This window comes from Rhodanobacter aciditrophus, assembly GCF_042679525.1.
GTDB lineage: Bacteria > Pseudomonadota > Gammaproteobacteria > Pseudomonadales > Marinomonadaceae > Marinomonas > Marinomonas aciditrophus.
This window is the reverse complement of record NZ_JBHTMN010000007.1, coordinates 52,058-167,400: the sequence shown is the minus strand read 5'-3', so window position 1 is coordinate 167,400 and position 115,343 is coordinate 52,058. Positions and strand designations below refer to the sequence as shown.

Here is a 115,343-nt window from a genome sequence, read left to right as displayed (position 1 = left end):
ACCCAAGTTAAAATGGAAATGGGGTTAAAAAATGTCACTGTTGCCAACGAGCGTGTGGAAAGTCATGCCCATCAAGGGGCATATGATCATGTGACGTCACGTGCTTTTGCATCCCTTGAAGATATGATCAACTGGTGTTTACCATTGCCTAACGCAAACGGTAACTTTTTAGCTATGAAAGGCGTATACCCTGATGATGAGTTGGCCCAGTTACCAGATACGGTAACGGTCGAAACCATTAAACCACTGAGTGTTCCCACCATAGACGCTGAACGTCATATGGTGATCATGACCCGCAAAGGATAGAGACATGGCACGTATCATCGCAGTGACCAATCAAAAAGGTGGGGTTGGGAAAACGACCACCTGCGTTAACCTCGCTGCATCCTTAAGTGCGATGAAGCGACGTGTATTGCTGATTGATTTAGACCCACAAGGTAATGCAACAACAGGTAGTGGGTTACACAAAGATGAGCTAGAAACCTCTGTATTTGATGTATTGGTTGGAACCCATGGGGTTAAAGAAGCCATGGTATACAGCGAAACGGCTGGTTATACCGTATTGCCTGCTAATGGGGATCTAACGGGAGCGGAAGTCGTATTACTGGATCTGCCCAGCAAAGAAACTCGACTGAGAGCAGGGCTTTACGAAGTTGAAAATGACTTTGACTTCGTATTATTGGATTGTCCGCCTTCTTTGAACATGTTGACGGTTAACGCCTTAGCGGCTGCTCAAGGGGTGCTGATTCCCGTCCAGTGTGAATATTATGCGTTAGAAGGTCTTACGGCTTTATTGCAGACCATCGAGACAATTTCTACAGCATTAAATCCAGCTCTTGCCATAGAAGGTATCCTTCGTACTATGTACGACCCTCGACCGAGTCTCACACATGATGTGTCGACTCAGTTGGTCGAATATTTTGGTGATAAAGTATTCGATACTGTGATTCCGCGTAATATTCGCTTAGCGGAAGCGCCCAGCTATGGTTTACCTGTATTGCATTATGAAAAGCAATCCCGTGGTGCTGTGGCTTACCTTGCGTTAGCAGGGGAATTTATTCGAAAACGTGCTGCTGCCTAACTAGGATAGCGTACATGAAAGGTTTGGAACTATGACGATGAAAAAACGGGGTCTAGGCCGAGGCTTAGATGCTTTGTTGGCACCAAAAACTGCGCCAGCACAAGACGAAGAGACAACCCTTGAGGGGCAAGAGCCGGTGCAAGGGCTGACGTATCTTCCGGTTGATTGGCTGAGCAAAGGAAAGTTCCAGCCACGTCGTGATATGAACCCAAATCAGCTGGACGAGCTGGCAAATTCCATTCGAAATCAGGGCATTATGCAGCCAATCGTGGTGCGTCCCATTGGTGATCAACGTTATGAAATCATAGCGGGTGAGCGTCGCTGGCGTGCTGCACGGGTTGCAGGATTAGATAAAGTGCCTGTGATAGTGCGTCATGTTGAAGATTCCGATGCCATTGTCTTAGCTTTGATAGAAAATATTCAACGGGAAGATTTAAACCCAGTTGAAGAAGCTATGGCATTACAACGTCTAGTGGATGAGTTTAGTCTTACTCAACAACAAGTAGCAGATACGGTTGGCAAGTCCCGCTCCGCCGTGGCAAATACCTTACGCTTATTAAATCTTACTCCAGAAGTGCGCCGCTTGTTAGAGCATGGGGACATTGAAATGGGGCATGCTAGAGCGCTGCTTGCGTTAGATGCTGAGTTACAAACTCAAGCCGCATCCACTGTGATCACTAAGTCCCTCTCTGTTCGTGAAACCGAAAAGCTCGTGAAGGCATATCAAACGCCTTCTGCTACACCGGGTGAAAAGCCAGAGTTGCCAGACTTTAGCCACCATGCGTCGCGAATTTCTGAGAAAATCCAGTCCAATGTAAAAATTCAAGCCAACGCAAAGGGCAAAGGCAAATTAGTCATCGAATATCGTGATCAAGCACACTTAGAAGCCATGATGGCGGAACTTTTTGATTTATCGTCTTAAAAGCGCCGATTTGATGCAGAAATTTTTACGACATTAGGCTAATAGTGCATGTAATGAGCTGAGTTTGTATTGAACCGCCTTAATATAACCCATATAATGCCTCGGATTTTAAACTTGATCACATTATATGCTTAATTAGTGCTCGGTTTTAGTGCATTAGATTTGGGGATGTTCGATGGCAAACAAAAAGCCACTTAGCGCGAGCGCCTTATTGAATGCGAAAAAGCGCGCCGTATTCCGATTTATCGGCCTACAACTAGCACTCATTTTTTTGCTTAGTTTGGGAATCTTTGTGGTCTATGGCGGTCTATACGCCTACTCTTTTTTGGCTGGCGCACTGGCCAGTGTACTACCTAGTTTATATATGGCATGGCGCGTATTTGGCCATGCAGGGACGCGAGCCGCGAAAGACGTGGTGAGGTCATTTTACCGAGGTGAAGCCGGCAAGTTGGTGCTCACGGCGTTGTTGTTAACCGCTGTGTTCATATTCATCAAACCACTTGCGGCAGGCGCGTTGTTCGCAGGCTTCGGAATCGCAATTTTGAGTCACTGGCTCAGCCCTTTGTTGCTGAAGTATTAATGCAACAAAGCGAAAACGATTTTAATCATTGAAAGAGTGTGGATGTAAATATGGCAAGTGAAAATCTCACAGCGTCAAGCTACATACAGCACCATCTTCAGAATTTGACCTTTGGTCAACATCCTGATGGTTCGTGGGGCATAGCTCACGGTGCTGAAGAAGCTGCGGCAATGGGGTTCTGGGCGATTCACCTGGACACTATGTTGTTCTCGATCGGCCTAGGTATTTTGTTCCTATGGCTGTTCCGTAAAGCCGCGAAGAAAGTGTCTGTCGATACGCCGTCTGGCCTGCAGAACTTTGTTGAGCTGATGGTGGAGTTCGTTGACCAGAGCGTCAAAGAAACCTTCCATGGTAAAAACAAAGTGATTGCGCCGCTAGCGTTGACCATCTTCGTTTGGGTATTCCTAATGAACTTGATGGACTTGGTACCGGTAGACTTCCTACCGCACCTAGCCACGTTATTAGGTGTTCCTTACTTCCGTGTGGTACCTACCACGGATTTGAACGCTACCCTTGGTATGTCTATTTCTGTGTTCATTTTGATCGTCTACTACAGCATCAAAGTGAAAGGCGTGAGCGGATTTGTTGGCGAATTAACGCTACAACCTTTCGGTAAGTGGATGATTCCATTCAACTTATTGCTTGAAGGTGTAGGCCTTATTGCCAAACCTGTTTCTCTAGCATTACGACTATTCGGTAACTTGTATGCTGGTGAATTGATCTTCATCTTGATCGCGATCTTGCCATGGGGCATTCAATGGGCGTTATCTGTGCCTTGGGCGATCTTCCATATTCTAGTCATCGTATTGCAGGCATTTATCTTCATGATGCTGACAATCGTGTACTTGAGTATGGCGCACGAAGATCACTAAGATCGCGTTGATTTATAACGATTTTGTAAACCTTGAAATCTTAAAAACTGTGAAAATTAGGAGTTAAAATGGAAACTGTAGTTGGTCTAACCGCTGTTGCTGTAGCCCTTCTTATCGGTCTTGGTGCCCTAGGTACTGCGATTGGTTTTGGTCTACTTGGTGGTAAATTCTTGGAAGGCGCTGCGCGTCAACCAGAAATGGTTCCAATGCTGCAAGTTAAAATGTTCATCGTAGCGGGTCTTCTTGACGCCGTAACAATGATCGGTGTTGGTATTGCATTGTTCTTCACTTTCGCAAACCCATTCATTGCTCAGGTTGCTGGCTAATATTTCGCTTTGACGAAAAGTGATTTATTAATTTTGAACGACTAGAGCGAGGATATTTGCGTGAATATTAATCTCACACTAATAGGCCAAGCTATCTCGTTTGCTATTTTTGTGTGGTTCTGCATGAAGTACGTGTGGCCACCAGTAACTGCTGCGCTCGAAGAGCGTAGCAAGAAAATTGCAGACGGTTTGGAAGCAGCTAACCGTGCTTCACGTGACCTAGAGCTAGCGCAAGAACAAGCTACTCAAACGTTACGCGAAAGCAAGGAACAAGCGGCCGAGATTATTGAACAAGCCAACAAACGTGCTAACCAAATCATTGACGAAGCGAAAGAGCAAGCGCGCACAGACGGTCAACGTCTACGTGATGCCGCTCAAGCAGAGATCGAACAAGACGTTGTACGTGCTCGTGAAGCACTACGCGGACAAGTTTCAGCTCTAGCTCTTTCTGGTGCGGAGAAGATTTTGGGTGCCAGTGTTGACGAAAAAGCACACAGCGAGATCGTTGAACAACTCGCCAAAGAGCTATAAGCGAGGTCATAATGGCTGAATTAAAAACAGTCGCGCGACCATACGCCAAAGCCGCTTTTGAAGTCGCTCGCGAGCAAGGTCAAGTTGCGGAATGGGCCAATATGCTTAGCATATTGGCTACTGCTACAACTGAACCAAAGCTTAAGAATGCACTTCAAAACCCAGCTTTTAGTGCGCAAGAAAAGGCTACAGCTCTAGCGGACGTGTGCAGCGAAGTGATTACTGAACAAGGCAAAAGCTATTTGCTAAGCCTTGCTTACAATAAGCGTCTAACGCTTATTCCAGCAATCGCTGAGTTATTTGAGCAGTTCAAGTTGAATTATGAGAAAGCAGTGGATGTTGTTGTAACTTCTGCTTTCCCTATGACAACTGAACAAGAGCAAACACTGGCCGCTTCACTGGGTAAAAAATTGGACCGTAATGTCAATTTAACCAGTGAAACAGACGCAAGCCTTATTGGTGGCGTGGTAATCCGTACCGGTGATTTAATCATCGACGGTTCAGTACGCGGAAAACTGGCGAAACTGGCCGAAGCGATAAACTCCTAAGGTTTCAATTGAGAAACCAGGGTTGAGGAATTTAGCATGCAGCAACTGAATCCATCTGAGATCAGCGAGATCATTAAGAAGCGCATCGAAACACTTGATGTGACTTCAGATGCCCAGAATGAGGGCACAATTGTCAGCGTTGCAGACGGTATCGTATTGATTCACGGTCTAGCTGACGTAATGTACGGGGAAATGATTGAGTTCCCTGGTGGTGTCTATGGTATGGCATTGAACCTAGAGCGTGACTCTGTTGGTGCCGTAGTCCTAGGTAACTACCAAGACCTTGTAGAAGGTCAAAAAGCAAAATGTACTGGTCGTATCCTTGAAGTACCTGTTGGTCCTGAGCTACTTGGTCGCGTTGTTGACGCACTAGGTAACCCTATCGACGGTAAAGGCGCGATTGACGCAAAACTAACTGACGCTGTTGAAAAGGTTGCACCTGGTGTAATCGCACGTCAGGGTGTTGATCAGCCAGTTCAAACTGGTTACAAAGCGATCGACTCCATGGTTCCGATCGGTCGTGGTCAGCGTGAGTTGATCATCGGTGACCGTCAAATCGGTAAGACTGCTCTAGCAATCGACACCATCATTGCTCAGAAAGAATCTGGCATTAAGTGTGTGTACGTTGCGATCGGTCAGAAACAATCTACTATCGCTAACGTAGTACGTAAGCTTGAAGAGCACGGCGCATTGGAATACACAACTGTTGTTGTGGCAGGGGCTTCTGACCCAGCTGCGATGCAGTTCCTAGCACCATACTCTGGCTGTTCTATGGGCGAATACTTCCGTGACCGCGGTGAAGACGCATTGATCGTATTTGATGACTTGACGAAACAAGCTTGGGCTTACCGTCAAATCTCATTGCTACTACGTCGTCCACCAGGTCGTGAAGCATACCCAGGTGACGTTTTCTACTTGCACTCTCGTCTACTAGAGCGTGCGTCTCGCGTAAGCGCAGAATACGTAGAAAAATTCACTAACGGTGAAGTAAAAGGACAAACAGGTTCTTTGACTGCTCTACCTATCATCGAAACTCAAGGTGGTGACGTATCTGCGTTCGTACCAACGAACGTAATCTCCATCACAGATGGTCAGATCTTCCTTGAAACAAGTGCCTTTAACTCTGGTATTCGTCCTGCGATGAACGCTGGTATTTCGGTATCTCGTGTAGGTGGTGCAGCGCAGACGAAAATCATCAAGAAGCTAGGTGGTGGTATCCGTCTTGCTCTTGCTCAGTACCGTGAATTGGCAGCATTTGCTCAGTTCGCTTCTGATCTTGATGATGCGACTCGTAAGCAACTTGAGCACGGTAAGCAAGTGACTGAACTGATGAAACAACCTCAGTTCAGCCCAATGTCTGTCGGTGATATGGGTGTTATCCTTTACGCTGCCAACGAAGGCTACCTTGCGGATGTTGAAACAAGCAAAATTGCCAGCTTTGAAAACGCATTGTTAGGCTACATGAACAGCGAACACGCTGCCATGATGCAAGACATCAACAAAACTGGTAAGTACAACGACGAAATCGCAGAGACATTTAAGTCAGCGATTGAGAAGTTTAAAGCGACGCAAACTTGGTAATGATTAAGAGGCTGGCTAGCCAGCCTTTTATCATCTCTGCAGTTTGTGAATTAACATTCTCACAAGGGCAGGTCTAATATGGCAGTCGGAAAAGAGATACGCGCTCAGATTGGGAGCATTAACAATACGCGTAAAATTACCCGCGCTATGGAAAAAGTAGCAGCGAGTAAAACGCGTAAAGCTCAGGATCGTATGGCTTCTTCTCGTCCGTATGCAGATCGCATTCGTCAAGTGATTGGTCATTTGGCAAACGCGAATCCTGAGTATAAGCACCGTTACCTAACCGAGCGTGAAATCAAGCGAGTTGGTTACGTCATCGTATCCAGTGACCGTGGTTTGTGTGGTGGCTTGAACGTTAACGCGTTTAAAGCAGCCATGAAAGACATGAAGCAATATGTCGAAGCAGGAATCGAAGTTGAGATTTGTGCAGTAGGCTCAAAAGCGGTGTCTTTCTTTAAAAACTACGGTGGTAATGTAGCTGCAGCCGTTACCGGACTAGGGGATGCTCCAGAAGCTTCCAAACTAGTGGGTAGTGTTAAGGTTATGTTGGATGCGTTTGATGAAGGTCGCATCGACCGTCTAGTTTTGGTGTCTAACGAATTCGTTAACACTATGACTCAGAAACCAAATGTCGAGCAACTTTTGCCATTGAAAGCAGAAGAAAATGCAGAACTGAAACACCACTGGGACTACATTTACGAACCCGATGCAGTCGAGATCCTAAACGATCTATTGGTTCGTTACATTGAGTCACAGGTGTACCAGGCCGTTGTTGAAAACATTGCGTGTGAACAGGCAGCTCGAATGCTTGCCATGAAAAACGCAACCGACAACGCGGGCAACATCATTGATGAATTGCAGTTGGTATACAACAAGGCACGTCAGGCAGCCATTACTCAGGAAATTTCTGAGATTGTTGGCGGCGCGGCAGCGGTTTAAGGTATCAAGGTATTAAGAGGATCCGAACATGAGTAGCGGACAAATCGTACAGATTATCGGTGCGGTAATCGACGTGGAATTCCCACGCGACAACGTGCCAAAAGTATACGACGCCCTCACTATCGAGGGTAAAGAGCTGGTGTTGGAAGTACAACAACAGCTAGGCGACGGTATCGTACGTACTATCGCCATGGGTTCTACCGAAGGTATGAAACGTGGTCTAGAAGTTCAAAACACTGGTCACCCAGTGTCTGTACCAGTAGGTACTAAAACTCTAGGTCGTATCATGGACGTTCTAGGTAACCCAATTGATGAGAAAGGCGCAATCGGTGAAGAAGAGCGTTGGTCTATCCACCGTGAAGCTCCATCTTACGCTGATCAATCAAACAGCAGTGAATTGCTAGAAACGGGTATCAAGGTAATCGACCTTGTATGTCCTTTCGCGAAGGGTGGTAAAGTTGGTCTGTTCGGTGGTGCCGGTGTAGGTAAAACTGTAAACATGATGGAGCTTATCCGTAACATCGCGATCGAGCACAGCGGTTACTCTGTATTCGCAGGTGTTGGTGAGCGTACTCGTGAGGGTAACGACTTCTACCACGAGATGACTGACTCGAACGTAATCGACAAAGTATCTCTAGTATACGGTCAGATGAACGAGCCACCAGGTAACCGTCTACGTGTAGCACTAACAGGTCTGACAATGGCGGAAAAATTCCGTGACGAAGGCCGTGACGTACTATTCTTCGTAGATAACATCTACCGTTACACGCTAGCGGGTACTGAGGTATCTGCATTGCTAGGCCGTATGCCTTCTGCGGTAGGTTACCAGCCAACTCTTGCAGAAGAGATGGGTGTACTTCAAGAGCGTATCACGTCGACTAAGACGGGTTCTATCACATCTGTACAAGCGGTATACGTACCTGCGGATGACTTGACTGACCCATCTCCAGCGACAACATTCTCTCACTTGGATGCAACCGTTGTATTGTCTCGTGACATCGCGTCTTTGGGTATCTACCCAGCGATCGACCCACTAGACTCTACTTCACGTCAGCTTGACCCATTGGTTATCGGTCAAGAGCACTACGATGTAGCGCGTGGCGTACAGATGGTTCTTCAGCGCTACAAAGAGCTGAAAGACATCATTGCGATCCTAGGTATGGATGAGCTTTCTGAAGAAGACAAGCAGACAGTAAACCGTGCTCGTAAGATCCAGCGTTACTTGTCTCAGCCTTTCTTCGTAGCGGAAGTATTCACTGGTTCTCCAGGTAAATACGTTTCTTTGAAAGACACTATCCGTGGCTTCCAAGGCATCCTAAACGGCGATTACGATGAGCTTCCTGAGCAAGCGTTCTACATGATCGGTAGCATCGAAGAAGCTGTAGAGAAAGCTAAGAAACTTTAATCCACGCAGTGCCAGTGAGGTTTGACTCGCTGGCAACGCCTGACTTGAAAGAGGCAACTTATGGCTATCACGGTACAATGCGATATCGTAAGCGCTGAACAAGAGATCTTCTCAGGTTCTGTTGAGACTCTTGTGGCTGCAGGTAGTTATGGCGATCTAGGTATCTACCCAGGTCACGCGCCTTTGTTGACTACGTTGCAACCAGGCCCTGTTCGTGTGATTAAGCAAAACGGTGAAGAAGAAGTTATCTTCGTTTCTGGTGGCTTCCTAGAAGTACAACCACACCGTGTAACAGTCTTAGCAGATACCGCTGTTCGCGCGAACGACCTTGATGAAGCGGCAGCACTTGAAGCGAAGAAACACGCTCAAGATCTGTTGGATCAGCAACATTCTGATTTGGATCTTAGCCGTGCAACGGCTGAGTTAGCTGAAGCCGTAGCCCGTCTACGTACTATTCAGCAATTCCGTCAAAGCAAATAAGCTAGACATTATCCAGTTCAAAAAAGCAGCCTTAGGGCTGCTTTTTTTATGCCTGTAAATAATCTTTGCAAACCCTACACATTAGCTGCTGATAATTCCGATAATTTTTGGATCGATTCGTGCATTAAAACCATGATTGCTAGGATCGGTGATAAGGAGTCATCATGCACCGCACTATTTTATGCGACATTGTGAGCGTTGAAAGCACCCTGTTTTCAAGCCCAGTGCGCTATGTTGTTGTTACCGCTGAACAAGGAGACATTGGCGTCTACCCCGGCCATGCACCGCTTCTAACACTACTCAAAGCGGGCATTGCTAGATTGGTCATGGAAGATGGTACAGAAGAAGTGATTTTTATCTCAGGGGGCTTTATGGAAGTGCAGCCCCACAAAGTGATCTTGTTGACGGACTTTGCTAAGCGTGCGATGGACCTGGATGAAGCAGCGGCCCAGTTGGCAAAGCAACATGCAGAAGAGCATCTAGGCAGTGGCAGCACCGGTTTGGACCATGCAAGAGCGTTAAGGGAGCTTAATGAGGCGGTGGCACGACTAAGGGCGATCGATATGAAGCGAAATCACCTGTGATGTCGACAATATTTCCAAATGGTTCAAAAATTAGCCTTTAGTATTACATTTATTGTTGTTTTTTTAGTCTATATTTGGTTTGACGTTAAAGATTGTTGACAATCTTGACTTGGCAAAGAATAAACATAAGAAGGTCTGCCGACATGTCATATCAAACCGAATACCTGCGTGCCAGTACGCAGCCAGAAGACTTTTGGAAAGAAAAAGCCCAGGCTCTTGAGTGGTTCAAATTTCCTTCGACCATTTTAACCCAAGACGAACAAGGGATGGATCGCTGGTTCGCTGACGGAGAGCTGAACACCTGCTATTTAGCTCTTGATCATCATGTAAAACACGGTCGTGGGGATCAAGCTGCGCTCATTTACGACTCTCCTGTCACTCAAACTAAGCAAACCTATACCTATCAAGAACTACTGGACCAAGTGTCGACATTTGCCGGAGTCTTGCAGCAGCAAGGGGTAACAAAAGGCGATACCGTGGTCATTTACATGCCCATGATTCCCCAAGCCACCATCGCCATGTTAGCAGTCGCCCGTCTTGGAGCGATTCATTCGGTCGTTTTTGGTGGCTTTGCTGCCCATGAACTGGCCGTGCGTATTGATGATGCCCAGCCTAAAGTCATTGTAACCGCCTCATGTGGTATCGAAATCAGTCGTATCATAGCCTATAAGCCATTGCTGGATGAGGCTCTTAATCAAGCCGTGCATACCCCAAACGCTTGTATTGTGTATCAACGAGAACAACAAGTTGCCAGCCTCGTTGAGGGAAGAGACTTGGCTTGGGAGGAAGCCATTGCTGTGGCTTCTCCTTGTGACTGTACCCCTGTTAAAGCAACAGATCCTCTCTATATCCTATATACCTCAGGCACCACAGGTAAGCCTAAGGGCGTAGTGCGTGATAATGGCGGCCACGCGGTGGCGCTTAATTATTCGATGCAAGCCATCTATAACATGCAGCCTGGGGAAGTGTTTTGGGCGGCGTCCGATGTGGGTTGGGTTGTGGGGCACTCATATATTGTCTACGGCCCTCTCATATACGGTTGTACTACGGTTATGTACGAAGGAAAGCCGATCATGACGCCTAACGCAGGGGAGTTTTGGCGCGTCTGCAAAGAGTACGATGTGAAAACCTTGTTTGCTGCACCGACCGCGTTCCGTGCGATTCGTAAGGAAGACCCGCAAGCAGAGTTACTGAATAAAGATGATCTTGCTGGGCTACGGGTGATTTTTATGGCGGGAGAGCGCCTTGATCCGCCCACCTACGAATGGACTAAAGCCGTTACCGGTAAATGCATTGTGGATCACTGGTGGCAAACGGAAACAGGCTGGGCCATTTGTGCCAACCCCATTGGTTTAGAAATGAAGATCGCCAAGCCAGGCTCTTCTACTGTGCCGTCACCTGGTTTCCAAGTCTGCGTACTGGACGATCAAGGAGAGCCTTTACCACCCATGGAGCAGGGCAGCATTGCCCTTAAGCGCCCCTTGCCCCCCAGCTGTCTACCCACCATTTGGGGAGACATTGACCGTTTCAAAACGGGCTATTTAGATGTGTTCCCCGGATATTACACTTCTGGAGATGGTGGCTACATTGATGAAGACGGTTACGTGTTTATTATGGGGCGCACCGATGATGTGATTAATGTGGCAGGGCATAGATTGTCCACAGGGGAAATGGAAGAAGTCGTAGCCATGCATGATGCGGTGGCTGAGTGTTGTGTGATAGGCATTAATGATGAGTTGAAAGGGCAGTTACCTCTGGGGCTGGTGCTGCTTAAGAATGGCTATGAAGACCAGGCTGAAAGCGTACAAGAGGAGCTGATTGCCTTGGTACGCCAAGAAATCGGAGCCTTAGCGTGCTTTAAGATTGCCATGGTTGTGCCACGGCTACCGAAAACCCGTTCCGGTAAAATCCTGCGTAAGCTGCTACGTCAGATTGCCTCCGGTGAAGAATTTAATGTTCCGTCCACTATTGATGACCCCAACAGCATTTATGACATTCAGGAGCTCATGGCTGAAAGAGGGATCATAGTCGATAAGATGGCGGATTAACCTTTAAAGCCATCGTGAATTGTCTCCGTCTTTGCCCGAGCATTATAAATGCTCGGGCTTTTTTATAGTCCGGCGTTGGTTGCCTTGGATGCTACAGCAAACGCCAAAGGGTATCGAAGATGATCTGTTGGGCTTTGGCAATATCGTTTGATTCAAGCACCACTGCAGATGGGAAGTTGTCTCGGGCAAGGGAGATGATGGCACATTTAGGTGGGTAGATGGCAATGTAACTAGCGTCCACACTGCCTTCGGTTTTAATCCATTTACGCTGGGACAACTCGGCGTCTTCCCCCCCTTCCCCTAAAGCGATGACCTTTACGTTGATTCCCAGTTTGACCCGTTGCTTGGTATAGGTCGGAAAGGGGCGATAAAGATAGGGACGAATCGGCTTTGACGAAAATACGCAGTATTCCTTGTGGTCTTGCTGGGACACCACGTTTAAAATGTCGCGCAATACCCATTCGATGCCATCATCCCCTTCGTAATAGCGTACATCGGTGTGATGAAAGGTCGGCTGGGACTGCACCAAGCTTGGAATGATGGTGTGTTTAAGGGAATCGATGGTTTTTTCGATGTTCTGTTTTCGTTCTTCTGCCAAATTCAGCAGAATGTCTGGGTTTTCGGCCATAAAGAAGCGGCGTTTACCCTTTGGAAAATAACTGACCACCCCTTTGTTTTGCAGCTGTTTTAGGGACTCGTAAGCAGAACCACGGTTAATGCCGGATTGTTCAGCTATGTCGCGAATCGATGCGGGCCCTAGCTTTAATAGGGTTTGGTACAGAGTGGTTTCCCGTTCGCTTAGACCCAGTTGTTCTAACACTTGATGCAGCATAATGTTTAATCGTTTTCAGTAGAAACCCACACTAGGTTTCAAGGTGGTAATAAACGTCCATTTTGAACGAACGGTGAGATTCTGCAAGGAGTTCAAGAGTGAGTGATGATCAGCGTTTTGGTGGCATTCGTCGCCTTTACGGCCAATTAGCCTATGATTTTTTTCAGCAAGCCCATGTGTGTGTGATCGGCATAGGTGGAGTTGGCTCATGGTGTGCTGAAGCCTTAGCTCGCTCAGGGATTGGTCAGATCACTCTGATCGATATGGATGATGTATGTGTCACCAATACCAACCGTCAAATCCATGCATTAGATGGCAACGTGGGCAAGCCCAAGGTAGACGCCATGGCGGAGCGCATTAAGCTGATTAATCCCAATTGCCAAGTGCATTGCGTGGAAGACTTTGTCACCCCTGAAAACGTGTCTGAGCTGCTGGAGCAGCCGTTTGATTATGTGATTGATGCCATTGATAGCTTAAAGCCAAAAGCCGCCTTGATTGCTTGGTGTAAGCGCAATAAGCGTAAAGTCATCACCGTGGGGGGCGCGGGGGGGCAGATCGACCCGACACAAATTCAGATTGCCGACCTAGCTCGTACTGAGCAAGATCCCCTAGCAGCTAAATTGCGTAACTTCTTACGTCGCCACTATAACTTCTCACGAAATACGAAACGTCGCTTTGATATTGAATGTGTTTATTCCCTTGAACAGCTTAAATACCCGCAAAATGACGGTACAGTGTGTGAACAACGTCAAAAAGGGGATACAGAAACCAAGATGAATTGCGATACAGGTTTTGGCGCCAGTACGGTTGTGACCGCCACTTTTGGTTTTGTGGCCGTGGGGCGCGTGTTAGAGAAGCTGGCCCAGAAGGCCAATCAGGCCTAAGCAATTTTTTACAAGAGTACTCTCTACTAAGCTGGTAGTGTGACATCAGCATCACACGACCTTGGAGGCTGCATGCAAGCCAATGAATACTGCCATGTTTCTACTAGCCAAGCGCTAGATGGGTTGGAGCGGGTGACCGCCCAGTTCACGGATACGGTATTTGGTAAGCATGCCCATGGGGGTTTTGTGATCTCTGTGGTGGATGCGGGTGTGATGCATTTTAGCCACCGAGGCAGCACCCACAATGCTTTGCCAGGAGAGCTCTCTATCGTCGGCCCTGATGAGCTTCATACGGGATCTAAGGGCAAAGGTCATGGCTGGCGTTACCGTGCTTTATATCCTTCCTCAGATCGTTTAAGTGACCTCAATTACGCCCTCTTTGGGAGACACAGTTCTCCTCACTTTCGCCGCAGTATTGTGCGGGATTCCCATCTTAGCCAGCAGATGATGAATGTGCTTCACAAGTTAGATCATGGGGCTGAAGCGCTCGAGATTGAGACCCATTGGGAGCTGTTGCTGGTTAATTTGTTGTTACAGGAAACCCAATCACCAAGCGCACTGTCATTGGCTCCCGCCCGTTCTAATATTGAGCGGGTTCGAGAGCAATTGGCGCAGGGGTACCAACAGAAGTTGTCATTGGCTGACATGGCGGAACAGGCAGGTATCAGCAAGTTTCATCTTATCAAAGAGTTCAAACGCTGCTATCAGCTGACCCCGCACCAGTTTCAGATTCAGCAACGCTTGCATCACGCCAGAGCCCAACTCAAGTCGGGAATTGGCGCTGTAGAGGTGGCGCTTAATTGTGGCTTTCATGATCAGAGCCATTTTACCAAGGCGTTTGTCAGTGCTATGGGCATCACCCCGAGCGCATACCAACAGCAATTTTTTACAAGATAACCGGGTGATAAGCGCTTACTGTAACGGATCAATTGAGTATCGAGTCTGTTATGGAAAGTCAGTTAGCCTTTTTAATGCTTTGTTTAGCCTCTGCCGCTTCACCTGGGCCTGGTGGTTTAGCGGTGGTGAGCAACAGTATTAATCATAATTTGCGTCGTACCTTGCCTGTGATTTTTGGTATTGCGACAGGGTTAATATTGGCCTCGATATTGGCGAATACTTGGTTACTGGCGGTGATTCACTCGAGTGAATTGGCGTTTAAACTGATGACTTGGCTTTGCAGTGCTTATATTGCTTATCTGGGATGTAAGGCGCTGTATTACGCCAAAAGCGAGATTAGCATCGCAGCCCAAGGCTACAGCTTTAAAAACGGCGTGTTGATTTCATTGCTGAACCCTAAAACCTTGGTGTTTTTCGGTGCACTGTTTCCAATGTTTATTACCGATGAGGCGAACTTTATTCGTGATGCGGTTGTGCTGACGTTGGAGTTGGTAGGCATCACATTGATGATTCATGTGATGGTGTCTTCAGCGATCGATAAAGTTTCCCATATTCTGCAGAACCATTTGGTGGTAATTAACCGGATTACTGGTGTGATGTTTATCGCATTAGGGATCAGTGGTTTTGTTGCATAGCAAAGCAGATACAGATTACGCCTGAATCTGCTTTAAAATGCCCAATACACCATTAGTTCGGGAGCTGGTCAGGTAGCTGGAAAGGTTAAACTGGCTTAGCTCTGCCACCAGATCCATGGCTTGTAACTCAACTTTAGTTCGTCCATGGGTTAGGCTGAGAATCACTACCAGCACCCCTCGCATAAGCTTGGCATCACTGTCTGCGCGGAACAGGCAGTATCCATTCTCTTGAGACTCAATTAGCCACACGGCGCTTTCACAGCCTTTTACCTGATGTTCTGGTGTTTTTTCAGACTCTGGCAAGCGGTCAAGTTGCTTGCTGAGCATGACCAACTCTTTGAAGGTGGCTTCTTTGCTGGTGCAGGCTTGCAGTCTGGCTTGTAGGGTGTCACGGCTTATCTCAGTCATCGCCTAGTATCTCTATGGCTTCTAATAAAACATCACAGAAGCGGCGGGCTTCTGACAGGGTATTGTAACAGGCAAAGGAGGCTCTCAAGGTGCTGCTGACGCCCAGTTGTGCCATCAATGGGTGCGCACAATGGCTGCCTGCACGAACGGCGATACCTTGGCTATCTAAGTAGCCGTTTAAATCTAAGGTATGTATCCCAGGCACGCTTAAAGACACGATAGAGGTATCGCTGGCAGGGGAGTAGATCTCGATTCGAGTATCGAATTTTAGTTCATCATAAACGTAGCGGGCGAGTTTGTGCTCCCATTCGAGCATGGCTTGTCGATCTTGGGAACTCAAGTACTTACAGGCGGCAGCTAAGCCAATGACGCCTTCTATGTGCGGAGTGCCTGCTTCCAAGCGGTAGGGCAAGATGTTGAACTCAGTGCTGTTGTGGGTCACGTGTCGTACCATTTCGCCCCCTGTTTGCATTGGGGTTAAAACATCTAGGGCATGTTGCTTGCCATAAAGGACACCTATCCCTGTGGGGCCGTACATTTTATGGCCTGAAAACACATAAAAGTCACAATCCAAATCCGCCACATCAATAACATGGTGAGCCACCGCTTGGGCGCCATCTACCAAGGTAAAGGCATTTACCGATTGTGCCGCGGCTAACATCTCTTTTAGCGGGGTTTTAACACCAATGGCGTTAGAGATATGGGTGCAAGCAAAGATGCGAGTCTTAGCATTGAAATAATGACGGTACTCTGGCTCCCATTCCCCTTTGGAAGTCAGTGGCAGTACCCGCAAACGGGCGCCAGTTCGGAATGCGAGCTGCTGCCAAGGTACTAGATTGGCGTGGTGCTCGAGACTGGTGATTAGGATTTCGTCATCCGGTTTGATACACCATTCTAACCCATGGGCAACTAGGTTGATGGATTCCGTAGCGCCCTTTGTCCAGATCACATGACTGTTTTGCGGGGCGTGGATGAAGCGTGCTACCTGCTCACGGGCATGTTCAAAATGAGCAGTGGCGCGATCGCTTAGGAAATGGGCACCCCGATGTACGTTAGCATTACTGCGAGTGTAATAATCCATCAGGGCATTTAATACTGCCTGAGGCTTTTGTGTGGTGGCAGCGTTGTCGAGATAGGTTAACGGATGGCCATTTGCCTCAAGGGACAGAATAGGGAAGTCGTCTCGAAGTGTGTTTGCATTAAATGCCATAGGTCGTGCGCCAGCAGAGATCCGTGAGAAAAACTAAATTGTACCTCTAAATTTAGCCTATCGCTTTAATATTGCGACTTTCCTTTGGCTTTACTCTTGTCATTTTGGTGTTATTCGCTAAGGTTCCTAACAGTATGATGAAATTAACCAAATAAAGGTACAGTAGCCGTGGCAGACTTTCTTTATAAAGGCGTTGTGGATTGGTTTTTGGGGCAAATGAGCCAAGGTGAGTTGAGCTCAGGGGACAAGATGCCATCTCTGCGTAAGCTGTCAAAGCAACTGGAGCTAAGTCTTAATACGGTTATTCATGGCTACGAAATCCTAATGGAAGAGGACTGGATCGAGTCTCGCCCTAAGTCTGGCTATTTTGTCTGCCATAAGCAGCAATCCCGCGCGGCTCATGTGTTAGCAGGAGATCGAGTCACACAGTTTAGCGAATTAGGGCAAAAAATGGCCTGGTCTGCGTTGTCCCATCGAGCTGCGTTAGTGGATCAAAGTGATGCCTTTTTAAACCCCAGTCCGCGAGCGGGAGAGCCTGATTTACCTGTATTGGGTAAAGGCCATTTGGCCGTCAGAGAAGCCGTAGCGGATCATCTTAAAAAGGTTGCCATTTCGGTTCATCCTTCCCATATTTGGCTGAGTCGTTCCCCTTTGGGTTTGTACACTCAAGCGATTCAATCCTTAACTCAGATAGATGACACCGTGTTAGTCGTCACCCCCTGTGATCCTCGTTTAACCTCCACCTTAATGAGTTTAGGGCGTCAGGTACTGACGTTAGCGTCCGGTGAGCGGGGCGTGGATCTTGACGAAGTCGTACGCTGTTTGCGGGATGACGCTATCAAGTTAGTGGTGTTCCCGAGTCAGTTTGCATTCCCAACGGGCAGTGAGATTTCTAATTTGAGTCTACGCCGCTGGATGGCCATTCTGCAGCAAGTGGGAGTGCCTGCCATTGAATGGGATATGACCTCTCACCTTGCCTACAAAACCTCTTCTTTGATGACGTATAAAGCCCTCGATGAACAGAACCAAGTGGTGTACATCGGTGGTATCGAGTCGAAAGGAGTGGATCGTAACGCTGCATGGTGTGTGGTAGGTAAACATAAAATGCTAGAAGGGGCTTTGCTAAGTGCAGATTTAGCTTTGAGCGACCCGCAGCAACAAGCCTTATTAGATGCCTTGCAGCCTACACAGACCCATTCATTAGCAAAACGTGCTCGCCAGATTTGGTCCATTGCTGAGAAAGCCAAGAGTACCTTGGAGTCGGTATTAGGGGACTCTGTACGCTTTGCTACCAGTAAAGGGGGATTGGCCCTTTGGTTGCAGATGGACCAGCCCCTGACAGAAGCTCATATGACACAGCTGTTAGCGAAGCATCGTCACGGCATGATTGCTGGCTCATTACTGTCAGCACAGCCAGAAGCCAGTGAATGGTTGGCGGTGAACGTGACTTACGATGATTTGGCTGGGCTAGCAAAGCAGCTGGATCAATTTATCAAAAGCTCTACTGAGCATCCCAGCCACAGTGCTCAGCCAAGTGGCGCCCCTGACTCTGAGGTCGCTGACTCTGAGCATGACGTGGCAGTGCCTCAGTTAGAGGGAGAGGGTGAGACAGGGACTATGATTGATCAAGACATATCTGCCCCTGTAGAGCATTCGACCACCAAAACAGAGCAAGATAAGCCCACATCAAAAGAGACGGTGTTTAACCCTATGTTAGACCTGATCAATCATGATTTTGGGTAGGGAACGCACCACCTTAGGGAGACGCCATAATCAAACCGTCTTGCCTATACTTAAATGACAAGAAAGCAAAGGGATAAGGAGTGAGTTGCCATGTCAGCACTGGATTTACAATTTGTTCGTTCGCAGTTTCCGGCGTTTGATGAGCCGTCACTGGAAGGCCAAGCATTTTTTGACAACGCTGGTGGTGCTTACGCGTGCCTCCCAGTGATTGTGCATTTGAACCGTTATTATCACGAAAGCAAAATTCAGCCTTATCATTTGCACCCAGTGTCACAAAAAGCGGGTAAGCAGATGGATGCTTCCCACGAGCGCTTAGCGGGTTATTTAAATGTCTCCCCGGAGGAGGTTCACCTAGGGCCTTCTACCTCACAAAATACTTATGTATTAGCCCAAGCGTTTGCCAATGTGCTACTACCGGGTGACGAAATTATCGTTACTAATCAAGACCATGAAGCCAACATCGGTGTATGGAGACGATTAGAAAAGCAAGGTGTCGTCATTAAAGAATGGCGGGTGGATTCGGTGACAGGTGAGTTAGATCCCAGTGATTTGGATACACTTTTTACGGAGAAAACCAAATTACTAGCCTTTAATCATTGCTCTAATGTGGTGGCGCACATCAATCCGGTAAAAGAGATTTGCAGCAAAGCTAAGCAAGCAGGTGTCTGGACTGTGGTGGATGGCGTGTCCTATGCTGCCCATGGGATGCCTGACGTGGCGGATCTTGGGGTCGATATCTATGTGTTCTCCCTCTACAAAACCTATGGTCCGCACCTTGGGGTCATGGTGATCCGTGATGAGATGGCGGATATTTTAGGCAATCAAGCCCATTACTTTAATGGGGCATATCGTCACAAGTGGTTTGTTCCTGCAGGACCAGATCATGCGCAGGTGGCAGCGGCTCAAGGGGTGATAGATTACTTTGACCGCTTACATGACCATCATTTTGAGAAGGCCAGTACCGTACAAGTTCGTGCCCAGCGGGTGCGAAAGCTGATTCAAGAGGCGGATGCAGCCCTACTGCCGCAGCTTCTCGACTATGTGTCTGAGCACCCTAAGCTCACCCTGGTTGGCCCCTCTAACCCAGCAAAACGAGCGGCAACGGTATCGATTCTTCCGACGGATCAAACCCCACAAGAGTTGGCTGCAAAGCTAGTCAAACAAGGCATTATTTGTGGCGCTGGACATTTTTATGCGGTTCGCTTGCTAGAAGCGTTAGGTGTGGATCCTGATACTGGGGTATTGCGCTTGTCATTTGTACATTACACCAGCCAAGAAGACATGCAGCAGCTACTGAACGCTTTAGATCGCGTGCTTTAACCTTCTTTTATCTCTTCTATGAACGTGTTTAAAGGAGCTGACTACAGCTCCTTTAAACGCTTCTCGATCTGTGCCTGCATGGTTTTGTGATCTTTGTAATCTAACGGGATATAAGTCAGCTCTTCACCTACTAACAAGGCCAAGGATGGGAATGAGTTCAGCCCTAAATGACGGGCGGATTCCACTTCTTTTTCCAGCAGTTGTTCCGCTTCAATGTACGCCATACTTTTTAAAAAGCCTTCCTTGTTCAGGCCGATCTGTTCCGCGCATTGAGCAAGGGTATCCATATTGGACGGGTTTTGCGCCTTCAGGTAATAAGCTTTTTGGATGGCGTGATTCATTTCCATCTCAAGATTGCGATCTCGAGCGGCTAAGCAAGCGCGTCCTGCAGGATAAGTAGAGCGACGAGGGACTGTATCTGTCCAAAAGTCATGATTAAACTCTGTACCCAGTTCTTCATGGATGCGATGCCAAGTCGACTGCAGCTTTTGTTTCATATCTTCTGGCATGGGCACGTCAGAATCTTTGGCAAGGCCACCTACCATTGGCTGTATCACAAGGTCTTCACGATCGATATGCTTGGCGAGAGCCTTCTGTAGCGCTGTCCAAGTGGGGCGAAACCCCCAGCACCAGCTACACATAGGGTCATAGCAGTAGATCAATGTGGCCGTCATACATCACTCCTGAATACGGTGTCTTTATAAAAGAGAGTCGGTTAGGCTACCACGTTTGTGTGAAATACACAGTGTTTTGCTGCCCCATAAAAAAAGCCAGCAAGGTGCTCACCAAGCTGGCTTTTTAAGAAAGCGGTTTGCACCGCCATTGGCATATTAGTCAGCTAAGACTTTCGCAATGGCGTCACACAGTGGTTCCATGTTGTCCTTTGTCATACCCGCAACGCTGATACGACCTGAGCCAACGATGTAGATGCCGAACTCAGAGCGAAGCTGAGCGACTTGATCTGGGGTTAGGCCAGAGAAGGAGAACATGCCTTGTTGCTTAGAGATAAATGAGAAATCTTGAGCAACACCTTTCGCACGCAAGGTACTGACAAACAAACTGCGCATTTCGTGGATACGTGTACGCATTGCTTGAAGTTCCATTTCCCATAGACTGCGTAGCTGAGGATCGTTAAGGATCTCGCTCACCACTGCAGAACCGTGGGCTGGCGGGTTGGAGTAGTTTGCACGGATACAACGCTTCACTTGAGAAAAGGCCGCATCAGCATGGTCAGAAGTCTCACAGACCACTGTCAAAGCACCCACTCGTTCGTTGTACAAACCGAAGTTTTTCGAGAAAGAGTTGGCGATCAGCATTTCTTGTACTTGGTTCAAGAAAATACGCAAACCTGTGGCATCTTCTTCTAAACCAGAGCCAAAACCTTGGTAAGCGAAGTCAAACAATGGCAAGAAGCCTTGCTTGCTGCAAAGTTTTGCAAGTTGAGCCCACTGCTCGGTAGTCGGATCGATACCCGTTGGGTTGTGGCAGCAGCCGTGGAACAACACAACATCGCCTTCAGGCACTTGGGACAAGCTTGCCAACATGGCTTCAAAGTCCAGGGACTTAGTGGTTGCATCGTAATAGGCATAGCTGCCCACTTCCAAACCAACGGATTGGAACACAGACTGATGGTTTGCCCAGGTTGGGTTACTGACCCAAACGGTGGCGCCAGGCAGGTGCTTTTTAATGAACTCAGCCGCAATACGAAGTGCGCCGGTTCCGCCTGGAGATTGCGCAGTACGCGCGCGCTGCTTAGCGATGATCTCGTGATCCGCACCAAACAACAAAGCTTGAACGGCATCGCGGTAAGCTTCTGGCCCTTCAATGCTTAGGTAGCTTTTGGTTTTCTCGTTCTTAACTAATCTTTCTTCTGCTTGTTTCACAGACTTAAGAATCGGTGTTGCGCCCGCTTCGTCTTTGTATACGCCAACGCCCAAGTTAATTTTATTGGGGTTCGTTTCGTTACGATAGGCATCGTTTAAGCCGAGAATTGGGTCGGCCGGAGCAACTTGGATATGTTCAAACATGGTGACTCCCCATAAGGGTTATAGGTGCTTTTTTTATTATAAGTTTGCGTTAAAAAAACCAGCGGTAATGGTACTCTAAGCCAGCTTATACGGCTACAAAAACAACAGCGAATCCGCCCAAAAGACAGATCAATTGACCAAATGCCATGAAATGGTGATTTCTTTAGGGGGTAAGGGGCTCTGTTCACGCGCTAAAGGCCGTGAGGACTTGGAAGGTGTATCGCCCTGACAAGGGGAGCAAGGCGATAGGATAAAGTGGCGGGAGTTATTCGTCCCAGCCGTCTGAGATGGCTTTACTCAAACGTTTTTCTTCTAGGTAAGACTCAATGGCGCGACGTGCTTTCAGCATGCGGGCACTGTCTTCCTTTTGATTTCGCTCGTTTTCCTCTTTCTTGAGGCTGATGGAAGCATGTAGTAAATCAGTTTTAACTTCAGAAATGGTTTCCACTGCGGTACTCATCTTTTTTTCCTCTCGGTCCATTTCGACAACAGAAATGCACAGATCACTGTCATCGACAGGTGAAAAAAGTCAAAATAGACTGCATCAAGACTTCAGTTGTATAAAAAACGCAAAACTGGTCAAAAATCAACCTATTTTTAATGAAATTTTAATTGGCGGGCTCGAATGGATGTTTCTTTTATTCTCGATGCGTTGAATGACAAGCAGCGAGAAGCAGTGGCCGCACCCTTACAAAACAGCTTAGTGCTGGCGGGGGCCGGATCAGGTAAAACACGAGTATTGGTGCACCGGATTGCATGGCTGATGCATGCTTATGAGCTGTCTCCCTACAGCTTGATGGCGGTGACCTTTACCAACAAGGCCGCCCGAGAAATGCAAGGTCGTATCGAGGAGCTAGTGGGCGTTCCTCCCCAGGGTATGTGGGTTGGCACCTTCCATGGTTTGGCACACCGCTTACTGCGTGCCCATTGGCGCGATGCGGGCCTGAAAGAAAACTTCCAAATTATGGACAGCGATGATCAGCAACGTTTAGTAAAGCGCATCATGCGCGAGCTGAGCATTGACGAAACCCGCTGGCCGCCAAAGCAAGTTTGTTGGTTTATTAACGCTCAAAAAGACGAAGGTCGTCGTGCGGCCCATGTACCAGACAGTCATGATCCCTTTTCCCGTGGGATGCGGGAGATGTATTACCACTACGAAGAAGCCTGCGAGAAAAACGGTCTATTAGACTTTGGTGAGCTGCTGTTGCGTGCCCATGAGTTAATGTTGACCACGCCAGCTTTGCTGAAGCATTACCAGCAGCGCTTCATGCATGTGTTGGTGGACGAGTTTCAGGATACCAACACCATCCAATACGCTTGGCTACGTCTTATGGTTGGGGAAAGTGGCACCATCACCGCGGTGGGTGATGATGATCAGTCAATTTATGGCTGGCGTGGGGCGAAGATCGAAAACATCCAAAATTTCCCTAAGCATTTCAATGATGTACATACGATTCGCCTAGAGCAAAACTACCGCTCCACAGGGTTCATTCTAAAAGCAGCCAATGGCTTGATCAGCAACAATGATGATCGTCTTGGTAAAGAGCTTTGGACAGACAGTGGCGATGGTGAGCCCATCTCCGTTTATGCAGGATTTAATGAGCAAGACGAAGCACGCTTTATCATCGACATCATCAAAAAATGGCGAGATGACGGCACTGCTCTAGCGGACATGGCGATTTTGTATCGCTCAAATGCCCAGTCTCGAGTAGTAGAAGAATGCCTAGTTAGGGAACAGATTGCTTACCGTATTTATGGTGGACACAGATTCTACGACCGCCTAGAGATCAAAAATGCTCTGGCCTATGCACGCTTGGCAATTGATCCTAATGATGATGGTGCTATGGAGCGCGTAATTAACGTGCCTACCCGTGGTATTGGTGAGCGTAGTATCGGCACGATCCGAGAGCTGGCAAGGGATCAAGGCTGCTCCATGTGGCAAGCGGCGGATCAAATCGTTACCCATGGTTTGATGCCTGCTCGGGCAGCCAACGCCATCAAAGGCTTTATGCAATTGATCCAAGGCATGGCTTCTACGTTACAAAACCCTGACCTAGGGTTAGGGGACATCTTTGACCAAATCATTGAAGAAGCAGGCTTAATTCCTTATCACGAAAAAGAAAAAGGTGAGAAAGGGGAAGCGCGAGTAGAGAACTTAAAAGAGCTGGTGAATGCTGCCAGCGGCTTTAACTGGCTTGAAGCGGACGAAGAGTTCAGCTCGCCGATGATGGCGTTTTTAGATCAAGCTGTGTTGGATGCAGGGGAAGCCCAAGCGGATGAATATCAAGACTCAGTACAGCTGATGACCTTGCACTCTGCTAAAGGTTTGGAGTTCCCTCTGGTGTTTTTAACTGGGGTAGAGGAGAACCTGTTCCCTAGTCGTATGTCTTTTGAGGAACCGGGGCGGTTAGAAGAAGAGCGTCGCCTGTGTTACGTAGGCATTACCCGTGCCATGCAGAAACTCTACATCACCTACGCGGAATCCCGCCGCTTGTATGGTTCTGAGTCATTCAACAGCCCGTCACGCTTTATTCGTGAGATTCCTCAAGAGTGTCTTGAAGAAGTGCGCTTGCGTTCCCAAGTAGCGCGCCCTGTGTCCTTACAGCGTCCAGATTACTCCGCTTCGGTACAGCGCCAAAACCAAAACATTCTTCAAGGACACACGGTGCCTGAGACTAACGTCTCCATGGGGGATCGGGTGAAGCATCCTATCTTTGGCGAAGGTTTGGTGGTGAACTACGAAGGCCAAGGGCCCCAAGCGCGGGTACAGGTGAACTTTGACGAGGCAGGCACCAAATGGTTGGTGTTGTCGTTTGCGAAATTGGAAGTGCTTTAAAAGGGTGAATTTGATTTGAACTCAAAGTAAATCCATAATGAAGGCTGTCTTTTACGGATAATGAAGAGGTAACAAAGATGTCGATACGTGTCGGAATAGTAGGATTTGGCTTATCTGGTCGGGTTTTTCATGCCCCTTTTATTGCTAAGCAAGCTGGTATGACACTGTCACAAATTTGTACCTCTCAGCGAGAAGCGGTACTGGAGCGTTGGCCGGATGTGCAGGTGGTGACAGACGCTGATGCCATGCTGACCAGTGATGAATTGGATTTGGTGGTGATTACCACGCCCAATGAGCTGCACTTTCCCCAAGCTAAGCTGGCATTAGAGTCCGGTAAGCATGTTTTGCTGGAAAAGCCTTCCGTAACCCAGCTAGGGCAAATCGAAGCCTTATGTCGCTTGGCCAATGAGCAGGGCAAGGTGTTCACTGTGTATCAAAACCGCCGTTTCGATGGCGATTTCTTACGCCTTAAAGCCTTAGTTGAATCCGGCGAACTAGGTGAGTTAAAGCACCTAGACAGTCGTTTTGACCGTTTCCGCCCTGTGGTTCAGGAGCGCTGGCGTGAGCAACCTGGGGTAGGGACTGGGATCTTCTGGGATCTTGGCCCTCATATTTTCGATCAGGTTTTGGCTTTAATGGGAACACCTGACTGGATACACGCCAGTGTGGATACACTTCGAAAAGGGGGGAATGTCCATGATTGGTTTGAGCTGGAACTTGGCTATGGCAAAACACGCGTTCGTCTAGGGTCGACACCGTTTGAAGCGGGGGAAATGCGACGTTTCAATGGGCGCTTCACCCAAGGCTCGTGGCAATGCTTTGGCCTAGATGCACAAGAAGATGCCCTTCGGGCTGGGCAATTACCTGATCAAGAGGATTATGCCGGGACTCCCCAGCGGGCGTTGTGTTACCGCGCACCGACCCAAGATGAGATTCAGCCAGCTCAGGAAGAGTCCATTGCTGCCGGACAGTATTTGAATTTCTACCAGCAGCTGACAGATGCCATTGAGGGTCGGGGAGAAGCGCCTGTCTCACAAAACAACGCCTGTGAGCTGGTATATGCTATGGAGTTGGCCATGGAGTCTGCGGACAGTGGCGCGCGCCAGCGTTGGCATTACACGGCACCTTTCTAACCTTCAATATGCAGACGTTTCTTGATCACTTGCTTAGAATTTAATTGAGTTGATCAAGTATCCATCATACCATTCTGGCGCCATGACCGATCATGGCCTCAGAGTGGGAATCCCAAGACATCTTTGTTTCTGTATTCGCCACTGTGGCAGTCTTTCACGAGAAGGCTGTACTGATTTTCTGACCGCATGATGCGGTTCAGACGTAACGAGCTTTCCGAGGACAGAAATGCAAAATTTAGCAAATTTCAGCAAATGGGCGTTGGCCGGTTTGCTTTCTCTATCACTGGTTGCCTGTGGCGGCGGTGAAGAAAAAAGTAATGACACTGCGGCCGCAGCAGACGCGCCGAAGCAAGAAACATTCGAATGGAAAATGGTCACCACTTGGCCAAAAAACTTCCCAGCTCTGGGTACCGGTGCTGAAAACCTAGCGAACAACATTACCGCTATGTCGGGTGGCCGCATCAAGGTGAAAGTCTACGCTGCAGGCGAATTAGTACCTGCCCTAGAAGCCTTTGACGCCGTGTCTCGTGGCACAGCAGAGATCGGTCACGCCGCTTCTTACTACTGGAAAGGTAAGGTGCCAGCGGCACAGTTCTTTACCACCACACCGTTTGGTTTAACCGCACAGGAAATGAACGCTTGGTTGCATGTGGGCGGCGGTCTTGAGCTATGGGAAGAAGTGTATGCACCTTTCAACATCATCCCTATGGCAGCCGGTAACACTGGCACGCAAATGGGTGGTTGGTTTAACAAAGAGATCAATTCTGTAGCCGACCTAAGCGGCCTAAAAATGCGTATGCCAGGTCTTGGCGGTGAAGTGCTAGCCGAAGCAGGTGTTACTGTGGTCAACATGCCGGGCAGTGAAATGTTTACCGCCTTACAAACAGGCACCATCGACGCGACAGAATTCGTAGGCCCATACAATGACCTTGCGTTTGGTATCTACAAAGCGGCGAAATACTACTACTACCCAGGTTGGCAGGAGCCAGGCTCTGCAGTGGAAACCTTCATCAATAAGGACGCTTTCGAGGCGCTTCCTGAAGATCTTCAGTTGATCGTTCGTGCAGCAGCGCGTCAGACCAACTCTGAGATTTTGGATGAGTACACAGCGAAGAACTATCAAGCTCTAGAAACCTTGATCAATGACCACGGCGTCATCTTGAAACGCTACCCAGATGACGTATTAGCGGAATTCCGCGAAGCGTCCGAAGTGGTATTGGATAAGGTTGCAGCGAACGACCCTATGAGCCAAAAGGTCTACGAGTCACAGAAGCAATTTAAAGAAAATGTGATGAAGTGGAGCGATATCTCTGAGCGTGCCATCATCAATGCCCGTGCAGGTGACTGATTAGAAGATTTCCTCCCAGAGTAAATCCAGTTAATAAAAGCCCCGCAGCCATATGGTTGCGGGGCTTTTTTATGGTTAATCTGATGTGCCTGATTATTTAAATCCTTCCTATGAACATGGTCAGATTTTCATTGAGTTGGTCAAGTATCCATCATACCATTCCCGCGCCATGACCAATCATGGCCCCAGCGTGGGAGTACCTTTGACGATTAGGTTTGTTGTATTCGCCGCGATGGCAGTCTTTCACAAGAAGGCTGTGTTGATTGTATGGCGACAAAATGTGGCCGTGATGTAACAAGCTTCCTGAGGAAAACAATGCAAAACCTAGCGAATTTCAGCAAATGGGCGTTGGCCGGTTTGCTTTCTCTATCACTGGTTGCCTGTGGTGGCGGTGAAGAAAAAAGTAATGATACTGCGGCCGCAGCAGAGGCGCCGAAGCAAGAAACATTTGAATGGAAAATGGTCACCACTTGGCCGAAGAATTTTCCAGCCTTAGGCACCGGAGCCCAGTATTTAGCAGACAATATCACGGCTATGTCTGGTGGTCGTATCAAAGTGAAATTGTACGCAGCGGGGGAATTAGTGCCGGCACTAGAAGCCTTTGATGCCGTATCTCGTGGCACAGCGGAGATCGGTCACGCCGCTTCTTACTATTGGAAAGGCAAAGTACCTGCGGCTCAGTTCTTTACCACTACGCCATTTGGTTTGACGGCCCAAGAAATGAACGCTTGGTTGCACGTGGGTGGCGGTCTTGAGCTATGGGAAGAAGTGTATGCTCCCTTTAACGTCATCCCTATGGCAGCCGGTAATTCAGGCACACAAATGGGCGGTTGGTTTAACAAAGAAATCAACTCTGTAGCCGATCTAAATGGTTTGAAAATGCGTATGCCGGGTCTTGGTGGTGAAGTACTCGCCGAGGCAGGCGTAACCGTTGTTAACATGCCTGGTAGCGAAATGTTTACCGCGCTACAAACGGGCACCATCGACGCGACAGAATTCGTAGGCCCTTACAATGATCTAGCGTTTGGTATCTACAAAGCGGCAAAATACTACTACTACCCAGGTTGGCAGGAACCGGGCTCGGCCCTTGAAACCATCATCAACAAAGATGCGTTTAATGCCTTACCAGAGGACCTTCAGTTAATTGTTCGTGCGGCAGCTCGTCAGGCTAACTCTCAGATCTTGGACGAATTCACCGCGAAGAACTACGCCGCTCTAGAGACCCTGATCAATGATCATGGGGTGACCTTAAAGCGTTACCCAGATGATGTTCTAGCAGAATTCCGCGAAGCGTCCGACGTGGTATTAGAGAAAGTTGCTGCTCAGGACCCAATGAGCCAAAAGGTCTACGAGTCACAGAAGCAATTTAAAGAAAATGTGATGAAATGGAGTGACATCTCTGAACGCGCCATCATCAATGCTCGCGCAGGAAATTAACCCCTAAGCGACACTGAATATCCAATTTAAGCCCCGCTACTGCAAAGTAGTGGGGCTTTTTTATAACCAATTAGTCTAGGAGTGTTGAGCAATCCTTATCCAGAGCTTAGTATCTTAGTTATCCGAGGGGCAAAACGCCTTAAACGGTGCAGAGGCGTCCACCGCTCTGCCGCAATCTCAGTCCTGAACTGATAAAAAGAATAAAGCTACTGGTTTTCTGAGGGATAACAAAATGATAAATGCGAAATCATGGGGCAAGTGGATGCTTGCTGGTGTGACGGCTGCGTCGTTAGTCGCTTGTGGCGGCTCTGACAAGGCAGAAGAAAATAAGACGGCTGCAGCAGAACAAGCTGCGCCAAAAACCATTGAATGGAAGATGGTCACCACTTGGCCGAAAAACTTCCCAGGTCTTGGTACCGGCGCTGAAAACTTCGCCAACAGTGTGACAGAAATGTCCGGCGGTCGTTTGAAAGTGAAAGTGTACGCAGCGGGCGAGCTAGTGCCTCCTCTAGAGGTATTTGACGCAGTGTCTCGTGGTACCGCCGAGCTTGGCCATGGGGCAGCCTATTACTGGAAAGGTAAAGCGCCTGCCGCGCAATTCTTCACTGCGGTGCCATTCGGCATGACCGCTCAAGAAATCAACTCTTGGATCTACCATGGTGGCGGTATGGCCCTATGGCAAGAAGTCTACGAGCCTTTCAACTTGATCCCTCTCACAGCGGGTAACACGGGCGTGCAGATGGGCGGTTGGTTCAACAAAGAGATCAACTCTCTTGAAGACTTCAACGGTCTAAAAATGCGGATTCCTGGTCTAGGGGGTGAAGTACTCGAAAAACTAGGCGGTTCCCCAATTAACTTGCCTGGTGGTGAGATCTTCACAGCGCTACAAACCGGTACCATTGATGCGACAGAATGGGTGGGCCCTTACAACGACCTAGCATTTGGTTTGTACAAAGCGGCCAAATACTACTACTACCCAGGTTGGCATGAGCCAGGTTCCGAAATGGAGCTTTTGGTGAACAAAACAGCATATGAAGCCCTACCAAAAGACCTACAGGCCATCGTGAAAGCGGCATCACGCCAAGCGACTCAAGACATGTTGGATGAGTTTACAGCGTTGAACAATGACGCCTTGCAAACCCTTGTAAACGAACACAACGTGGATCTTCGTCCATTCCCTGCGGACGTCTTGAAAGCACTGAAACAGGCTTCTCAAGAAACCCTTGAAGGGGTTGCTGCAAACGACGAAATGAGTGCCAAAGTGTACGAGTCTTTCAAAGCCTTCCTAAGCAAGGTGTCTGATTGGCATGAAGTGTCTGAGCGTGCCTACATTAACGCCCGTGACGCTGAATAATTAAGGCCCGTTAACGCGCCCAAAAAGCCCCGCCATTGAGCGGGGCTTTTTTGTGCTATTGAGCTCGCTTTAGAGTGTGAAATGGTTCACTGCTTTGGTGAGTGAGGCGGCGTGTTCGTCTAACTCGTTACATAGCTGATAAGACGCTTTCATGCTGCTCATGGTGTCGTTGGAGGTATCTGAAATGATCACAATGTTGCGGGTAATTTCTTCCGTTGCATTGGCCTGTTCTCGGGTGGCTGTCGCCACTTGATGGCTCATTTCAGAGACTTTTTCCACCTCGGTGGTAATGTCTTTTAGGGTGGCACCGGTTTCCCTTAGGCGAGTAGAGGTTTCCTGGGTGCTTTGGCTGCCTGCATTAATGGTTTTAACCGTTTGTTCTGCTTTGGATTTAAGGGTCTCAATCATCTTGTCAATTTCTTGAGTCGATTCGGCTGTTCGTTGAGCCAGAGTTCGAACTTCGTCCGCAACCACCGCGAACCCTCGACCTTGCTCACCCGCTCGGGCTGCTTCAATGGCTGCGTTCAGGGCAAGTAGATTGGTTTGCTCTGAAATCCCCCTGATCACATCCAATACTTGGGTGATGGACTGAATCTCAAGGGACAGCTCGTTTACGTTGTTGACCGAATCGCCCATCATGGCTTCTAAGGTCTGCATTTGCTCGATGGTCGCGCTTAAGAAACGCATACCTTCCCGTGCCGCCTGATCCGTGGTGTTAGCGGCAGAGGAGGCTGATTCTGCGTTTTCTGAGATATCTTTGATGGTCATTTCCATCTCACTGGCGGCCGCTGCAACAGAGGTGGTGCTATGGGATTGTCGGTCACTCAAATCGTGGGCGGTATTAATGTTGTGATACACATGGTGAGAGGTTTCTCGAACTCGCTCGGATGTATTAGACACCTGCTTTAGCATGTCGTGAATTTGCGCGATAAAGCGGTCAAATTCCCGTGCTAAGACTCCTATTTCGTGATTTTCTTTGATGTTTAATCGTGCGGTCAGGTCGCCATCCTGATCGTTTAATTGAGTCACGGCATGGGTGATGCTTTCTACGGGTTTGAATATCACGTTTGATAGGAACCGAACGCCTAACAAGCCAAATAGTACGATCACAGCACCTACCCCTGCATTAAACATAATGGCGGATTGGATACTGCCAAATAGCTCTTTCGCTGGCACTTCTGTGACCACATACCAATCAAGGGAATCCAGTTTAGTGGCGGACTCCACAATCTCAATACCATCTTTAGAAACTGTCTGAACCTGATCAATAAGGCCAGTGAGGGGGAAGGTATTACCGACTTTGCTTTTGTCCGGGTGAACCTTAATTTCGCCTTTGGCATCCACTAAAAAGACGATGCCAGATTCAGCGATTTGGTATTGTTGGATCATTTTACTCATGGCATCTAGGGACTTGCCGATGCCCGCCAAGGCGACCCGTTTCCCCTTAACTGTTACGGCGTAATTGGTGAAAACTGCTACCGTGTCTAAGTTTTTATCAGTATCGATGCTGAGCTCATAGGGAGCATTAGAATTGATAAACGCATCGAACCAAGTGTCGGAAGCGCCTAAGGTGCGAACCAATCCATCTTGGGTGTAATAATGGCCTGTTTGTCCAGACACGATGAAGGCGGTTAAGCCGTTATTGGTACGGTTCACTTGGGTTAAATAACGTTGTACCGCGGGCAGTCCGTTTTGTGGCTCTCCGGAGGCGATCCAATCCGTAATGAAAGTATTCTGGCTGATACCGTGAGACGGCAAAATAGAGCGGCTAAGCTCCAGCTCAATCGCATTTTTAACCTCTCCTAATGCCGTCGGCAAGTCTGTCTCTGTTACCTTTTGGGTCAGGTCTGACTTGATAAAATAGGCAAATAGCAGGGTGGTAAGGATAACTGGCAGTGAAATAGCGGCAATTAAGCTCACGGACAAGAGGCTTTTTAGCTTCATAAGGGATCTCTTTGGCTTCTTTTGGGGCATCTTAAAGGTGTTGCAAAGGTGGTGCCATGGTGTAATTAATGTGCAAAGTTAATTTTAATTTATTAAATTTCAATTACTTATAGGATTAACATCATCATTATACAGGGAGGCGTTTGAGCGCATAATGGGGCAAAATAAATCCCTTCGCACCAATATTTAACCGATCGGTCAGCTATTGTCTGGATTCGTGAATTGATGTATCGAAACGGACTGGTTATTATTCATACACTTACGCTGTAGACTTAGAACGCCATGACTGTATCCACCATTTACTACTCTGCTTCATTGTCACCATGGAAGGCGTCTCTCAAACCTCTTTTGACCTCTGGAAATTGGTCTGCTGATTGGCAGGCCTTTTCTGCTTTGAGCGAGGTGCCCGTGGGGGCTTTGACGCTCATGCTGGACTCTGATTTAACCCATGATGAGCAACCTTTGGTGGGGGCACGACGTGTGCTGATGCTGGTTGAGCATTGGTCACTTGAGGCGTCATTAAAATGGTCGGCCCTTGGGGCTGAGGCGTGTGAGTCCCAAAAAGATCATGAGCGTATCGCCGGGTGTCTTGTGTTCATGTTGAGCCAGCGTGATATGAGTCGTGTGTCAGCACAAGAGTCCGATCATATGCTGCAAACCGTCATTGATGCAGTGCCTATCCCAATCTTTTTTAAAGACGAGTTACATGTCTACCGTGGTTGTAATCAAGCGTTCAGTCAGCATATTGGGTTACCGGTTGAGAAGATAGTGAACCACTCTGTGTACGATGTGGCCCCTAAGCATCTTGCGGATATTTATTACGAAGCGGACCAAAACTTATTAGCGAGTGGCGGCAAGCAGGTGTACGAAGCCAAGGTGAAGTCGTCCAGTGGTGAAGAGTCTGAGATCGAGTTCAACAAGGCCGTATTTTACAAGAAGAATGGCGATAAAGGCGGCCAAGTAGGTGCCATGTTAAACATTACTGAGCGTAACCAGCTTATGCGTCAGTTGGAGCGTGCCAGTCTAACGGATCCGCTGACGGGGATTGGAAACCGTCGTGAATTCGACATAGCGGTAAAGCGTGCCCGTGAATTAAGCCTACCAGAGGCATCCCCAAGTCTATTAATCATAGACATCGATCACTTCAAACAGATCAATGACGAATTTGGTCATGATGGAGGCGATCAGGCCCTGCAGTTCATTGTGAAAACCTTACAGAGTGTGTTGCCCAATCAGGGGAGTCTCTATCGAATTGGTGGGGAAGAGTTCTATCTTTTGTTGGAGCAGACTTCCCTTGAGGCTGCCCATGAGTTTGCCGAGCACATTCGCGCCTACCTGCCGACTCAGCCGTTTATTTTCCGTGGTGTGCGTCTGAATATCACCATGTCTATTGGTGTGGTGGAATTGAACGCTAAAAAGTCTTTAGATGGCATGCTCAAGCAAGTTGATCAGGCCCTCTATCAGGCGAAGCATCTAGGACGCAATCGAGTGTGTTTGGCAAAAGCTTAAAAAAAGGCCCTCTGTTAGGGCAGAGGGCCAGCAACGGATGCAAGCGGGGGGCTTGCTATCCTGCGGTAGGGTAAGGCGATGGCGCTTACCCTCCTGGGTGGCTATTCGGCTTTGCTGCCTAGCTCAAGCAAGGTAGCGTTACCACCGATTGCAGTGGTGTTGGTGGACACGGTTTTCTCGGTCACAAAGCGCAAAATATAATGGGGCGCACTGATCACCGGCAGTGTCTGGGCATCGTTTTCTTCAACGAGCTGACACAAAAGACCTGTCTTGTTTGCAAGACGCTGGTACAAGACTTGGGCGTGATCACTGTCACAGACTGTCGCGATACCCGCCAGGTCCAAGGCTTCAATCAAGGAGTCTTCCGCAGAGCGTGCCACGTTCTGAATCACACCTTCTGGGACAAACGGCGCAAGCGCATCCATGATGGCTTGGCCTTCTGGCCCCACTGTAACCACTGGATTCCCTGCAACAAGTGCTGCGAAGGTCTGACCCACCAAAGCGGTTTGCAGATTACTGTCTGCTTGGTCTTCTTGGGCTGTAATCAAAAAGGGACCACGACCATGGGTGGACAGTACGTTGCTTTCGCCAGTCGGTCCCGGCAGCACCAAGGCTTCGCCGATCTCATGGATGGCGTTGTCCAGTTGCCAAAGGGCCATGCTTCGCGTGGCGCCGCTGAATTTTTCCGCAGCGGATTTAAGTTGCTCGGCGCGGGTCACCACGCCAAGGTTGTTCCAAGCTTCTAACACGTCGTTCGCCACTTGGATCTGAATCGGTTTTACAATTGTCATGTTGTCTCTCCTGTGACGAGCGTTACACGCGTTGCTCAAAAGCAAAGCGAGGTAAGTAGTGTGGGCCACCCGCTTTTGGACCAGTACCAGATAGGCCCTGACCACCAAATGGTTGTACACCTACCACGGCACCCACTTGGTCACGGTTGATGTACAAGTTACCTACGCGAGCACGTTGTGCAATACGAGCGCAGGTGGTTTCGTTACGGCTGTGGACCCCCATGGTTAGACCAAAGCCTGAGTTGTTGATGGTGTCGATGATCTTGTCTAGGTCTTTTGCTTTGTAGCGAACCACGTGCATGATAGGACCAAATTTCTCATCTTTAAGCTGGTCGATACTGCTGATCTCGAAAGCCGTTGGCGCTACGAAAGTGCCTTTTTCTGCCCATTCTGGCAACTCGGATTGTCCGATAAGCTTGCCTTCTTTTTTCATGACTTCGATGTGCTCAAGCAACATTTTTTGGGCTTTCGCATCGATCACTGGACCGACATCAGTAGAGTGCAAGTACGGAAGTCCAACTGATTGCTCTTTCATGGCGCCGGCGATCATTGGGATAACGCGGTCGGCAATGTCTTCTTGAACAAACAAGACACGCAAGGCAGAACAACGTTGGCCAGCGGAAGCAAAGGCAGAACGCACCGCATCACGAACCACTTGCTCAGGTAACGAAGTGGAGTCGATCAGCATGGCGTTTTGACCACCTGTTTCAGCAATCACTGGCACCGGCGCAACACCGCGTGCAGCAAGCGTGCGGTTGATAAGTTGCGCGGTACCGGTTGAGCCTGTGAACGCTAAGCCAGCAATCCGTTTGTTTTGTGTCATCGGTGAACCAATGGTGGCACCGTTGCCGGGGAGGAAGTGCAAAACATTTTTCGGAATGCCCGCTTCGTGCAGCATTTGTACCGCACGGTAAGCGATCAAAGACGTTTGCTCAGCCGCTTTACAAACGACTGTATTGCCTGCTGCTAACGCGGCAACGACTTGGCCTGTGAAGATTGCCAATGGGAAGTTCCATGGGCTAATACAAGCGAAGACGCCACGGCCAGTCAGCTGAACTTTTTGCTCTTCACCTAGGTAGTTTTTGTAGGTGATAGGGCCAGAGAAATTTTGACGCACTTGCTGCGCGTAGTAGTTACAGAAATCCACCGCCTCGCGGACTTCGTCGATGCTGTCTTGGATGGTTTTGCCCGCTTCACGGTGACAGATCGCAACTAATTCTGGGTAGTTTTCTTCCATCAATTCAGCCATGCGTTCTAGGCAAGCAGCACGGTCAGACGCTGGCGTTTGCGACCATTCTGGATAAGCCTTATCTGCAATGTCGATGGCTTGATCAACAATCTCTTTATCTGCCCAATGTACATTACCAACGCTCAGGCTATGGTCGTAAGGGCTGTTCACGTCGTGAATGGAAGATGTGTTGAGTTGTTCACCACCAACAATTGGGTAAGCTGTCCACTGGGTCTCTTGGCCCATGAAGGCGTCCACAGAGGCTTTGAAAGGTGTCCACTCGGATTCGATTTCGATGTTCGGCCCGAAGGAGTTTTTGCGATCATCAAACATGTCTTTTGGCAGGTTGATGTGCGGGTTGTGCAGTGTTTTACGGCCTTTCAGAGTGGTAACAGGGTGATCAACCAACTCAGAAACTGGGCAGCGAGCATCCACCAAACGGTGTACGAAAGAGCTGTTTGCGCCGTTTTCTAATAGGCGGCGAACCAAGTATGGAAGCAGGTCTTTGTGGCTGCCCACTGGTGCGTAAATACGCACACATACGTCTTTGTCTTTGATAAGGCGGTTGTACAGAGCGTCGCCCATGCCGTGCAAACGCTGGAATTCGTATTCGTTGGTTTGTGCGCCTAGGTTGTCAGCAATGGTGGCGATGGTGGCGATAGTATGAGCATTGTGGCTGGCAAACTGTGGGAAAATCCACTGGCGAGTGTGTTCGCTCAATAGGAAGTTAGCACAAGCCAAGTACGACACGTCAGTGGCTTCTTTGCGGGTGTAAACAGGGTAACCGCTTAGACCTTTTTGTTGGCAAAGTTTGATCTCAGAGTCCCAGTAAGCGCCTTTTACCAAACGCAGTGGTACTCGGTCACCAACGTCTTTTGCTAGGGCTGCTAGCCAGTTCAGAACCGGTAAACAACGCTTTGAGTAAGCTTGTACCACTAGACCAAATAAGCCCCAGCCTTTGGTAACGTCGTCACGGAACAGCTTTTCAAACAGGTGCAAAGACAGTTCAAGGCGATCCGCTTCTTCGGCGTCGATGGTGATGCCAACGTTCAATGCGCGGGCTTTGCTGATCAGGCCTTTAACGCTTTCAAACAACTCTGTCATGACGCGCTCTTCACAGCCCACTTCGTAGCGTGGGTGCAGAGCAGACAGTTTGATCGAAATCGTTGGGCGGTAACCCTTGCTGTAAGTGTCTTTGCCAACAGACTCGATGGCTTGCTCGTAGGATTTTAGGTATTTGTCTGCATCGCTGGACGTCAGAGCTGCTTCACCCAACATGTCGAATGAGTAGGTGTAGCCTTTGTCACGGTAGCTTTTGCCACGGGATAGGGCTTCGCTGATGGAGCGACCTAGGACGAACTGATGTCCCATGATCTTCATGGCTTGGTTCATGGCTTTACGAATGACTGGCTCAGAGACACGGTTGACCATGCGGTTGATCAAGTTAGCAGGGGTACCGTCTTGGTTTTCGTCCATGGTGACGATCTTGCCCGTCAGCAATAGCCCCCAAGTGGAAGCGTTGACGAAGAAAGAATCAGAGTTTTTTGCATGGGATGCCCAGTCGGCAACGCTTAGACGGTCCTTAATGAAGGCATCGGCTGTTTCTTTGTCTGGCACGCGCATCAAGGCTTCAGCAAGACACATCAGTAGAATGCCTTCTTTGGTATCTAGGCTGTATTCAAGCAGTAGGGAATCGATCATGGACATGGACGCATCGTCTTTGCGCACTTCTTGGATCAGATTCGTTGCGGCATCCGTACTGGCTTTTAACTGTGCGTCAGACGGCTCAGCAAGCTTTAATAGCTCAGCTAACCATTGTTCTTCATTGACGCTGTAAAGTGGCGAAATACGCTGCCACAATTCATTTAAAGGACGCTCAAGGATGGACGGCTCTAGAGCCTCTAGCGCGTTAAACATAGTCGGATTCTCCCACGACAATTAGAAGCCGTAGCTTCTAATTGAACCGTTTGAATAGTTGTTGAAGATGCCGTCTTAAGTGTTGCAAAAAGTGCTTAAAACTCAAGGCGTGCAGAGTCAGATCATGGGAGCACTATAGTGACTGGAGGATGAATCGGTCTTTCGAAATCATCGGTTTTTTTTATAAGAAAATCCGATTAGATTTTTAATTGTCGCTAACAGGGTGATAACGGTATCAAAATAGGGCGTAACTACATCGAAAAGATAAAAAGTGGTGCAAAACGCACGAAATATTCGCTTATGGGCGAAACTGCTTTTGATACTTGAGGGGGGTAATGCCTAATGTTTGTGAAAAGGCATTGGTCATCGCACTTTGACTAGAGAAACCACACATTTCAGCCACTTGAATGGAAGCATGTCCATCCCGTAATAGGGCTTGCGCTCGTTCTAATCGCTTACGCATCAGGTACTGGTGAGGCGTCATCCCAGTACGGTCTTTAAAGCGCTCGTGGAATTGGCTAACACTCAAGAAGCAGAAGTTCGCTAATTGACTGATGTGCACACGGCGTGACAAGTTTAGCTCGATAAATTGATCCAGCTTCTCTATGTCCAGTTGATTGCCTCGAACTCGAACATCTTTGTTATTCAGTTGATGGCGGATGGCACTGAGTAGCGTGTTACCGCAGGCACGGGCCAAAATAGGGTCATCTGGGTACTGTTGCAGTTCCCCAGATAGGGCTGATGCGAGTACTTGTAGACGTGGATTCAGCTGGAAGTATGCGGCTTGGTCAAACAAACGGGAGACAATCTCGTACTCTTCGTCGGTAATGGCTTTTTGTGGCGGTGTCGGTAGGTTCACCACCATAATGCGGTTTTCCCCTAATCCGACAAACTGGTGGCCGTCAGATGAGGGCACAATGCATCCTGCACCGGATTGCATTTTTTTACCGCCTTTCCCTTCGATATCAAAATCTGTGTTTCCATCCAGAACGACCACTAGCTGGTGATAATCGTGATCATGAGTGTCGGCGACTTCGGGAAGACTGAAAACGTCGGATTTAGAAGGAGTCAAAAGATTGCCTGCTTTTTGTTCAATGTTACAGGAGAAGTATAGCGGTCTTTGCGGGGGTTGAGTAGTACAAATGAGAATGGAAGACGCCTTGTTTGGCGTCTTCCAAGGAGGGATTACTCGCTCACGCGAACGACTAGGTTCCCCTGAGCGCCACTTTTGAGAACGTCATCATGGGCTTGAGGTAATTCTGTTAGAGCGTACTCTTTACGCACCACAGGCTTTAGAACCCCCGCTTCAAACAGCGGCAGCATGGCTTGGGCGATACGCTTAAGCTCTGCAGGTTTGCAGTTCGCTAGGGCAACTCCCATGACCGCCGCATCACGGGCCATCAAATCCCGCGGGTTGATTTCTACCGTGCCACGGTTACCGATTACGGCAACACGACCACCAAAGGCCAAAGCTTTCAAATCTTGGTCTAAGTTGTGGTTGGCCAGCATTTCGATAATGACATCAAAGCCCGTATCCAGCGATTGAAACGGCGACAAGTAGCCCTCTTCGTTATGCATGATCACGGTTTGAACGCCCTGTGCACGCAGCAGATTGGCACCTTCGACCGTTCCAGCAGATGCGACCACGTCCATACCTGAAGCCATAGCAAGTTGTACGGCGGCAATCCCCACAGCGCCTGTTGCCCCATGGATTAAGACTTTATCGCCTGCTTGAGCATGGGCACGACCAAATAGTGCTCGGTGAGCCGTTGTATAAGGTACGCCTAGGCAGGCACCTTCAACAAAGCTTAAGGCATTGGCTAGAGGGAAAGTGTGAGTCGGCAGTGTCACAGCGTATTCTGCAGCAGAACCTGTTAGGTTGCGGGAGAAATACACGCGCTGGCCTACTTGGAAGTCGGTGACGTTTTTGCCTACTTCTACGATCGTTCCGGAGCCGTCGTTCCCCGGAGTGTGGGGAAACGACGCCGTGTAGTTATTGATGCCTGAACGGATGTAAGTGTCCACTGGATTGACGCCAGATGCACCGATTTGCACAAGGATCTGGTCTGCATTAATCGTGGGTTTATTAACGTCCACCAGTGTTAAATCGCTGGCTGGGCCGTAGTCGTTTACTTGCATCGCTTTCATAACATCTCCTCCAATTAGTCTGCGTAGACTTTTTCAGGTAGCCAAGTGGCTAGGTCTGGCCATACGGATAACAGAATCAGTACGAACAGCTGGATCAAAATGAATGGGATAACCCCTTTGTAGATCTGCTGAGTTTTGACCTCTGGTGGCGCAACGCCACGTAAGTAAAACAAAGCAAAGCCGAACGGTGGCGTTAAGAATGAGGTTTGTAGGTTGATGGCCATCATGATGCCAAGCCAGATTGGGTCAAGGCCCATGGCAAGTAGCACAGGTGCAACAATTGGCACCACCACAAAGGTGATTTCAATGAAGTCCAAAATGAAGCCAAGGAAGAACATCACCAACATGACGATGATAACCGCGCTGACCACGCCGCCAGGCAGCTGATTAAAGAACTCATGAATCAGTTCTTCACCGCCAAAGCCGCGGAACACAAGGGAGAACAAGGAAGCACCGATTAAGATCATGAACACCATGCCCGTGACCTTTGCCGTCGCAAACACGCTGTCTTTTAGTGTTTGAGCATTCAGTTTGCCCGAAGCGAAAGCCAAAATCGCTGCACCTAAGGCACCCACACCTGCGGCTTCAGTAGGGGTGGCAAAACCACCTAGAATAGAACCTAATACCGCAAGAATTAGCGCTAGAGGTGGTACTAATCCTTTTACAACTTCTAGAAATAAGGACGAGTCGTCCATACCGCGGCGTAATTCTTCTTTAGGGACAGCAGGTGCTTTCTCAGGTTGCAACCAAGCTACAGTTGCCACGTAAAGAATATACAGCATTACCAAGATCAAGCCTGGAATCAGAGCACCAACGAAAAGGTCACCTACGGAAACGGTTTTTGGTGAGAAGATCCCCATTTGCAGCTGCGCTTTTTGGAAGGCGTTGGACATAACGTCTCCCAACAACACCAAGGCGATAGAAGGCGGGATAATCTGTCCCAAGGTGCCGGTCGCACAGATGGTGCCAGTCGCCAACGCTGGGTCGTAACCACGGCGCAACATGGTGGGTAGGGAGATCATCCCCATGGTTACCACTGTGGCACCAACGATACCCGTACTGGCGGCCATCAACATGCCCACTAGAATCACAGAAATGCCAAGACCACCGCGTAAGGTGCCAAACAGCATCGCCATGGAGTCCAGTAGACGTTCAGCCAGTTTGGACTTCTCAAGTAAAACGCCCATCAACACGAATAGCGGAACGGCAATAAGAGTCTCATTACGCACGATACCGAACAAGCGGTTAGGTAAAGCCTCTAAGAAAACCGGATCAAAGGTGCCAAATAATGCGCCGCCAGCAGCGAAAAGTAGGGCCGTACCCCCCAATGAAAAGGCTACTGGGTAACCGAACAACAAGAAGATACAGACACCGGCAAAAAGCCATAAAGGTAAGAATTCAGCCACCTTAGAGCGCCTCCTTCGAAGATTTAGTATTCAAGACAACGCCCAGGTTTTTCAGAATGTCGGCAACGCCTTGGATGATCAGCATGCCCATCATAATTGGGATTAGGGTTTTTAGTAGGTAGATAAAGGGCAAGCCACCCGGCTCTTGGGATGTTTCCAATACCCGCCAAGACGCTGCCACATAATCAATACTCATATAAGCGGTGTAGCCACAGAAAGGCAGTAAGAAGAAAAGACCGCCGAGAATGTTTACCCAAGCTTTTTTGCGAGGTGAAAACTCACGATAGAAGACGTCAACGCGGACGTGCTCATCGTCTTTAAAAGTGTAAGCTGCGCCGAGCATGAAGACCATGGCGTGAAGATAAAGTACCGATTCTTGAATGGCGATTGAGCCCATTCCGAAGCCGTATCGTGCCACTACGATGAAGCATGTCAGAAGCATCATCAGCAATGTGAACCAAGCGACAAATTTCCCTACTACCGTAGAGATTGCTTCGGCCCCACAAATGATTTTGTTGAACATTTTTATACCCACAGGCTGTTTTCTAGAAGACAGGCGGAAAATCCGGAGCGTCAGTCTATTGGATATCCTGTGTTTTGGGAATATTTCAGGCGATTTTTGCGTAAAAACCGTTCATTAGGATGCTGTTCTTAGCCACAAAAGCGAGTTGTCGAAAAAATTAGCGAATATTTCATTCTTTAACATTAGTGTCACAAAGCATCTCTATAGTTTGCATCATCGAAGAACAAATCATGTTTCGATTCATACATAATTGACGATAACCATTGAGGTTGAAGTGATGAAAAAACTAGTTGCAACTCTAGCGGTATCTACCCTAGCAGGCGTATCTGTAAACGCGATTGCAGATGTTGACGCGAACCTTCCAGCTTACTCTAAAGCAAGCGGTGTTTCTGGTAACATCTCAAGCGTAGGTTCTGACACTCTAGCAAACCTTATGACTCTATGGGCAGAAGACTTCAAACGTCTTTACCCTAACGTTAACATCCAGATTCAAGCGGCTGGCTCTTCTACTGCGCCACCAGCTCTAACTGAAGGTACTTCTAACTTCGGTCCAATGTCTCGTATGATGAAAGACGGCGAAATTGCTGCATTCGAGAAAAAATTCGGCTACAAGCCAACGGCTGTGCCAGTGGCGATCGATGCGCTAGCAGTATTCGTACACAAAGATAACCCAATCAAAGGTCTATCTCTTCCAGAAGTGGATGCGATCTTCTCTTCTACTCGTAAGGGTGGCCACAGTGAAGACATCACAAACTGGGGTGCTGCAGGCCTAGAAGGTGCTTGGGCTGGCCGTGACATTCAATTGTTTGGTCGTAACTCAGTATCTGGTACTTACGGTTACTTCAAATCTAACGCTCTATTCAAAGGTGACTACAAAAACTCTGTAAACGAGCAGCCTGGTTCGGCTTCTGTAGTGCAGTCAGTTTCTACGTCTCTTAACGGTATTGGTTACTCTGGTATCGGTTACAAAACGTCTTCAGTACGTGCTTTGCCACTGACTAAGAAAGAAGGCGGTGAGCTAATCGAAGCGACGCCAGAAAACGCTGCTTCTGGCAAATACCCACTGTCTCGTTTCCTTTACGTTTACGTAAACAAAGCACCGAACAAACCACTTGCTCCGCTAGAGCGTGAGTTCGTGAAGATGGTTCTTTCTAAAATGGGACAAGAAGTTGTAGTGAAAGACGGTTACGTACCACTACCAGCTAAAGTTTCTGCGAAATACATGAAAGACCTAGGTATCCAGTAAGGCTGGAACATAGGGAAAGATTGCGGGATGCAACGAAGCGGGAGGGACTTAGGTCTCTCCTGCTTTTGTTAGGTTGTTATCTGTCACAAAATTGTCACAAAAAAGTTGAATTCGATGAGTACACAAGCGGATCAAAAAACACCTGAGTTGGACTTTAATACGCCAGCGCTAAAGCGCCATCGTAAAGTTCGAGCTCTCAAAGATCGCGGCGCAACGGTGGGGATTGCCATCGGTGGGAGCAGCGTGATCCTGGCTGTTATGCTGATATGTTTCTATTTATTGTATGAGGTTGCACCCCTCTTTTCAGGTGCCAGCATAGAACCCAAAGAACAGTACACCTTACCGGCTGAAGAGTCCGGTAAGAGCTTATACTTGAGTACTGAAGAACAGGCTGAGATAGGCTTTCGTGTGGCCGCCAATGGCGACATGATTTACTTCAACATCGCTGACGGCAGCATCCTCCAAAAAGTGGATAACCCAGTGGGTGAGCCAACAGCGTTTGCCGTGGAATCAGACACCAGTAACTTGTTTGCTTTCGCCTATGAAGATGGGCGAGTGCTGGTTGCTCAGCAGGAATACAAGACCACTTACCCAGATGGTGTTCGTTTAATTACCCCGAGCATTGTGTACCCATACGGGGAAGAAGGGATCGAAGCGGCAGACTTTGCGATTAAAAAGTTGAGTTTACGTGACAACGATGACCGTATGACAGTAGCGGTCATCGGTGACAGTGCCGCTCAAGTGGTGCAATACACCAAAGACGTGAACTTTATTACCGAAGAAGTTGAGCTTACGCGTAGCAGTGCTCCGGTGCCGTTTGTGACAGACGCCCATGCATTGCTTATTTCCGGAGATCAACGTTACCTCTACGTGGCGACACGCTCTGGTGATTTATCCGAATTTGACTTACGTGACTTGGATAATGTGACACTGAAAGACGAGATTGACCTGCTAGACGGTGATGCCAAGCTAGTATCCCTGCGCTACCTTCTTGGACAATCCTCGGTGATGGTAGCGGATTCAATGGGCCGAGTGAGCCAGTGGTTTAACGTACGTGATGACAATAACGTTGAGCACCTCACCTTTATCCGTGATGTAAACCAGCCAAATGCTATCGTGGACATGGCAATGGAGCATCGCCGTAAAGGGTTCGCTACGTTGGATGATCGTGGCAGTGTTGCCATCTTTAATTCCACTTCCAGCCGTCAAGTTATCGACGAAGTCATCAGTGATGGCTCTGCGCGTATGATCAGCTTCGCACCTCGTGCAAACGGTTTGTTGTTGGAAGACGGTAAAGGTCTGCATTTCTTTGAAGTGGAAAACGAGCATCCAGAAGTGTCTTGGTCCTCAATCTGGGGCAAAGTCTGGTACGAAGGCTACCAAGAGCCTACTTACACTTGGCAGTCTTCTGCTGCAAACAATGACTTTGAGCCCAAATACAGCTTGATGCCTTTGGCGTTCGGTACCATCAAGGCTGCGTTTTATGCCATGTTGATGGCCGTGCCATTGGCTATTTGTGGTGCCATTTATACAGCTTACTTCATGGCCCCAGGCCTACGTCGTAAGGTGAAGCCGATTATCGAATTAATGGAAGCCTTACCAACGGTTATTTTGGGTTTCTTAGCTGGCTTGTTCTTTGCGCCTTTCCTTGAAGAAAACTTGGCAGCGGCATTCAGTATTTTGATTGTATTGCCAGTGGGTATTCTGTTGTTTGCCTTATTGTGGTCCCGCTTGCCCCAAGGCATTCGTTGGTTGGTTCCTGAAGGTTGGCAGCCACTTGTGCTGATTCCAGTGGTTGTTTTGCTGGGTTGGCTCTGTGTGGCCATGAGCCCAGTGATCGAGCTGAACTTCTTTGACGGTAATATCCGTGGCTTTATCACCAACGATCTAGGCATCACTTTTGACCAACGTAACGCCTTAGTAGTCGGTTTTGCCATGGGCTTCGCGGTGATTCCAACGATCTTTTCGATCACTGAAGATGCTATTTTCTCAGTGCCTAAAGCACTGACTCAAGGTTCTTTGGCCTTGGGAGCGACTTACTGGCAAACCATGACCCGCGTGGTTCTACCTACTGCGAGTCCAGGTATTTTCTCAGCGGTCATGATCGGTATGGGTCGTGCGGTGGGTGAAACCATGATCGTATTGATGGCCACAGGTAACACGCCAATCATGGACTTCAATATCTTCGAAGGCATGCGTACCTTGGCAGCCAACTTGGCGGTGGAAGTTCCAGAGTCTGAAGTGGGTAGCTCCCATTACCGTATCTTGTTCTTGGCAGCGTTTGTGTTGTTCATCTTTACTTTTGTCGTGAACACCATCGCAGAAACCGTGCGTCAGCACCTACGTAAGAAATACGGGTCGTTGTAATGAGTACTGAATTGAAAATGAAAAAACAAACCGTATCCCAGTGGGTGAAATCTGGTGATCCATGGGTATGGTTAAACGCAGGTGCCGTGGCGATCTCTGTCATCATGGTGCTGGGTCTACTCGCCCTGATTGCGGTACGTGGTCTTGGTCACTTCTGGCCAGCAGACGTGGTCCAGGGTACTTACAGCATGCCAGGTTCACAGCCTTACAAACTGGTGGCAGAACGTGTTGAGTCTGCAGAGGTGCCTGCCGCACAGCTTCGTGAAGCAGGGATCAATGTAGAAGATCATCACGATCTTATGCAGCGTACACTGATGAAAACCGGTAACCGTGATGTGTACGGTTCTGATTTCCGCTGGATCATTGATGAGTACTTCACAGATGTCACCAAGCCAGAAATGATGTTCGTAGCAGAGCGTCACGAATGGGGTAACCTGTACGGATACTTGCTGTCTGTAAAAGAAAACGGTCAAGTGGTGTCTGAAACCACAGACCTAACGCCTACGGATTCTGCCCTAGCGACTTGGGCAGCATTTGAGCGCAGCATTGAGCGTGCTACAGCGATTTACGATGACATCCACGATGTGGAAAAAGACGAAATCGGAGCCATCAACCACAAGCTTGAGCGCCTTCGTTTAGAGCAACGTCGTTTGGAGTTAAATAATAACTTAACCCCAGCGAAGCTGGCTGATATTGATGCACAACGTGCTGAAGAAGATGCCAAGTACGAAGCCTTGCAACAACGTTTGATTGACCTTTACGGGGAAATTAACCGTGACACCTTTGTTGTCCAAGTAATGGATGGCAGTGTCCATGAGCTGCAGGTCGCGAAAGTGGTGCGTGCTTTTCGTCCAAACGCAATGGGTATTCCTGCCAAGCTAGGTTTCTACGGCTCGAAAGTGTGGGAGTTCTTAAGCGCTGAGCCCCGTGAAGCCAATACTGAAGGCGGTGTGTTCCCTGCGATCTTTGGTACGGTCATGATGGTATTGTTGATGACCATTCTGGTGACACCGTTTGGTGTCGTGGCGGCGGTCTACCTACGCGAATACGCTAAGCAAGGTGTGATCACCCGTACGATTCGTATCGCGGTAAACAACTTAGCGGGCGTACCGTCCATCGTATACGGTGTGTTTGGTTTAGGTTTCTTTATCTACTTTATGGGTCAAGGCATCGACCAAGCTTTCTTCCCTGAAGCATTGCCATCTCCGACCTTTGGTACCGGTGGCTTGATGTGGGCGTCGATTACTCTTGCCCTGTTAACGGTACCTGTGGTGATTGTGGCGACTGAAGAAGGTCTGTCTCGTATTCCACGTAACGTGCGAGAAGGGTCTTTGGCATTAGGCGCGACTAAAGCGGAAACCTTGTGGCGTGTGGTATTGCCTATGGCGAGCCCAGCGATCATGACAGGGGTTATTTTGGCAGTAGCCCGTGCAGCGGGTGAGGTTGCGCCACTGATGTTGGTGGGTGTGGTAAAACTTGCGCCATCACTACCACTAGACGGTAACTACCCATTTATTCACTTGGATCAGAAGTTCATGCACTTGGGCTTCCACATTTATGACGTGGGCTTCCAGAGCCCGAACGTAGAAGCGGCGCGTCCTTTGGTGTACGCCACAGCCCTTCTACTGGTGATCGTGATTGCAACGCTTAACCTTGCAGCGGTAACCATTCGAAACCACCTACGTGAAAAATACAAATCGCTGGAAATGTAAGACGGCGGAGAAGAGACGATTATGAGCGAAACTAAAACACACTCAATTGATATTTCAGCAATGCAACGTGGCCAGAACGCACTGCGCATTGAAGACGAAAAAGTTTGCCTTTCCGTTAAAGACTTACACCTTTACTACGGAGAGAAAGAAGCTTTAAAAGGGATTGATATGATCATCCCTGAGAAAAAGGTGACGGCCTTCATTGGACCATCTGGCTGTGGTAAATCGACCCTATTGCGTTGCTTTAACCGCATGAATGATTTGGTCGACAGCTGCCGTATTACGGGTGATATCAACCTGCATGACCAAAACATCTACGCTAAAGGGACTGATGTGGCGGAGCTGCGTCGCCGAGTGGGCATGGTGTTCCAAAAGCCGAACCCATTCCCAAAAAGTATTTATGAAAACGTGGCTTACGGTCTACGTATTCAAGGCATTAATAAGAAGCGTGTGATCGACGAAACCGTTGAATGGGCACTGCGTTCTGCAGCCTTATGGGATGAAGTCAAAGACCGTCTGCATGAGAGTGCTTTGGGTATGTCTGGTGGTCAGCAGCAGCGTCTGGTGATTGCCCGTACGGTGGCGGTAAAACCTGAAGTATTGCTATTGGATGAGCCCGCTTCGGCATTGGACCCAATTTCCACGCTGAAAATCGAGGAGTTGATTCACGAGCTGAAAAACGAGTTCACCATTGCCATTGTAACTCACAATATGCAGCAGGCAGCCCGTGTATCGGACTACACTGCGTTTATGTACATGGGGGATATGGTGGAGTTTGGTGATACCAATACCTTGTTTACCAACCCATCAAAACAACAAACAGAAGACTACATCACTGGTCGTTACGGTTAGGATAAGGAACTGCAATCATGCGAGAACTTACTACGGATCATATTTCTCAACAGTTTAACAACGAGCTTGAGACGCTTCGCCAGCACTTCCTAACCATGGGTGGTGTGGTAGAAAACCAAGTGGCTGATGCCATCCACGCGCTATTGGAAAGCGATGGCGCCTTAGCGGAAGAAGTAAAAGAAAAAGACGCCACTGTGAATCAGCTTGATGGCATCATCGACGAAGAATGTACCCGCATCTTGGCTAAGCGCCAGCCTGCGGCGACGGATTTGCGCATGATCCTGTCTATTAGCAAAGCAGTGACAGAACTAGAGCGTATGGGTGATGAAGCGAAAAAGATCGCCAACCACTCTTTGAAATTGATCAATGAAGGAGAGTCGCCACGGGGTTACGTGGAGATCAACCGTATTGGTCAAATGGTGACTCGCATGGTGCGAGAGAGCCTTGATGCATACGCCCGCCTTGATCTTGAAGCGGCTGTGCGCGTGGCAAAGGCAGACCGTTCAGTGGACTTGGAATACAAGACGGCTATCCGTTCTTTGATCACTTACATGATGGAAGATCCTCGCTCCATCGGTCGTGTCTTTAACGTGATTTGGATTTTGCGTTCCCTAGAGCGTATTGGTGATCACTCTCGCCATGTATGCCAACACTTGGTGTACCTGATTAACGGTGTGGATGTGCGTCATATCCCAGCGGAAGACCTAGAAGTGAAAACCAAGGATGACAACAACGGCTAGCTGTTATTGCGCTTAATGGTAAGAATGAAAAGGAGCATGAGTGATCATGCTCCTTTTTTATGGGCGATGAGAATTTAGAAAAATTCCTTGAGCGCTGTTACGCTTTGCCCGTAGCAGGATTCGGCCTTGATGTAGAGTGTCATGAGTTGATCTGAATGGCTTTGAGCTGCTTGATGCTCCATATCGGCAAAACATTTTGCCAGGTCACTCAGTGCCATATTGGCGCTTGCTGACTTTAGTGAATGGCTCAGTTGCTCGACAGAAGCGAGTTGATTTGTTTCAACGGCTTGCTTTAACTGGGCAAGCTTAGGTTCGCTGTCTTCTAGATAACTTTGGCGCACACGCACTAACGTCTCTTTCCCTAGAATACTAATCAAACTTTGTAGCTGGTCTGTGTCGATGGGCATAGCGCTACTCCTGCGGGGAAATAATTTTATCAAGTTGCGACTGAGTAATAGGGTACTGTAGCACCAGATGCACAGTAAGCTCCGGTAAAATATCAGCAATCTCTTCGGTGGCAATGATTTGAATGCCAGAAGCGGCGAGATAATGCACCGCTTGTATGCAATCGTTGTCCATCAAGCGTAAGTCGGTTAGTAACAGATAATGGAAGTCTTGTTTAGATCCGGTTAAGAAAGCCGTCTCATCTATCACTGTGACCTGCGTAAAGTGTGCCGCCAGCCCCTGTTCTAATGCGTGGGCGGCGAGGGCGTTGGATTCCAGTACCAATATTGCACTCTGCAGAGGCGCTCTCTCGATGGCGGGGGGAGCCGTATGTTCCCCAGTCCCCATAGGGATATTGATCCAGATTTCGGTCCCGCTATCACTGGCGCTGGAAAAGTGCAGCTCGCCCCCCATGGCACTGATTAAGCGATGACAAAAGGTCAGTCCAAGACCGATTAACTGAATCTGCTTTGCGATGGTATTGGCCGGATTGTGAGGGTTAATTCTGAGCCCTGTTTGCATGTCCTCTGGCAGGCCATAGCCTGTATCCCGAAGGGAAATCTGAATAACTTTTTGTGGTGTCTTGCCTGCTCCAAGGGTTTCTATAATCGGTAGAGTAGAGGGGCGAACTTGTAACACCACAGGGGAGTGTTTGGCATAGGGTAAAATCTGCGCCAGTAATGTTGATAGAATTTCGTGTAAACGCCCGTAATCTGTTTCCATATATTGAGGTAAACGAGGCTCCACTAGGCTGATCACTCGGCAATGGTGTTCTGTAAACTGGTTACTAAGGGACTCAAGGGTGTGCTCAATCTGCTGTCTTAGGCAGACCTTACTAGGCTGTAATACCATTTGATTGGACTCAATTAGAGTCAAATCCTGATAGCAGTCTATTTGGGTCAGGAGGTGATTACTCATACTGGCAGCATCGTTCAATCGACGTAAATCCTTTACGGATGTATGAGGAGAGGTCCCGTTTTGTACGCATAGACCAACTAGGGCAGTAATATTCGGCCGCAGTTCGTTGACAATACGAGCAATAACTTCGGTTTTCTCTTCTTGTACTGCTTCTACCCGGGCCTCTAAACGACGATTTCTGGCGAATATGAGCCTTTGGTCATGGGCCACTTTAAAGGCCATGAGCACTAACACTATGGTGGTGACAAAAAGACCTAGAGCAACGTTCTGGGTGTAGGTGAGTCGCTGTTCAAGAAGCTGGCGTTGCTCGCTGACGTACTCATTGGCTCCTTGGTTAACGATAAAAACAAAGTCTGAAATCTGACTGTCTAAGGATTTAAGCCGTTCAAGGATGATGGGGACCTGTGAAATGCGGCCTTGCTCAAGGTGTTCGATATTCAGGCTGATCAGTTCAAGCTCGCCAGTAATAATATTGAGCAGACGGACTGCTCGGCCATTGCCAAAGGTGCGGATATGGTTGCCGATCTCCCCCTGACGTAGGAGATCAACTCGGCTGAGCATGAGGTCGTACTGGAAATACCCTTGACCGTTTAAGGGCAGGTCGTCGGCAGAGAGATCTACCACATAATTCATTAAGCGATATGCCTGCAATTGCAGCTGCAGGGCGTTCCAGCGAGAGCTTTCAAACACTTGGCGAGCATTCAGCCTACTGCTGTCATTACTCATGGCAGAAAGGGTAAATGCTAACACTGAGAGCACAATGACACAGGCTGCCAAGCCAAATGTTAGCCAGCGCTGAAGTCGAGGTTTCCAAAGTCCTTTCTGGGGGCTAGATGCCACGTGTTACTCCTTTGAGTTGAAGACCTCTATGGATTGGATTTGCCAAATGGATCGACCATAGTAAGTTTCAGAACGTAATTCAGGGTAATCGTCAAAGTCATATACGACCATAAGTGGTCCTTTGGTACGCACCGACATGATCTCTTGGTTCTTGCTGTAGGCGATGATGGCGCCAAATTGTTGGAAGTCGCTGACCGGAATCTCGGTGATGTATTGGTTGAGAGCTGTGATTCGTAACATATCGCCCTCTGCGTCAACGGCTGCCAAAAGATCTATGGGATTAAATCCTTGGTAAGTCTGTACACCCTCATTCCATGGGTTATCTGTCGATACTTCATGGCTCGGAAGTGCCATGAGCATGTCTCGATCAAATACCATGCTGTCGCCTTGGTTAGTTTCGTCAATATTGCCCCCTAAGGTCAGAATAATTGGGCCTTTTGGTGCATTGAACTCTAAGGCGAAGCCCGTTACCGAGGTGGTCAATAATAGGAAAGTGAAAAACAGATGGCGTTTAAAAGTATTCATAGGAGTATCTTTCAGGTGTGCAAGGGTTCATGCCAAAGTGTATCAAATTTAACCTGAATACCTAGTGAAAAGCAGTGTGAGATACAAAAGCTTACTGATTGAGGCCAGATCGATTGCTTTGCTGTGTCGAAAATATTTGTTTTCTTTGCCCAGTCGATTAGACGAATATGGTTAAATATCCCAATTAGAAAACGTTCTTAATGCGCGATATGGAAGGTTCTACAACGTGATTACACACCCATTTTTGGCTGCAGGCTCCTTTATTAAGGCACTGCCTTTGTTATTTTCAAAACGCCTACGTTTATTTCTACTGGCTCCCATTCTAGCCAATATTGTTTTGATGGCCTTACTGTATATGGTTGCCCTCAATTATATGTCGACAGCAGTTGATGGCATGATGGGCTATATGCCGGAATGGCTGTCTTTCTTAAATTGGTTATTCTACTTAATCCTTAACATTGTGGTGGGGATCTTGCTTTTTTACAGCTTCTCCGTGGGGGTGAATATTCTGGCAGCCCCATTTATGGCATTTTTGGCAGAAAAGGTGGAAGAACAACAGACGGGAAAAGTCTTTGACGAAGCCATTACTGCAAAGAGCTTGATGCTGATTGCTGGTCGCAGTATCAAGCGAGAATTACAGAAGTTGATGTATTTCTTGCCTCGTTTCTTAGGGCTTCTATTGCTGTCCTTTGTTCCCCTTGTAAACGCTGTATCCCCAGTACTGTTGTTGCTGTTTTCTGCGTGGATGTTAGCGCTTCAATACATGGATTATTCTTTTGATAACAATAAAGTCAGCTTCTCTGAGATGCGGGCGTCATTACGTGAAAGACCGCTACTTTGTTGGACATTTGGTTTTATTGTCATGGTTGGTATTACCATACCTTTGCTAAATCTGTTTGTGATGCCTATCGCCGTGGTGGCGGCTACCTTGCTTTGGATCAAGCTGTATTCCAAGCGCTTTGTAAATTTTTCTGATTTGCTGTCGCAAACTAAATAGGATGCTAATTTGAAAATCCTCGTTGTCGATGACGCCTCGTTTACTCGAGATTTAATCAAGCGTACCGTACGCAAACGCTTCCCTGCTTGCACAGTGGAAGAAGCGGTGAACGGTCGAAAAGCCCAGAAAATGCTGGAGCAGATTCCTTTTGACATGGTGTTGTGTGATTGGGAGATGCCTGAAATGACGGGGGTTGAGCTATTGCAGTGGTGTCGCGAGCAGCCCCAGTACAAAAAGGAGACTTTACCGTTTGTGATGATCACCAGTCGGGGGGATAAGTCCCATGTCGTCGAAGCGGTGAAATCTGGGGTAACGGATTATCTGGGGAAGCCATTTTCACCGGATCAATTGATTCAAAAAGTGGTTTCGGCTGCAAAGAAACATGGTATCGAGAAAAAACTGGGCAGTGCTCCCGCTCCCGTTTCTGGTTCTGGGGGCACAGGTGGGGACTCTTTGAGCATTCTCACCAGTGGTGCGAAGTCAGTGCCCAGTCAAAAGGGCGGTATTATTCAACCCGAGGTGACCTCGAAAGATGTAAAAATCCCCAGCCTGGTGCGCTTTGCTGGTAAAGAGTTCCGCTGCATGGTGATTCATTTCTCAAAAACAGAAGCAACACTCTTGATCAAAAGTGACGATGTGATCCCAACGGTGCTAGATCAGGCGGTGCTAGATTTGTCTTTTGACAGTAAGGTCAACCGCTTGAATTATTATGTTCAAGCCATTGCTACCACAGAGAAGAAGCCTGATTCTGCGTTCTTAACAGTGACCTTGGCTTTGATTGATCAGGATCCAGAGAAAGAAGGTTTCATTCACCAGTTGTTTGAATCCTTGTAATTGAGGTACAAAAAAGCCGTCACACCAGACGGCTTTTTATTATCGATCTGCTGTGCTTTCAGCCTGATCAGATGAGGTGTCGGACGTCACAGCTGCCAGCAGCGCATCTTGACGTACTCGGTCAATTGGAAAGAAACAAGAGAAGGTGCTGCCAACGCTTGGCTGACTACGAATCTGTAGCTTGGCATTGTGGTGAATGAGTACATGTTTGACGATAGCGAGCCCTAATCCTGTGCCTCCAGTGCTAGAGCCACGACCTTTATCCACTCTGAAAAAGCGCTCTGTTAGACGAGGGATATAGCGCGGATCAATACCTAGCCCCTGATCTTCTACCGAAAATACCCCACTGTGCTCAGTTTTCTCCCACGTCACTTGGATTTTACCGCCATTGGGTGAGTACTTGATGGCATTTACAACCAAGTTAGAGAAAGCGCTGTAGAGCTCATTGGATGCCCCATAAATATAGCTGTTCTCTGGGATAGAAAAAGTCAGCGCATGCTGATCAGAGAGGATGGGTTGCGCAGTCTTATTAATAGTGTCGCAGATTTCATTCAAATTCAGCCACTGGTGATCTTCACGCTTATCATTGGTTTCTAAGCGGGATAACAGTAGTAGGTCTTCGATCAAGTGCTCCATCCGTTGGGATTGATCAGACATGCTGTCGACACCCCGTTGCATACTTGCAGGAAGACTGTCTTTAAACATAGAGAGGGTTTCGAGATAGCCTTTAATCACCGTGAGCGGTGTTTTTAACTCATGGGAAGCATTGGCCACAAAGTCTTTACGCATCTGCTCAAGCAGGTATAAACGGGTCACATCGCGCACAAAAATAAGGTGATCATTTTGATCGTAAAGGGTGGTTTGGACTTCCAAATACACGCCTTCTTTGGAGGGCGACTTGATCACTAACGGCTCCCCGAAACGCTTTTGTGAAAAGTAGCGATAGAACTCAGGATTACGCAGTATATTGGTGATGGGCTGACCTCGATCCACTGGACGCATCAGCCCGAGTAACAGACCTGCCGAATTATTCCACCACTCTAAGTTACCTTGGCTGTCGGCCATGATAACGCCTTCTTTTAAGGCGGCAGTGGAGTTCTCAATTCGATTAAGCGCTTGGCGCATACGGCGTTTGGATTTACGTTGCTTCTTCTGCAAGCGATACACCGCATCAAAGACTTCCCCCCAGATACCACTGGATTCCGGAGGGGCAGATTTCCCCGAACGTCGTAACCAAGATTGAAACAAGTACAGCTGATAAAGCTGCCAATAGAGAGACCCCAGCACATACAAAAGAGTTGTGGCTAGGGGATAGCCTATGACGAGGCCAATGGATAACACAGCCGCTAGACCACTTAGCCATGTTAAAATTGCCTTGCGCCAGATTTGTTTCATAAAGTCTTAGGCCGTACGTTTTGCCGAGAAGCGGTAACCCGTACCTCGGACAGTTTGGATCAAAAAGTCGTGGGAGTCGCCGATGGCTTTACGTAAGCGTCGGATGTGAACATCCACGGTACGCTCTTCAACGTAGACATTGCCACCCCAAACTTGATCAAGCAGTTGTGCTCGCGAATACGCCCGCTCTTGATGGGTCATCAAAAACTTCAGCAAGCGGTATTCTGTTGGCCCCATTTCAATTGGCGCAGTGCCGATTGAGACACGTTGGCTAATAGGGTCAAGCAACAGGCCTTCCACTTCGATTGGGTCATCAACACCTTGTGGGGTCGCACGACGTAATACCGCTTTCAAGCGAGCCACTAACTCACGGGGAGAGAAAGGCTTGGTGATGTAATCATCAGCGCCAACTTCTAGCCCTTGAATTTTATTGTCTTCTTCGCTTTTTGCTGTCAGCATGATCACTGGGATCTCTGCGGTGGTTGGATCTTTTTTCAAGCGGCGTGTTAGCTCGATACCACTGCCTCCAGGCATCATCCAATCACATAGGATTAGATCTGGACGGTGATCTACCACGATTTCGTGTGCTTGTTGGCTGTTTTCGGCTTCCATGTATTCGTAGCCAGCCATTTCTAGCGCGACAGCGATCATTTCGCGAATCGGCGCTTCATCATCGATAATTAGTACTTTTTTACCGGTCACAGGACATACCCTCATCTCAGGAACGGTAGATATTAAAGCGGTTTAATGTGACAGCTATGTTAAAATGTCACATCCGCCCTCTCAAATGTAATAGCTTAGAAGTATTCCTGCAAACAAACAGTAACCAACTCGGTTGTTATCAAGAAAGGACTTAAAGCAGGCTTGTCGATTCCGATCTTTGGCTTGTTGATACTGTAAATAGAATAACACCGCTGCGCCAACAATACTTAAGTAGTAAAGCCATCCCAGTTGCGCTAAAACGCCAATCCAAAGCATTAGGGATAAGGTCAGTCCTTGTAAAACAATAATGACAAACAAATCATATTGGCCAAATAGAATGGCGGTGGATTTAATGCCAATCTTAAGATCATCAGGGCGATCTGTCATAGCGTAATAGGTGTCGTAGGCGATGGTCCAGAAGCAGTTTGCGACAAACAACATCCAAAGCTCCATGTCTAACAAGCTGCCTCCCTGAGCGCTGTAAGCCATAGGGATGGCCCATGAAAATGCCAATCCTAAAAAAAGCTGGGGCAGATGCGTATAGCGTTTCATAAATGGATATAAAGCGGCCAAGAAAAGGCCAACAAAGGAGAGCAGAATCGTTTGCCTGTCGGTCATCAGCACGAGCACAAAACTCAGTAACGCTAATCCTGCAAACAGTCCTAGAGCCTCCTTCTCCGACACTCGACCTGATGGAAGAGGGCGGTTTTTTGTACGCTCTACGTGTCCATCCACTTTGCGGTCAGCGTAGTCGTTAATGACACAGCCAGCGGAGCGCATGGCAAAGACACCCAGCACAAAGATGATAATAAGGTGCCATTCAGGCCAGCCATCCGCAGCGAGCCATAATGCCCACAAGGTGGGCCACATGAGTAGCAATGAACCAATAGGGCGGTTAAAACGGGTGAGATCCGCGTAATCTTTAAGTTTACTCATACTTTCCGTTGTTAGATTGATTGACTAAAAGCGCCCAGCGAGGCTCGTGAACTTGCCTATACTAGGATAAAACGCCTCGTTCACCAAAATCCCTGGACCAAATTCCATAAAGATAGAGCGGCGAGCCCAGAGTGCATCAGGGCACTCTTTTAGAATGCCAGCGGGTAATTGTGCCACTTCTATTGGACTGCGCTTGAGAGCGCCCGATCGGTACACGTAACCCCCCAAGGGACGATTCTTCAGGTAAGGTAAGTAGCGCCAAGAGCCACGTAGGGAACGTGCGGGCATAATAGAGCGAGCATAGACCACGGGGATGTCATCAACATGAAGCACAACGGTGCGGATTCTTGCCACTTCCCGATCTTTTAGGCCCAGCCGAAGCCGCTCTCGGGGCGTTGGAACCCCCCAGCGTTCTTCTAAAAGTTCAACCTTGAGTTGCCCGGCACATCTCAGTTTTGCTGTGATGGACTGATCTGTGGCGAGCCAAGGGTAGATGGACTTAGGAATATTCGAACGTTGTAACCGTTGAATCCGGTGCCAGCGATAGTCTAACTGCTGAGCAACCTTTGCATTCATTGAAGTCATTTATTGCCGCTTATCAGTTCGACCATTTTGGCAAGTTCTTTGGAGGATCCCATGACCTTGCTGTAACAGGCCTGGACATCTTCTACAGTGAGTCCCAAATCACTTAGCAGCGTTTGATTAAGTGATGACTCTTCGAACAACTGATGGGATAAGCACAGCAGATTCGCGATAGCATGATGTTCACCACGATATTCCGGCGTGCGGCTGTAGCGAATGCCTGTGTAGATGCCTGCCGGAAGCTGCCAATGTTTCAGTAACCAAGCTCCTAATTGCTCTTTGGTGAAGCGTAGAGTCTGCATCTCTACTACGTCTGCACTTAAATGGGCATTGGCTTCGATATAGCGGGACAAAATACCAAAATGGGGAGGCAGTACCACAGCGATGGCTAGATAACCAAAGTTGTGTAACAGTCCGGCTAAGTAGGCATGCCCTAATCTTGGACGCTTGCCGGAAGGCATTTTACGCACCAGCTCTTCCATGAGTACTGCGTGGGACACAGCACCGAACCAAAAATCTTCATAGTGACGCGGGCCATCTTCAGGTAACTGGAAGGCACTGCCCATGGATAACCCCAGCGCTAAGTTCATTACCATGTCGAACCCGAGCACTCGAATAATGGCATCTTCCACAGACTCTATTTCGCCTTTTACTCCGTAGTAAGGAGAGGTTGCCCAGCTGATGACCTGGGCCGACAGGGCTGGATCTAGGCTAATCACATCGCACAATTCATCAGTACCGGCTTTTTCGTTAGCACACAGCTGGATAATACGATGGGAGGACGCAGGTAGCGGTGGAATTTCTAAGGTCTCTTCAAGGCGCTGCTTCAATCGCACCGATTGAAACTTGCCCAATGCTTTGAACATCTGTTCCGCATCGCTTTCTAAGTCTTTGGCTGGCGTTGGAATCTCACATACAGGAATAGCAAGCGTTTCATAACGCGTTAATGGGCCCTGAAACCGCTCTTTGAACTCTGCTAGTGTCAGTGATTTATAACTTTGGGAGGCGCTACCCCGTAGGTCAATGAGTTCGCTTTCGAGCAGTGACTTATCGATTAAAGTCGGACAGACATTAGGCTTTATAAGAGGGTCACCATCTACATTGTAGTTGGCTACAGGATCAAAGCGACGCTTTGTTAAACGAGACAAAGCGGCCATATCTAACATGCTATCGAAGGGGAAGATAACCTGCATTTTGCCCGTGTGGTCGGCAAGGTGCACGATCCTCACTTTGGTTGTATTCGTCGATTCGACTGGCTGCTCAGACACAAAAAATCCTTTATAAAGACCAATGACTTATATTAGGCCATTATAAACAACAAAAAAGCCCCGTCAGGGGCTTTTTGTATCGAATGCCAAAAAATCTTGATTTTAGTGGTTCAAAATCTGGCTTAAGAACAGTTGTGTACGATCATGTTGTGGGTTCTCGAAGAACTCATGAGGCGTGTTCGCTTCAACGATTTCACCCGCATCCATAAACACAACTCGGTCGGCAACGGTTTTCGCAAAGCCCATTTCGTGTGTCACACACACCATGGTCATGCCTTCATCGGCCAACTGAATCATAACGTCCAATACTTCCTTGATCATCTCAGGGTCAAGTGCCGACGTTGGCTCATCGAACAACATGATGCGTGGTTTCATACACAGACCACGAGCGATGGCCACACGCTGTTGCTGACCACCTGAAAGCTGCCCTGGGTATTTACCGGCTTGGTTCGCGATTTTAACACGCTCCAAGTAATGCATCGCCATTTCTTCCGCTTCTTTCTTAGGTGTTTTACGTACCCAGATTGGCGCAAGAGTCAGGTTTTCAAGGATGGTCAAATGCGGGAACAAGTTAAAGTGTTGGAACACCATGCCCACATCTTTACGGATCGCTTCGATGTTTTTCAGGTTGTCATTCATTTCAATGCCATCCACTAAGATAGAGCCTTTTTGGTGCTCCTCTAGGCGGTTGATACAACGAGTCATGGTCGACTTGCCTGAACCAGAAGGTCCACAGACAACGATACGCTCGCCTTTTTTAACACTGAAGTTGATGTTTTTCAGTACGTGGAATTCACCGTACCACTTGTTTACATCGTTAAACTCGATGATTGCGCTTTCGCCCTGTTCTAGTTGGGCGAGTGCCATATTTCTATCTGTCATGTTAAGGCCTCAAATTCTCTTATTAATTCCGCTTGTGTCCAGTATCTAACTTACGCTCAACCGCCATGGAGTAGCGGGACATACCGAAGCAGATAGCCCAATAAACAAAGCCTGCGAAGGCGTAACCTTCCGTCGTCGTGCCGAGCCAGTTGGCATCATGGTTCGCCATTTGGATGATACCCAAGAAGTCAAACATACCTACGATGTAAACCAGCGTTGTATCTTTAAACAAACCAATGAAGGTGTTTACGATGCCAGGGATCACTAGTTTTAGAGCCTGTGGCAAAATGACTAGGATCATAGACTGCCAGTAGGTCAGCCCCATCGCATCAGCGGCTTCGTATTGACCTTTTGGAATGGCTTGTAGACCACCACGGATAACCTCTGCCATGTACGCCGCAGAGAACATAGTGATGCCGATTAATACACGCAACAACTTGTTAAAGTTCAGACCATCCGGCAAGAACAGCGGAATCATGACAGACGCCATAAATAGGATAGTGATCAAAGGCACCGCACGAATTGTCTCAATGAAAATCACACAGACAGATTTCGCAACTGGCATCTTAGATTGGCGACCTAGCGCCAGCAAAATACCTAATGGAAAAGACGCTACAATACCAATGATACCCAGCAGCATGGTCAAGAACAGACCGCCCCAAAGAGACGTCTCAACCACTTCTAGACCGAATATACCGCCAGCAAACAGGAAGTAAGCAACGATTGGGTACACCACAATGATACCAATCGATAAAAACAGCTTGTTCACTGCTTTGATGGCAAACATGCCCACCATGACAACCAGTAGAATGGCTGCCAAGTTCACACGCCAGTATTCTTCTGGTGGGTAAAGGCCATACATAAACTGATCAAAACGCACCCGGATGAATGCCCAACATGCACCACCGCCTGTACAAGCAGCTTTGGAAGTACCTTCCCATGTTGCATTGAGAATTGCCCAATCAATGACAGGCGGAATTAACAAATACAAAACGTAAAGGCTGAAAATCGTCAGGATGATATTCAGTGGGCTTGAGAAAAAGTTTTTACGAATCCAAGCGACCGGACCGACAGCATTGCTCGGTGGTGGTAGGCTAGGAGAAGGTTTGAATTCAATCGCCATGTGTGCCCCCTTATCGCTCAATTAAAGACATTTTTTTGTTGTACCAGTTCATAAACAATGAAATGGACAAACTTAAAGTACCGTACACCAACATACACAGACCTATGGTCTCAATGGCCTGACCTGTCTGGTTTAGGGTGGTTCCCATTACCACGGCAACAAGTTCTGGGTAAGCGATTGCAGCGCCCAAAGACGAGTTTTTGGCCAAGTTAAGGTATTGGCTGGTAAGTGGTGGAATAATCACTCGCAGTGCTTGTGGTAAGACAATCAAACGTTGAGTGAGGTTGTCTGGCATACCCAAAGAACGTGATGCTTCCGTTTGCCCCCAGTTCACAGACAAAATACCCGCACGTACGATCTCTGCGATAAATGAGCCTGTGTAAGTGGATAGGGCAATCAAAACAGCAACGAATTCAGGGACCAATACCATGCCACCCGTTACGTTGAAACGGCTTTTCTGTGGTAGTTCAAAGTCTACTGGAGAGCCTGCGATGAAGTAAAAGAGCACGGTGCCAAAGACAATAATCGCTAAGGATGTCCAGTAAGCAGGAAACCAAAGCCCGGTACGGGTTTGACGCTTCTTCGCCCAAACGATGAGGGCAATGGAAGCTACGATACACGCTAGGAAGCCAAAGATTACCACACCGAAGGCATCACCAAAAATAGGTGAAGGCGAGTAGATGCCACGCTTATTCAGGAAGAAATCACCAAAAATAATACTGTTGCGTGGGTGGGGCAGGGTAGCCAATACCGCGAAGTACCAGAAGAACATCTGCAACAATAATGGGATGTTACGCAGAGTTTCTATGTATACCGTTGCAAGTCGAGCGACTAACCAGTTCTGTGACAAACGGGCCAAGCCCATGATCACACCGATAATGGTTGCCAATACAATACCCATTAATGAGATAAGGGTGGTGTTAATTAAGGCAACAACAAAGGCACGGCCGTAGCTATTGGCTTCGGTATATTCAATTAAATGGATTAAGATCGGGAAGCCCGCTGGCTCGTTTAAAAACGCGAAGCCCGTGGAGATCCCTTGGTTTTGTAAGTTCGCTTGTAGGTTATGGAACAAATAATAACCGACAGCGAGGACGACAATTAGGAGTACTGCTTGAAACAACAAGGCACGATTGCCTGCGTCGTTCAAGAAACTCGTGTTACTTGCTTTTTGTTCGCTCATCTTGGTTCAGGCAGAGAATGCTCGTCAGATGGATATTCGGAAGGGGGTGCCCAGCGGCTGGTGCCGCTGGGCAAAATCCCTGGTAGGTAAGGGATTAAATACGAATTAACGTACTGGTGGCGCGTAAAGAACGCCGCCTTCAGTCCATAGGTTGTTCACACCACGTGGGAGACCCACTGGAGTGTTAGGACCTACGTTACGCTCAAACACTTCGCCGTAGTTACCTACTTCTGCGATGATGTTGTAAGCCCAATCTGCGTCAAGGCTTAGTGCCTCACCCATGTTACCTTCAGCGCCTAGTAGACGACGAATCGCTGGGTCAGTAGATTCTGCTTTGATTTTCGCAACGTTTTCAGAGCTGATGCCCATTTCTTCTGCGTTGATTTGAACGAATAGTGCCCAAGTCGCAATGTCTTTCCACTGGTTGTCGCCGTGACGAACAACAGGACCTAGAGGCTCTTTAGAAATGGTTTCTGGAAGAATCACGTGTGCAGATGGATCAGAAAGCTTAGAGCGGTGTGCTGCTAGACCTGATTTATCTGTTGTGAAGACGTCACAACGGCCAGAAGCGTATGCCGCTAGCGCTTCGTCTGCTTTTTGAACGATAACTGGAACGTAAGACAATTTGTGCTTACGGAAGAAGTCAGCCATGTTCAATTCTGTAGTGGTACCCTGCTCAGTACAAACTGTTGCACCGTCAAGTTCCATTGCAGAAGACACACCTAGATCTTTACGCACCATGAAGCCTTGGCCGTCGTAGAAGTTAGTCGTAGTGAAGTCTAGACCTAGAGACGTGTCACGAGTGTACGTCCAAGTGGTGTTACGAGAAAGGATGTCGATTTCACCAGATTGTAGTGCAGTGAAACGCTCTTTCGCAGAAAGTGGTGTGAATTTAACTGCTTGTGCATCACCGAAGACGGCAGCAGCCACTGCACGACATGCATCAACGTCGATACCTGTCCAGTTACCAGAATCGTCCGCGTTAGAGAAGCCAGGAACACCTTGGCTCACGCCACACTGAACAAAGCCTTTTGCTTTTACGTCGTCCAATGTTGCGGCAGCTGCACCGGTGCTGATAGTAGCAGCGATCGCAGCGGTAGAAAGAATTTTACCTACGTTCGATTTCATGATTTTGCCTCCCAGGCATTACTAGTTTTTATGTTCAAAATTGGAATCTGATGAGTAGATGCCATTTTCGATTATTTATGTAGCAATTAGCTTGCCAATATTTTTAGTTATTCTTTTGAATTTCTCGTCCAGTGCAATCTTCTAAATTTACACCCTACCACCCTATAGAATTACTGTTACCCCCCTCTCGTCAAGGCGAAATCACTGCATCTGTACGTTTTTTTTCCTTTTTTTGTACATCTTGATAACTATTTGGCAATAAGTACTTTATATCTAATAGCTATCATTTATTTTGTTTACGATTGGTGCGTATATTATTTTTTTTGCTCCAATTTGACGCAATAAACCGGTAGTTTCTGGTGGATATAGGTGATTTTTAGCACCATTTGAATAGATTTGGTGCTATTTGATGCTCTTTGTAATTATTTGGTGCGATGATATAGGGCCACCTGACCAAATGGTTGAGTTTAGCTTATTTTTCCTAAGGTATTTGCCACGTGATAGAATCACGCTAAATTAGGAGTCAGTTATCTTCGGAGCATCATGTTAATGGAAACGTCTGCAAAGCCTTTAGACAGATTGGATAAAAAGATCCTTCGGGAGCTGCAAATTAACGGTCGTCTATCGAATGTTGAGCTTGCTAGCCGAGTAGGGCTGAGTGCCACCCCTTGTTTGGAGCGTGTACGCCGACTTGAGCGCAATGGTTACATTACGGGTTACTGCGCGTTGGTTGACCCTCGTAAGGTGGACGCCGGGTTGTTGGTGTTTGTTGAGATTCGTCTAAAAGCTACGTCTCCAGAGGGCTTTAACGAATTTAAAGAGGCTGTGTCTGAGATCCCTGAAGTCTTAGAGTGTCACTTGATCGCAGGTGACTTTGAGTACCTACTGAAAGCTCGGGTATCAAACATGGACGCCTATCGTCATCTTTTAGGTGAAACCCTTCTGACTCTGCCTCACGTGCGTGAGTCTCGTACCTACGTGGCTATGGAAGAAGTGAAGAACACCACAGTGGTGAAGATTCCTTAATGCTGTCTCCCACATAATAAAAAACCACGCAAAGGCGTGGTTTTTTTGTCTCTGAATTTGAATCAATCCAGTTTTAGTGCTTTTTTTAACTTCTTCAACATGCGTGGCCCCATTCCCTTGATTTTAAGCAAGGCTTCCCAAGAGGTGTGAGGGCGCTTTTCTACGATTTCTTTCGCGACTTTCTTTGGCATACCTTTGACACTTGCCAGCTCTTCTAAAGAGCTTTGATTAATGCTGATGAGGCCGCTGCCTTCTTTTTCTGGGGCTGTTTTCTTGGCCTTAGGTGCTTTGTCTTGCTCCGTTGGCTTTTTACTTTTTACCGGTTTTGAGACTGGAGTGGCTGGTGCTTCTTCGATGCTGACCACTTTTTCTTTAGTGGTGGGAGTCACTGTAGGTTCGACGACCGTTGGCTGCCATGCCACCACATAGGGTACATCAAAAGGCTGGCTATCAATTAACTCGTAGTCAGAGCCATTCCACTCGCGTAATTCTAAGGCTAGCTGCCATTGACCGGCTTCCGGTGCCGTGAAAATCAAGTCATATTCGCAGTTAGATAAATAGTGTTGTCCAGAGAGCTGGCCAATCGTTGTGCTAGCCAGTACCGCTTCGGCACCATCTTGACGGTAGCCACGCAGTTCGATGGCTACTGTGCCACTTAGATTATCAAAACTTCTGTGGTTATTGATCTGTTGAATCGTCAAGGTAATACGATCGCCATGGACGCGAAAGCCGTATGAGCCATTGAATGATAAGTCTTTTTTAAGCGTTAGAGAGTGGGCGATTGCCGACATGGGTCATTCCTCTGATTTAGGGGGTTCCGTTGGGAGGGAAGATAGCCTAAATAGTGAAATGGATATATGAATTTTTGATTAAATACTGATCAATATCGTGAATGCTCTCTATTACGCAAAGCTACACATTGAGATATTGATTATGTTTCGGTAACCAACGTGAGAGTAGGGGAGAAACATGCTCTGGGTAGTCACGATATAATTGTGCTGCGGCGCTTTGTACGCCGTCTAAAAGTGCCTTGTCTCGTTGTAGATCCGCCACTTTAAATTCCAGCAAACCTGTCTGGCGGGAGCCGAGCAGTTCTCCAGGGCCTCGAAGCTCCAAATCTTTCTCAGCAATCTTAAAGCCATCGGTGGTCTCGCGCATGATGGAAAGGCGTGCGCGGCCCTGTTGCCCTAGTGGCGAACGATACAGCAACACACAGTGGCTAGCTGCTTGGCCACGACCCACACGCCCTCTTAGCTGGTGTAATTGCGCTAAACCTAAGCGTTCTGGGTTTTCGATCACCATAAGGCTTGCGTTGGGCACGTCGACGCCCACTTCAATCACGGTGGTGGCGACGAGCAGCTGAATGTCACCGGCTTTAAACCGCGCCATGATGTCGGCTTTTTCTTGGGCTTTCATCCGGCCGTGTACCAAGCCTACTTGAATGCCTTGTAGCTGTTCCATGAGTAGCGTGGCAGTGTCCTCCGCCGCTTGGCACTGTAAGGCCTCGGATTCTTCGATCAAGGTACAGACCCAATAGGCTTGCTTGCCTTCTTCGCAAGCGTGGCGGACTCTTTGAATCACTTCTTCCCGCCGTTGGTCTGAAACCGCAATGGTATTCACTGGCGTTCGCCCAGGGGGGAGCTCATCAATAATGGAACAATCTAAATCCGCATAAGCAGACATGGCTAAGGTGCGTGGTATCGGGGTAGCCGTCATGATCAGCTGGTGGGGCTGGAATCCAGCTTGTAAGCCTTTTTCCCTTAGGGCCATACGCTGATGCACCCCGAATCGGTGCTGCTCATCAATGATGGCGAGGGCCATGCCATGGAAGGTGACGCTCTCTTGGAAAAGGGCATGGGTGCCAACGACGATGGCAGCGTCACCGGAAGCTATGGCCGCCATTTCGGCTTCCCGCTGTTTTCCCTTTAACTTTCCGATCATCCATGCCACCTTGATGCCCAAAGGCTCAAACCAAGCTTTGAAGTTAAGGTAGTGTTGTTCTGCGAGAATCTCTGTAGGTGCCATGACCGCTACTTGGCGACCTTGTTGCACCACGCTGGCGGCGGCTAGAGCGGCCACTAGCGTTTTACCTGAACCCACATCCCCTTGCACTAGGCGCAGCATAGGGTGCCCAGTTGCCATATCTTGCAAAATTTCTTGGGAAACCCGCTGTTGTGCGCCCGTTGGAGAAAAAGGCAGCTGCTGCAACAATGCCTGGTATAAGGCTCCCTGTTCGGTAATGGCAATCGCTCGGTCTTCTTTGGATAGCTGGCGCTTGTTTATCAAGGAGAGCTGGTGGGCCATGAGTTCTTCAAACGACAGGCGATATTGTGCCGGATGGTTACCGAGCTTAAGTTGTTCTAAGTTGGTCCCTTGAGTGGGATGATGTAGAAATTTAATGGCATCGGCCAAGGACGGTAAGCTGAATGCCTCTCTGATGGAATCCGGCAGCCACTCCCGCAGATTGTATGGGGTAAGACGCTCTAGGGCTTGTTCACACAGCTGGCGGATTTTGGTTTGTGTTAAACCCTCCGTCAATGGATAGATGGGCGTGAGTTGGTCCGAGCCATCCAGAGGTTCATCGTCTTTGAGTATGGAGTATTCTGGGTGATAGATTTCAAACCCCGTGCTGCCCCGGCGTATTTCGCCAAAGCAGCGGACTCTTTTGCCTTGCTCAAGTTGTTTCTTTTGTGCGGCAGAAAAGTGAAAAAAGCGCAGGCATAGGGAGCCAGAGTGATCACGTACACGGCAGATCAGGCTACGGCGCTTGCCCATTTTAATCTCACAGCCGACAACGTCGGCTTCAATGACTGCTTCATCCCCGAAGCGTAGTTGTCCAATTGGGACGACACGAGTGCGGTCCTGATAGCGAATGGGCAGATGAAACAGCAAGTCTTGAACTGTATGCAGATTGAGCTTCGCCAGCTTCTCAGCCATGGCGACTCCAACACCTTTAAGTTCTTGAATATCTTGTGTTTCTAATGCATCGACCATACTAGTCCAGATTCAGCTTTTGGCATGCCTCACGGATGGATTGGCTGAGAGATTCGATGGCTTTTGGACGCGGGAAACTGGCCCGCCATGCCAAGGCCACAGTACGTTTGGGAACAGGGGCGCTAAAAGGTCTCACCGCCAATACATCTTCATCAATGTTATTGACCGCGGACTTTGGCAGTACCGTCACACCTAATCCTGATGACACCATATAGCGGATGGTTTCTAGGGAGCTACCATTTACAACGGTACGTCCTTCGTTGAGCTCTTCCTCGCCAATAATAGGGCAGGCTTCCATGACTTGGTCACTAAAGCAGTGGCCCTTGCCTAGCAGCAGTAAGTTATCTGTGGTGAGTTGGTCCGTGGTAATACTGTCAAGGTTTGCCCAAGGGTGTTCTTTGGGCATCAGTACGACGAACTCTTCTTCGTAAATGGGTTGAGTGACCACGTCTGGTTCGCGAAAAGGGAGAGCGACAATGATGGCATCTAACTCGCCGTTACGCAGTTTCGGACGCAGGTTTTCAGTCAGGTCTTCCTCGATCACCAAGGGCATGCCTTGGGCATGTTTTTTAAGCTCTGGGATCATGTAAGGAAATAGGTACGGCGCAATGGTAAAGATAGCACCTACCTTCAACGGGCCTCGAAGTTGGTTTTTGCCAGAAGACGCCAATTCTTTAATCATGTTGGCTTGCTCTAATACACGGCGCGCCTGACTGATGATTTGTTCGCCAATGGGGGTAATGTAGACAGAGCTTTTGCTACGCTCGAAAATCGCAGCGCCAAGTTCGTCTTCTAGCTTTTTAACTGCCACACTGAGTGTTGGCTGAGAAACATTGCTGCGATCTGCTGCACGGCCAAAATGTTTCTCTTCTGCTAGCATAACGATGTATTTGAGTTCTGTTAGCGTCATGGTCATTACCCTTATAATTGGTAATAACTATGATAATACATATTTTGATAAAGTGTACCGGAACTTGGAAGATACGCTTTTTTTGCAATCATTGGGGCAAATATGACAAAAGTACTGGTAGCGGGCTGTGGTGACTTAGGACGTTCAGTGGCGTCTCATTTTGTGGCGCTGGGTGCGCAAGTGACAGGCATGCGCCGCCAAGGTATCGAATTTCCTGAAGGGGTGTTGGGGATTACGGGAGATTTAACCGAGCTGAATCAAGATGCGTGGCCCGATGTGGACCTGGTGTATTTGATTGTTACCCCACAGGGGCGCACGGAAGAGGCTTATGGCAAGGCTTATGTGGGGGCGGCCGAAGCTGTGGCCCAAGCTTACCAAGAACGGGAGCAGAAGCCCCATGTGATCTTTGTCTCCAGTACCAGTGTTTATGGCCAGAACCAAGGCCAGTTAATTACCGACGACTCCCTTGCTGTGGCGGCCAAGCCCACTGCTAACAAGCTGCTGGAGGCAGAGCAGGTGTTAATACAGGCGTTGCCCACCACAAGTGTCCGTTGTTCTGGTATTTACGGTCCTGGGCGGTTTCGCTTAATAGACGGTGTGTATGAGGCTGAGCCTTGGGCAGAAAACAGCTGGACTAATCGTATTCACCGAGATGATGTAGTGGGTGCGTTGTGTTTCCTAGGGGAGCGTGTTGTCAAAGGACAGACCTTACCAGAGACAGTGATTGCCACTGATGAGCAGCCTGTGTCCATGTGGGAAGTTAAGTTATGGTTAGCCAGCGCCTTGGATGTGCTGCCATCTTTGCCCTCTGATATTACCTTTGCGGAATACTTTCCAACTAAGGGTAAGCGTATCGTGGCCACTAAATTGCGCACCTTAGGTTGGCGTCCACACTATTCAGGCTATGTTACTGGCTATGGCAGCGTGTTAAAACGCTATGTACCCCCTGCTGAGCGTGCCTAAGCATTGCTAAATCGAAATAAAAAAAGAGGCCACTAGGGCCTCTTTTTTATTTGTATCAGAGATCGGGGATCAGGGATTAGTCTTCTAATACCATCACGCCTTCGATTTCAACGGCAACGTCTTTCGGCAGTGCACGCACACCCAAGGCTGCACGAGCTGGGTAAGGTTGCTCGAAAAACTGTGTCATGACTTCGTTCACTGTGGCGAAGTTGCCTAGGTCGGTCATGTAGATGTTTAGCTTAACGATGTCTTTTAGTGAGCCGCCTGCTGCTTCACAAACCGCTTGTAGGTTAGTGAAGACTTGCTTTGTTTGCTCTGCTACGTCATCGCTGACGATTTCCATGGTGGCTGGTACCAATGGAATCTGGCCGGAAAGGTAAACTGTGTTGCCAGCGCGAACAGCTTGTGAGTATGGGCCGATTGCTGCAGGAGCGTTTTCAGAGAAGATTACTTGCTTTGCCATGGTCTCAATCCTTTATGAGTGATCAAATTCTAAATGCTACGTGATTAACGTCCGACGAGGTTCTCACGGGATACTTTTTCAACGCAACGCACGGCTTTAATGCGTCGCATAACATCTGCTAAGCCCACACGACTTGATATAGCAATATTCAGACGAAGACGAGAGATCTTGCCCCGTTCAATGATGTCCAAGTTAGACACTTGGAAATCTGTGTCACTGATGGAGCTGGCAATCTTGGCCACGGCGCCTCGCTCGTTCACATAGGTGACGATCAGGCTGACGTTGAGCTCTTCTTCAATCTCTTTACTCCAGCTCATGCGAATATAACGCTCTGGGCTAGATAAGTGGTCTTGAATATTTGGGCAGCTACGATGATGAATGATAATGCCTTTGTCTACTTGCACATATCCGACAATCGGATCACCCGGAATCGGTGAACAGCATTTCGCATAGGAGATTAGCATCCCTTCAGAGCCATTCACTTTAAACGATTTCGGTGAAATCAATTCATCTTCATTAAAGTCAGGGAATAACTGACGGGCGACCACATAGCCCACATGACGACCCTTACCGATGGATTCAAGTAAGTCATCTAAGGCCTCAAGCTGGTAGTGCTCTAAGACCGCGTTGACGCGATCTTCGGGCAATTCTTCAATAGTGGTTCTGAAGGCATTGAGGGAGCGGGTCAGTAGGCGGTAGCCAAATGAAATGGCATTCTCCCGTTGTTTGGTCTTCAGGTAATGGCGAATGTTGGTGCGGGCTTTACCTGTGATGGCGAAGCTTAACCAAGCCACATTTGGCTGGGCGCTTTTGGCCGTGATGACTTCGACGGTCTGGCCACTTTCTAACTGGGTGCTCAACGGCGCTAAACGACGGTTGATACGACAGGAAATACAGGTGTTGCCGATTTCCGTATGGACCCCATAAGCGAAGTCTACAGGCGTTGCACCAGACGGTAGTTCAATGATCTCGCCTTTAGGTGTAAAGACGTACACCTCGTCAGGGAAGAGGTCGCTCTTAACGTTATCAATGAACTCCATTGGGTTGTGGGCTTTTTCTTGAATCTCAAGCAAGCTTTTAACCCATTTGGTAGCACGTTCATGGTTGCTGGCCGGAGCACCAGACGTTTGCCCCTGGGACTTGTAGGTCCAATGGGCAGCGATACCATTAACCGCGACAACATCCATTTCATTAGTACGAATCTGTACTTCCAATGGTAAGCCATTGGTACCCACCACAGTGGTGTGCAACGACTGATAACCGTTGGACTTAGGCACCGCGATGTAATCTTTAAAGCGACCTTCAATCGGCTTAAAGAGGGCGTGAATTACCCCCAAAATGCGATAACAGCTGTCATGGCGATCGGTGACAATACGCACACCCAGTACGTCCATGACTTCTTCCAAGGAGCGGCGCTTTTTACGCATCTTTTGGTAGATGCTGTAGGTATGCTTTTCGCGCACGCTGATGGCTGCATCAATGTAGTCAGCAGCCAGCTCAGAGCGAATGAAGTCTTCAAGCTTTTCCATGGACTTGTCCCGTTGTCCATAGCGCTTGTTAATAGCGCGCTCGAGCATCCGTGAACGAAGTGGGTAGTAAGCTTGAAAGGCCAAGGACTCAAGATCCACACGCATATTATACATACCTAAGCGGTTCGCTATCGGTGCGTAAATGTCGAGGGTTTCTTTCGCGATACGGCGTTTTTTATGGGCTGGCATGGCATCGAGGGTGCGCATGTTATGGAGTCGGTCCGCCAGCTTCACCATGATGTCGCGAATGTCATCCGCCATGGCCATGGCCATTTTTTGGAAGTTATGAGCTTGTTTTTCGATTTGGCTGTTGAACTCAAGGTGGGTCAGCTTACTGACACCATCAACTAGGCTAGCAACGCCTTCACCAAATTGCTCCGCGAGGGCCTCTCGGGAAATGCCTGTGTCTTCGATTACATCGTGGAGTAGCGCGGCCGTTAGGCCTTCGCAATCCATTCGAAGCTCAGCTAGGACAAATGCCACTGCCAATGGATGGGTGACATAATGCTCACCACTTTTACGCTTTTGTCCATCGTGGGCTTGTTCAGCGTAGTAGTAGGCGCGTTTTACCGTGGCGATCTGCTCGTAGGGCAGATATTGGCCAAGGTTTTCCGCTAATTTCTCAATAGTAGACACCGCTCACCTCACATCAGGAAAAGCAAAACCAGAAATACGTGTGCTGAGCGATGCATACCATAGAGATTAAAACTCTGTTGGCGCTGGCTTATTCTGGAAGTCTACGTTTTTCGCGTTGATTAGGTCATCGGCGATTTCACGTAGCGCAACAACAGTCATTTTGTCTTCTTCAAGTGGTAGCTTTGCTTCTGCGCCACCGGTTGCTAGTTGACGTGCGCGTTTCGCCGCAACCATAACCAATTCAAAACGGTTGTCTACGTTTTCTAGGCAATCTTCAACTGTAACTCGAGCCATGGGGTAACCTCTGGGTAAGATTTAATCACTAATTAGTAATCGCCAATTTTACTGAACCGCCTGTCACTATGACAAGAGATCATTGATGAGATCTGTGTGAATCTCACGTATTAATGGCATTCTGGTACGCATGGCCACGAAAATGGCCTGCAATTGTTGAAATGCTTCATCAAAATCATCGTTGATGATGACATATTCGTATTCGTTGTAGTGTGACATTTCATTGACGGCTTTGGCCATACGGCGGGCGATTACGTCTTCGGCGTCGGTGCCACGACCTTTCAAACGCTCTCCTAGGGCTTCAACCGATGGTGGTAAGATAAAAATACCAATGGCATCAGGGTATTGGGCACGTACTTGTTGGGCCCCTTGCCAGTCTATTTCTAAGATCACGTCTAAGCCTTGGTCGAGCATGTCGAAAATGGCTTGTTTGGAGGTGCCGTAGAAGTTGTCAAACACTTGGGCGTGCTCAAAAAACGCATCTTCCGCGATCATATCTAGGAAGGAGTCCACATCAACAAAAAAGTACTCTCGGCCGTGCTCTTCGCCTGTTCTAGGGGCGCGAGTGGTGTGGGATACCGAGATGCGAACGTTTTCGTCGGCTTTTAACAGCGCTTTGTAAAGGGAAGATTTCCCCGCGCCAGAAGGGGCCGATAAAATGAAAAGGTTGCCTTTTTTCTGTGTCATTGAGGGTTCCGTTTTAGGCTCGTCTGAAAATAAACATAAGTGCGCCAGTGTAGCATATTTCCTGAGGCTAATTGTCAGCTTTACGTCATGATTTTGGTTACCAATTCTCGGTATTTTAAAAATTACGACTATACTCGTATTTACGAGATGTGAGTAACGGTCAAAATGCTCACAAAACCGAATTAGGTCATCTACATAGATAGGTTTTGATGTATGAGGTCACAAGGAAAGCTTGATTATTTATCAAAAACAGAGACCACCTGGAAAGTATTGTCTGTGGAGGACGATGCAGGTTACCAGAGTGCCCTGCTAAACGGCCTGCAGTCGCTAGATTACGGTACTAAAAATGTAGAGTTTTTGACCGCCAACTCTGCCCAAGAGGCCGGCAGTGTGTTGGCGCAGAACCCAGACATTGGCGTGATCTTGCTTGATGTGGTTATGGAAACAGATGATGCGGGCTTGCGCCTAGTGCAAAGTATCCGTGAAAGTATTGGTAACCACTTAGTCCGTATCGTGTTGCTCACGGGGCAGCCGGGAATGATGCCATTAGATGACTTGATGGCCAGCTACGACATTGACGATTACTGGAATAAAAGTGACCTAACCCACGATCATCTGCAAACCATCGTTATATCTAATTTGCGTACTTGGGAGCATTTAACCGTTATCCAAAAAGCCCGCCAAGGCATGCAGCTTCTGATCGAATCCAGCCAGCGTATCAGCAGCAAAATGGATCTTCGTAGCTATACCCAAGCGATCCTCCAAGAGCTGGTGAAACTGTTTGAATTCGAAAAAGGCGGTGTGGTCTGTATGGCGCACCAGCATGAAGAGATACCTGATAAAGCCTTGGTGTTTGCAGCGACTGGGGAATTCAGCGACTGGTCCAATCAATATCTTGGCAGTATTACAGTGGATGAAGAATTCAGCCACGCTTTAATGAATAGCTTTCACCAACAAGAGCATATGATTGGCACAGCAGTGTCTGCCTTGTATTTTTCCAGCGAGGAGCTGGATCAGCGAGATTATGTGGTGCTAGTGAAGCATGAAAATCCCCTGCGAGACTATCAGGTGGAGATGCTCAAGGTGTTTTGTGAAAACGTCAACCTTGGGTTCAAAAATATTGCCTTGCACAGCCGTTTAGCGGAGCTTGCTTACTATGACACCTCTACTGGACTGCACAACAAAAACTGGTTGTTTCGCCAGATTGCTGGTTTGTCTCCAGAGGAGCGCAAAGACTGCAAAGTATTGATGCTGTTTGTTGAAGAGCTTGCCTACAGTGAAGTCTTGTTCGGGGTGCAATATGGCCGCAACTTAATGAAATACCTGCATGCTCACCTTAAGGCCTGCTTTGTTCGCTCCATTGACATTGCTTTGTATGAGAGGGATACCCTGGTACTGCTTGTCTATGATCGCCAAGACTATGAAAGAGAAGACCTTGAACATGTGCTTCACCCGCGCTTGCAGATCGACGACAGTCTCCATGTGATTGATTTGTTAGGGTGTATGGTGCGCTTGTCGGATGTGCCCGATAACACTCCTGCCCAAGTCATTGGGATTGCCAAAAGTGCCCTTGAGCAAGTTAAGCATGACAATGTGGATTTTGGAGTCTTCAGTACCCAACAGCTGCTACAAAATCAAAATCGCTATTCGTTACTAAAAGATCTGCGGGAGGCCATCCCGACCGAGCAAATGTTTATTCACATGCAGCCCAAAATACGTCTGTCTGACGGGGGCTTGGTTGGGTTTGAAGTCTTGGTGCGCTGGCACCATAAAAATGGGGACATGATCCCCCCTGATCAGTTTGTCAAAATGGCTGAGACGTCCGGTCTGATAGATCGACTGGATCGTCGGGTAACGCGCTTGGCTTGCCGTGCTCAGACTGTCTTAGCAGAGCACAATGTGCGAGTGCCCTTATCGGTCAATGTGTCCGGGGTCGAGCTTTCTAGACCGGACTTTGTCGATAACTTTGTTGAGCTATTACAAACCGAGGCGGTTGCTCCTCAAAGTCTAGATGTTGAAGTAACCGAGACTCAGCTGATAGTGGAGCGTAAAGCCGTGCTTAAGCATCTGAAACGGTTTAAAGAACTAGGGATCCGAGTTAGCATCGATGACTTCGGTGCTGGGTATTCTTCTCTTGCTTACCTCTCTACCTTGAATACCGAAGTGTTAAAAATAGACCGTCAATTTATCAATCGAATGCTTGAAACCAAAGAAGATCGTCAGGTAGTTCGCATGATTATCGAGCTCGGCCATACCTTAAATATGGAAGTCTTAGCGGAAGGCATTGAAACCCAAGAGCAATACAATGCCCTCAAAGAAATGGGTTGCGATACAGGTCAGGGTTATTTTATGGCAAAGCCCATGCCATTAGAAAAAGCCATAGACTGGTGTCGAGCCCGAACAGACGAGTCTTAATCTATGAAAAAACCGCCAGTCTGGATCTTTGCTGTACCTCTGGTGATGGTCATCGCTCTCGGTTTGGTCACGATTCATGTTTGGAAAAAGACCCTTGCTGATACCTATGGTGAGGAGCAGGGGCAGTTGATTAACCGAGCCAGTGTTCTGATATCTAAAGAGCTTGGGTTGATGGAGCAAATAACCAACTACATGCGTGAAGAGTTAGAAAGCATTGTGCCGCAATCCTTTGACTCGGAAGACGCGTGGCGGCGGGCCGTTGAAACTCAGCTTAAGCAAACACGCCACTTATCTAGCATTATTGCTCAATTGCGTTGGTTGTCTCCGGATGGCCAAGAGCTAGTCCGGGTAGATGTGCGCCCAAATGGGACGACGCAAGCCATTCCCAAAAGTGAGTTACAAGATAAATCAGGGCGCTATTACTACATCAAGGGGAGCCAATTAGCCCAGGGGCAAACTCTGATTACTCCTACGGATTTGAACGTAGAACATGGTCTTATCGTAGTGCCCTATGAGCCCACCACTCGGTCAGTGACCAAGCTTAAGGGACCCCAAGGTGAGTGGCAGGGGCTCTTGGTGGTGAACTTTAACGTGTCCTCTGTGTTGGAGCAGATTAGATTGCTCCAGACCCCAGAGAACACATTACAGGTGATTGATAACCAAGGGAATTGGCTGCTGTCCTATATTCCAGAAAGGGAATGGCGACACATGTATGGGGATTACACCATGGCACTTCCCCAGCTTTACCCTGATGCTTGGCAACGCATTCAAACCTATCGAACCCTCACAAAAGAGTCCTTAGACGGTCTGCCGACCTTGGTTTCCCCGAGTGCCATTAATTTGGACCCACAAAGCGCTCCAAGGACCTATTTGATTGCTAAGGTGCGTCCGGATGTGTGGTTTAAAAATCAATTGATCGTTTACGGTGTCACCGGAATGGTCGCTATTTTGCTTTATGGCGCACTCGTCGCTTTGGTTTGGTTCCGATGGCGCTTAGCTACTCAAAAAGCAGTCTATGTAGAACGCATCCGACACGATAAAGCGCGTATTGAAAAAGCCCATACACGCCTAAAAGAAAACAACCAAAATCTTGTCATGATGCAAAAGGAATTGGTTGAGCAGAGCAAGCTATCGGCCCTTGGCATGTTAGTGGCGGGGGTTGGCCATGAGCTGAATACGCCTTTGGGGGGGTTACGTATGACCCTATCGTCCGTTGCGAGTCATATGAAACGTATGAAGCAAGAGGCGGATTCTTTGACTGAGCGTCAAGCGAAGCATATGGACATGGTGCATCAAGCATTGGCCATTGCGGATAATAACCTTGAGCGTGCGGTGGCCGTTGTGCAGCAATTCAAACGCATCACCGATGGGCGTACCCGACAAGCACTGACGAACTTTAAAGTAGGCTTGATGCTAGAAGACACCTTGGCAGCCTTGAAGCCCCTGCGTAAGCTGCATCCAAAAGTTGACATCGTACTGCAGGGTGACCCGGAATTAGAATTTTGCGCGGCGGCAGGGGTTGTCTCTCAAGTGCTCCAAAGCCTGATTACTAATGCTCTAGACCATGCTTTTCCTGATCATAGTGAAGGAGAGATCGCCATCGCCTTTAATAAAGAAGAAGAGTACGTGATTGAGGTGCGTGATAATGGTCGGGGGATTAATGAAGCTGACTTATCCAAAATATGGGAGCCCTTTTTCACCACTGGGCGTGGTGAAAAACACTCAGGTTTAGGCTTGTTTATGGTGAGCCAATGGGTAAACGAACTTCTAAACGGTCAAATAACAGTGGGCCCCAATGCTCCCCACGGCACCCGGTTTGTCATTAAAATACCCATTCACTCTAAATAAAAAAGCCAAGCGGCTTATGAGTCTTCGGCACTGGAATACCAGCCCAACAGAACCCAGATTAGGCTCATGCCAATCAAACAATAAAGCACCATTTGCCAGTTGCCCTGCCAGTCGTGCAGGGCACCCATAGCAACAGGGCCAGCGGCCGCTAATAGGTAACCGATCAATTGCGCCATACCGGATAGCGCCGCCGCTTGCTTCAAGCTGCTGGTGCGAATACTGATTAAGGACAGTCCCACCACATAGCCCATGGTGACCCCAAAGCCAAATATAAAGGACCAGACGGCAGACAGCGCTGGTAAGAAGACGAATCCTAATAAGCTGATCAATGTGGCAAACGTAGACAAACAAGACAACTGGCGCTTGCTTGGCAAGATGCGCTGCAGAAATGGCAGGATCAAAGCTGGTACTGTCCCCGCCGCTTGAATATAGCTGTGATACAGCCCAGCGGTCACGGGCGCAAACCCATTATCAATCATAATAGTGGGGGCCCAAGCATTGACGATGTAGTTGATAACGGAATCCATCGCCAAAAACATTGCCAGTAACCATGCAACAGGAGAGCGCCAAACGGAGGATTCCGTGCTGCTTGGGGTTGGTGCAGCGCCTCCTCTTTCCTTTTTAGGTAACCAAATCCATAGGGCTAACGGCAAGGCGATGATCAATAACTGAGCCCCCAGAGCAAATGACCAACTTGGCCAAAGGTCACCAAAAAGGCGTTCTGACAAAAAGCTCAGAGGTACGGCGGAGCCTGTCATAACGGTGCCGCCAACGTTCATCATTAACACGTAAATGGCGGTTAGCTGGACAATCTGTGTAGAAAAATCGCGCTTCAATAAAACCGGCAAGAGCACGTTGCCTACGGCGATCCCTGCACCAATAAACACGACCCCAAGGTACATGGGCGGTAATACCCCCATGGAGCGCAGAATCATCCCCACGGCAATACTGATAGCGCCTATAAAAAGCGTCTTCTCAATGCCTTGATGACGACTCAACCAAGCGGCAGCAGGCGCGAAAATAGCAAAGGCTAACAAGGGTAACGCAGTTAACAAGCCCGATTGGGAGCTGCTTAGATGCAAGTCCTGCTCGATGAATTCAATAAGGGGCGCAATGCCGACAACTGGACCGCGCAAGCTGAGCGACATCAACATGATGAAACCCAGCAATAGCAATGCGTCACGACTGTACTTAGTTGGCATGAAAGGACTTCCGATTGGTTAAAGACTTGTCAGCTGAGGAGTATATGGGATAGCGTGTCTTGCTGTATTGTGGAATTAAGACAATAAATGACGAAATCCAGACAAGATCAAAGAACCATCATTACCGACCTTGGTCCAGCCGATACCTTGGCCCAGCCGGTGATATTACAGCGGGAAAGCTATCATGCGGAAACCCCGTGGCATCAGCATAAAAAAGGCCAATTGCTTCTCGCCCTAAAGGGCACAGTGACCAGCTATGTGGAGCAGGGCATGTGGTTGATCCCGCCCCAGTGTGCGGTTTGGATCCCCAGTCAGCATGTGCACCGTAATGTGTATGGACCGGACTCAGATGTCTGCATGGTGTTTGTGGATGTTGCGGCGACTCGTTTACCCGAACGGGTTTGTACCTTGACGGTGACGCCCTTGATGCGTGAGCTGATGCTGCACATCGCCGATCAACCATTACGTCATGAGCCTGGCAGCGCCACAGAGAAAATGGTGCATGTTTTGATGGATTTATTAGAGCAGGCGCCCCATGAGTCCTTTGACTTTCCTATCCCTGAAGAAGCACGGTTAAGGGACTTAGCCCAGCGGTTGATGTCCCAGCCAGATGATCGTCGCACCTTAGCGGAATGGGCTAAAGACTACGCTATGAGCGAGCGCACCTTGGCTCGTTTGATTCGTCAACAGGTGGCCTTGACGTTTGGTCAATGGCGAGCAAGGTTACACATAGTGCTGGCGTTGGAAAAGTTGGCCCAAGACCGTCCCGTGCAGCGTATTTCAGAAGAGCTAGGGTATGAATCAGTTGGCGCCTTCATCACCTTCTTCAAAAAACACTTTGGCTGCACCCCTAAGCAATATCATCAAAAGCGCTGGACCCGCTAGCGTCCTTTTGGCTTGCGAGGGCCGCCGTTTGCAGGTTTACCTCGACCGTTGGATGGGCCGTTTTTGCCATTAGGACGACCTGCTGCAGGTTTGCCTCGCCCAGTTTGCGGTTTGCCTTGGTCATTGGCTTTGCCCCGTCCTGCGGGTTTGCCTCCGCGTTTGTCCGTAGGTTTGTTTTTGCCATTGGCATTGGGTTTGCCGCCTGAACCGGGCTTGCCACCCGCTCTAGCAGGTTTATTGCCCCGGGCATCCGGGCGACCACCAGACTTATTGCGATTAGGATTGGGTTTAGGTTTGCGTGGGTTGGTGGCTTTGGGGGCGGCGTTGCCATCGGAATCTTTGGTTAACTCGGCGATGCCAGCCACTTCTTTGGGAGTGAGATCGCGCCAATCACCTAAGGCGAGGCCTTTGAGAGACACATTCATGATGCGGATGCGTTCAAGCTGCACCACTTCATAGCCAAAATGTTCCGCCATGCGGCGAATTTGGCGATTTAATCCCTGCACCAAGGTAATGTTAAAGACGAAGGTGGACTCTTTTTTAACCTGACATTTCTTGGTCATTTGCCCAAGAATCGGCACACCATTGCTCATGCCATCGATGAAAGCGTCGGTGATGGGCTTGTTGACCGTTACAAGGTATTCTTTTTCGTGGTTATTAGAGGCACGAAGGATCTTATTAACTAAATCGCCATTGTTGGTTAAAAAGATTAGACCTTGGGAGTCTTTGTCCAAGCGGCCAATGGGGAAAATACGGGCCCCGTGTTTAACAAAACTGACAATGTTATTCGGCTCGCTGGACTCTGTGGTGCTGACAATGCCTACGGGTTTGTTCAAAGCGATAAAGATCAGGTCTTCCGCTTCTTGAGGTTCAATGGTCTGGCCGTTTACCTTGACCAGATCCCCTGGTGACACCTGATCGCCAATGCCGGCCCGTTTGCCATTGATGAAAACATTGCCTTGCTCGATAAAACGATCCGCTTCTCGGCGGGAGCAGAGGCCGCTTTCACTGATGTATTTGTTAAGGCGAGTGGAGGTTTTGAGTTCCATGGGGTTACCCTTTAAAGCCACGGCCAACGAGATACACTTCCCGAGAGCGAGCACGGGAGGAGTCGGGTTTGCGCACGACCACACTGTCGAAATGCTCCCGTACCATTTTTACGAATTCTTCGTAGCCTTCCCCGTGGAAAACTTTTACAGCGAATAAACCTTTTGGCTTCAGGGTTTGGATCGCCATGTCTAACGCTAATTCCACTAGGTACATGGAGGAGGCTTGATCCACCGCCGCCACGCCACTCATGTTAGGCGCCATGTCCGATACCACCACATCTACGGGGGCACCGTTCACCGCTGTCATGATTTGGTCGAATACGTCTTGTTCAGTAAAGTCCCCTTGAATGAATTCCACGCCTGCAATGCTGTCCATGGGCAGGATGTCAGATGCGATGACCTTGCCTTTATCGCCCACCAGCTTAGAGGCCACCTGTGACCAGCCCCCGGGGGCAGAGCCAAGATCCAGCACCAGATTACCAGGTTTGATCAGCTTGTCTTTGTCATTGAGCGCGAGCAGCTTGTAGCTGGCTCTGGAACGGTAGCCGTCCGCCTGTGCTTTTTTGACGTAAGGGTCGTTGACGTGTTCGTCTAGCCAACGGTTGCTGCTTTTGGATCGAGCCATGGTATCGGGTGCCATTTGTTTGGTTTGAAAGGCGCTATTGTACCTTTCGGCAGCGGATCAGCAAAGGCACAGAGCGTATTAGACGGATAGAACAATTTTCCCTGCTAGGGCGATCAAGACTAAGCCCGATAGCCGATCAATCCAGACGGCGTTGTGGCGCAGTTTGTCTAATAGACGAGCGTTAGACAGCATAAGGGTGATGAGTGTGTACCACAGACCATCGACCACGAACGGGGTGGCAACGATCAACATTTTACCTTCTAGCCCATGAACTGCCGCCACGAAAGGGCTAAACAAGGCGGCAAAAAATAAGGCGATTTTAGGGCTTAAAAGGGAGATCAATAGGCCTTCTTTAGCGGACTTTAATGGGGTGACGGGCTCCCCTGCATTGAGCTTTGCGGCAATGCCTCCTGTGGAGCGGAGAGCGCCTAGCCCCAAATAGAGTAAATACGCCGCCCCAGCGTAGCTGATGAGATTAAACAACCAAGGTAACTGGTGGAAAATCACCGCTAGCCCCAGCATGGAAATCAAGGCATAGACACCAATACCGAAGGCGTGGGCCCACGCAGCAGCAAAGCCATTGATCTTGCCGCCAGCAAGACTGTGTTTGGTCACAGTGATCAAACTAGGGCCGGGTGACATGGCGCCCAGCAAACAGATGGTAAATAGGGATAGCCAAAGGGAAAGCGTCATAACATGGGTCTCCAAAAGTATTGAAGGCACTATAACGATGGCGCGATATTAATTGAAATCATGATTTATCAAGATGGCTATAACTTTAAATCATAACCAATGGAATACTCAGATTGCGTCATGGCATTGAGTACCACAGAGCGCGCCCATTGGTGTGACGGAGTTTGGTCATAGCGCTCGTGCCATATGAGCCAATAGCGATAACAAGGAGTCTTCACCGGCAAGGGTTTATAAACCAATGGAAACTGCCGAGCAAAATTACGGGCAATGTGTTCTGGTGTGACCATCAACAGGTTATGTTTACACAGGGGCGGAGTGGCAGCATAGAAGAAGGGCACATTGAGTACCACTCGCCGTTGCTGTCCCAGCTCTCGCAAGGCGGTATCCACATAGCTGTCTTTGTCTCCGCCGCCGATGACCTTGATATGGCCATATTGGAGTAAGTCCTCTACGGTCAGTTGATCTTTGCTGGCGAGGGGGTGTTGGGCACCCATAATACAGACAGGGAAGTCTTCGCCAATTTGCTCGGAACACAAACCTTGGGGCTTTTCTTGAGACATGCTGGAAGCCAAATGAATGTCACTAGTGGCCAATTCATCAATCAGTTGTGGGTTCCATAGGCGGTAGCTGAGGGTAGCGCTGGGCGCTTGTTCTGCGAACGCATCAATAATATGGGGCAAGATGTATTGGGCCACATAATCACTGGAAGAGAGGACAAATTCTTCTTGCCAGCGCAGAGGATCAAAGGCAGCGTCAAACAATAGGTCATCTAACCCGAGAAACCAGTTTTCTAACTTGGCCTGCAGTTGCAGGGCTTTGGGGGTGGGGAGCAAAGTGTTGCCGTCCCGAACCAATAATGGATCATCGAACAATTGCCGCAGCTGACTTAGATGTCGGCTGGCCGCAGATTGAGTGATGTGGAGTTTTTCCGCTGCATGGCTGACATGACGCTCTTCTAGCAAGACCTGAAGGGATCGCATCAGATTCAGATTGACGTGTTTGGCCATGCTCAACCTCAGTTCATGATTGGGAGCACCAAGATACCAGCTTTTACCTGAATCAGACCATGTTAATTCACTGACTTATGGCCTCCGCCAACGTATAATCATGTCTTCATTTTATCTTTTGCCGAGTCAATCGGCCGGGACCCTTCATGATACGTTTATCCGAACTTTCCTTACCTCTTGATCATCCAGAAGACGCTTTGCGCGATGCCATCGTGCAGCGTTTGAATTTGGTGGACGAAAACCTGCTGGATTTCTTTGTGTTTAAGCGCAGTTATGACGCTCGCAAGAAAAACACCGAAATCACATTCGTGTACATCATTCATTTACACACCAGTGATGATGACGCTGTATTGGCGCGATTTGAGGATGACGTTCATGTGAAGGCCGCCCCAGACATTGACTATCATCCCGTGGCGCAAGCACCGGCGGACCTTATGGAGCGTCCGATCGTGATTGGCTTTGGTCCCTGTGGTTTGTTTGCAGCACTGACATTGGCGCAGATGGGGTTTAAACCGATCGTATTAGAGCGTGGTCGCAATGTTCGACAGCGTACCAAGGACACTTGGGGCTTATGGCGTAATCATAAGCTGAATACCGAATCGAACGTTCAGTACGGTGAAGGCGGTGCAGGCTTGTTCTCAGACGGTAAGCTTTATAGCCAAGTGAAAGACCCGAAATTTTACGGCCGTAAGGTCATGCACGAATTTGTACGCGCAGGGGCACCCAGTGAAATTCTGTACGTGAGTAAACCCCACATTGGTACCTTCCGTCTTACGGGGGTTGTAGCCAAAATGCGGGAGGAAATCATCGAGCTGGGAGGTGAGATTCGCTTTGAATCGAAAGTCACCGATCTAATGCTGGATGACCATCAGCAGGTCACGGGTGTGGGCTTGGCGGATGGTACAGAATTGCACAGCCGACATGTGGTATTAGCCCTCGGTCACAGTGCTCGAGACACCTTCCGAATGCTGCACAAAAAAGACGTATTTATTGAACCGAAGCCGTTTGCCATTGGTTTTCGTATCGAGCACCCACAGTCATTGATCGACCGTGCCCGTTTGGGTAAATATGCCGGTCACCCAGAGCTTGGGGCAGCGGATTACAAGTTAATCCACCATGCGAAAAATGGTCGTGCGGTGTATAGCTTCTGTATGTGTCCGGGGGGCACTGTGGTAGCGGCCACGTCAGAGGAAGGCCGTGTGGTGACCAATGGTATGAGTCAATACTCCCGTAACGAACGCAATGCCAACTCAGGTATCGTCGTGGGCATTAACCCAGAGCAAGATTACCCTGAGGGCGTTTTGGCTGGAGTTGAACTGCAAGAGCGTCTTGAAGAAGTAGCCTACAAGCTTGGTGGCTCAGATTACAAAGCACCTGCTCAATTGGTGGGGGATTTTATCAAGGGGCAGGCGTCGACTCAGCTTGGCGAAGTAGAGCCTTCTTACAAGCCTGGTATTCAGCTGTGTGATTTGGCGGACGCCTTACCGAGCTTTATTATCGAAGCCGTACGCGAGGCGCTGCCTGCGTTTGGTAAGAAGATCCGTGGCTTTGACCGTGACGATGCCATCCTTACGGGCATCGAAACGCGTACCTCTTCGCCGATCCGTATTACCCGTGACAATCAAACCTTACAGAGCCTGAATACCCAAGGTCTGTACCCAGCAGGCGAAGGGGCTGGTTATGCTGGCGGCATCTTGTCGGCGGGTATTGATGGCATCAAGGTAGCGGAAGCGGTGGCTCTAGATATCTTGAAGCAACAGGGCGCTTAACCCATGAAGATTGATCAGGTCAAAAAACTTCATCAGAAGAAATATCGCCAAGAGCTGGGCCATTGTCTGGTAGAAGGTGAACATCTTGTATTGGAGCTGGAGAACGCGGCGAAACACAACCCTAAATTGGCGGCCGCCAAGTTGTATGTGACGGCGCAATACGCCGATTGGTCCACGTCGTTTGAAAAGATCGAAGTCAGTGCCAAGCAAATGGCTTCTATGTCGGACACCAAAACCCCCCAAGGTATTTTAGCGGTGGTGCCCATGGATGCTATTTCCCCTGTTTCAGGGGAAGAGCTGACGGGGATTTATCTCCATGAAATTCAGGACCCAGGTAATCTAGGGACCATTTTGCGCACACTGGCTTGGTTTGGTGGTTTTCGCCTATTGCTCAGTGCGGGTAGTGTAGACCCCTTTAATCCCAAGGTGATTCGCTCGAGCATGGGAGCCTTATTTCATGTTCCTATGGAACTAGAGGTGGATATTGAGACCTTGCCCGAGCGGTTTCAAGCCATTGGCTGTTTGGACATGCAAGGAGAGCCATTAAGTGCCCCAAGCTTTAAGCAGTGTGACTGCTACATCTTTGGTAATGAAGCGCGGGGGGTGCCCCGAGATCAGCTTGGTCGCTTAAAGGCTAAAGCCTTCACCATCCCTGGGGTAGGGCTTATTGAATCCCTAAATCTAGCCACTGCTGTAAACCTCAGTGTTTACGAGCGTCAGCGCTGATCGCGCATCCTTTCTTTTAGAATCGGCCGGCCAATCATGGGCGGCCTTTTTATCCCCAAAAGTTCTGACAATTTCGCTTACACTTGTTTACATTGTCCGGTGAATAAGTGTGTTAATTTGTAAGCATTAAATGGATTAATACCTGAGTGCCCTTTAGATGTGACTTTAAAATCCATCTATTTAGCGACTAATAATACTAACAAGCAGCGGTACACGTGAAAGTTGGTGCTTAAATGAAGCGGATTTCGTTATGGGGACTGATTGTCGTTCCCTTTGCATTGCTCGCCATCCTAGGTGGCGCAACGGTTTATATATTATCTACGGTGACACTTGCCAATGTCTCCGATAATGTCGGCTGGCATTACATGCGTGAAATTGAATCACGGGTGTATGATCGGGTGACAGAATTCATGGCTCCCTTGGACACGGTCGTACAAGTCAATCGTGACGCCATCAGCTACCATCCTGAATACCTTGATGATCTTGATGTGCTGGCCGGACGCTTTTATGAGCAGGCCGTTGCATACCCTTATATGACCTTTGTGTCCTTCGCAACAGCGGATGGACGCTATGTGAACTCGACACGAGATCCATTTGGTTCGTCCCATCATGTGGCGACTAATTACACTCGTGGGCCAAACTTCTTAGATGCTTTCAACTATGATCCAGTGGATTTTGTAGGCACCCATATTGAATCTGAGCCCACTTTTAAAGGTTATGACCCGCGTACCCGCCCATTTTACCAAGATGCCTTGCAGCAAGACGGTATGACCTGGAGCGCCATTGAGCCTTACTTTGGTTATGAGTCTCTCGGCGTGGGCCTGTCTGCACCCATTTACGCCCAAGATGGCACCCTGCTAGGGGTGACCGCCACGAGCGTGGCTTTGGTGTCATTGGATAAGTTTTTGCAGTCTATTGAGCTGGTGGACGACTCCTATGTGTTTCTTGCGGAAGCCAATGGGGATCTGATTGCTACGTCACGTGATCAAGCCTTGTTCAGTGAAGAAGCGGGTGCCATGAAACGGGTATCCCTTAGTACTTATCAAGACCCATTGTTTCAATTGGCGGGCACTCAATTGGCGGAGGGGACGCGTCAAATAGAAATGGATGGGAAAGGGTACCTTTACCATGTGCGCCCAGTGCCTTTGCCCTACGGCCAGACTTGGTATGTAGGGGTGCTCATTCCTGAGTCCTACTACAAAAACATCCTATCGGATTACTCAGAAGCTTTAATGTGGATCGTATTATTGATGTTTTTGAGCATCGCCTTGGCGGGGTCTTTTGTGGCGCGCTTTATTGCACGTCCTATTCTGCAGCTTAATCAGGCGGCGACCTCCCATTCTCTTGAGCAAATCCGAAACCTGCCTCGACCCTTTAGCCGAGTGCGGGAGATTAACTCCCTAGGGCGACGCCTACAAAACATGGCATACCGTCTGTCTGACGCCATGCAAAACCTTGAGCAAAAAGTCGCCCAGCGCACCTCGGATCTTAAAGACGAAAATGAAACCCTCATGGAGCAAAGCACCACGGACGAACTGACAGGGTTATATAATCGCCGTGGCTTTAAATTGCTATCTGAACAGGCCTTGAAGCAGGCGCAAGATCAGGACCTCTCTTTGACCATGGTGTTGTGTGACATTGACCATTTTAAAATGGTTAATGACTCCCTCGGGCACAGTGTCGGTGACCAAGCCCTAGCGGTAGTGGCGAGTGTCTTGAAAGAGCATTTCCGGTCCGAGGACATCTGTGTGCGCTATGGCGGCGAAGAATTTATGCTGATCATAGTGGGCATGACCCGTGGGGATGTGATGAAACGCTTAAACCTGGTGCGCCAAGCCTTGTGTGATCATCCGGATTTACCGGAACGAAGAATCACCCTAAGCTTTGGTGTCACCCATCTAGATCCGCCTGTGGATACCCCTCTAGAAATACTGATCCAAGAAGTGGACACCAAGCTCTATCGGGCGAAACACGAAGGTCGCGATAAGATCGTTGGTTAGCGCTAACGGTCTTGGTTTTCATTTGCTTGCAGACCCAGTAGTATCCTCAGCACTGGGCATCAGCTGACGATTAAATCTGAGTAAGCAATGAGACATAGAGACGAGACGAAGAAGCAAGCACTGTATAAGGCGACCATACAAGTCGTGAAAGAAGAGGGCTTCGCCTCTGCATCGGTCAACAAGATCGCGAAACAGGCGGGGGTGGCAGCAGCGACCTTATATGTCTATTTCAGCAATAAAGATGACCTACTGGCGTCTACCTTTATGGTTTCTAAAGCCGAGCTGAGCAACTTCGTTATGCGCGACTTCAACCCTGATCAACCGCTGAAGGACAACGTACATGCTTTTTGGTCTAGGCTGTACGAATACGTGACCAGCTACCCAGATGACTACCAATATATGGACCAATTTTCCAACTCGCCTTTGATTCATCAAGTGGATACCCAAAGCTTGGAAGTGCCTTATCAAGCGTTTCACCAAGCCCTACAAGCAGGCATAGAGCAGGGCATTATTAAGAACATTCCCAAACCCATGCTGCTGTCATTTATTTTGGCCCCAGTGGTGTTTTTAGCTCGTTCTCGTCTAGGGGTGAGTGCCGACAACGCCCAACACAATATGGACCAAGCCTTTACCGTGGCGTGGGATGCCATCACCAACTAATTCCTGATTAAAATTTACTCAGTATTTACATAACTCAAAATTGTCAGGTTTAAATTTGGCTGTTATTTTAAATAAATGAACGTTCATTTATTTAAAATCAAACGATAGGAACCTTTAAATGAGTCATTGGAAAAAACCATTATTACAGTCATCCCTGTGGGCGGCATTGAGTGTGGCGAGTGTTGGTGCCATGGGCGAAGATCTAATCTATAGCGATCATCAACCATTAGGACAAATGCGAACGACCTTCCTAAAAGAAGTCTTGTTCCCGGCCATTGAACAAGAATCCAACGGCCGTCTTAACATTGACGATCATTGGAATGGAGAGCTGGCCATTGCCTATGAAGCCTTGCCGACGTTAAAAGAGGGCAAGACGGTCAACATCAGCACCATAGTGCCTGAGTACACGGCAAAAGAATTGCCCCTGTCACAAATATTTAAGAGCTACCCAACAGGGCCAAGTGGACAAGATCAGGTCACTTTATTTCGTGATATTTTTGAAAGTGTTCCCGAATTTGAGCAGGAGTTTCGTGACAACAACCTTGAGCCCATCTTCCTCAGTACCGGTTACCCAGTTGGTTTTTTTAGCACCAAACCCGTTAATGACATCAACGATATTCAAGGTCAAAAATGGCGCTCCGCGAGCTTCTGGCATTTAGATTATTTACGAGAAGCAGGGGCTGAGCCAGTTCGTACCCATTGGAGTCCTGAAATATACGATATGCTGGAAGATGGTCGCTTGGACGGTATATACGTCAATATTGACAGCGCCTATAACCTAAAGCTCCATGAGAAAGCACCTTATGCATTGGTGTCCAAAAGCATGTGGCTCGGGCATTTGTATGTGGTAGCGATGAACAAAACCGCCTACGACGCCTTAGAGCAAATTGACAAGGATGCCATCAAACGTGCCGCATCACGCGCCTACCGCCAGCAAGGGCGTAACATGGATGAAGAGTTCGATACCATGGTCAGCAAGTTGCGTGCAGAGGGGGCCGAGATCCGAATAATGACTGATGAAGAAGTAGACCAATGGGGTCGCTTGACCAACTACCCTGCCATCCAGCGTCGTTGGGCGCAGGAGCAATTAAAAGCAGGTGTCCAAAATGCAGAAGATGTTATTTATAAGGTGACTCGCGTTAAACGGGCCTTTTAAAGACAACACCCTTGTATCAGGCTCTTTTCATAAGAGCCTTTTTTTTGCCCGCATGGCTTCTTCCTCTTTTGCTATCTGGTCCTGAAAAAGCGCTAAGTTTCTGACTTCTTCAGGGTTCGTGTGGCGAATTACCGTGACTTTGTCTGCCTGAAACCGCCAGTAATATGTTATCCTTACAAGGTTTTAAGCCGTATTCTAAAAGACTCATGATCACGACCATTGGGGGGTTTCGTTGTTAGATTCTCAGCGTTTTGCCGCGTTTGATTTGAAAGGGGATGTATTTGGAGGGGTGACCACCGCAATTATCTCTTTGCCATTGGCGCTGGCGTTTGGTGTGGCTTCTGGGGCAGGGGCGGAAGCTGGCCTTTGGGGCGCGATCATGGTGGGCTTTTTTGCTGCGCTGTTTGGTGGCTCCACCACGCTAATCTCTGAACCAACCGGCCCGATGACGGTGATCATGACGGCAGTACTCACCAACATGATGGCCGAGTACCCCGAAACAGGCATGGCCATGGCCTTTACCGTGGTGATGATGGCTGGTGCTTTCCAAATGCTGTTGGGCTGGTTAAAGCTGGGTAAGTACGTCACCTTGATGCCCTATAGCGTAGTGTCTGGCTTTATGTCCGGCATTGGCGTGATCTTGATTATCTTACAGCTGTCGCCGCTGTTAGGCTTGCCCGCACCGCCGGGGGGTGTCGGTGGTACCTTGGCGGCCATCCCTGACATTCTTGCCAATATGAAGTGGAGTGAGCTGCTATTGGGGCTACTCACCCTGGGGACTCTGTTTTTCTTCCCGAAAAAATACCGTAAGTACGTTCCCGCTCAGTTGGTGGCATTGGTTGCGGTGACTTTGATCTCAGTGATTCTGTTCGATACCGATAGCATTCGCCGCATTGGCGAGATTCCTTCCGGTTTGCCTTCTTTAAATCTGCCCCACTTTAACGCTGAAATCTTCACCAAAATGGTGGTCGATGCCTTAGTGCTCGGCACCTTGGGGTGTATTGATACCTTGTTAACGGCTGTCATCGGTGACTCTTTGACCCGTGAAGAACACGACTCCGATAAGGAGCTGCGTGGCCAAGGGTTAGCCAACATGATCTCTGGTTTGTTTGGCGCTCTACCGGGTGCGGGTGCCACCATGGGCACTGTGACCAATATTCAAGTGGGAGCACGTTCTCCTGTTTCAGGGATTGTTCGTGCCTTAGTTTTGGCGCTGGTGGTCTTGATTGCAGGCGGTTTGACTGAGCCTATTCCCATGGCAGTGTTGGCCGGTATTGCTGTGTATGTGGGCTTTAATATTTTGGATTGGAGCTTCTTACAGCGTGCTCACAAGGTCAGCTTATCTGGCATGGCAATCATGTACGGGGTGATGTTATTGACGGTTTTCGTCGACTTGATCGCTGCGGTGGGGTTGGGGGTTTTCATCTCCAATATCATCATTATCGAGAAGTTGAGCCGCGAGCAAACGCGCCAAGTAAAAGCCATCAGTGACTCGGATAACAACAGTGTGCCCCTTACGGATGAAGAGCGTGCCATGCTCGACAAAGCCCAAGGCAAGGTGCTGTTTTTCTACTTGTCGGGTCCTATGATTTTCAGTGTCTCCAAAGCCATCTCGCGCCAGCACGCCAGTATTGCAGATTATGATGTGATGATCCTCGACCTCAGCGACGTCCCCATGATCGATGTTACCGTCGGCTTAGCGTTAGAAAACGCCATCAAAGATGCCAATGACGCCAACTGTGAAGTCTTCCTGTTGTGTCCTAATAAGCGCACCCGGGAGCAGTTAGACAAGTTCCAAATGATGCATCTCATCTCAGCGGGCAACGATGATTGCGCTTCTCGAGAAGAGGCTCTGCAAGCGGCACTGGATTATATCGAGACGAAGGCGTAAGCCCTCGCTTTAGAGCGTATCCCAGTTTGTATCTAAAGAGTCGGCAAATGCCGACTCTTTTTTGTCTAAAACCTTGCTGTTGTAGCTATTACAGATAGGTATCTGGTGCCAGCTGACTGCGTCAGAATTCAAGAAGGTTTTATTCCAAACTGGTATTTATGTCTGAACCATTCGGCTAATAGGGTGAAAGCAACGCATAGGGTCACCAGCAGAATTGAGAGCATGCCTACAACTGGGAAGTCAGTGCCGCCATCTGAGATTTTACTATACAGAGTAAGAGGTAAAATATTGAGCTGGGTTCCGGATAGAGCTAATGCTGTACCGTAGGCACCTAGTGCAACGGATATCATTACACAGACTGAGGTAATCATGGCAGGGTAAAGCTGTGGGAGAAATATATAGCGATAGCTTTGCCATTTTGAGGCCCCTAGGCTTTCTGAGACTTTCATTTGTTGCCAGTTAAAGTTCAGCATAACAGGCAGCAAAATAAATACAGCTCTGGGGATTAAGTAATAGCAGTACGCAATCGCAAGCCCAAAAGGTGTAAAAATCAAAGTGCCAAAACTGGCTTCTGGGATCCCTGCGTAACCCAGAAGTTGAGTCACAAAGCCTGCTCTTCCGAATGTTAAGATAAAGCCATAGGCAACGATTAGCCCGCTAAAAACCAGTGGTAAAGCAATGCCTACGCTTAACCATTGTCTTGTTAAAGGTTTGCATTGACTTAAAAATCGAGCAATACAAAGTGCCACTAATAGGGAGGTGATAGATGATGTTAGGGCAAGTATTAGGCTGCCTTGGATACTTCCGATTAGGTAGCTATCCGATATCATTCTGTTGAATGTCTCAAGAGGCGCTACAAGCGCCTCCGAGAACACAAATGCAACGGGAAAGCAGAAGAATAGGATGTAACCCAATAACCCAGGAGCGATGCTTATTAGGGTTCTCCATTGTTCGAACTTCATACGGTTTTCCCTAACGGTTTAAGACTGCTTCAGCCCATTCTTTATCAAGTTGTGGCTTTATTTTAGCGGCCGCTTTTAAATCAAGTGGTCGAATCTGTGGGGCTTTGACTAGTTTATCTTGGACAGACTTCGGTAAAGTCATATCTGTTAACACAGGGCGAACAAACCCTTCTGCGAAAATCCCTTGTCCTTTACTGGACATGACGAAGTTTAGCCATAATTTTGCTGACTCAGGGTTAGGCCCATTTTTCACCATTGAAATAGCATAGGGTGCAGCAAGGGAGGCTTCTTTAGGAATGATAACCGCAATGTCATCCCCCATCCCATCTTTAACCATGGCTTTAAGACCATCATTTTCGTAACCAATCCAAATAGGGATTTCCCCCTTAATAAACTGCGCATATGGGGTGGTTCCAACGACTCTTAGCGTATTTCCGCTAGTTTGTAGTTCTCCGAAGTATTCAGCGCCGGGAGAAATGTTGGACATGTCACCTTTCTGAGCTTCATTTGCGGCCAAGACCACTACTTGTCCTTGGCCCGTTGTGCGTGGATCTTGATAGACGATGCTATTTTTGTATTCAGGGCGCTTTAGATCGTCCCAAGAGGTTGGGATGTTTTCAACAAGCTTCTTGTTGACTAGAAAGGCGACATTTAATGTATGGATAGTAAACCACTTACCTTCTGGGTCTTTAAAAACAGAAGGGATTTTCTCAAAGTTAGTGGGTTTAAATCCTTGTAACAAATCTTTATCTTGCGCATCAATAGCAGACGCGCCGAAGTAGTATGCTGTATCAGCCTGAGGGCGGTGTTTTGATTTTTCTAGAGCGACAACAGTCGCAGCTGAGCCCAAGTCGTTATAGACGATCTCCATGCCCGGGTAACGTTGTTTGAACGCACTGAACATGTTCCCCCAGTTGGCCCAAGTTGGCCCAGTATCAAAGGAAACCACAATCCCTTCTTTAATGGCCTTATCATATTGAGCTTGCTCTCCAGAGTACAACTCAGGACCAGTCAGTGATTGAGCCGCACCGCAAAGGGGAGCTAACATGATTAGAGTCGCGGTTAGCGCCGATTTAAAAGATTTCATTGAAACTCTCCGTCGTTAAATGATGTGAATCGATTCCGCCGGAATGGCGATTTGAGTAATAGGAGCTGCTAAAGGTTGGCTATAAACAACTAAGGATTGGCCGCATACATTTAGCTGATATGCCATCGTGTGACCCAGAAACTGCTGGTGTTCAATCGCTCTAACAGATAATCGATTAATGGTGGCTTCTGCCGGGGAACAAAGAATACTTTCTGGACGGATGACAAGCGTAACTGGTTGATTTGGAGTTAATTTATCTTGATGTGATTGAATGTCTCCTAATGCTGTCTTGATAATGCCTTTGCTGACCGCGATGCCGGGGATAACGTTTGCACGACCAACAAAACGAGCTACTTCAACTGAGGCTGGGCTGTTGTAAACATCTATAGGTGAACCGCATTGTTGGATTCTGCCTTGTTCCATTACCGCCACTTGATCGGCCATCGTCATTGCCTCCTCTTGATCATGTGTGATGAGGAAGGTTGTTATATTGAGTGCTTTTTGGATTTTGGTTATTTCTTCACGCATTTCGTGTCGTAGAGAAGCGTCAAGAGCTGATAGGGGTTCATCTAAGAGCAGCGCCTGAGGCTCAAAAACCAATGCCCTGGCCAATGCTACTCGCTGTTTTTGACCTCCTGAGAGCTCATGAGGTAAATGACTTTCTAATCCAGAAAGCCCCACTAGCTCTATCATAGTAAGTGCTTTTTGACGCGCATTTGGGGTGTTATTGATCTTAAGCGGATACATTACGTTCTTGAAAACGTTGTAATGGGGGAATAGGGAATAGTCCTGAAAAACGATGCCTAGCTTTCTTCTCGAGCAAGGTGTGTGAGCTTGGTCTTTCCCGTGAATAATTATTTGCCCAGAATGCGGCTGCTCAAATCCAGCTAGAAGCTTTAATAAAGTAGATTTTCCGCAACCGCTTTTGCCGAGTATTGCCAATAGCTCCCCGCTTTTAATTGATAACGAAATATCGTGAACACCAACATCAGTATTTGGGTAGTTAAAAGAAACAGAGCGGAATTCAATCATTGGAGGCGCCCTTTAGAGTGTGACCAATTCAGAAAGTTGGAAGTTAAAGAGATGAACGTTGCCAATAAGAGCAGAATGATTGTTGCCGCGCATGCGAGCCCTGTTGCACCATAGAATGCCTGAAGTAACAGCGTAGGGTATGTGCGATTCATAAAGCCGGCGATTAAGTTACTAAGTTGAAATTCCCCAAGCGAAATCGCGGCAACGGTTAGGAGTCCGGTTAGTATGGATTGCGACGCAAGTGGCAGAAACACAGTAACAAAACGTTTTAAAGCGCTCGCGCCGAAGGATTGCGCTACTCGATCTAGTGTTTTTAAGGGAGATTTTTCTATATCTGCCGAAAGGCTGAAGAAAAAATAGGGGAACGTAAGAACCCAATGCCCAATGATTAATAACCAGGTGCTGCCTAACCAAGGTAAGGTGCTAGAGCTGAATGCGAGGATAAAGCCGAAGCCAATCACAAGCTCTGGTACGGCAATGGGCATTAGGGCTGATATACGAAACAGCGATTTTATCCAAGAGGCATTTAATAGTTGTAGTGTGTAGACCAAAGGTGCAACAACGAGCAGATTCACTAGGCAAACGGTTACACAAACTTGAAGGCTCATTAGCAAAGCGTTTCGATACGAAGTCGAATGCAATAGCTCTAAATACCAATCTAAAGTAAACCCTTTTGGCAGAAGGGTATTCATCCAGCTTTGGCCAAATGAACCCACAGCCAAAAGGAAGATGGGCAAAAGTAGGTAAATTATGTAGAGATACGTAATTTTCTTCATGACTAAAAACGATCAAATTGATTTATATTGATCGTGTTCTTTTAGTGTTACGTCTTCGTGACGTATCGATGAATAAAATATTTACGGCATAGAGGGAACGCTGAAGGAGCGTTGATCAAATAGCTGGTTAACGACTTGCTCTACAATCTCCTCAATATTTAGATGATATTGAACGCCTTCAATATGTGGGGCCTCGGCTGTGGCAAAAACTGCTTTTCCATAATGGAGGCCATACGCCATTTCTGTGGTGGTACCGTATCCACCTCCTACTGCGATCAAGCTGAAGGCCGCTTGGGCAATAAGTGAGTTGCGCGCAGCACCCAAATTAGTAGCGATAGGCACCGTTAAGTAAGGGTTTGCTTCATGCCAGTGCTCACCAGGGAGCAGCCCGATCGATTGGCCTTTTCCCTTGAATACCCCCTTGCAAACGGCCTCCATAACACCATTTCTTCCACCACAAATTACTGTTAGCCCCAGAGTTGCAAGGTTTTCTCCTAGAGACTCCGCTACTTGGTATTGTTTGTCAGTGGCGTCTTTTGGTCCGATCACCCCAACTGGTGGCATTTGAGCTTCATTAGGGGACTGGCGAATAAGCTTGAGTATCTCATAGTGGTTATGACACTGAGTCAGCGTAGTTGCTAATGGGCTGTCTGAATTGATCAAACGAATAAGTGTTGGGTTATTGTTGCAAAGCAGATGGTTTGTTTTTGGTTCAATAGAATATAGAGTGTTCATATTAGTGTTATGGCTCTTAATCAGAATAAATCAGAATGGTAGTTTGGTTCTTTAATTTGATCGTAACTGCTCATTATGACAATTTGGAGATCGTCATTTGTCTCAAGTTCGACACCAAAAACTATTAGAAATAGTGCGCCAGCAGGGCTATGCCTCAATTGAATTTTTAGCGGCTCAGTTAAGTTGCTCTCAGCCGACCATTCGCCGAGATCTTAAAAAGTTGTGCGAGGATAATTTGTTACAGCGCTTTCATGGTGGTGTTACTGAAGCGGATAACAATGTGCGCTTGGGATACCGGTTTAAGTCAGAAATTATGAATGATGCTAAATCACGTATTGCTGCGACGGCGATTCAATACATGGATAGAGTGGAGAGTTGTTTCATTGACATCGGAACCACTTGTGATCAGGTCGCTTCAGCAATGGCCGTTTTAGAAAGGCGTCAAATCATTACTCATAATCTATCTGCTGCCATGACCTTTGCGGCGTTGGGTAGCAAACATAATGTCATTGTGACCGGGGGAACGTTGCACGGCGCGGATGGCTCTTTGACCGGTGTGAAAACGTGTGAGGAGATTAAAGGCTATTTTGCAGATATTGCGTTGATTGGAGCGTCCGGTCTGGATGAGTCTGGAGCAGTACTGGATTACGACGTTGAAAAAGTTGCGGTTAAAAAGGCGATGATGTCATCTGCAGCATGTCGCATTCTATTACTTGATTCATCTAAGTTTCGTAAACGCGGTGCGCTTAAAATAGCCAATTTATCAGAGTTTGATCTATGCATTACAGACGTATCTCCTGAACCAGCCTATGAAACACTGTTCCAACAATCTGGTACAAAGCTGATTATTGCCCAATGATGCATTTTTATTGACCACTCATTGAATTATCAATGGCTCATTTCTTAGATATGAGCCATGAATAACCCTAATTTACCTGTCTCGTCTGGCGCAAAGCATCAGTGCTTAGCATTCTTCTTGAATCATGTAGTAATTATCCTGATTCATTTTGGATATTATTGTGTCTATTTTGGTTTTGTATGAACTTTTCAATTTTAGATGATACGGATGTAAGCCAAGCTTTTGCTACTTATCTGCGAGGCTTACGAAAACAAGAGAAGCTATCGCGAGAGGCGCTGGCCCAGCGTAGTTGTGTACCGGCTTCGACAATTAAAAAGTTTGAACTCACCGGACAAATTTCATTTCGCCAACTGCTTCTTTTATGGCAATCGCTGGATTCGCTCGATAGGCTTTATCATCTAACGCAAGCTAACCTTGATCGTTCTGCTTTACCTACCAGCATAGATGAGGTGCTTAAAGATGAGCTTTAATTCCATCCAAAAGTTGAATGTGGGGCGCACTCTCTCAACGGGCGCACTCTCTCAACGGGCGAAATTGTGTCGGTGGGCGTGTTAGCGCAAAACCGCCAAGGTGTCTTTTGGGCCAAAGAGAAAGCCCATCTGCCGCTGACCAAATCAATGATTACAGCGATTGATACGCACTTACGAAGCATACCGCTGTATTGGTAAAAGTGGGACTGTATTCCCGGTTTCGGCTGAGATATGGGAATATAGTGACATTATTGATTGAATAGGCGTTAAAGGGATTTTATGCAGCAGTCGGGTATTTACGAGCAGTTGATTACACAACTGGTTGAAAAGCGTCTGGATCGTGAGCGTTTTTATGTGGGCGAGCGAATACTCACTAGTAACGAAGCCTCGCTGTGGCTGTCGCGTTTTCTGTCGAATATTCTCGAATATGCTATCGGGTCTGTACCGAATGGAGATGGAAAGCTGCAGCAGCAAATCGCGCTATCCAATGAACTGTTACTTTGGCTTAAAGAGCGTTTACAGGATGATAGCCTGATCGAAGAGAACCTAATCAATAGCCAAGGTAAAATCCTAACGGCTTTATATGAACTGGAAAACCCTGTTGCAGCCAATCTTAAGCAGTATGTTGAAGACATTTTCCCGTTAACCGGCCTTACTCAAAGCGAGCTGTTTTGCGGTAGCAATGCTGGACTGTCACTAGAGTCTGAGCTAAAACGCGAAATCTTATCCGCAGATAAAATTTACTGGCTGGTGTCGTTCATCAAATGGGCCGGTATTCGCATCTTTCGCAAAGAGCTGGAAGCGTTTACCGCAAGTGGCCGTGAGCTAAAGGTCATCACCACGTCTTACATGGGCGCTACCGATGCTAAGGCGGTGGAGTATTTAGCGAGCTTACCTAATACAGAAGTGAAGCTTAGCTACAACACCGAGCGTGAACGTTTGCACGCCAAGAGCTATTTATTCTTACGCAATACGGGCTATCACACGGGCTATATTGGCTCTTCTAATCTGTCTCACTCGGCGCTCACTAACGGCCTTGAGTGGAATTTGAAAATCACTTCCCAAGAAATTCCTCATATAATTGATAAGTCGCTCAGCACCTTTGAGACCTATTGGGCATCGAATGAATTTGAGCGCTTTGATGGCGATGCCAGCAGTACGGAAAAGCTGAACCGTGCCTTGCGACAACAGCGCGGTAGTGACGAGCAAAGCGCGGCGCATTTCTTTGATATCACACCGTTTCCCCATCAGAGCGAAATCTTGGAGCAGCTTGCCGTTGAGCGTCTTCTGCATCAGCGCTTTCGCAATCTGGTTGTCGCCGCGACCGGTACAGGAAAAACATTGATCTCGGCGTTTGATTTCGCGCGTTTTTTAAAGGACAAACCAAACGCGACCTTTTTGTTTGTGGCGCACCGAGAAGAGATTCTAAAGCAAGCTCGTTCGGCGTATCGAGGCGTGCTTCGCGATGGCTCGTTTGGAGAACTATGGGTTGGCAGCCACGCTCCTGCTCATTATCGTCAGCTGTTTGTATCCATTCAAACGCTGAATAATCAGTTAGAACAGTTCAACCTGACGCCTGATTACTACGATTACATCGTCATTGATGAAGTTCATCACATTAAAGCAAATAGCTATCGAGCGGTATTAGCGTACTTTCAGCCGAGCCTTTTACTCGGTTTGACCGCAACGCCCGAACGTCACGATGGTGGCGATATCTTAGCGGATTTTGGTGGTGTGATCGCAGCTGAAATTCGTTTGCCGGAAGCGATTAATCGCCGCCATTTATCGCCATTCCAGTATTTTGGTATCGATGATGATACGGACTTACGCAAGGTTGCATGGAGCCGTGGACGTTATGACATCGGGCAACTGACTAACCTATATACTCATAATCAAGCTCGTGTTGATAAGATCGTGCTAAGTTTGCAGGAGATCGTAACCGATATCAGCCAAATGAAGGCTTTAGCATTCTGTGTCAGTCGTGAACACGCGGACTACATGACCAAGCAATTTCTCCTAAAGGGTATTAAGGCGGATATTTTAACCAGTGAGAACAGCGATCAGCGTCAGCAGAAGCAACAGGTCTTACGAAGTGGCCAAATCAATGTACTGTGCGTGGTTGATATCTTCAATGAAGGCGTCGATATTCCCGAAGTCGATACCTTGTTGTTTTTACGTCCTACAGAAAGTCTCACGATTTTCTTGCAACAACTCGGTCGAGGTCTGCGCTTGGCGGAAGGCAAAGAGTGTTGCACTGTGTTGGATTTCGTTGGTAATTCCAAACCAGAGTATGATTTTGCTAATAAATTCAGAGCGTTAGTAGGGCGAAGTCCGAAAGCAATCAGTGATGAAATCAAGCAAGGTTTTCCTCATGCACCGCTGGGCTGTCGTATTGAACTGAGTAAACGCACTCAGGAAATGGTGCTCAGTAATATTCGCCAAGCAACACTGACTAATAGCCGCCTGACGGCTATGATTCGCCAATTCCCACAGCATTCTACGGAACCTTTGACGCTGACGAACTTTATCGCACAGCATCCACACATTGACTTAAATGAATTGTACAAACGTGGCAGTTGGGCGGAGTTAGTGGCGAGCGCCAAAGATGAAGTCAAAGAGAATGCGCGAATAGACGATGCCTTTAAAATAGTGCGCAAAGCAATTCATAATCGCATTCTCACCTGTGACGATCATAGCTATTTAAACTTTCTTGGGCAGCTTTGTGAGACTGACTTCGCTGATGTTCACGTCAACGATCGCCGTGCGGCGATGTGTCATTATGACTTCTGGCAAAAGCCGGGTCCCGACGCAGGTTTTGCGTCGTTAGCGCAGAGTATTAAGCAGCTCAGCCACCTAGGTGTAGCACAGGAACTTGCTGATGTTATTCGCTGGCAACTTGCACGGATCAAACACGAATTATTGGAAATGTGTGGCCTACCAGATGTTCCTCTTAAAGTGCATGCCCGCTATGCAAGAGAGCAGATATTAGCGGCATTTGGTGCAACTACATTTGATAGACAACCGCCAGCACGAGAAGGTGTTTTTGTCATCGCAGAACAAAATATCGAACTGTTGTTTGTTACCTTAGATAAGAACGAAAAACAGTTTTCACCGACGACTATGTACCATGACTATGCGATCAACGAGCAGTTGTTTCATTGGCAATCACAGAACAGCGCACGACCTGACCGCGGTCGAGGAAAGGACTACGTAAATCATCGAGTAATCGGTAAACGCCTGTTTCTATTTGTCCGAGAGCAAACCAAGGATGAATATGGCCGCACCATGGGCTTCGTGAACTATGGAGAAGTGGAATATGTGTCGCACACCGGCTCACAACCGATGAGCATTACATGGCAGTTGAACACGCCGATACCAAACTTTATGTGGCAACAGGCAGCGAAGCTGGCGGTGGGGTAGATTGGATCAAGTGGATAGCATCGCTATCCACTGACTAATCGAAATTACTCAATATTCTGAATCTGCTCTCTCATTTGCTCAATCAAGACCTTCAATTCCACTGCGCTATTGGTTGTCTCCACCACAATCGATTTAGACGATAGCGTATTTGCTTCGCGGTTGAGTTCTTGCATTAGGAAGTCTAGGCGGCGGCCGATGGGGCCTTTTTCTTTAAGCTGGCGGCGCACTTCTTTGGTGTGTGTGGCTAGGCGATCCACTTCTTCGGCCACGTCGGCTTTTTGCGCCAGCATGACGATTTCCGCTTCCACTCGCATGGGGTCGAGTTCGACTTGTGCGGCTTCGAGTTTTTCCAGTAGGTTTTGTTTTTGCGCGGCGATGATGGTCGGCAGTTTTTCTTTTACGTCCGCGACGATGGCGTCGATGCTGTCGAGGCGTTCTTCGATGATGACGTTCAGTTGTTGGCCTTCCCGTTTACGCACTTCGATCATTTCATCCAGTGCTTTGTTAAACAAGGCTACGACGGCCTTTTTCATTTCATCAGCATCGGCACTGTCGTCGCTTAAGATGCCCGGCCATTGCAGGATTTGCAGTGGTGAAGGGGTCTTGATGCCATCGAACCATGTGCCTAGCTCTTTCACGGCGTTCGCAAGAGCTTGGGCGTTTTCAGCGTTGATGTTTAGGCCTTTGGCGGCAGTGTCTTCGGCGTAGAAGCGCAGTTGGCATTCTACTTTACCGCGGTTGAGCTTTTTACGTAGGGTGTCACGGAAGCTGAATTCAAGCTCGCGGAATTGCTCAGGCAGGCGAAAGTGTGGCTCAAGGTAGCGTTGGTTTACGGAGCGGATTTCCCAGCTGATGGTGCCCCAATCGTACACGGCTTCTTGGCGTGAAAAGGCGGTCATACTCGCAGTCATAGAGATTCCTAGCGGCTTAAATGAAACATGGCGCTAGTGTACCGCAAGTGGGATTGCTGCGTCAGGACACTCTGTGGTTTTTGTGACATCTGGGCCTTTTTCATTTTTTGCACCAAGATGGGAAGGCAATCTGGGCTAGGTTCGTTATAATTGCGGCCATTCAAATAGTAAAACAACAGAGAGTTTGTATATGCGTCCAAGTGGTAGAGCGGCAGATCAATTACGTCCGATGAAATTTACTCGTAACTTTACTAAGCATGCGGAAGGTTCCGTGCTGGTGGAGTGCGGTGATACGAAAGTGATTTGTACTGCGTCTGTCGTCCCTGGTGTGCCGCGTTTCTTAAAAGGCAAAGGACAAGGTTGGATTACGGCTGAATACGGCATGTTGCCACGTTCTACCCACAGTCGTGTGGATCGCGAAGCGGCACGTGGTAAACAAACTGGCCGTACGGTGGAGATTCAGCGTTTGATTGGTCGTTCTTTGCGTGCGGCGATTGACCTGAAAAAGCTGGGTGAAAACACTATCACCATTGACTGTGATGTGATTCAAGCGGACGGCGGTACTCGAACTGCGTCCATTTCTGGTGGTTTTGTGGCCTTGGCGGATGCGGTGGCGAAGCTGGTGGCGAACAAGAAGATCAAAGAGAACCCAATCGTGTCTCAGATCGCTGCCATCTCTGTTGGCGTTTATAAAGGTACGCCTGTGTTGGATTTGGATTACCCAGAAGACTCCAGTGCTGAAACGGATATGAACGTGATCATGAACGACAAAGGTGGCTTCATCGAGATTCAAGGCACCGCAGAAGGCGAAGCCTTTAGTGATGAGCACATGGTCGGCATGTTGGCAGTGGCTCGTAAAGGCATCAGCGAGATCATTGAGCTTCAGCGCAAGGCATTGTTTGAAGACAAAGAGTCGGCTTAAGCCGGAGAGAATCAGTTTATAGGGTTTTACAAAGGGAGCTGCGGCTCCCTTTTTTGCGCCTAAAGTAGTCTACGTGAGCGCAAATGTCATTGTTATCGGCGGTTATCGTTCATGGTCGATCTAGGCAGATATGACATGATGCACAAAGGAAGAGGAGCAAAAAATGAACAATAACAAAATCCTAACCATTGCCTTTAGCGCCTTGTGCGCCACGTCTGTCTCCGCTCAAACGGCCCTAGACGGTGACTGGCAATTGCAGCAAGCAGGTAATACCCAAGCCACGTTAGAGGCGGCGGTGGACTCGGTGGTAAAAGAGATGAATTTCTTTATCCGAGGTTTGGCCCGTGGGGCATTAGAGAAGGAAACCGTGGTGTGTCAGCAGTGGCAACTGCAATCTGATGCGCAGCAGTTTACTTGGCAATGCGATGACCAAGACCCTGTGACGCTCAATCTGTCTGGCGAGACCTTATTGAAAGGGGACGATGACAGGGAGATTCGTGGCACTTTCCAATATGCGGATGGCCGAATCGAGACCACTCTGGCATCGGAGCGGGGTGTACGAACCAATGTATGGCAGTTGACCGAAAACGGTGAGGTGTCCTACACCGCTACCTTGGTGTCAGAGAAGTTACCAAAGCCACTTACATGGACGCTTACCTACGCTCGGTAAGTCCCTCCAATGAGTGGTTAGCCATTAAAAAACCCACCTTAAGGTGGGTTTTTTTGTGGGTGCTTAAAAAGCAGATGTCGATTCCGAATTAACGGACAACATCACCTGTTGGAGCGTAATTTGATACGGAAATGGGTGAGTAATCTTGGATGTACTCAACCAACACATCCGCATCCACGTAACCAGAGTTCACGTAGTTCGGGTGATCAGTGATTTTCGGGTAACCGTCACCGCCAGACGCTGTGAAGCTGTTGACCGCTAGACGGTAAGTGCGGCCCTCTTCAAGGGCTTTGCCACCCACTTTGATGTTAGTGGCCTTGCCATCCTGTAGTACCAGAGAAACCCCTTGGAACTGAGCAAATGCGCCAGAACCGGCTTCTTTGCTGGCAGCAGCGGATAGGTAATCCGTTAGCTCTGCCGCTGTTAGGTCAACGTAGGCTAGGGCATTACCAAATGGCTGAACCTGTAGCACAGACTTGTAGGATACAACCCCTGCTGGGATGTCATCACGGATGCCGCCTGCGTTCATGATGGCTACGTCAGCGTTGACCTTTTGCATCATGCCAGCAGCGATCAGGTTACCTAGGTTGGTCTCTTCAGAGCGTACGATGCCGCGTTCGCCGATCAGTTTGCCATCGGTGAAGCCAATTTCTACGTTTAGTTTCTCTTGGCCAATGTCTTGGTAAGGCTGAAGCATGGCTAGCATGGCTGGATCTTTGGCGATTTCTTTATCGATGAAAACGCGCTCGCTGGTGCCGTCCGCTTTTTTCACTTTCTTCTTCAAGTTCACTGGGATCAGCTCGTAGTCTGAAGCAGTGATCTGTCCGTCAACGATGGTCATGTCTAAACGACCAACGTATTTGCCCCATTCGTGGGCTTGAAGAATTAAGGTGCCGCTTTGTACGTCTGGCTCAAACAATGGGTTTTGGGAGTGACCGCCGACGATCACATCAATGCCCGGCACACTGCGTGCTAGGGTAACGTCCCCTGGTGCGTTGCCACCATAGTTGCCGTTATCGTAGTGACCCATGTGTGTTACTGCGACCACTAGGTCGGCTTTTTTGCGCAGCTCAGGGATTAGGTCTGTGGCCACATCTACGGGCTTTTTAATGGTCAGGCCTGTTAGGTATTCTGGGTTGCCAATCTTAGCGGTATCGTCTGTGGTGAAACCCACAACCGCCACGCGCAGGTCATCGACAGTGAAGATCTTGTAAGCATCAAACAATGGCTCGCCAGTGCTGTCGTCGATGATGTTGGCAGATAGGAATGGGAAACCAGCCCACTCGTGTTGTTGTCTGAGGACTTCAATAGGATTATCGAACTCGTGGTTACCAAGGGCCATGGCATCGTATTGCAGCATGTTCATGCCTTTAAAATCAGGCTCTGCATCTTGTAGGTCCGATTCCGGGACGCCAGTGTTGATGTCACCACCGGATAGCAACAAGGTGTTGCCGTCTTCTAACGCCACTTCTTCACGGATGTTGTCCACCAGCGTCTTACGCGCTGCCATGCCGTACTCGCCGTTGCGGTTTTCCCAGAAGCGACCGTGATGGTCATTGGTGTGAAGAATAGTCAGGTGGTATTCCTTGCCGGTTTCCCACATGGGTGTTTCTTGTTCGGTGGTCATGACAGAACAGCCTGCCAAAGCAACCACGACACCCGACAGGGCAAACTGAGCAAAATAACGTTTTGCGTTCATTATTGTGTCCTTTCAGATTGGTTCGATTTGGATAATTGGTTTTCAAGAATTTTGTTGTACTAGCGAGTTCGCCGCTCACCTGTAAAACAATGTAACTCAACATTATGCCAACTTCGAGGTTAATTCTGACCTTCTGTACAAATTCTTTTCGATCCGCTGAAAAATCCTAGAGCATCCTAACCTTCAAACCAAAAAAAGCCGGCTTTCGCCGGCTAAAAAGTTTTGAGTAGTCTTACCGCAAAACGTTAGTTATCAAGACGCACGCCGCTGTCTTTATCAAAGGCAACCGCTTTTGAGGTGTCGAACATCATGGCAATGGTTTCGCCAGATTTCGCAGGGTAGGCTGGGTTAGAGCGACAGTTTACTTCCGCACCTTGGACGCGGGTTAGGATCATGGTGTCCGCACCCATTGGTTCAGTCACTTCTACGTCCACGTCGGCAGTCACAACGAAATCAGCCCCTTCTTTGTGTGGCTGTGGCTCTGTGATCATTTCTGGGCGTAAGCCTAGTAAGATCTCTTTACCAACATGATTCGCTAGGCTTTCTGGTTTAGGGAAAGGCACGATAGTAGGTTGGCTCGCCTGTAATTCCAGAGCGTAGGAACCTGCTTGTTCTACCACTTTGGCAGGGATGAAGTTCATTGCTGGTGAGCCCATGAAACCTGCAACGAATAGGTTCGTTGGGTTGTCGTAGATCTCTTGTGGCGTGCCAAGCTGCTGTACTTCACCGTCTTTCATCACCGCGATGCGATCCGCAAGGGTCATGGCTTCGATCTGGTCGTGGGTTACGTATACGATGGTGGTGCCCAGCTTTTGGTGTAGCTTTTTGATTTCGGTACGCATTTCCACACGTAGCTTGGCATCCAAGTTAGATAGCGGCTCGTCGAATAGGTACATTTTAGGACGACGTGCTAGGGCACGACCCATGGCCACACGCTGGCGCTGACCACCAGACAATTGCGCTGGTTTACGCTTTAGTAGGTGGCCGATTTGTAGCATCTCTGCCACGCGTTCCACTTCCGCTTCACGCTCTTCTTTTGGAACTTTGCGCATTTCCAAACCGAAGGAGATGTTTTCTGCCACGGTCATGTTTGGGTACAAGGCGTAGGACTGGAACACCATGGCGATGTCACGGTCTTTCGGGCTTGCGTAAGTCACGTCGTTGTCGCCAATTAGGATGCGACCTTCAGAAACGTCTTCAAGGCCTGCAATCGAGTTCATCAGGGTGGATTTACCACAGCCAGATGGGCCGACTAGGATTAGGAATTCGCCCGCTTCGATAGAGATGTTAATGCCTTTTAGGATCTCTGTTTGGCCGTAGCGCTTTTTTACATTATCAATGGTTAGACTTGCCATGTTATTTCTCCAAATTCTGTAACGGGCCGGCGGATGTCGTCGCCGGCGCTGAGTTCAACTGTGATTCGCTTAGCCTTTCACTGCGCCAGCCGTTAGGCCTCGAACGAAATACTTACCTGCTAATACGTAAACCAGTAGGGTCGGTAGGGCGGCGATGATGGCAGCAGCCATGTCGACGTTGTATTCCTTACCACCGAAGCTGGTGTTAACAAGGTTGTTGAGGGCTACCGTCACAGGTTGTGTGTCGAAGCCAGAGAATGCCACACCAAATAGGAAGTCGTTCCAAATCTGAGTGAACTGCCAAATAACCGTTACTACGATGATTGGCGTCGATACCGGCAAGATAATGCGGTAGAAGATGGTGAAGAAGCCTGCGCCATCAAGACGGGCTGCTTTCACAAGCTCTACAGGAATCGACTGGTAGAAGTTACGGAAGAACAAGGTCGTAAAGGCCACACCGTAAACCACGTGTACCATGACCAAGCCTGTCGTAGTGTTGGCAATGCCCAACCAACCCAAGGTACGTGCCATAGGCAGCAAGATCACTTGGAAAGGAATGAAACAGCCTACCAACAAAGCGGCGAAGAACAGGTCGCTGCCTTTGAATTTCCAATGGGAAATAACATAGCCATTCAGAGCACCCAACAAGGTAGAAATGGCCACCGCAGGGATAACGATCTGGAATGAGTTAAAGAAGTACGGTGCCATACCTTCACACTGGCTACCGGTACATGCGCCATTCCAGGCTTTGCTCCAAGCATCAAAGTTTAAAGAGCCTGGTAGGGACAAAAGTGTGCCCGTACGGATTTCTTCTACGTCTTTTAGGGACGTTAGCAACATGACGATAAAAGGTGCCAAGTACACAGCAGCCATAGTTAATAGGCCCGCGTATAGTACAACGCGCAAGACTTTATCTAGGGCAGAGGTTTGGCGTTTTGCTACATTACTCATGGCGCTCACCTCGAAGTTCTGAGTACAAGTACGGAATCAAAATGGCTAATACACAGCCCAACATCACCATGGCAGACGCGGCACCTAGGCCGATTTGGCTACGGGTAAAGGCGTGTGCGTACATGAAGTTCGCTGGTAAGTCAGAGGCGTAGCCTGGACCACCATTGGTTAGGGCTGCCACCAAGTCAAAGCTCTTAATCGCAATATGGGACAAGATCACCAAGGCGCTGAAAAATACCGGTTTAAGAGATGGCAGAATGATGCGGCGATAAGTGGTAAAGGTGCTCGCACCGTCCAATTGAGCGGCTTTGATCATTTCGCTGTCAACGCCACGTAGACCCGCAAGGAACAAGGCCATGACGAAGCCAGACGCTTGCCATACGGCGGCAATGACCAAACAGTAAACCACCATGTCTGGGTCTGTTAACCAGTCAAAACGGAAGTTTTCAAAGCCCAATTCGATCATCATTTTTTCGATACCATTGGTTGGGTTCAACAGCCATTTCCATGCGGTACCGGTTACGATGAATGAGATCGCCATCGGGTAAAGATAAATGGTGCGGATCGCGCCTTCGGCACGGATCTTCTGGTCCAGAAAGATGGCCAGCATCACACCTAAAAACAGACAGATTAAGATGAATAAGCCACCGAATACGCCCAAGTTCGATAGGGCCACCATCCAGCGGTCATTCATAAATAAACGCTCGTACTGATCAAAACCAACGAATTTGTACGTTGGTAGCATACGAGAGTTTGTGAAAGAGAGTACGGCCGTCCATATCATGTAGCCGTAGATACACACGATGGCTGCTACAGCCGTCGGTGCCATGACGATTTTCGGCATCCAGTCTGCCAAGCTCAGGCGTGCAGGACGACCAGCTTGAGTCGATCCAGACCCAGCTTTGGCGGCATTTGTCTTCATAATGGGTACTTCTACTTTGAGGAGAGAAGGGAGGCCAATCCCATGATTGGCCTCGTTTTCAGTGCGTTAGCACTTATTAGTACATGCTTGCTTTTACAGCGCGAGCCAAACGGTCAACAGCGTCTTCTGCTGTCATTGAGTCGCTGTTGTAGAAGTTTGTGACAACGTCAAACATGGCACCTTGAACCATAGAGTTCACAGACATACCGTGTGCCATACTTGGTACTAGGTCGCCTGTTGTAGAACTTGCAAGGAACGCATCCATAGAAGAGTGAGCACAAGAGTCGAACTTGTCACGAGGCATGTTCAAACGTGCTGGGATGGAACCTTTGTTTAGGTTGAAGGTTTCTTGGAACGTTGGCTCAAGCATCAAACGAGCAAGGTCTTGCTGCGCTTTTTGAGCGTCTTCGTTATCCACTTCAAACATCGCTAGAGAGTCGATGTTGAATGTGAATTGGCCACTTGTGCCTGGCGCTGCGTAACATACGTAATCGATGCCCGCTTTTTTGCCTGCTGCAGTGAACTCGCCTTTCGCCCAGTCACCCATGATTTGCATTGCTGCTTCACCATTGATAACCATAGACGTTGCGATGTTCCAATCACGGCCAGAGAAACCAGTGTCTACGTAGTCACGAGTTTTCTTGAACGTTTTGAAAACGTCGACCATGTCGTCGCTGCGTAGGGTTTTTTCATCTAGACCGATGAACGCTGCGCTGTAGAACTGAGAGCCTTTAGACAAAGCGATTGCTTCGAATAGCGTCGCGTCTTGCCAAGCTTGACCACCGTGAGCAAGTGGTGTGAAACCTGCTGCTTTGATTTTGTCTGCTGCTTCGAAGAATTCATCCCAAGTGCCAGGAATCGCAACACCTGCTTTTTTGAATACTTCAGGGTTTGCCCACATCCAGTTTACGCGGTGAACGTTAACCGGTGCCGCAACGTAATGGCCGTCGTACTTCATAACGTCGCTCACAACTTGTGGCAACACAACGTCCCATTTGCCTTGTTTGGCAACAGCGTCAAGATTAGTAAGGAAACCTAGGTCGCCCCATTCTTGGATAGTAGGGCCTTTGATTTGCGCGGCAGAAGGTGGGTTGCCGGCAATTGCGCGAGATTTTAGAACGGTCATCGCAGACTCACCGCCGCCACCGGCAACAGCGAAATCTTTCCAAGTGTGGCCTTCTTTTTCCATCAAGTCTTTCAATACGTTGATAGAAGCGGCTTCACCACCTGATGTCCACCAATGTAGAACTTCTACTTCTCCTGCATGTGCAGTGGCTGCAGCAACGGAGATGGCAAGACTAGATAGACCTAATGCAATTTTTTTCATGATTAGTAACCCTTGTTATTGTTATGGCACTTATTAACTAACATTTTATGGTGTTGACATAATGAATACTCATTAAGACCAGTCAAATGTAGCAAACCTTATGCACGCAAGTGGTAAAGTAGAGCAACCAAATGTATCAAAGTCTTGCAAGTGGGGTTTGAAGACTCAAAACACAGGTCTGCAGACTCACCATTCAAGCTAGACCTAACTGGCGAAATCGCCACCCTTTCTTTCAATAAACTTCTTCTATAATCAAAGGAACCTCTGGGGCAAACGGATAAGGAGTCGTAATGGAGAGCAGCCACGGCGTTGGGATAGGTGTCTTTATGTGGGTGGGATATTTTTTACTCTTGATCTTGTTGCTGTGGATGATGCGTGACAGAAAAGCAAAAGCAGCAGAGCTTGCCATTAGCCAACAGCGCTGGCAGGCGGAATACGATCAGCGACAGCGATTGGAAGAGGAACTCAGCACCTTATCAGAAACCTTAGAACAGGAGGTGGACCTTAGAACCCAGCAATTAAAGGATGTGAAAGACAGATTAGAATGTGAAGTGCAGGCCACGGAGCGGGCTAAAACTCGTATGACCAGCATTTTTGAATCCGCACCCAATGGCATGCTAGTGGTAGATAAGACCGGCAAAATCACCCAAGCCAATAGTATGGTGGCGTCTATTTTTCGTTGTACCCCTCAAGATTTAGTAGGGAAGTCTGTCGAGCAACTGGTACCCCAAGAGCTACGTGCTCAGCATCACCATGATAGGGATGCCTTTCAACAGCATCCATCGAAGCGCATGATGGGCGCCCGTCGAGATTTATACGGGGTACGTTTTGATGACACACGGGTGCCCCTAGAAGTGGGCTTGCATCCTGTGGATCTGGACGATGGGGCTGAGATCGTTGCCGCTGTGGTGGATATTAGTGAGCGCAAATCCTACGAGCAACGCATTCAAGAGCGTAATAAAGCCTTGGAAGCTTCTAACCGTGAATTGCAGGAATTTGCGTTTATCGCGTCCCATGATTTGCGTGAACCCCTGCGGAAAATCATTTCGTTTTCTAAACTGTTACAAGAAGGGGGATACGGTCACCTTAATCAAGAGGGGCAGGAATTCTCTGGATACATAGTAAATGCTGCGGAGCGCATGCGGGACTTATTGTCGGATTTACTGGCCTACAGTCGAGTAACTTCGAAGGCGAACCCGCTTAAAGACACCCGCTTAAACGATTTGTTAGAGGATGTGCTGGAAGACCTGCAATTAGCGGTGGAAGAGTGTGATGCGGACATTAACGTGGGTGAGTTGCCTACGGTGGCCGTGGATAAGGTTCAGATACGACAGTTGTTTCAAAACTTGATCGGCAACGCTTTAAAGTATCACCATAATGATCGACGCCCAGTTATTAATGTGTTCGATCAAAGTGATGAATCGGTCTTTCGAATTATTGTAAAAGATAATGGTATAGGGTTTGCTCAGGAGTACGCAGAGCAGATTTTTGAAGTCTTTCGACGGTTGCATGATATGCGTACCTTCCCAGGAACGGGAATGGGGCTAGCGATCTGTCGTAAAATTGTACAGCGTCATGGAGGCCAACTGTACGCGAAATCGGTGGAAAATGAGGGCACCGAGATGGTGATAGAGTTTGTTAAAAACAGGGAGTGAGTTATGAATATACGTCAGGATGACACAGCTCAAGTGATTATGTTTGATGACGATGCGGAAGATGCATTGCTCGTTAAAACCGCGTTGACCCGATTGGATGTGCCAATCTCTTTTTTGCATGTGCAAAATAAGGTGGCATTTGAAGCCGTGCTAACGGAATTAGCACATTTGCCAGATCGAATGCAGCGCAGTTTATTACTGTTAGACTTAAATATGCCGGGGAAGAAAGGCGCTGATTGGCTCAAAGAGCTGCGAGGGCAGTCGACGTTTGATGCCCTAACGGTCGTTGTCTTTTCCACCGCGAACATGGCAGAGGATCGAGCACGAAGCGCCATGCTGGGAGCAGACGATCATTTGGGCAAGCCAGATACCGTGATGGAATTGGCGAAGCAATTGGACGCTTTGTATAAGCGTTGGCTTAAACCCATTGCTTAGAGGGAATTATGGAAAAAAACACCTTGTCAGTTTTGGTGATTGAAGATGATCCAGAGGACTACATTTTACTTCGGACCTACTTAAGCCGAGCAACTCGCTCGGAGTTCGAGTTGCATCATGTGTCCAGTTTTGAGGCGGCGCTACAGGCTTTGATCGAGGGCCACTACGACGTCATTTTGGCGGACTATTTCTTAAACGGCCACACAGCTGCTGACCTGTTTAAACATGTGAAGCTGATCGGTCTAGAGTCTCCCATTGTCGTGTTGACCGGTGGGGATGCCAGTGAGCTAGACGATGTGTTGATGCAATTAGGCGCATCAGACTTTATCCCGAAAGACGAGCTAACCGCTGGACTATTGGAACGCAGTATTCGTCATGCCATTGAACGCAAACGGGCCGAACAGCAAATTTCCCAGCTGATCAAACGTGACCCTCTGACAGGTTTGGGCAATCGTCTGATCTTTGAAGAACATGCGGAGCTGGCGATTGCCCGGGCGAAGCGTAATAAAAGTCGTCTTGCCATCGTCTTTTTGGATCTGGACCGTTTTAAAAACGTCAACGATACCCTAGGTCACCATGTGGGAGATTTGCTACTGACTTTGGTGGGTAAACGTATTCAAGGGGCGATTCGCAAGAGTGATTTTGTCGCACGCATCGGGGGGGATGAGTTCACCTTGTTGCTGGATAATGTCACCGACATTGACAGCTTAAACAACGTGGCCGAAAAGGTATTAGCAGAAACCATGCGCCCGGCAGCCTTGGACGGTAAGCATTTGGAAGTCTCTGCCAGCATGGGTATTGCGGTCTACCCAGATCAAGGGGGAACCGTGTCCGAATTAATGCGTAAAGCGGATATGGCCCTGTACGAGTGTAAAAAGCTCGGCGCCGCCCATCATTTGGTATTCACCGAGGGGCTGCAGGCACGGTTACAGCGGGAGACACGCGTTGAAAATGGCTTACAACAAGCCCTGCGTAATAACGAGTTTGAGCTCCATTACCAGCCTATTGTTGATCTAGAAAGCCGCGAAATCGTTGGTGTCGAAGCTTTGGTGCGTTGGCGTTTATCCACTGGCGAGCTGATCATGCCTAATGAGTTTATTGGGGAGGCAGCGCGAGTGGGGCTAACGGCGCAATTGGGGGAATGGGTGCTGGAGGAAGCCTGCTCTCAACTAAGAGAATGGTTGGATCTTGGCTATGATTTGACGATGTCGGTAAATATTTCCCCGCGGCATTTGCGCCATGTTGAGTTTGAGCAAAAGGTCATTGATCTCTTAGCACAGTATGATCTGCCCCTTGGTTCTCTCATTCTTGAGTTGACCGAAGAAGTGTTCGTGGACAGTGGCGTGGCCAGTTTTTATTCCTTGAATGCTTTGCGAAATCTAGGGGTGAAAATTGCCATTGATGATTTTGGTACCGGCTATTCGTCCATGCGTTATCTGAAGACTTTGCCCATTGATCGTATCAAGATCGACCGCTGCTTTGTCTCTGAAGATAATGTGGAACAGCTCTCTGATCCTATGATTACTCAGGCGATTATCTTCTTGTGCAGTGGTTTGCATTTTGATTTGGTGGCAGAAGGCATTGAGTCTGAAGCCCAAGCCAAACATCTTTATCAACAAGGCTGCCGCAAAGGGCAGGGGTATTGGTTTTCTAAGCCTCTGATGAAGCAGGACATCAATGCTTTGTTAGCAAAGAAGGAAGCTTCAGTGGCGGGGTAGCCACAGTCGTGCCTCAAGACCCCCTTGCTCACGGTTGCGAAGCATGACTTCGCCACCGTGGGCTCGGGCAATGTTGCGGGCGATACTGAGCCCCAAGCCCATACTGCCTGGACGAGAACTGTCGCTGGAGGCAAGACGGGTATAGGGTTGGAACATGTCGTTGATCTTGGTTTCTGGAATCCCAGGGCCATCATCACAGATGCGAATGCTCAGTTCGTCTTCACTGTCTTCCACGAAAATATGAGCACGTTTACCGTAGAACAAAGCATTGTCCACCAAGTTCCCTAAGCAACGTCGTATGGCCAAGGGTTTGCCAATAAAGGGGTGCTTCAAGGTGCCATTGAGCAGCACTGTTTCGCTGCGTTGGTTGGCGCTGGACTGAATGTCATTGAGGTAGCGCATGACATTTATTTCGACACGGTTTTCGTGGATGTCCGTTTCTTTAACACTCTGAATCGCCCCTTTTACCAACATATCCAGATCTTCTAAATCCCTTACCATGGCATCCCTAACAGGCTCTTCGTCGAGCATTTCTGCCCGTAAGCGCAAACGGGTGATGGGGGTTTTAAGGTCGTGAGAAATGGATGCAAATAACCGCTCTCGGTCATCTAAATAGCGCTGGATACGGGCTTGCATGTCGTTAAAGGCTTGAGCCGTATGGCGAACTTCTAGGGCACCTTCCTCACGTAGGGGTTTAAAGTCCCCTTGACCAAAACGCTCCGCCGCCCGGGCGAGTATCGCTAATGGGCGAGTGGTGCGACGTAGAATCAACAATGTCAGTAATAGCACGGTTGTTACGGAAATGATCAGCGAAAAAATACGGTCGCGACTGAGGGGGGAGGTTTCTTCCAAAAAGTAAGGGTCTGGCATCAAGCTCGCCAAGTACAGCCAATCCGAATCATTAATAGGGATTTGAATCACTATGATGGGGGGAGTTAGAGGCTTTACCAACAGGCTGTGGTGTCCCCAACGTTCAGGTAAATCCACCAAGCGGGTATTGTTATTGATCACATGCAGGTCTTCAGGGCTGGAAAAAGCGATCTTGGCGTCACGAATCCCCAGCTGCTGGGCCAAAGTAGTCTGCACTTCTTGCTTAACGATGTCTTTAAGAGGGGAATCTGGAATCGGGTTGATGGCGATCTCTTCTCGATTCAGGGTGACGAAAAAGCGTGTTCCCCCCATATCCTGTAATTGATCGATGACGATGTGGCGGTAGTTTTGTGGCAAAGAAGTAAAGTAGCTGACCGTGGCGGCAATCCGAAACGCCATGTGTTTAGACACTTCACGTACATTTTGGCGGGTATCGGCTTCCACTTGGTGGAGCCAAATGGACGAGCCAATGAGCTGTGCCGCGGCCACCCCCACAGTCATGATGATGACGATTTGCCCCGTTAAGGACTGTAACCAGCGTTTGATCCGTTTAGAAGGTGCCATGGTCGCTGGCTTCGACTTGTGCCGTCAGGATATACCCTTGCCCTCGAACGGTTTTGATTAATTGCGGCTGGCGGGCGTCTTCCCGTAAACGCTGGCGCAAGCGGCTCACGTGCACATCGATAAAACGATCCAGTGGTGTGGTGTCACGACCACGGGTGTTTTCAGCAATGTAATCACGGCTCAAAACTGCCCCAGGATTGGTGACAAATAGCATCAGTAAGTTGTAATCGGCGCCGCTTAAGGATTCTTTTTGCCCGTCGACCCAGAGTTCTCGAGTCAGGGTGTCCAGTATAAATTGCGCAAAGCGATAATAGCGGTAGGGTTGAGGCATCGGCTCAGGTGTTGGTTCCGGCGCTTCAACGTGTTCCATACGGCGGTGGATGGCCTTGATACGCGCCAGCAATTCCCTCGGGTTAAAAGGCTTTGCCAAATAATCGTCGGCACCGATTTCTAGGCCAATGATACGATCCATTTCGTCGGAGTTGGCGGTCAACATGATCACTGGCACATTGGAAACGGTACGTAATGAACTGCACACAGAAAAGCCGTCTGCCCCAGGCAAACGGACGTCTAATATGACCAGATCGACCCCCAAGCTTGGGTCAAAATTCTCTAAAAATGCTTCGCCAGTATCCGCTGTCAGCACTGAATATTGGTTTTTTTCCAAGTAGGATTTAAGCAGTGTGCGGATTTCGTCATCGTCGTCTACGACATAGATGCGTTTGGTTTTTGTCATAATTCGTATGTCTGGCGATAAAGTGAGCAGATTAAACAAAGAGTCTAGCAAGAAACCGTTTGTTAACCAATGAAGTAGATAATACAGTTCTGAGGTTTTAAAAGAGCAGTGTAACCGAATAGTAGAAGCTAGCGGTAGCGCTCTTAAATGACCATACTGATTAATTGTTCGTAACAATAATAGCGAGATATCCACGATGACGACTAAGGTAATGGCTTTTGGTGAAGCCCTAATCGACTTCCTTTCTAATGGCGAAACCGGCCTTGACGGTCTTGAGACGTTTACCAAGTTTCCTGGTGGTGCGCCAGCCAACGTAGCGGTTGCAGTGGCGCGTTTAGGTGGCAATAGCCACTTTGCAGGTCAGGTGGGTGATGATGCGTTTGGTCACTTCCTGAAAGCCTCTTTAGAGCAATATGGTGTGGCCACTGACAGTATGTTGATGACCAAAGAAGCCAAAACCGCATTAGCGTTTGTGAGCTTAGACAGCACAGGTGAACGCAGCTTCGAATTCTACCGTAATCCATCTGCAGACATGTTGTTCCGTGCGGACGACTTTCAAGCAGCCTGGTTCAGTGAGCCAACCGGGGTATTCCACACTTGCTCAAATACCCTTACGGAAGCGGCAGTGACACAAGCCACTTTGGCAGGTATTGAACATGCAAAAGCCGCCAATTGGATTGTCAGCATTGATGTAAACCTACGTATTAACCTTTGGCCAGACCATGTAGTAGATAAGGCTCGTGTGATCAATTGGATGGAGCAGGGGGACGTGATCAAGGCCAGCTTAGAGGAGCTTGCTGTGTTGGCAGAAGATCCTTTTGCATTGATTGATGAGCTGTTGTCCAAAGGCGTGTCTTTGTTCGTATTAACCGATGGTGGCGAGCCAGTGCGCTACTACGCGGGCAGTCAAGGACAAGGTCAGGTTGTGGCACCTAAAGTGGATGTGAAAGACACCACGGCAGCAGGTGATGCGTTCGTGGGGGGCTTGTTGTATCAATTGGCGGAGCGTGGCGGAGACCGAGGGTCACTACAAAATTTCTCACAAGAGGAGCTGGAAGCCTGTATCCGTTTTGCAGTGGCTTGTGGTGCCGATGCGGTGACCAAAGTAGGTGCCTACCCATCCCTTCCAAATCTTGAACAGGCCAACACGCGATTGGCATCGCTCTAAATAATTGTTAAACGATTAAGAAGCCACTTCGATGGTCTTTCTGCCTAAGCCCGCCTGATTTCTCAGCGGGCTTTTTTGTTTTCCCCTTGTATTCCCGCCACGTGTTTCCTGGTCTTATAGGCTGCGAACGCTTCCTTTATTGTCCTACTAAATTGATCTTTTTAGATGAATTTTAGAGATTTTGGGTATTTATTAAGCAGTTCTTAAGTTAATAAGAATCACTTCTTTGATCGCATTTTCTGAGACTTGTTCTAGAGTTGTACTGTATTTAAGTCGAATTTAAGAATGAAGTGACCTTGATGTGGGCTCATTCTTTGACAATAATTTCCTCAATTCTTAATCCTTAAAGAAGCGTTTTAAGAGTTGCCAAAGTCGTTCAGTCCTAGCTGAGAATAACAATAATGGTCATGTCACTCATGGCCAACAAGGAGTGGAAATGAATAAGTCTCTATTGTCTGCGGCCATCGCCCTGACCCTATCTGCACCCTTTGCACAAGCAGCCGATCATGGCTTGCTGTTTTCCCCAGGTGAAGACACGCGTTTTCACTGGGACAGCTATGAAGCGCTGAA

Annotated in this window: 101 protein-coding genes and 1 pseudogene (1 of these 102 cut by a window edge); 52 read left to right on the top strand and 50 right to left on the bottom strand. The window is 48.3% G+C overall.

Going from position 1 to position 115,343, the window contains the following annotated elements; translation table 11 throughout:
• The 14 genes from rsmG to ACFQ45_RS06080 all read left to right on the top strand — a co-directional run.
• On the top strand, nt 1-306 hold the 3' end of the coding sequence (rsmG, locus tag ACFQ45_RS06145; RefSeq protein WP_377366116.1) for a 16S rRNA (guanine(527)-N(7))-methyltransferase RsmG. The gene continues 321 nt to the left of window position 1, outside the view; only the last 306 of its 627 coding nucleotides appear in the window; its start codon lies beyond the left edge, outside the window; its stop codon occupies nt 304-306.
• Nucleotides 307-310: 4 nt separating this feature from the next.
• On the top strand, nt 311-1,081 hold the full coding sequence (locus ACFQ45_RS06140) for a ParA family protein (protein WP_377366115.1): 771 nt from the start codon (nt 311-313) through the stop codon (nt 1,079-1,081).
• A gap of 37 nt (nt 1,082-1,118) precedes the next feature.
• Entirely contained in the window at nt 1,119-2,003 is an 885-nt protein-coding gene (locus ACFQ45_RS06135; protein ID WP_452600448.1) for a ParB/RepB/Spo0J family partition protein, read from the top strand.
• 175 nt (nt 2,004-2,178) lie between these two features.
• The gene (locus tag ACFQ45_RS06130) at nt 2,179-2,583 is read left to right on the top strand and encodes an ATP synthase subunit I (RefSeq protein ID WP_377366112.1); all 405 of its coding nucleotides are present in this window, start codon (nt 2,179-2,181) and stop codon (nt 2,581-2,583) included.
• A gap of 50 nt (nt 2,584-2,633) precedes the next feature.
• The gene (atpB, locus tag ACFQ45_RS06125; RefSeq protein ID WP_377366111.1) at nt 2,634-3,455 is read left to right on the top strand and encodes a F0F1 ATP synthase subunit A; all 822 of its coding nucleotides are present in this window, start codon (nt 2,634-2,636) and stop codon (nt 3,453-3,455) included.
• Between the two features lie 68 nt (nt 3,456-3,523).
• On the top strand, nt 3,524-3,781 hold the full coding sequence (gene atpE, locus ACFQ45_RS06120; protein WP_055462623.1) for a F0F1 ATP synthase subunit C: 258 nt from the start codon (nt 3,524-3,526) through the stop codon (nt 3,779-3,781).
• Nucleotides 3,782-3,841: 60 nt separating this feature from the next.
• A complete protein-coding gene (locus ACFQ45_RS06115) occupies nt 3,842-4,312 on the top strand; it encodes a F0F1 ATP synthase subunit B (RefSeq protein ID WP_377366110.1) in 471 nt (156 codons plus the stop codon).
• Between the two features lie 11 nt (nt 4,313-4,323).
• Complete coding sequence (locus tag ACFQ45_RS06110; RefSeq protein ID WP_377366109.1) at nt 4,324-4,860, top strand: F0F1 ATP synthase subunit delta; 537 nt, start codon at nt 4,324-4,326, stop codon at nt 4,858-4,860.
• A gap of 36 nt (nt 4,861-4,896) precedes the next feature.
• Nucleotides 4,897-6,441 (top strand): F0F1 ATP synthase subunit alpha, encoded by a 1,545-nt coding sequence (gene atpA, locus ACFQ45_RS06105; protein WP_377366108.1) that lies wholly within the window; start codon nt 4,897-4,899, stop codon nt 6,439-6,441.
• A 78-nt stretch (nt 6,442-6,519) separates the two neighbouring features.
• Complete coding sequence (gene atpG / locus ACFQ45_RS06100) at nt 6,520-7,380, top strand: F0F1 ATP synthase subunit gamma (protein WP_377366107.1); 861 nt, start codon at nt 6,520-6,522, stop codon at nt 7,378-7,380.
• A 28-nt stretch (nt 7,381-7,408) separates the two neighbouring features.
• Nucleotides 7,409-8,785, top strand: a complete 1,377-nt coding sequence (gene atpD / locus ACFQ45_RS06095) for a F0F1 ATP synthase subunit beta (protein ID WP_377366106.1) — start codon at nt 7,409-7,411, stop codon at nt 8,783-8,785.
• A 60-nt stretch (nt 8,786-8,845) separates the two neighbouring features.
• Nucleotides 8,846-9,265, top strand: a complete 420-nt coding sequence (locus tag ACFQ45_RS06090; RefSeq protein ID WP_377366105.1) for a F0F1 ATP synthase subunit epsilon — start codon at nt 8,846-8,848, stop codon at nt 9,263-9,265.
• Between the two features lie 164 nt (nt 9,266-9,429).
• Complete coding sequence (locus ACFQ45_RS06085; protein ID WP_377366104.1) at nt 9,430-9,849, top strand: F0F1 ATP synthase subunit epsilon; 420 nt, start codon at nt 9,430-9,432, stop codon at nt 9,847-9,849.
• 143 nt (nt 9,850-9,992) lie between these two features.
• Entirely contained in the window at nt 9,993-11,897 is a 1,905-nt protein-coding gene (locus tag ACFQ45_RS06080) for a propionyl-CoA synthetase (protein WP_377366103.1), read from the top strand.
• Nucleotides 11,898-11,988: 91 nt separating this feature from the next.
• Here ACFQ45_RS06080 and ACFQ45_RS06075 read toward each other — a convergent pair whose 3' ends face one another.
• Nucleotides 11,989-12,729 (bottom strand): TrmB family transcriptional regulator, encoded by a 741-nt coding sequence (locus tag ACFQ45_RS06075; protein ID WP_377366102.1) that lies wholly within the window; start codon nt 12,727-12,729, stop codon nt 11,989-11,991.
• A 98-nt stretch (nt 12,730-12,827) separates the two neighbouring features.
• On the opposite strand from ACFQ45_RS06075, the gene tcdA reads away from it, so the two are divergent.
• From tcdA to ACFQ45_RS06060, 3 genes are all read left to right on the top strand, one after another.
• The gene (gene tcdA / locus ACFQ45_RS06070) at nt 12,828-13,613 is read left to right on the top strand and encodes a tRNA cyclic N6-threonylcarbamoyladenosine(37) synthase TcdA (protein WP_377366101.1); all 786 of its coding nucleotides are present in this window, start codon (nt 12,828-12,830) and stop codon (nt 13,611-13,613) included.
• Nucleotides 13,614-13,685: 72 nt separating this feature from the next.
• Nucleotides 13,686-14,510 (top strand): helix-turn-helix transcriptional regulator, encoded by an 825-nt coding sequence (locus tag ACFQ45_RS06065; protein ID WP_377366100.1) that lies wholly within the window; start codon nt 13,686-13,688, stop codon nt 14,508-14,510.
• Between the two features lie 50 nt (nt 14,511-14,560).
• Nucleotides 14,561-15,145, top strand: a complete 585-nt coding sequence (locus ACFQ45_RS06060) for a LysE family translocator (protein WP_377366099.1) — start codon at nt 14,561-14,563, stop codon at nt 15,143-15,145.
• A gap of 15 nt (nt 15,146-15,160) precedes the next feature.
• Here the strand turns inward: ACFQ45_RS06060 and ACFQ45_RS06055 are convergent, their stop codons facing one another.
• Complete coding sequence (locus ACFQ45_RS06055) at nt 15,161-15,553, bottom strand: SufE family protein (RefSeq protein WP_377366098.1); 393 nt, start codon at nt 15,551-15,553, stop codon at nt 15,161-15,163.
• The gene (locus tag ACFQ45_RS06050; RefSeq protein WP_377366097.1) at nt 15,546-16,763 is read right to left on the bottom strand and encodes an aminotransferase class V-fold PLP-dependent enzyme; all 1,218 of its coding nucleotides are present in this window, start codon (nt 16,761-16,763) and stop codon (nt 15,546-15,548) included. Before ACFQ45_RS06050 ends, ACFQ45_RS06055 begins: the two co-directional genes overlap by 8 nt.
• A gap of 168 nt (nt 16,764-16,931) precedes the next feature.
• On the opposite strand from ACFQ45_RS06050, the gene ACFQ45_RS06045 reads away from it, so the two are divergent.
• Together ACFQ45_RS06045 and ACFQ45_RS06040 are read left to right on the top strand one after the other, a co-directional pair.
• A complete protein-coding gene (locus tag ACFQ45_RS06045; RefSeq protein WP_377366096.1) occupies nt 16,932-18,506 on the top strand; it encodes a GntR family transcriptional regulator in 1,575 nt (524 codons plus the stop codon).
• A 90-nt stretch (nt 18,507-18,596) separates the two neighbouring features.
• Nucleotides 18,597-19,826: an aminotransferase class V-fold PLP-dependent enzyme gene (locus ACFQ45_RS06040; RefSeq protein ID WP_377366095.1), complete on the top strand. Its 1,230-nt coding sequence runs from the start codon at nt 18,597-18,599 to the stop codon at nt 19,824-19,826.
• Nucleotides 19,827-19,867: 41 nt separating this feature from the next.
• Here the strand turns inward: ACFQ45_RS06040 and ACFQ45_RS06035 are convergent, their stop codons facing one another.
• The 3 genes from ACFQ45_RS06035 to ACFQ45_RS06025 all read right to left on the bottom strand — a co-directional run bounded on the left by ACFQ45_RS06035 (nt 19,868) and on the right by ACFQ45_RS06025 (nt 22,313).
• Complete coding sequence (locus ACFQ45_RS06035) at nt 19,868-20,500, bottom strand: DsbA family protein (RefSeq protein WP_377366093.1); 633 nt, start codon at nt 20,498-20,500, stop codon at nt 19,868-19,870.
• Nucleotides 20,501-20,656: 156 nt separating this feature from the next.
• Nucleotides 20,657-21,853 (bottom strand): amino acid aminotransferase, encoded by a 1,197-nt coding sequence (locus tag ACFQ45_RS06030; protein WP_377366092.1) that lies wholly within the window; start codon nt 21,851-21,853, stop codon nt 20,657-20,659.
• A gap of 265 nt (nt 21,854-22,118) precedes the next feature.
• Nucleotides 22,119-22,313: a PA3496 family putative envelope integrity protein gene (locus ACFQ45_RS06025; RefSeq protein ID WP_377366091.1), complete on the bottom strand. Its 195-nt coding sequence runs from the start codon at nt 22,311-22,313 to the stop codon at nt 22,119-22,121.
• A gap of 165 nt (nt 22,314-22,478) precedes the next feature.
• Here ACFQ45_RS06025 and uvrD point away from each other — a divergent pair, with 165 nt between their 5' ends.
• The 5 genes from uvrD to ACFQ45_RS06000 all read left to right on the top strand — a co-directional run bounded on the left by uvrD (nt 22,479) and on the right by ACFQ45_RS06000 (nt 29,961).
• Nucleotides 22,479-24,689, top strand: a complete 2,211-nt coding sequence (gene uvrD / locus ACFQ45_RS06020; RefSeq protein ID WP_377366090.1) for a DNA helicase II — start codon at nt 22,479-22,481, stop codon at nt 24,687-24,689.
• A gap of 77 nt (nt 24,690-24,766) precedes the next feature.
• A complete protein-coding gene (locus tag ACFQ45_RS06015; protein ID WP_377366089.1) occupies nt 24,767-25,822 on the top strand; it encodes a Gfo/Idh/MocA family oxidoreductase in 1,056 nt (351 codons plus the stop codon).
• Between the two features lie 226 nt (nt 25,823-26,048).
• Entirely contained in the window at nt 26,049-27,170 is a 1,122-nt protein-coding gene (locus ACFQ45_RS06010; protein ID WP_377366088.1) for a TRAP transporter substrate-binding protein, read from the top strand.
• A gap of 315 nt (nt 27,171-27,485) precedes the next feature.
• Complete coding sequence (locus tag ACFQ45_RS06005) at nt 27,486-28,607, top strand: TRAP transporter substrate-binding protein (protein ID WP_377366087.1); 1,122 nt, start codon at nt 27,486-27,488, stop codon at nt 28,605-28,607.
• A gap of 232 nt (nt 28,608-28,839) precedes the next feature.
• The gene (locus ACFQ45_RS06000) at nt 28,840-29,961 is read left to right on the top strand and encodes a TRAP transporter substrate-binding protein (RefSeq protein WP_377366086.1); all 1,122 of its coding nucleotides are present in this window, start codon (nt 28,840-28,842) and stop codon (nt 29,959-29,961) included.
• Between the two features lie 69 nt (nt 29,962-30,030).
• Here ACFQ45_RS06000 and ACFQ45_RS05995 read toward each other — a convergent pair whose 3' ends face one another.
• Nucleotides 30,031-31,905: a methyl-accepting chemotaxis protein gene (locus ACFQ45_RS05995; protein WP_377366085.1), complete on the bottom strand. Its 1,875-nt coding sequence runs from the start codon at nt 31,903-31,905 to the stop codon at nt 30,031-30,033.
• A gap of 282 nt (nt 31,906-32,187) precedes the next feature.
• On the opposite strand from ACFQ45_RS05995, the gene ACFQ45_RS05990 reads away from it, so the two are divergent.
• Nucleotides 32,188-33,414 (top strand): sensor domain-containing diguanylate cyclase, encoded by a 1,227-nt coding sequence (locus ACFQ45_RS05990; protein ID WP_377366084.1) that lies wholly within the window; start codon nt 32,188-32,190, stop codon nt 33,412-33,414.
• Between the two features lie 101 nt (nt 33,415-33,515).
• On the opposite strand, the gene ACFQ45_RS05985 is transcribed toward ACFQ45_RS05990, so the two are convergent.
• The 6 genes from ACFQ45_RS05985 to ACFQ45_RS05960 all read right to left on the bottom strand — a co-directional run bounded on the left by ACFQ45_RS05985 (nt 33,516) and on the right by ACFQ45_RS05960 (nt 41,427).
• Nucleotides 33,516-34,205, bottom strand: a complete 690-nt coding sequence (locus ACFQ45_RS05985) for a hypothetical protein (RefSeq protein ID WP_377366083.1) — start codon at nt 34,203-34,205, stop codon at nt 33,516-33,518.
• A gap of 22 nt (nt 34,206-34,227) precedes the next feature.
• Nucleotides 34,228-37,350 carry a bifunctional proline dehydrogenase/L-glutamate gamma-semialdehyde dehydrogenase PutA gene (gene putA / locus ACFQ45_RS05980; protein WP_377366082.1) on the bottom strand — a complete coding sequence of 1,041 codons (3,123 nt, stop codon included), beginning with the start codon at nt 37,348-37,350 and terminating at the stop codon, nt 34,228-34,230.
• Between the two features lie 298 nt (nt 37,351-37,648).
• Nucleotides 37,649-38,422, bottom strand: a complete 774-nt coding sequence (locus ACFQ45_RS05975) for a helix-turn-helix domain-containing protein (RefSeq protein WP_377366081.1) — start codon at nt 38,420-38,422, stop codon at nt 37,649-37,651.
• A 113-nt stretch (nt 38,423-38,535) separates the two neighbouring features.
• Nucleotides 38,536-39,498, bottom strand: a complete 963-nt coding sequence (locus ACFQ45_RS05970) for an NADPH:quinone reductase (RefSeq protein ID WP_377366080.1) — start codon at nt 39,496-39,498, stop codon at nt 38,536-38,538.
• Between the two features lie 14 nt (nt 39,499-39,512).
• A complete protein-coding gene (locus ACFQ45_RS05965; RefSeq protein ID WP_377366079.1) occupies nt 39,513-40,904 on the bottom strand; it encodes a TRAP transporter large permease in 1,392 nt (463 codons plus the stop codon).
• Between the two features lies 1 nt (nt 40,905).
• Nucleotides 40,906-41,427, bottom strand: a complete 522-nt coding sequence (locus ACFQ45_RS05960) for a TRAP transporter small permease subunit (RefSeq protein ID WP_377366078.1) — start codon at nt 41,425-41,427, stop codon at nt 40,906-40,908.
• A gap of 277 nt (nt 41,428-41,704) precedes the next feature.
• Between ACFQ45_RS05960 and ACFQ45_RS05955 the strand changes: the two genes are divergently transcribed.
• The 5 genes from ACFQ45_RS05955 to phoU all read left to right on the top strand — a co-directional run bounded on the left by ACFQ45_RS05955 (nt 41,705) and on the right by phoU (nt 48,344).
• Nucleotides 41,705-42,673 carry a PstS family phosphate ABC transporter substrate-binding protein gene (locus ACFQ45_RS05955; protein ID WP_377366077.1) on the top strand — a complete coding sequence of 323 codons (969 nt, stop codon included), beginning with the start codon at nt 41,705-41,707 and terminating at the stop codon, nt 42,671-42,673.
• A 114-nt stretch (nt 42,674-42,787) separates the two neighbouring features.
• Nucleotides 42,788-45,040, top strand: coding sequence for an ABC transporter permease subunit (locus ACFQ45_RS05950; RefSeq protein ID WP_377366076.1), 2,253 nt, complete (start codon nt 42,788-42,790; stop codon nt 45,038-45,040).
• On the top strand, nt 45,040-46,752 hold the full coding sequence (gene pstA / locus ACFQ45_RS05945; protein ID WP_377366075.1) for a phosphate ABC transporter permease PstA: 1,713 nt from the start codon (nt 45,040-45,042) through the stop codon (nt 46,750-46,752). The genes ACFQ45_RS05950 and pstA overlap by 1 nt, the downstream gene beginning before the upstream one ends.
• Before the next feature lie 60 nt (nt 46,753-46,812).
• Entirely contained in the window at nt 46,813-47,604 is a 792-nt protein-coding gene (pstB, locus tag ACFQ45_RS05940; RefSeq protein ID WP_377366476.1) for a phosphate ABC transporter ATP-binding protein PstB, read from the top strand.
• 17 nt (nt 47,605-47,621) lie between these two features.
• Nucleotides 47,622-48,344 carry a phosphate signaling complex protein PhoU gene (gene phoU, locus ACFQ45_RS05935; RefSeq protein WP_377366074.1) on the top strand — a complete coding sequence of 241 codons (723 nt, stop codon included), beginning with the start codon at nt 47,622-47,624 and terminating at the stop codon, nt 48,342-48,344.
• A gap of 74 nt (nt 48,345-48,418) precedes the next feature.
• Here phoU and ACFQ45_RS05930 read toward each other — a convergent pair whose 3' ends face one another.
• The 3 genes from ACFQ45_RS05930 to ACFQ45_RS05920 are packed head-to-tail and all read right to left on the bottom strand — an operon-like array spanning nt 48,419 to nt 51,071.
• Nucleotides 48,419-48,751: an Hpt domain-containing protein gene (locus ACFQ45_RS05930; protein ID WP_377366073.1), complete on the bottom strand. Its 333-nt coding sequence runs from the start codon at nt 48,749-48,751 to the stop codon at nt 48,419-48,421.
• Nucleotides 48,752-48,755: 4 nt separating this feature from the next.
• Nucleotides 48,756-50,546 (bottom strand): ATP-binding protein, encoded by a 1,791-nt coding sequence (locus tag ACFQ45_RS05925; protein ID WP_377366072.1) that lies wholly within the window; start codon nt 50,544-50,546, stop codon nt 48,756-48,758.
• Nucleotides 50,547-50,549: 3 nt separating this feature from the next.
• Nucleotides 50,550-51,071, bottom strand: coding sequence for a hypothetical protein (locus ACFQ45_RS05920; protein ID WP_377366071.1), 522 nt, complete (start codon nt 51,069-51,071; stop codon nt 50,550-50,552).
• Nucleotides 51,072-51,297: 226 nt separating this feature from the next.
• On the opposite strand from ACFQ45_RS05920, the gene cysZ reads away from it, so the two are divergent.
• A complete protein-coding gene (cysZ, locus tag ACFQ45_RS05915; RefSeq protein ID WP_377366070.1) occupies nt 51,298-52,068 on the top strand; it encodes a sulfate transporter CysZ in 771 nt (256 codons plus the stop codon).
• Nucleotides 52,069-52,077: 9 nt separating this feature from the next.
• Nucleotides 52,078-52,902, top strand: coding sequence for a response regulator (locus tag ACFQ45_RS05910; RefSeq protein ID WP_377366069.1), 825 nt, complete (start codon nt 52,078-52,080; stop codon nt 52,900-52,902).
• A 39-nt stretch (nt 52,903-52,941) separates the two neighbouring features.
• Here the strand turns inward: ACFQ45_RS05910 and phoR are convergent, their stop codons facing one another.
• The 9 genes from phoR to ACFQ45_RS05865 all read right to left on the bottom strand — a co-directional run bounded on the left by phoR (nt 52,942) and on the right by ACFQ45_RS05865 (nt 62,101).
• Nucleotides 52,942-54,297, bottom strand: coding sequence for a phosphate regulon sensor histidine kinase PhoR (phoR, locus tag ACFQ45_RS05905; protein WP_377366068.1), 1,356 nt, complete (start codon nt 54,295-54,297; stop codon nt 52,942-52,944).
• Between the two features lie 6 nt (nt 54,298-54,303).
• Nucleotides 54,304-54,999 (bottom strand): phosphate regulon transcriptional regulator PhoB, encoded by a 696-nt coding sequence (gene phoB / locus ACFQ45_RS05900; protein ID WP_377366067.1) that lies wholly within the window; start codon nt 54,997-54,999, stop codon nt 54,304-54,306.
• Between the two features lie 81 nt (nt 55,000-55,080).
• Nucleotides 55,081-55,935 carry a 4-hydroxybenzoate octaprenyltransferase gene (gene ubiA / locus ACFQ45_RS05895; RefSeq protein ID WP_377366066.1) on the bottom strand — a complete coding sequence of 285 codons (855 nt, stop codon included), beginning with the start codon at nt 55,933-55,935 and terminating at the stop codon, nt 55,081-55,083.
• Between the two features lie 24 nt (nt 55,936-55,959).
• Complete coding sequence (locus ACFQ45_RS05890) at nt 55,960-56,520, bottom strand: chorismate--pyruvate lyase family protein (RefSeq protein WP_377366065.1); 561 nt, start codon at nt 56,518-56,520, stop codon at nt 55,960-55,962.
• A complete protein-coding gene (locus tag ACFQ45_RS05885; RefSeq protein WP_377366064.1) occupies nt 56,517-57,785 on the bottom strand; it encodes an HDOD domain-containing protein in 1,269 nt (422 codons plus the stop codon). Before ACFQ45_RS05885 ends, ACFQ45_RS05890 begins: the two co-directional genes overlap by 4 nt.
• A 102-nt stretch (nt 57,786-57,887) precedes the next feature.
• A complete protein-coding gene (locus ACFQ45_RS05880) occupies nt 57,888-58,667 on the bottom strand; it encodes an amino acid ABC transporter ATP-binding protein (RefSeq protein ID WP_452600447.1) in 780 nt (259 codons plus the stop codon).
• A gap of 22 nt (nt 58,668-58,689) precedes the next feature.
• Complete coding sequence (locus tag ACFQ45_RS05875) at nt 58,690-59,790, bottom strand: amino acid ABC transporter permease (protein ID WP_377366063.1); 1,101 nt, start codon at nt 59,788-59,790, stop codon at nt 58,690-58,692.
• A 10-nt stretch (nt 59,791-59,800) separates the two neighbouring features.
• Entirely contained in the window at nt 59,801-60,973 is a 1,173-nt protein-coding gene (locus tag ACFQ45_RS05870) for an amino acid ABC transporter permease (protein WP_377366062.1), read from the bottom strand.
• A gap of 105 nt (nt 60,974-61,078) precedes the next feature.
• The gene (locus ACFQ45_RS05865; protein WP_377366061.1) at nt 61,079-62,101 is read right to left on the bottom strand and encodes an amino acid ABC transporter substrate-binding protein; all 1,023 of its coding nucleotides are present in this window, start codon (nt 62,099-62,101) and stop codon (nt 61,079-61,081) included.
• 549 nt (nt 62,102-62,650) lie between these two features.
• On the opposite strand from ACFQ45_RS05865, the gene lrp reads away from it, so the two are divergent.
• The gene (lrp, locus tag ACFQ45_RS05860; RefSeq protein ID WP_055462571.1) at nt 62,651-63,127 is read left to right on the top strand and encodes a leucine-responsive transcriptional regulator Lrp; all 477 of its coding nucleotides are present in this window, start codon (nt 62,651-62,653) and stop codon (nt 63,125-63,127) included.
• A gap of 62 nt (nt 63,128-63,189) precedes the next feature.
• Here lrp and ACFQ45_RS05855 read toward each other — a convergent pair whose 3' ends face one another.
• From ACFQ45_RS05855 to ACFQ45_RS05845, 3 genes are all read right to left on the bottom strand, one after another.
• A complete protein-coding gene (locus tag ACFQ45_RS05855; protein WP_377366060.1) occupies nt 63,190-63,918 on the bottom strand; it encodes a helix-hairpin-helix domain-containing protein in 729 nt (242 codons plus the stop codon).
• A gap of 121 nt (nt 63,919-64,039) precedes the next feature.
• The gene (gene recG, locus ACFQ45_RS05850; protein WP_377366059.1) at nt 64,040-66,121 is read right to left on the bottom strand and encodes an ATP-dependent DNA helicase RecG; all 2,082 of its coding nucleotides are present in this window, start codon (nt 66,119-66,121) and stop codon (nt 64,040-64,042) included.
• Nucleotide 66,122: 1 nt separating this feature from the next.
• Nucleotides 66,123-67,031: a hydrogen peroxide-inducible genes activator gene (locus ACFQ45_RS05845; RefSeq protein WP_377366058.1), complete on the bottom strand. Its 909-nt coding sequence runs from the start codon at nt 67,029-67,031 to the stop codon at nt 66,123-66,125.
• A 102-nt stretch (nt 67,032-67,133) separates the two neighbouring features.
• On the opposite strand from ACFQ45_RS05845, the gene ACFQ45_RS05840 reads away from it, so the two are divergent.
• Nucleotides 67,134-67,994, top strand: a complete 861-nt coding sequence (locus ACFQ45_RS05840; protein ID WP_377366057.1) for an NAD-dependent epimerase/dehydratase family protein — start codon at nt 67,134-67,136, stop codon at nt 67,992-67,994.
• A 76-nt stretch (nt 67,995-68,070) separates the two neighbouring features.
• Here ACFQ45_RS05840 and ACFQ45_RS05835 read toward each other — a convergent pair whose 3' ends face one another.
• From ACFQ45_RS05835 to gmk, 4 genes and pseudogenes are all read right to left on the bottom strand, one after another.
• A complete protein-coding gene (locus tag ACFQ45_RS05835; protein ID WP_377366056.1) occupies nt 68,071-68,457 on the bottom strand; it encodes a RidA family protein in 387 nt (128 codons plus the stop codon).
• Nucleotides 68,458-68,501: 44 nt separating this feature from the next.
• Entirely contained in the window at nt 68,502-70,622 is a 2,121-nt protein-coding gene (locus ACFQ45_RS05830) for a RelA/SpoT family protein (RefSeq protein WP_377366055.1), read from the bottom strand.
• Between the two features lie 99 nt (nt 70,623-70,721).
• Nucleotides 70,722-70,916: pseudogene (gene rpoZ / locus ACFQ45_RS05825) on the bottom strand (DNA-directed RNA polymerase subunit omega); the annotation flags it as partial.
• Between the two features lie 66 nt (nt 70,917-70,982).
• Nucleotides 70,983-71,603 carry a guanylate kinase gene (gene gmk, locus ACFQ45_RS05820; RefSeq protein WP_377366053.1) on the bottom strand — a complete coding sequence of 207 codons (621 nt, stop codon included), beginning with the start codon at nt 71,601-71,603 and terminating at the stop codon, nt 70,983-70,985.
• A gap of 213 nt (nt 71,604-71,816) precedes the next feature.
• Here gmk and ACFQ45_RS05815 point away from each other — a divergent pair, with 213 nt between their 5' ends.
• Entirely contained in the window at nt 71,817-74,018 is a 2,202-nt protein-coding gene (locus ACFQ45_RS05815) for a putative bifunctional diguanylate cyclase/phosphodiesterase (RefSeq protein WP_377366052.1), read from the top strand.
• Between the two features lie 3 nt (nt 74,019-74,021).
• On the top strand, nt 74,022-75,866 hold the full coding sequence (locus ACFQ45_RS05810; protein ID WP_377366050.1) for a sensor histidine kinase: 1,845 nt from the start codon (nt 74,022-74,024) through the stop codon (nt 75,864-75,866).
• A 14-nt stretch (nt 75,867-75,880) separates the two neighbouring features.
• Here the strand turns inward: ACFQ45_RS05810 and ACFQ45_RS05805 are convergent, their stop codons facing one another.
• Nucleotides 75,881-77,068: an MFS transporter gene (locus ACFQ45_RS05805; protein WP_377366049.1), complete on the bottom strand. Its 1,188-nt coding sequence runs from the start codon at nt 77,066-77,068 to the stop codon at nt 75,881-75,883.
• Nucleotides 77,069-77,155: 87 nt separating this feature from the next.
• Here ACFQ45_RS05805 and ACFQ45_RS05800 point away from each other — a divergent pair, with 87 nt between their 5' ends.
• Nucleotides 77,156-77,953: an AraC family transcriptional regulator gene (locus ACFQ45_RS05800; RefSeq protein WP_377366048.1), complete on the top strand. Its 798-nt coding sequence runs from the start codon at nt 77,156-77,158 to the stop codon at nt 77,951-77,953.
• Here the strand turns inward: ACFQ45_RS05800 and rluF are convergent.
• The 4 genes from rluF to ACFQ45_RS05780 form a co-directional block, all read right to left on the bottom strand.
• Nucleotides 77,950-79,002, bottom strand: coding sequence for a 23S rRNA pseudouridine(2604) synthase RluF (gene rluF, locus ACFQ45_RS05795; protein ID WP_377366047.1), 1,053 nt, complete (start codon nt 79,000-79,002; stop codon nt 77,950-77,952). The two genes, ACFQ45_RS05800 and rluF, sit on opposite strands and share 4 nt — an antisense overlap.
• A 4-nt stretch (nt 79,003-79,006) precedes the next feature.
• The gene (rlmE, locus tag ACFQ45_RS05790) at nt 79,007-79,627 is read right to left on the bottom strand and encodes a 23S rRNA (uridine(2552)-2'-O)-methyltransferase RlmE (RefSeq protein ID WP_377366046.1); all 621 of its coding nucleotides are present in this window, start codon (nt 79,625-79,627) and stop codon (nt 79,007-79,009) included.
• A gap of 78 nt (nt 79,628-79,705) precedes the next feature.
• Entirely contained in the window at nt 79,706-80,320 is a 615-nt protein-coding gene (locus tag ACFQ45_RS05785) for a LysE family translocator (protein ID WP_377366045.1), read from the bottom strand.
• A gap of 77 nt (nt 80,321-80,397) precedes the next feature.
• The gene (locus tag ACFQ45_RS05780) at nt 80,398-81,327 is read right to left on the bottom strand and encodes a LysR family transcriptional regulator (RefSeq protein ID WP_377366044.1); all 930 of its coding nucleotides are present in this window, start codon (nt 81,325-81,327) and stop codon (nt 80,398-80,400) included.
• Nucleotides 81,328-81,473: 146 nt separating this feature from the next.
• Between ACFQ45_RS05780 and ACFQ45_RS05775 the strand changes: the two genes are divergently transcribed.
• The 6 genes from ACFQ45_RS05775 (at nt 81,474) to ACFQ45_RS05750 (ending at nt 89,529) form a co-directional block, all read left to right on the top strand.
• Nucleotides 81,474-83,096, top strand: coding sequence for an NAD(P)/FAD-dependent oxidoreductase (locus tag ACFQ45_RS05775; protein WP_377366043.1), 1,623 nt, complete (start codon nt 81,474-81,476; stop codon nt 83,094-83,096).
• Nucleotides 83,097-83,099: 3 nt separating this feature from the next.
• Nucleotides 83,100-83,822, top strand: a complete 723-nt coding sequence (locus ACFQ45_RS05770; RefSeq protein ID WP_377366042.1) for a TrmH family RNA methyltransferase — start codon at nt 83,100-83,102, stop codon at nt 83,820-83,822.
• A 233-nt stretch (nt 83,823-84,055) separates the two neighbouring features.
• A complete protein-coding gene (locus tag ACFQ45_RS05765; protein WP_377366041.1) occupies nt 84,056-85,822 on the top strand; it encodes a sensor domain-containing diguanylate cyclase in 1,767 nt (588 codons plus the stop codon).
• Between the two features lie 87 nt (nt 85,823-85,909).
• On the top strand, nt 85,910-86,482 hold the full coding sequence (locus ACFQ45_RS05760) for a TetR/AcrR family transcriptional regulator (RefSeq protein WP_377366040.1): 573 nt from the start codon (nt 85,910-85,912) through the stop codon (nt 86,480-86,482).
• Between the two features lie 118 nt (nt 86,483-86,600).
• Complete coding sequence (dctP, locus tag ACFQ45_RS05755; RefSeq protein ID WP_377366039.1) at nt 86,601-87,638, top strand: TRAP transporter substrate-binding protein DctP; 1,038 nt, start codon at nt 86,601-86,603, stop codon at nt 87,636-87,638.
• 232 nt (nt 87,639-87,870) lie between these two features.
• Nucleotides 87,871-89,529, top strand: a complete 1,659-nt coding sequence (locus ACFQ45_RS05750; RefSeq protein WP_377366038.1) for a SulP family inorganic anion transporter — start codon at nt 87,871-87,873, stop codon at nt 89,527-89,529.
• A gap of 128 nt (nt 89,530-89,657) precedes the next feature.
• Here the strand turns inward: ACFQ45_RS05750 and ACFQ45_RS05745 are convergent, their stop codons facing one another.
• The 5 genes from ACFQ45_RS05745 to ACFQ45_RS05725 form a co-directional block, all read right to left on the bottom strand.
• Nucleotides 89,658-90,491, bottom strand: coding sequence for an ABC transporter permease (locus ACFQ45_RS05745; protein ID WP_377366036.1), 834 nt, complete (start codon nt 90,489-90,491; stop codon nt 89,658-89,660).
• Nucleotides 90,492-90,501: 10 nt separating this feature from the next.
• Complete coding sequence (locus ACFQ45_RS05740; protein ID WP_377366035.1) at nt 90,502-91,578, bottom strand: extracellular solute-binding protein; 1,077 nt, start codon at nt 91,576-91,578, stop codon at nt 90,502-90,504.
• Nucleotides 91,579-91,593: 15 nt separating this feature from the next.
• Entirely contained in the window at nt 91,594-92,610 is a 1,017-nt protein-coding gene (locus ACFQ45_RS05735) for an ABC transporter ATP-binding protein (RefSeq protein WP_377366033.1), read from the bottom strand.
• On the bottom strand, nt 92,607-93,386 hold the full coding sequence (locus ACFQ45_RS05730; protein WP_377366032.1) for an ABC transporter permease: 780 nt from the start codon (nt 93,384-93,386) through the stop codon (nt 92,607-92,609). Before ACFQ45_RS05730 ends, ACFQ45_RS05735 begins: the two co-directional genes overlap by 4 nt.
• 81 nt (nt 93,387-93,467) lie before the next feature.
• Complete coding sequence (locus ACFQ45_RS05725) at nt 93,468-94,121, bottom strand: TIGR00725 family protein (protein WP_377366031.1); 654 nt, start codon at nt 94,119-94,121, stop codon at nt 93,468-93,470.
• A gap of 97 nt (nt 94,122-94,218) precedes the next feature.
• On the opposite strand from ACFQ45_RS05725, the gene ACFQ45_RS05720 reads away from it, so the two are divergent.
• The 3 genes from ACFQ45_RS05720 (at nt 94,219) to ACFQ45_RS05710 (ending at nt 98,870) form a co-directional block, all read left to right on the top strand.
• Nucleotides 94,219-94,980: a DeoR/GlpR family DNA-binding transcription regulator gene (locus ACFQ45_RS05720; RefSeq protein ID WP_377366030.1), complete on the top strand. Its 762-nt coding sequence runs from the start codon at nt 94,219-94,221 to the stop codon at nt 94,978-94,980.
• 179 nt (nt 94,981-95,159) lie between these two features.
• Nucleotides 95,160-95,450, top strand: coding sequence for a helix-turn-helix domain-containing protein (locus tag ACFQ45_RS05715; protein WP_377366028.1), 291 nt, complete (start codon nt 95,160-95,162; stop codon nt 95,448-95,450).
• Between the two features lie 279 nt (nt 95,451-95,729).
• A complete protein-coding gene (locus ACFQ45_RS05710) occupies nt 95,730-98,870 on the top strand; it encodes a DUF3427 domain-containing protein (protein WP_377366027.1) in 3,141 nt (1,046 codons plus the stop codon).
• A gap of 44 nt (nt 98,871-98,914) precedes the next feature.
• On the opposite strand, the gene ACFQ45_RS05705 is transcribed toward ACFQ45_RS05710, so the two are convergent.
• Entirely contained in the window at nt 98,915-99,781 is an 867-nt protein-coding gene (locus ACFQ45_RS05705; protein WP_377366026.1) for a YicC/YloC family endoribonuclease, read from the bottom strand.
• A 190-nt stretch (nt 99,782-99,971) separates the two neighbouring features.
• On the opposite strand from ACFQ45_RS05705, the gene rph reads away from it, so the two are divergent.
• Complete coding sequence (rph, locus tag ACFQ45_RS05700) at nt 99,972-100,703, top strand: ribonuclease PH (RefSeq protein ID WP_377366025.1); 732 nt, start codon at nt 99,972-99,974, stop codon at nt 100,701-100,703.
• 163 nt (nt 100,704-100,866) lie between these two features.
• Entirely contained in the window at nt 100,867-101,373 is a 507-nt protein-coding gene (locus ACFQ45_RS05695) for a hypothetical protein (RefSeq protein ID WP_377366024.1), read from the top strand.
• Nucleotides 101,374-101,461: 88 nt separating this feature from the next.
• Here ACFQ45_RS05695 and ushA read toward each other — a convergent pair whose 3' ends face one another.
• From ushA to ACFQ45_RS05670, 5 genes are all read right to left on the bottom strand, one after another.
• Complete coding sequence (gene ushA / locus ACFQ45_RS05690; protein ID WP_377366023.1) at nt 101,462-103,072, bottom strand: bifunctional UDP-sugar hydrolase/5'-nucleotidase UshA; 1,611 nt, start codon at nt 103,070-103,072, stop codon at nt 101,462-101,464.
• Between the two features lie 245 nt (nt 103,073-103,317).
• A complete protein-coding gene (locus ACFQ45_RS05685) occupies nt 103,318-104,427 on the bottom strand; it encodes an ABC transporter ATP-binding protein (RefSeq protein ID WP_377366022.1) in 1,110 nt (369 codons plus the stop codon).
• A gap of 69 nt (nt 104,428-104,496) precedes the next feature.
• The gene (locus tag ACFQ45_RS05680; protein WP_377366021.1) at nt 104,497-105,378 is read right to left on the bottom strand and encodes a carbohydrate ABC transporter permease; all 882 of its coding nucleotides are present in this window, start codon (nt 105,376-105,378) and stop codon (nt 104,497-104,499) included.
• Nucleotides 105,371-106,300 (bottom strand): carbohydrate ABC transporter permease, encoded by a 930-nt coding sequence (locus ACFQ45_RS05675; protein WP_377366020.1) that lies wholly within the window; start codon nt 106,298-106,300, stop codon nt 105,371-105,373. Before ACFQ45_RS05675 ends, ACFQ45_RS05680 begins: the two co-directional genes overlap by 8 nt.
• Before the next feature lie 76 nt (nt 106,301-106,376).
• Nucleotides 106,377-107,627 carry an ABC transporter substrate-binding protein gene (locus tag ACFQ45_RS05670; protein WP_377366019.1) on the bottom strand — a complete coding sequence of 417 codons (1,251 nt, stop codon included), beginning with the start codon at nt 107,625-107,627 and terminating at the stop codon, nt 106,377-106,379.
• A gap of 290 nt (nt 107,628-107,917) precedes the next feature.
• Between ACFQ45_RS05670 and ACFQ45_RS05665 the strand changes: the two genes are divergently transcribed.
• From ACFQ45_RS05665 to ACFQ45_RS05655, 3 genes are read left to right on the top strand one after another with little or no spacing between them, the layout of a single operon-like run.
• Nucleotides 107,918-109,282: a sensor histidine kinase gene (locus ACFQ45_RS05665; RefSeq protein WP_377366018.1), complete on the top strand. Its 1,365-nt coding sequence runs from the start codon at nt 107,918-107,920 to the stop codon at nt 109,280-109,282.
• Nucleotides 109,283-109,285: 3 nt separating this feature from the next.
• A complete protein-coding gene (locus tag ACFQ45_RS05660; protein WP_377366017.1) occupies nt 109,286-109,717 on the top strand; it encodes a response regulator in 432 nt (143 codons plus the stop codon).
• Nucleotides 109,718-109,725: 8 nt separating this feature from the next.
• Nucleotides 109,726-111,435, top strand: a complete 1,710-nt coding sequence (locus ACFQ45_RS05655; RefSeq protein WP_377366016.1) for an EAL domain-containing response regulator — start codon at nt 109,726-109,728, stop codon at nt 111,433-111,435.
• Here ACFQ45_RS05655 and ACFQ45_RS05650 read toward each other — a convergent pair.
• Nucleotides 111,421-112,869, bottom strand: a complete 1,449-nt coding sequence (locus ACFQ45_RS05650) for an ATP-binding protein (RefSeq protein WP_377366015.1) — start codon at nt 112,867-112,869, stop codon at nt 111,421-111,423. The two genes, ACFQ45_RS05655 and ACFQ45_RS05650, sit on opposite strands and share 15 nt — an antisense overlap.
• On the bottom strand, nt 112,856-113,605 hold the full coding sequence (locus ACFQ45_RS05645; RefSeq protein WP_377366014.1) for a response regulator: 750 nt from the start codon (nt 113,603-113,605) through the stop codon (nt 112,856-112,858). The genes ACFQ45_RS05650 and ACFQ45_RS05645 overlap by 14 nt, the downstream gene beginning before the upstream one ends.
• Before the next feature lie 196 nt (nt 113,606-113,801).
• Here ACFQ45_RS05645 and ACFQ45_RS05640 point away from each other — a divergent pair, with 196 nt between their 5' ends.
• Nucleotides 113,802-114,773 carry a carbohydrate kinase family protein gene (locus ACFQ45_RS05640; protein WP_377366013.1) on the top strand — a complete coding sequence of 324 codons (972 nt, stop codon included), beginning with the start codon at nt 113,802-113,804 and terminating at the stop codon, nt 114,771-114,773.
• Nucleotides 114,774-115,343 lie beyond the last annotated feature (570 nt).

What these genes read in the sequence shown, in the direction of transcription:
- ACFQ45_RS06065 (WP_377366100.1), top strand. Translation starts at nt 13,686, where the DNA reads ATGCAAGCCAATGAATACTGCCATGTTTCTACTAGCCAAGCGCTAGAT.
- ACFQ45_RS06060 (WP_377366099.1), top strand. Translation starts at nt 14,561, where the DNA reads ATGGAAAGTCAGTTAGCCTTTTTAATGCTTTGTTTAGCCTCTGCCGCT.
- ACFQ45_RS05865 (WP_377366061.1), bottom strand. Translation starts at nt 62,101, where the DNA reads ATGAAATCGAACGTAGGTAAAATTCTTTCTACCGCTGCGATCGCTGCT.
- ACFQ45_RS06130 (WP_377366112.1), top strand. Translation starts at nt 2,179, where the DNA reads ATGGCAAACAAAAAGCCACTTAGCGCGAGCGCCTTATTGAATGCGAAA.
- atpA (WP_377366108.1), top strand. Translation starts at nt 4,897, where the DNA reads ATGCAGCAACTGAATCCATCTGAGATCAGCGAGATCATTAAGAAGCGC.
- rlmE (WP_377366046.1), bottom strand. Translation starts at nt 79,627, where the DNA reads ATGGCTCGATCCAAAAGCAGCAACCGTTGGCTAGACGAACACGTCAAC.
- ACFQ45_RS05685 (WP_377366022.1), bottom strand. Translation starts at nt 104,427, where the DNA reads ATGGCAAGTCTAACCATTGATAATGTAAAAAAGCGCTACGGCCAAACA.
- ACFQ45_RS05930 (WP_377366073.1), bottom strand. Translation starts at nt 48,751, where the DNA reads ATGCCCATCGACACAGACCAGCTACAAAGTTTGATTAGTATTCTAGGG.
- ACFQ45_RS05675 (WP_377366020.1), bottom strand. Translation starts at nt 106,300, where the DNA reads ATGAAGACAAATGCCGCCAAAGCTGGGTCTGGATCGACTCAAGCTGGT.
- ACFQ45_RS05770 (WP_377366042.1), top strand. Translation starts at nt 83,100, where the DNA reads ATGAAGATTGATCAGGTCAAAAAACTTCATCAGAAGAAATATCGCCAA.
- atpB (WP_377366111.1), top strand. Translation starts at nt 2,634, where the DNA reads ATGGCAAGTGAAAATCTCACAGCGTCAAGCTACATACAGCACCATCTT.
- ACFQ45_RS05800 (WP_377366048.1), top strand. Translation starts at nt 77,156, where the DNA reads ATGACGAAATCCAGACAAGATCAAAGAACCATCATTACCGACCTTGGT.
- lrp (WP_055462571.1), top strand. Translation starts at nt 62,651, where the DNA reads ATGGAAACGTCTGCAAAGCCTTTAGACAGATTGGATAAAAAGATCCTT.
- ACFQ45_RS05715 (WP_377366028.1), top strand. Translation starts at nt 95,160, where the DNA reads ATGAACTTTTCAATTTTAGATGATACGGATGTAAGCCAAGCTTTTGCT.
- ACFQ45_RS06040 (WP_377366095.1), top strand. Translation starts at nt 18,597, where the DNA reads ATGTCAGCACTGGATTTACAATTTGTTCGTTCGCAGTTTCCGGCGTTT.
- ACFQ45_RS05645 (WP_377366014.1), bottom strand. Translation starts at nt 113,605, where the DNA reads ATGACAAAAACCAAACGCATCTATGTCGTAGACGACGATGACGAAATC.
- ACFQ45_RS06080 (WP_377366103.1), top strand. Translation starts at nt 9,993, where the DNA reads ATGTCATATCAAACCGAATACCTGCGTGCCAGTACGCAGCCAGAAGAC.
- ACFQ45_RS06025 (WP_377366091.1), bottom strand. Translation starts at nt 22,313, where the DNA reads ATGAGTACCGCAGTGGAAACCATTTCTGAAGTTAAAACTGATTTACTA.
- phoR (WP_377366068.1), bottom strand. Translation starts at nt 54,297, where the DNA reads ATGAAACAAATCTGGCGCAAGGCAATTTTAACATGGCTAAGTGGTCTA.
- rph (WP_377366025.1), top strand. Translation starts at nt 99,972, where the DNA reads ATGCGTCCAAGTGGTAGAGCGGCAGATCAATTACGTCCGATGAAATTT.
- recG (WP_377366059.1), bottom strand. Translation starts at nt 66,121, where the DNA reads ATGGTCGATGCATTAGAAACACAAGATATTCAAGAACTTAAAGGTGTT.
- ACFQ45_RS05960 (WP_377366078.1), bottom strand. Translation starts at nt 41,427, where the DNA reads ATGTTCAACAAAATCATTTGTGGGGCCGAAGCAATCTCTACGGTAGTA.
- ACFQ45_RS05845 (WP_377366058.1), bottom strand. Translation starts at nt 67,031, where the DNA reads ATGACGCTAACAGAACTCAAATACATCGTTATGCTAGCAGAAGAGAAA.
- ACFQ45_RS05840 (WP_377366057.1), top strand. Translation starts at nt 67,134, where the DNA reads ATGACAAAAGTACTGGTAGCGGGCTGTGGTGACTTAGGACGTTCAGTG.
- ACFQ45_RS05785 (WP_377366045.1), bottom strand. Translation starts at nt 80,320, where the DNA reads ATGACGCTTTCCCTTTGGCTATCCCTATTTACCATCTGTTTGCTGGGC.
- ACFQ45_RS05695 (WP_377366024.1), top strand. Translation starts at nt 100,867, where the DNA reads ATGAACAATAACAAAATCCTAACCATTGCCTTTAGCGCCTTGTGCGCC.
- ACFQ45_RS05970 (WP_377366080.1), bottom strand. Translation starts at nt 39,498, where the DNA reads ATGAAAGCGATGCAAGTAAACGACTACGGCCCAGCCAGCGATTTAACA.
- ACFQ45_RS05670 (WP_377366019.1), bottom strand. Translation starts at nt 107,627, where the DNA reads ATGAAAAAAATTGCATTAGGTCTATCTAGTCTTGCCATCTCCGTTGCT.
- ACFQ45_RS05875 (WP_377366063.1), bottom strand. Translation starts at nt 59,790, where the DNA reads ATGGCGATTGAATTCAAACCTTCTCCTAGCCTACCACCACCGAGCAAT.
- ACFQ45_RS05680 (WP_377366021.1), bottom strand. Translation starts at nt 105,378, where the DNA reads ATGAGTAATGTAGCAAAACGCCAAACCTCTGCCCTAGATAAAGTCTTG.
- ACFQ45_RS05745 (WP_377366036.1), bottom strand. Translation starts at nt 90,491, where the DNA reads ATGAAGTTCGAACAATGGAGAACCCTAATAAGCATCGCTCCTGGGTTA.
- ACFQ45_RS06085 (WP_377366104.1), top strand. Translation starts at nt 9,430, where the DNA reads ATGCACCGCACTATTTTATGCGACATTGTGAGCGTTGAAAGCACCCTG.
- putA (WP_377366082.1), bottom strand. Translation starts at nt 37,350, where the DNA reads ATGTTTAACGCGCTAGAGGCTCTAGAGCCGTCCATCCTTGAGCGTCCT.
- ACFQ45_RS05640 (WP_377366013.1), top strand. Translation starts at nt 113,802, where the DNA reads ATGACGACTAAGGTAATGGCTTTTGGTGAAGCCCTAATCGACTTCCTT.
- ushA (WP_377366023.1), bottom strand. Translation starts at nt 103,072, where the DNA reads ATGAACGCAAAACGTTATTTTGCTCAGTTTGCCCTGTCGGGTGTCGTG.
- ACFQ45_RS06075 (WP_377366102.1), bottom strand. Translation starts at nt 12,729, where the DNA reads ATGCTGCATCAAGTGTTAGAACAACTGGGTCTAAGCGAACGGGAAACC.
- atpE (WP_055462623.1), top strand. Translation starts at nt 3,524, where the DNA reads ATGGAAACTGTAGTTGGTCTAACCGCTGTTGCTGTAGCCCTTCTTATC.
- ACFQ45_RS05870 (WP_377366062.1), bottom strand. Translation starts at nt 60,973, where the DNA reads ATGAGCGAACAAAAAGCAAGTAACACGAGTTTCTTGAACGACGCAGGC.
- ACFQ45_RS05810 (WP_377366050.1), top strand. Translation starts at nt 74,022, where the DNA reads ATGAAAAAACCGCCAGTCTGGATCTTTGCTGTACCTCTGGTGATGGTC.
- ACFQ45_RS05655 (WP_377366016.1), top strand. Translation starts at nt 109,726, where the DNA reads ATGGAAAAAAACACCTTGTCAGTTTTGGTGATTGAAGATGATCCAGAG.
- ACFQ45_RS06050 (WP_377366097.1), bottom strand. Translation starts at nt 16,763, where the DNA reads ATGGCATTTAATGCAAACACACTTCGAGACGACTTCCCTATTCTGTCC.
- ACFQ45_RS05950 (WP_377366076.1), top strand. Translation starts at nt 42,788, where the DNA reads ATGAGTACACAAGCGGATCAAAAAACACCTGAGTTGGACTTTAATACG.
- ACFQ45_RS05735 (WP_377366033.1), bottom strand. Translation starts at nt 92,610, where the DNA reads ATGATTGAATTCCGCTCTGTTTCTTTTAACTACCCAAATACTGATGTT.
- ubiA (WP_377366066.1), bottom strand. Translation starts at nt 55,935, where the DNA reads ATGAGTAAACTTAAAGATTACGCGGATCTCACCCGTTTTAACCGCCCT.
- dctP (WP_377366039.1), top strand. Translation starts at nt 86,601, where the DNA reads ATGAGTCATTGGAAAAAACCATTATTACAGTCATCCCTGTGGGCGGCA.
- ACFQ45_RS05815 (WP_377366052.1), top strand. Translation starts at nt 71,817, where the DNA reads ATGAGGTCACAAGGAAAGCTTGATTATTTATCAAAAACAGAGACCACC.
- rluF (WP_377366047.1), bottom strand. Translation starts at nt 79,002, where the DNA reads ATGGAACTCAAAACCTCCACTCGCCTTAACAAATACATCAGTGAAAGC.
- ACFQ45_RS05955 (WP_377366077.1), top strand. Translation starts at nt 41,705, where the DNA reads ATGAAAAAACTAGTTGCAACTCTAGCGGTATCTACCCTAGCAGGCGTA.
- ACFQ45_RS05740 (WP_377366035.1), bottom strand. Translation starts at nt 91,578, where the DNA reads ATGAAATCTTTTAAATCGGCGCTAACCGCGACTCTAATCATGTTAGCT.
- ACFQ45_RS05835 (WP_377366056.1), bottom strand. Translation starts at nt 68,457, where the DNA reads ATGGCAAAGCAAGTAATCTTCTCTGAAAACGCTCCTGCAGCAATCGGC.
- pstB (WP_377366476.1), top strand. Translation starts at nt 46,813, where the DNA reads ATGCAACGTGGCCAGAACGCACTGCGCATTGAAGACGAAAAAGTTTGC.
- ACFQ45_RS05660 (WP_377366017.1), top strand. Translation starts at nt 109,286, where the DNA reads ATGAATATACGTCAGGATGACACAGCTCAAGTGATTATGTTTGATGAC.
- pstA (WP_377366075.1), top strand. Translation starts at nt 45,040, where the DNA reads ATGAGTACTGAATTGAAAATGAAAAAACAAACCGTATCCCAGTGGGTG.
- ACFQ45_RS06000 (WP_377366086.1), top strand. Translation starts at nt 28,840, where the DNA reads ATGATAAATGCGAAATCATGGGGCAAGTGGATGCTTGCTGGTGTGACG.
- ACFQ45_RS06030 (WP_377366092.1), bottom strand. Translation starts at nt 21,853, where the DNA reads ATGTTTGAACATATCCAAGTTGCTCCGGCCGACCCAATTCTCGGCTTA.
- ACFQ45_RS06010 (WP_377366088.1), top strand. Translation starts at nt 26,049, where the DNA reads ATGCAAAATTTAGCAAATTTCAGCAAATGGGCGTTGGCCGGTTTGCTT.
- ACFQ45_RS05730 (WP_377366032.1), bottom strand. Translation starts at nt 93,386, where the DNA reads ATGAAGAAAATTACGTATCTCTACATAATTTACCTACTTTTGCCCATC.
- ACFQ45_RS05880 (WP_452600447.1), bottom strand. Translation starts at nt 58,667, where the DNA reads ATGACAGATAGAAATATGGCACTCGCCCAACTAGAACAGGGCGAAAGC.
- ACFQ45_RS06055 (WP_377366098.1), bottom strand. Translation starts at nt 15,553, where the DNA reads ATGACTGAGATAAGCCGTGACACCCTACAAGCCAGACTGCAAGCCTGC.
- ACFQ45_RS06110 (WP_377366109.1), top strand. Translation starts at nt 4,324, where the DNA reads ATGGCTGAATTAAAAACAGTCGCGCGACCATACGCCAAAGCCGCTTTT.
- ACFQ45_RS06135 (WP_452600448.1), top strand. Translation starts at nt 1,119, where the DNA reads ATGAAAAAACGGGGTCTAGGCCGAGGCTTAGATGCTTTGTTGGCACCA.
- ACFQ45_RS06015 (WP_377366089.1), top strand. Translation starts at nt 24,767, where the DNA reads ATGTCGATACGTGTCGGAATAGTAGGATTTGGCTTATCTGGTCGGGTT.
- ACFQ45_RS05995 (WP_377366085.1), bottom strand. Translation starts at nt 31,905, where the DNA reads ATGAAGCTAAAAAGCCTCTTGTCCGTGAGCTTAATTGCCGCTATTTCA.
- ACFQ45_RS05985 (WP_377366083.1), bottom strand. Translation starts at nt 34,205, where the DNA reads ATGACAATTGTAAAACCGATTCAGATCCAAGTGGCGAACGACGTGTTA.
- ACFQ45_RS05705 (WP_377366026.1), bottom strand. Translation starts at nt 99,781, where the DNA reads ATGACTGCGAGTATGACCGCCTTTTCACGCCAAGAAGCCGTGTACGAT.
- ACFQ45_RS05920 (WP_377366071.1), bottom strand. Translation starts at nt 51,071, where the DNA reads ATGAATACTTTTAAACGCCATCTGTTTTTCACTTTCCTATTATTGACC.
- ACFQ45_RS05890 (WP_377366065.1), bottom strand. Translation starts at nt 56,520, where the DNA reads ATGACTTCAATGAATGCAAAGGTTGCTCAGCAGTTAGACTATCGCTGG.
- ACFQ45_RS06035 (WP_377366093.1), bottom strand. Translation starts at nt 20,500, where the DNA reads ATGACGGCCACATTGATCTACTGCTATGACCCTATGTGTAGCTGGTGC.
- ACFQ45_RS06140 (WP_377366115.1), top strand. Translation starts at nt 311, where the DNA reads ATGGCACGTATCATCGCAGTGACCAATCAAAAAGGTGGGGTTGGGAAA.
- ACFQ45_RS05710 (WP_377366027.1), top strand. Translation starts at nt 95,730, where the DNA reads ATGCAGCAGTCGGGTATTTACGAGCAGTTGATTACACAACTGGTTGAA.
- atpD (WP_377366106.1), top strand. Translation starts at nt 7,409, where the DNA reads ATGAGTAGCGGACAAATCGTACAGATTATCGGTGCGGTAATCGACGTG.
- ACFQ45_RS05990 (WP_377366084.1), top strand. Translation starts at nt 32,188, where the DNA reads ATGACTGTATCCACCATTTACTACTCTGCTTCATTGTCACCATGGAAG.
- uvrD (WP_377366090.1), top strand. Translation starts at nt 22,479, where the DNA reads ATGGATGTTTCTTTTATTCTCGATGCGTTGAATGACAAGCAGCGAGAA.
- atpG (WP_377366107.1), top strand. Translation starts at nt 6,520, where the DNA reads ATGGCAGTCGGAAAAGAGATACGCGCTCAGATTGGGAGCATTAACAAT.
- ACFQ45_RS05650 (WP_377366015.1), bottom strand. Translation starts at nt 112,869, where the DNA reads ATGGCACCTTCTAAACGGATCAAACGCTGGTTACAGTCCTTAACGGGG.
- ACFQ45_RS05765 (WP_377366041.1), top strand. Translation starts at nt 84,056, where the DNA reads ATGAAGCGGATTTCGTTATGGGGACTGATTGTCGTTCCCTTTGCATTG.
- phoU (WP_377366074.1), top strand. Translation starts at nt 47,622, where the DNA reads ATGCGAGAACTTACTACGGATCATATTTCTCAACAGTTTAACAACGAG.
- ACFQ45_RS05855 (WP_377366060.1), bottom strand. Translation starts at nt 63,918, where the DNA reads ATGTCGGCAATCGCCCACTCTCTAACGCTTAAAAAAGACTTATCATTC.
- ACFQ45_RS05775 (WP_377366043.1), top strand. Translation starts at nt 81,474, where the DNA reads ATGATACGTTTATCCGAACTTTCCTTACCTCTTGATCATCCAGAAGAC.
- ACFQ45_RS05780 (WP_377366044.1), bottom strand. Translation starts at nt 81,327, where the DNA reads ATGGCCAAACACGTCAATCTGAATCTGATGCGATCCCTTCAGGTCTTG.
- ACFQ45_RS06005 (WP_377366087.1), top strand. Translation starts at nt 27,486, where the DNA reads ATGCAAAACCTAGCGAATTTCAGCAAATGGGCGTTGGCCGGTTTGCTT.
- ACFQ45_RS05760 (WP_377366040.1), top strand. Translation starts at nt 85,910, where the DNA reads ATGAGACATAGAGACGAGACGAAGAAGCAAGCACTGTATAAGGCGACC.
- ACFQ45_RS05805 (WP_377366049.1), bottom strand. Translation starts at nt 77,068, where the DNA reads ATGCCAACTAAGTACAGTCGTGACGCATTGCTATTGCTGGGTTTCATC.
- ACFQ45_RS05725 (WP_377366031.1), bottom strand. Translation starts at nt 94,121, where the DNA reads ATGAACACTCTATATTCTATTGAACCAAAAACAAACCATCTGCTTTGC.
- ACFQ45_RS06090 (WP_377366105.1), top strand. Translation starts at nt 8,846, where the DNA reads ATGGCTATCACGGTACAATGCGATATCGTAAGCGCTGAACAAGAGATC.
- ACFQ45_RS05665 (WP_377366018.1), top strand. Translation starts at nt 107,918, where the DNA reads ATGGAGAGCAGCCACGGCGTTGGGATAGGTGTCTTTATGTGGGTGGGA.
- gmk (WP_377366053.1), bottom strand. Translation starts at nt 71,603, where the DNA reads ATGACACAGAAAAAAGGCAACCTTTTCATTTTATCGGCCCCTTCTGGC.